The 114912-nt window shown below is 65.9% G+C and carries 105 protein-coding genes (2 of these 105 running past the window's edge); 56 read left to right on the top strand and 49 right to left on the bottom strand.

The window, feature by feature from the left end:
* The 8 genes from FLL57_RS07550 to FLL57_RS07515 form a co-directional block, all read left to right on the top strand.
* Positions 1–334, top strand: partial view of a sigma 54-interacting transcriptional regulator gene (locus FLL57_RS07550; RefSeq protein ID WP_142882564.1) — the end only. Its footprint begins 1289 nt before the window's first position; the window shows 334 of its 1623 coding nt (coding positions 1290–1623); the start codon falls outside the window, past its left edge; its stop codon occupies positions 332–334.
* 527 nt (positions 335–861) lie between these two features.
* Positions 862–1689, top strand: coding sequence for a nitrogenase iron protein (gene nifH / locus FLL57_RS07545; RefSeq protein ID WP_013502818.1), 828 nt, complete (start codon positions 862–864; stop codon positions 1687–1689).
* A 49-nt stretch (positions 1690–1738) separates the two neighbouring features.
* Entirely contained in the window at positions 1739–3307 is a 1569-nt protein-coding gene (gene anfD, locus FLL57_RS07540; protein WP_142882563.1) for a nitrogenase iron-iron protein, alpha chain, read from the top strand.
* A gap of 12 nt (positions 3308–3319) precedes the next feature.
* On the top strand, positions 3320–3760 hold the full coding sequence (gene anfG, locus FLL57_RS07535; protein ID WP_013502820.1) for a Fe-only nitrogenase subunit delta: 441 nt from the start codon (positions 3320–3322) through the stop codon (positions 3758–3760).
* Between the two features lie 13 nt (positions 3761–3773).
* Positions 3774–5159 (top strand): Fe-only nitrogenase subunit beta, encoded by a 1386-nt coding sequence (gene anfK, locus FLL57_RS07530; protein WP_047308189.1) that lies wholly within the window; start codon positions 3774–3776, stop codon positions 5157–5159.
* A gap of 82 nt (positions 5160–5241) precedes the next feature.
* Complete coding sequence (gene anfO / locus FLL57_RS07525; RefSeq protein WP_142882562.1) at positions 5242–5934, top strand: Fe-only nitrogenase accessory protein AnfO; 693 nt, start codon at positions 5242–5244, stop codon at positions 5932–5934.
* Positions 5931–6521, top strand: a complete 591-nt coding sequence (locus FLL57_RS07520; RefSeq protein ID WP_142882561.1) for a gamma-glutamylcyclotransferase family protein — start codon at positions 5931–5933, stop codon at positions 6519–6521. The genes anfO and FLL57_RS07520 overlap by 4 nt, the downstream gene beginning before the upstream one ends.
* A gap of 57 nt (positions 6522–6578) precedes the next feature.
* Positions 6579–7109, top strand: coding sequence for a pyridoxamine 5'-phosphate oxidase family protein (locus FLL57_RS07515; RefSeq protein WP_142882560.1), 531 nt, complete (start codon positions 6579–6581; stop codon positions 7107–7109).
* Between the two features lie 170 nt (positions 7110–7279).
* On the opposite strand, the gene FLL57_RS07510 is transcribed toward FLL57_RS07515, so the two are convergent.
* The 5 genes from FLL57_RS07510 to FLL57_RS07490 all read right to left on the bottom strand — a co-directional run bounded on the left by FLL57_RS07510 (position 7280) and on the right by FLL57_RS07490 (position 15056).
* A complete protein-coding gene (locus tag FLL57_RS07510) occupies positions 7280–8113 on the bottom strand; it encodes an NAD(+)--dinitrogen-reductase ADP-D-ribosyltransferase (protein WP_142882559.1) in 834 nt (277 codons plus the stop codon).
* A 232-nt stretch (positions 8114–8345) separates the two neighbouring features.
* Positions 8346–8891, bottom strand: coding sequence for a GNAT family N-acetyltransferase (locus tag FLL57_RS07505; protein WP_142882558.1), 546 nt, complete (start codon positions 8889–8891; stop codon positions 8346–8348).
* A gap of 44 nt (positions 8892–8935) precedes the next feature.
* Positions 8936–10600: an efflux transporter outer membrane subunit gene (locus tag FLL57_RS07500; protein ID WP_142882557.1), complete on the bottom strand. Its 1665-nt coding sequence runs from the start codon at positions 10598–10600 to the stop codon at positions 8936–8938.
* A 74-nt stretch (positions 10601–10674) separates the two neighbouring features.
* On the bottom strand, positions 10675–13842 hold the full coding sequence (locus FLL57_RS07495) for an efflux RND transporter permease subunit (RefSeq protein WP_142882556.1): 3168 nt from the start codon (positions 13840–13842) through the stop codon (positions 10675–10677).
* Positions 13839–15056, bottom strand: coding sequence for an efflux RND transporter periplasmic adaptor subunit (locus FLL57_RS07490; RefSeq protein ID WP_142882555.1), 1218 nt, complete (start codon positions 15054–15056; stop codon positions 13839–13841). Before FLL57_RS07490 ends, FLL57_RS07495 begins: the two co-directional genes overlap by 4 nt.
* Positions 15057–15368: 312 nt before the next feature.
* Between FLL57_RS07490 and FLL57_RS07485 the strand changes: the two genes are divergently transcribed.
* The 3 genes from FLL57_RS07485 to FLL57_RS07475 all read left to right on the top strand — a co-directional run bounded on the left by FLL57_RS07485 (position 15369) and on the right by FLL57_RS07475 (position 17590).
* Positions 15369–15695 carry a GCG_CRPN prefix-to-repeats domain-containing protein gene (locus FLL57_RS07485; RefSeq protein ID WP_013502830.1) on the top strand — a complete coding sequence of 109 codons (327 nt, stop codon included), beginning with the start codon at positions 15369–15371 and terminating at the stop codon, positions 15693–15695.
* Positions 15696–15767: 72 nt separating this feature from the next.
* Positions 15768–16454, top strand: a complete 687-nt coding sequence (locus FLL57_RS07480) for a response regulator (protein ID WP_142882554.1) — start codon at positions 15768–15770, stop codon at positions 16452–16454.
* A 35-nt stretch (positions 16455–16489) separates the two neighbouring features.
* The gene (locus FLL57_RS07475; protein ID WP_433962612.1) at positions 16490–17590 is read left to right on the top strand and encodes an ATP-binding protein; all 1101 of its coding nucleotides are present in this window, start codon (positions 16490–16492) and stop codon (positions 17588–17590) included.
* 116 nt (positions 17591–17706) lie between these two features.
* Here FLL57_RS07475 and FLL57_RS07470 read toward each other — a convergent pair whose 3' ends face one another.
* From FLL57_RS07470 to soxY, 9 genes are all read right to left on the bottom strand, one after another.
* Positions 17707–18999 (bottom strand): NAD(P)/FAD-dependent oxidoreductase, encoded by a 1293-nt coding sequence (locus tag FLL57_RS07470; protein WP_142882552.1) that lies wholly within the window; start codon positions 18997–18999, stop codon positions 17707–17709.
* Positions 19000–19038: 39 nt separating this feature from the next.
* A complete protein-coding gene (locus FLL57_RS07465; protein WP_047308423.1) occupies positions 19039–20304 on the bottom strand; it encodes an NAD(P)/FAD-dependent oxidoreductase in 1266 nt (421 codons plus the stop codon).
* 34 nt (positions 20305–20338) lie between these two features.
* A complete protein-coding gene (locus FLL57_RS07460) occupies positions 20339–20758 on the bottom strand; it encodes a c-type cytochrome (protein ID WP_142882551.1) in 420 nt (139 codons plus the stop codon).
* Positions 20759–20797: 39 nt separating this feature from the next.
* On the bottom strand, positions 20798–21910 hold the full coding sequence (locus tag FLL57_RS07455) for a YeeE/YedE family protein (protein ID WP_013502836.1): 1113 nt from the start codon (positions 21908–21910) through the stop codon (positions 20798–20800).
* 210 nt (positions 21911–22120) lie between these two features.
* A complete protein-coding gene (locus FLL57_RS07450; protein ID WP_013502837.1) occupies positions 22121–22876 on the bottom strand; it encodes a c-type cytochrome in 756 nt (251 codons plus the stop codon).
* Entirely contained in the window at positions 22860–24155 is a 1296-nt protein-coding gene (gene soxC / locus FLL57_RS07445) for a sulfite dehydrogenase (protein WP_047308424.1), read from the bottom strand. Before soxC ends, FLL57_RS07450 begins: the two co-directional genes overlap by 17 nt.
* A gap of 69 nt (positions 24156–24224) precedes the next feature.
* A complete protein-coding gene (soxB, locus tag FLL57_RS07440; RefSeq protein ID WP_142882550.1) occupies positions 24225–25922 on the bottom strand; it encodes a thiosulfohydrolase SoxB in 1698 nt (565 codons plus the stop codon).
* 142 nt (positions 25923–26064) lie between these two features.
* Positions 26065–26394 (bottom strand): thiosulfate oxidation carrier complex protein SoxZ, encoded by a 330-nt coding sequence (gene soxZ, locus FLL57_RS07435; protein WP_142882549.1) that lies wholly within the window; start codon positions 26392–26394, stop codon positions 26065–26067.
* Between the two features lie 37 nt (positions 26395–26431).
* A complete protein-coding gene (gene soxY, locus FLL57_RS07430; RefSeq protein WP_013502841.1) occupies positions 26432–26896 on the bottom strand; it encodes a thiosulfate oxidation carrier protein SoxY in 465 nt (154 codons plus the stop codon).
* Between the two features lie 182 nt (positions 26897–27078).
* Between soxY and soxA the strand changes: the two genes are divergently transcribed.
* The 4 genes from soxA to FLL57_RS07410 all read left to right on the top strand — a co-directional run bounded on the left by soxA (position 27079) and on the right by FLL57_RS07410 (position 30403).
* The gene (soxA, locus tag FLL57_RS07425; RefSeq protein WP_142882548.1) at positions 27079–27900 is read left to right on the top strand and encodes a sulfur oxidation c-type cytochrome SoxA; all 822 of its coding nucleotides are present in this window, start codon (positions 27079–27081) and stop codon (positions 27898–27900) included.
* A gap of 12 nt (positions 27901–27912) precedes the next feature.
* Positions 27913–28650, top strand: coding sequence for a sulfur oxidation c-type cytochrome SoxX (soxX, locus tag FLL57_RS07420; protein WP_142882547.1), 738 nt, complete (start codon positions 27913–27915; stop codon positions 28648–28650).
* Between the two features lie 22 nt (positions 28651–28672).
* On the top strand, positions 28673–29176 hold the full coding sequence (locus tag FLL57_RS07415) for a GlcG/HbpS family heme-binding protein (protein ID WP_185966199.1): 504 nt from the start codon (positions 28673–28675) through the stop codon (positions 29174–29176).
* A gap of 267 nt (positions 29177–29443) precedes the next feature.
* Positions 29444–30403, top strand: a complete 960-nt coding sequence (locus FLL57_RS07410; protein ID WP_047308043.1) for an IS110 family transposase — start codon at positions 29444–29446, stop codon at positions 30401–30403.
* 112 nt (positions 30404–30515) lie between these two features.
* On the opposite strand, the gene FLL57_RS07405 is transcribed toward FLL57_RS07410, so the two are convergent.
* Together FLL57_RS07405 and FLL57_RS07400 are read right to left on the bottom strand one after the other, a co-directional pair.
* A complete protein-coding gene (locus FLL57_RS07405; protein ID WP_142882546.1) occupies positions 30516–31106 on the bottom strand; it encodes a SoxW family protein in 591 nt (196 codons plus the stop codon).
* Positions 31107–31134: 28 nt separating this feature from the next.
* Positions 31135–31878 (bottom strand): cytochrome c biogenesis CcdA family protein, encoded by a 744-nt coding sequence (locus FLL57_RS07400; RefSeq protein ID WP_047308428.1) that lies wholly within the window; start codon positions 31876–31878, stop codon positions 31135–31137.
* Positions 31879–31918: 40 nt separating this feature from the next.
* Here FLL57_RS07400 and FLL57_RS07395 point away from each other — a divergent pair, with 40 nt between their 5' ends.
* The 3 genes from FLL57_RS07395 (at position 31919) to FLL57_RS07385 (ending at position 34045) form a co-directional block, all read left to right on the top strand.
* Complete coding sequence (locus tag FLL57_RS07395; protein WP_142882545.1) at positions 31919–32323, top strand: thioredoxin fold domain-containing protein; 405 nt, start codon at positions 31919–31921, stop codon at positions 32321–32323.
* Between the two features lie 68 nt (positions 32324–32391).
* The gene (locus FLL57_RS07390) at positions 32392–32766 is read left to right on the top strand and encodes an ArsR/SmtB family transcription factor (protein WP_013502848.1); all 375 of its coding nucleotides are present in this window, start codon (positions 32392–32394) and stop codon (positions 32764–32766) included.
* Between the two features lie 76 nt (positions 32767–32842).
* On the top strand, positions 32843–34045 hold the full coding sequence (locus tag FLL57_RS07385) for a YeeE/YedE family protein (RefSeq protein ID WP_142882544.1): 1203 nt from the start codon (positions 32843–32845) through the stop codon (positions 34043–34045).
* Here FLL57_RS07385 and FLL57_RS07380 read toward each other — a convergent pair.
* The 9 genes from FLL57_RS07380 to FLL57_RS07335 form a co-directional block, all read right to left on the bottom strand.
* Complete coding sequence (locus FLL57_RS07380) at positions 33960–34412, bottom strand: DsrE family protein (protein WP_142882543.1); 453 nt, start codon at positions 34410–34412, stop codon at positions 33960–33962. The genes FLL57_RS07385 and FLL57_RS07380 overlap by 86 nt on opposite strands.
* A gap of 234 nt (positions 34413–34646) precedes the next feature.
* Positions 34647–35702, bottom strand: a complete 1056-nt coding sequence (locus tag FLL57_RS07375; RefSeq protein ID WP_142882542.1) for a YeeE/YedE family protein — start codon at positions 35700–35702, stop codon at positions 34647–34649.
* A 392-nt stretch (positions 35703–36094) separates the two neighbouring features.
* Complete coding sequence (locus FLL57_RS07370) at positions 36095–36988, bottom strand: siderophore-interacting protein (protein WP_142882541.1); 894 nt, start codon at positions 36986–36988, stop codon at positions 36095–36097.
* A 2-nt stretch (positions 36989–36990) separates the two neighbouring features.
* A complete protein-coding gene (locus tag FLL57_RS07365) occupies positions 36991–37818 on the bottom strand; it encodes an ABC transporter ATP-binding protein (protein ID WP_142882540.1) in 828 nt (275 codons plus the stop codon).
* Positions 37815–38873 carry a FecCD family ABC transporter permease gene (locus tag FLL57_RS07360; protein WP_047307503.1) on the bottom strand — a complete coding sequence of 353 codons (1059 nt, stop codon included), beginning with the start codon at positions 38871–38873 and terminating at the stop codon, positions 37815–37817. Before FLL57_RS07360 ends, FLL57_RS07365 begins: the two co-directional genes overlap by 4 nt.
* On the bottom strand, positions 38870–40036 hold the full coding sequence (locus FLL57_RS07355) for an ABC transporter substrate-binding protein (protein WP_047307502.1): 1167 nt from the start codon (positions 40034–40036) through the stop codon (positions 38870–38872). Before FLL57_RS07355 ends, FLL57_RS07360 begins: the two co-directional genes overlap by 4 nt.
* A gap of 29 nt (positions 40037–40065) precedes the next feature.
* The gene (locus FLL57_RS07350; protein ID WP_142882539.1) at positions 40066–41001 is read right to left on the bottom strand and encodes an alpha/beta hydrolase; all 936 of its coding nucleotides are present in this window, start codon (positions 40999–41001) and stop codon (positions 40066–40068) included.
* A gap of 9 nt (positions 41002–41010) precedes the next feature.
* Complete coding sequence (locus tag FLL57_RS07345) at positions 41011–43392, bottom strand: TonB-dependent siderophore receptor (protein ID WP_210244235.1); 2382 nt, start codon at positions 43390–43392, stop codon at positions 41011–41013.
* A 191-nt stretch (positions 43393–43583) separates the two neighbouring features.
* Complete coding sequence (locus tag FLL57_RS07335; RefSeq protein ID WP_142882536.1) at positions 43584–45677, bottom strand: TonB-dependent receptor; 2094 nt, start codon at positions 45675–45677, stop codon at positions 43584–43586.
* Positions 45678–45976: 299 nt separating this feature from the next.
* On the opposite strand from FLL57_RS07335, the gene FLL57_RS07330 reads away from it, so the two are divergent.
* The gene (locus tag FLL57_RS07330) at positions 45977–46972 is read left to right on the top strand and encodes a helix-turn-helix transcriptional regulator (protein ID WP_142882535.1); all 996 of its coding nucleotides are present in this window, start codon (positions 45977–45979) and stop codon (positions 46970–46972) included.
* Positions 46973–47494: 522 nt separating this feature from the next.
* Here FLL57_RS07330 and FLL57_RS07325 read toward each other — a convergent pair.
* The 12 genes from FLL57_RS07325 to FLL57_RS07270 all read right to left on the bottom strand — a co-directional run bounded on the left by FLL57_RS07325 (position 47495) and on the right by FLL57_RS07270 (position 60360).
* Positions 47495–48259 (bottom strand): SDR family NAD(P)-dependent oxidoreductase, encoded by a 765-nt coding sequence (locus FLL57_RS07325; protein ID WP_047309412.1) that lies wholly within the window; start codon positions 48257–48259, stop codon positions 47495–47497.
* Positions 48256–49794 carry a class I adenylate-forming enzyme family protein gene (locus tag FLL57_RS07320; RefSeq protein ID WP_142882534.1) on the bottom strand — a complete coding sequence of 513 codons (1539 nt, stop codon included), beginning with the start codon at positions 49792–49794 and terminating at the stop codon, positions 48256–48258. Before FLL57_RS07320 ends, FLL57_RS07325 begins: the two co-directional genes overlap by 4 nt.
* A complete protein-coding gene (locus tag FLL57_RS07315) occupies positions 49791–50822 on the bottom strand; it encodes an ABC transporter ATP-binding protein (protein ID WP_013502862.1) in 1032 nt (343 codons plus the stop codon). Before FLL57_RS07315 ends, FLL57_RS07320 begins: the two co-directional genes overlap by 4 nt.
* Positions 50800–51804, bottom strand: a complete 1005-nt coding sequence (locus FLL57_RS07310) for an ABC transporter ATP-binding protein (protein ID WP_013502863.1) — start codon at positions 51802–51804, stop codon at positions 50800–50802. Before FLL57_RS07310 ends, FLL57_RS07315 begins: the two co-directional genes overlap by 23 nt.
* A gap of 1 nt (position 51805) precedes the next feature.
* On the bottom strand, positions 51806–52663 hold the full coding sequence (locus FLL57_RS07305; RefSeq protein ID WP_142882533.1) for an ABC transporter permease: 858 nt from the start codon (positions 52661–52663) through the stop codon (positions 51806–51808).
* A gap of 3 nt (positions 52664–52666) precedes the next feature.
* Positions 52667–53635, bottom strand: coding sequence for an ABC transporter permease (locus tag FLL57_RS07300; RefSeq protein WP_013502865.1), 969 nt, complete (start codon positions 53633–53635; stop codon positions 52667–52669).
* A 20-nt stretch (positions 53636–53655) separates the two neighbouring features.
* Positions 53656–55263 carry an ABC transporter substrate-binding protein gene (locus FLL57_RS07295; protein WP_142882532.1) on the bottom strand — a complete coding sequence of 536 codons (1608 nt, stop codon included), beginning with the start codon at positions 55261–55263 and terminating at the stop codon, positions 53656–53658.
* Between the two features lie 75 nt (positions 55264–55338).
* Positions 55339–55773 (bottom strand): PaaI family thioesterase, encoded by a 435-nt coding sequence (locus FLL57_RS07290; protein WP_013502867.1) that lies wholly within the window; start codon positions 55771–55773, stop codon positions 55339–55341.
* Positions 55770–56783 carry a quinone oxidoreductase family protein gene (locus FLL57_RS07285; RefSeq protein ID WP_047309408.1) on the bottom strand — a complete coding sequence of 338 codons (1014 nt, stop codon included), beginning with the start codon at positions 56781–56783 and terminating at the stop codon, positions 55770–55772. Before FLL57_RS07285 ends, FLL57_RS07290 begins: the two co-directional genes overlap by 4 nt.
* 64 nt (positions 56784–56847) lie before the next feature.
* The gene (locus FLL57_RS07280; RefSeq protein WP_235677238.1) at positions 56848–57828 is read right to left on the bottom strand and encodes a VOC family protein; all 981 of its coding nucleotides are present in this window, start codon (positions 57826–57828) and stop codon (positions 56848–56850) included.
* 108 nt (positions 57829–57936) lie between these two features.
* The gene (locus FLL57_RS07275; protein ID WP_013502870.1) at positions 57937–59106 is read right to left on the bottom strand and encodes a M20 aminoacylase family protein; all 1170 of its coding nucleotides are present in this window, start codon (positions 59104–59106) and stop codon (positions 57937–57939) included.
* Between the two features lie 78 nt (positions 59107–59184).
* A complete protein-coding gene (locus tag FLL57_RS07270) occupies positions 59185–60360 on the bottom strand; it encodes a PLP-dependent cysteine synthase family protein (protein ID WP_013502871.1) in 1176 nt (391 codons plus the stop codon).
* Between the two features lie 242 nt (positions 60361–60602).
* On the opposite strand from FLL57_RS07270, the gene FLL57_RS07265 reads away from it, so the two are divergent.
* The 3 genes from FLL57_RS07265 (at position 60603) to FLL57_RS23510 (ending at position 62082) form a co-directional block, all read left to right on the top strand.
* Positions 60603–61070: an Lrp/AsnC family transcriptional regulator gene (locus tag FLL57_RS07265; RefSeq protein WP_013502872.1), complete on the top strand. Its 468-nt coding sequence runs from the start codon at positions 60603–60605 to the stop codon at positions 61068–61070.
* Positions 61071–61297: 227 nt separating this feature from the next.
* Positions 61298–61729: an ArsR/SmtB family transcription factor gene (locus FLL57_RS23515; protein WP_235677237.1), complete on the top strand. Its 432-nt coding sequence runs from the start codon at positions 61298–61300 to the stop codon at positions 61727–61729.
* A 14-nt stretch (positions 61730–61743) separates the two neighbouring features.
* The gene (locus FLL57_RS23510) at positions 61744–62082 is read left to right on the top strand and encodes a hypothetical protein (protein ID WP_013502874.1); all 339 of its coding nucleotides are present in this window, start codon (positions 61744–61746) and stop codon (positions 62080–62082) included.
* 178 nt (positions 62083–62260) lie between these two features.
* Here FLL57_RS23510 and FLL57_RS07255 read toward each other — a convergent pair whose 3' ends face one another.
* Positions 62261–62761 carry an RNA polymerase sigma factor gene (locus FLL57_RS07255; RefSeq protein ID WP_235677236.1) on the bottom strand — a complete coding sequence of 167 codons (501 nt, stop codon included), beginning with the start codon at positions 62759–62761 and terminating at the stop codon, positions 62261–62263.
* Between the two features lie 294 nt (positions 62762–63055).
* On the opposite strand from FLL57_RS07255, the gene FLL57_RS07250 reads away from it, so the two are divergent.
* The 14 genes from FLL57_RS07250 (at position 63056) to FLL57_RS07185 (ending at position 80727) form a co-directional block, all read left to right on the top strand.
* Positions 63056–64837 carry an IucA/IucC family protein gene (locus FLL57_RS07250; protein ID WP_142882530.1) on the top strand — a complete coding sequence of 594 codons (1782 nt, stop codon included), beginning with the start codon at positions 63056–63058 and terminating at the stop codon, positions 64835–64837.
* Positions 64821–66551 (top strand): IucA/IucC family protein, encoded by a 1731-nt coding sequence (locus FLL57_RS07245; protein WP_142882529.1) that lies wholly within the window; start codon positions 64821–64823, stop codon positions 66549–66551. Before FLL57_RS07250 ends, FLL57_RS07245 begins: the two co-directional genes overlap by 17 nt.
* On the top strand, positions 66548–67813 hold the full coding sequence (locus tag FLL57_RS07240; RefSeq protein WP_142882528.1) for an AMP-binding protein: 1266 nt from the start codon (positions 66548–66550) through the stop codon (positions 67811–67813). Before FLL57_RS07245 ends, FLL57_RS07240 begins: the two co-directional genes overlap by 4 nt.
* Positions 67810–69123 (top strand): DUF6005 family protein, encoded by a 1314-nt coding sequence (locus tag FLL57_RS07235; protein WP_142882527.1) that lies wholly within the window; start codon positions 67810–67812, stop codon positions 69121–69123. The genes FLL57_RS07240 and FLL57_RS07235 overlap by 4 nt, the downstream gene beginning before the upstream one ends.
* Positions 69120–70022, top strand: coding sequence for a sugar phosphate isomerase/epimerase family protein (locus tag FLL57_RS07230; RefSeq protein WP_142882526.1), 903 nt, complete (start codon positions 69120–69122; stop codon positions 70020–70022). The genes FLL57_RS07235 and FLL57_RS07230 overlap by 4 nt, the downstream gene beginning before the upstream one ends.
* A 14-nt stretch (positions 70023–70036) precedes the next feature.
* Positions 70037–70942 carry a siderophore ABC transporter substrate-binding protein gene (locus tag FLL57_RS07225; RefSeq protein WP_047309399.1) on the top strand — a complete coding sequence of 302 codons (906 nt, stop codon included), beginning with the start codon at positions 70037–70039 and terminating at the stop codon, positions 70940–70942.
* Complete coding sequence (locus FLL57_RS07220; RefSeq protein WP_013502882.1) at positions 70939–71916, top strand: ABC transporter permease; 978 nt, start codon at positions 70939–70941, stop codon at positions 71914–71916. Before FLL57_RS07225 ends, FLL57_RS07220 begins: the two co-directional genes overlap by 4 nt.
* On the top strand, positions 71909–72859 hold the full coding sequence (locus FLL57_RS07215; RefSeq protein ID WP_142882525.1) for an iron chelate uptake ABC transporter family permease subunit: 951 nt from the start codon (positions 71909–71911) through the stop codon (positions 72857–72859). The genes FLL57_RS07220 and FLL57_RS07215 overlap by 8 nt, the downstream gene beginning before the upstream one ends.
* Positions 72856–73614 carry an iron ABC transporter ATP-binding protein gene (locus tag FLL57_RS07210; protein ID WP_013502884.1) on the top strand — a complete coding sequence of 253 codons (759 nt, stop codon included), beginning with the start codon at positions 72856–72858 and terminating at the stop codon, positions 73612–73614. The genes FLL57_RS07215 and FLL57_RS07210 overlap by 4 nt, the downstream gene beginning before the upstream one ends.
* A gap of 114 nt (positions 73615–73728) precedes the next feature.
* Positions 73729–74727 (top strand): FecR family protein, encoded by a 999-nt coding sequence (locus FLL57_RS07205; RefSeq protein WP_013502885.1) that lies wholly within the window; start codon positions 73729–73731, stop codon positions 74725–74727.
* A 162-nt stretch (positions 74728–74889) separates the two neighbouring features.
* Complete coding sequence (locus tag FLL57_RS07200; protein ID WP_235677235.1) at positions 74890–77088, top strand: TonB-dependent receptor; 2199 nt, start codon at positions 74890–74892, stop codon at positions 77086–77088.
* Between the two features lie 123 nt (positions 77089–77211).
* On the top strand, positions 77212–77697 hold the full coding sequence (locus tag FLL57_RS07195; RefSeq protein ID WP_185966215.1) for a GNAT family N-acetyltransferase: 486 nt from the start codon (positions 77212–77214) through the stop codon (positions 77695–77697).
* Between the two features lie 294 nt (positions 77698–77991).
* Complete coding sequence (locus tag FLL57_RS07190) at positions 77992–80310, top strand: TonB-dependent receptor (RefSeq protein ID WP_047309393.1); 2319 nt, start codon at positions 77992–77994, stop codon at positions 80308–80310.
* 114 nt (positions 80311–80424) lie between these two features.
* Complete coding sequence (locus FLL57_RS07185) at positions 80425–80727, top strand: DUF2218 domain-containing protein (RefSeq protein ID WP_142882523.1); 303 nt, start codon at positions 80425–80427, stop codon at positions 80725–80727.
* Positions 80728–80868: 141 nt separating this feature from the next.
* On the opposite strand, the gene FLL57_RS07180 is transcribed toward FLL57_RS07185, so the two are convergent.
* Together FLL57_RS07180 and FLL57_RS07175 are read right to left on the bottom strand one after the other, a co-directional pair.
* Positions 80869–81738, bottom strand: a complete 870-nt coding sequence (locus FLL57_RS07180) for a universal stress protein (RefSeq protein WP_142882522.1) — start codon at positions 81736–81738, stop codon at positions 80869–80871.
* Positions 81739–82039: 301 nt separating this feature from the next.
* Entirely contained in the window at positions 82040–82729 is a 690-nt protein-coding gene (locus FLL57_RS07175; protein WP_142882521.1) for a DUF502 domain-containing protein, read from the bottom strand.
* A 166-nt stretch (positions 82730–82895) separates the two neighbouring features.
* Here FLL57_RS07175 and FLL57_RS07170 point away from each other — a divergent pair, with 166 nt between their 5' ends.
* Genes FLL57_RS07170 through FLL57_RS07135 form a run of 8 tightly spaced genes read left to right on the top strand, consistent with a single transcriptional unit; the run spans position 82896 to position 89916 of the window.
* Complete coding sequence (locus tag FLL57_RS07170) at positions 82896–83408, top strand: Na+/H+ antiporter subunit E (protein WP_185966197.1); 513 nt, start codon at positions 82896–82898, stop codon at positions 83406–83408.
* On the top strand, positions 83405–83689 hold the full coding sequence (locus FLL57_RS07165) for a monovalent cation/H+ antiporter complex subunit F (RefSeq protein WP_013502896.1): 285 nt from the start codon (positions 83405–83407) through the stop codon (positions 83687–83689). Before FLL57_RS07170 ends, FLL57_RS07165 begins: the two co-directional genes overlap by 4 nt.
* Positions 83686–84009: a cation:proton antiporter gene (locus FLL57_RS07160; protein WP_013502897.1), complete on the top strand. Its 324-nt coding sequence runs from the start codon at positions 83686–83688 to the stop codon at positions 84007–84009. Before FLL57_RS07165 ends, FLL57_RS07160 begins: the two co-directional genes overlap by 4 nt.
* On the top strand, positions 84006–84947 hold the full coding sequence (locus FLL57_RS07155) for a hydrogenase subunit MbhD domain-containing protein (protein ID WP_142882519.1): 942 nt from the start codon (positions 84006–84008) through the stop codon (positions 84945–84947). The genes FLL57_RS07160 and FLL57_RS07155 overlap by 4 nt, the downstream gene beginning before the upstream one ends.
* Positions 84944–85273, top strand: coding sequence for a cation:proton antiporter subunit C (locus FLL57_RS07150; RefSeq protein WP_013502899.1), 330 nt, complete (start codon positions 84944–84946; stop codon positions 85271–85273). Before FLL57_RS07155 ends, FLL57_RS07150 begins: the two co-directional genes overlap by 4 nt.
* Positions 85254–86774, top strand: coding sequence for a complex I subunit 5 family protein (locus tag FLL57_RS07145; protein WP_235677234.1), 1521 nt, complete (start codon positions 85254–85256; stop codon positions 86772–86774). Before FLL57_RS07150 ends, FLL57_RS07145 begins: the two co-directional genes overlap by 20 nt.
* Positions 86771–88246, top strand: a complete 1476-nt coding sequence (locus tag FLL57_RS07140; protein WP_142882518.1) for a complex I subunit 5 family protein — start codon at positions 86771–86773, stop codon at positions 88244–88246. Before FLL57_RS07145 ends, FLL57_RS07140 begins: the two co-directional genes overlap by 4 nt.
* On the top strand, positions 88243–89916 hold the full coding sequence (locus FLL57_RS07135; protein ID WP_142882517.1) for a complex I subunit 5 family protein: 1674 nt from the start codon (positions 88243–88245) through the stop codon (positions 89914–89916). The genes FLL57_RS07140 and FLL57_RS07135 overlap by 4 nt, the downstream gene beginning before the upstream one ends.
* Positions 89917–89943: 27 nt before the next feature.
* Here the strand turns inward: FLL57_RS07135 and FLL57_RS07130 are convergent, their stop codons facing one another.
* Positions 89944–93099, bottom strand: coding sequence for an efflux RND transporter permease subunit (locus FLL57_RS07130; RefSeq protein WP_142882516.1), 3156 nt, complete (start codon positions 93097–93099; stop codon positions 89944–89946).
* Positions 93099–94310 carry an efflux RND transporter periplasmic adaptor subunit gene (locus tag FLL57_RS07125; protein WP_142884181.1) on the bottom strand — a complete coding sequence of 404 codons (1212 nt, stop codon included), beginning with the start codon at positions 94308–94310 and terminating at the stop codon, positions 93099–93101. The genes FLL57_RS07130 and FLL57_RS07125 overlap by 1 nt, the downstream gene beginning before the upstream one ends.
* Positions 94311–94618: 308 nt before the next feature.
* Between FLL57_RS07125 and FLL57_RS07120 the strand changes: the two genes are divergently transcribed.
* Positions 94619–97207, top strand: coding sequence for a pyrroloquinoline quinone-dependent dehydrogenase (locus FLL57_RS07120; protein ID WP_142882515.1), 2589 nt, complete (start codon positions 94619–94621; stop codon positions 97205–97207).
* A 92-nt stretch (positions 97208–97299) separates the two neighbouring features.
* Here the strand turns inward: FLL57_RS07120 and irrA are convergent, their stop codons facing one another.
* Positions 97300–97788, bottom strand: coding sequence for an iron response transcriptional regulator IrrA (gene irrA, locus FLL57_RS07115; RefSeq protein ID WP_041807362.1), 489 nt, complete (start codon positions 97786–97788; stop codon positions 97300–97302).
* A gap of 410 nt (positions 97789–98198) precedes the next feature.
* On the opposite strand from irrA, the gene FLL57_RS07110 reads away from it, so the two are divergent.
* From FLL57_RS07110 to FLL57_RS07085, 6 genes are read left to right on the top strand one after another with little or no spacing between them, the layout of a single operon-like run.
* Positions 98199–98717, top strand: coding sequence for a hypothetical protein (locus tag FLL57_RS07110; RefSeq protein ID WP_235677233.1), 519 nt, complete (start codon positions 98199–98201; stop codon positions 98715–98717).
* 7 nt (positions 98718–98724) lie between these two features.
* On the top strand, positions 98725–99051 hold the full coding sequence (locus FLL57_RS07105; RefSeq protein WP_142882514.1) for an HMA2 domain-containing protein: 327 nt from the start codon (positions 98725–98727) through the stop codon (positions 99049–99051).
* A gap of 19 nt (positions 99052–99070) precedes the next feature.
* Positions 99071–99397, top strand: a complete 327-nt coding sequence (locus tag FLL57_RS07100; protein ID WP_013502909.1) for a hypothetical protein — start codon at positions 99071–99073, stop codon at positions 99395–99397.
* Positions 99384–99725 (top strand): hypothetical protein, encoded by a 342-nt coding sequence (locus FLL57_RS07095; RefSeq protein ID WP_142882513.1) that lies wholly within the window; start codon positions 99384–99386, stop codon positions 99723–99725. The genes FLL57_RS07100 and FLL57_RS07095 overlap by 14 nt, the downstream gene beginning before the upstream one ends.
* Positions 99718–100053: a hypothetical protein gene (locus tag FLL57_RS07090; protein ID WP_013502911.1), complete on the top strand. Its 336-nt coding sequence runs from the start codon at positions 99718–99720 to the stop codon at positions 100051–100053. Before FLL57_RS07095 ends, FLL57_RS07090 begins: the two co-directional genes overlap by 8 nt.
* Complete coding sequence (locus FLL57_RS07085) at positions 100050–102179, top strand: heavy metal translocating P-type ATPase (RefSeq protein ID WP_142882512.1); 2130 nt, start codon at positions 100050–100052, stop codon at positions 102177–102179. Before FLL57_RS07090 ends, FLL57_RS07085 begins: the two co-directional genes overlap by 4 nt.
* Here the strand turns inward: FLL57_RS07085 and FLL57_RS07080 are convergent.
* The 3 genes from FLL57_RS07080 to FLL57_RS07070 form a co-directional block, all read right to left on the bottom strand.
* Positions 102173–102649 (bottom strand): hypothetical protein, encoded by a 477-nt coding sequence (locus FLL57_RS07080; protein WP_142882511.1) that lies wholly within the window; start codon positions 102647–102649, stop codon positions 102173–102175. The genes FLL57_RS07085 and FLL57_RS07080 overlap by 7 nt on opposite strands.
* The gene (locus FLL57_RS07075) at positions 102646–103290 is read right to left on the bottom strand and encodes a PepSY domain-containing protein (RefSeq protein ID WP_235677231.1); all 645 of its coding nucleotides are present in this window, start codon (positions 103288–103290) and stop codon (positions 102646–102648) included. Before FLL57_RS07075 ends, FLL57_RS07080 begins: the two co-directional genes overlap by 4 nt.
* A gap of 428 nt (positions 103291–103718) precedes the next feature.
* On the bottom strand, positions 103719–104405 hold the full coding sequence (locus FLL57_RS07070; RefSeq protein ID WP_047309377.1) for a TetR/AcrR family transcriptional regulator: 687 nt from the start codon (positions 104403–104405) through the stop codon (positions 103719–103721).
* Between the two features lie 220 nt (positions 104406–104625).
* Between FLL57_RS07070 and FLL57_RS07065 the strand changes: the two genes are divergently transcribed.
* Positions 104626–105222, top strand: coding sequence for a hypothetical protein (locus FLL57_RS07065; RefSeq protein WP_047309414.1), 597 nt, complete (start codon positions 104626–104628; stop codon positions 105220–105222).
* 285 nt (positions 105223–105507) lie between these two features.
* Positions 105508–106929, top strand: a complete 1422-nt coding sequence (locus FLL57_RS07060; RefSeq protein WP_013502917.1) for a sensor histidine kinase — start codon at positions 105508–105510, stop codon at positions 106927–106929.
* Here FLL57_RS07060 and FLL57_RS07055 read toward each other — a convergent pair.
* The gene (locus FLL57_RS07055; protein WP_142882509.1) at positions 106914–109193 is read right to left on the bottom strand and encodes a CHASE2 domain-containing protein; all 2280 of its coding nucleotides are present in this window, start codon (positions 109191–109193) and stop codon (positions 106914–106916) included. The two genes, FLL57_RS07060 and FLL57_RS07055, sit on opposite strands and share 16 nt — an antisense overlap.
* A gap of 172 nt (positions 109194–109365) precedes the next feature.
* Between FLL57_RS07055 and FLL57_RS07050 the strand changes: the two genes are divergently transcribed.
* Positions 109366–109770 (top strand): hypothetical protein, encoded by a 405-nt coding sequence (locus FLL57_RS07050; RefSeq protein ID WP_142882508.1) that lies wholly within the window; start codon positions 109366–109368, stop codon positions 109768–109770.
* A 29-nt stretch (positions 109771–109799) separates the two neighbouring features.
* On the opposite strand, the gene FLL57_RS07045 is transcribed toward FLL57_RS07050, so the two are convergent.
* Entirely contained in the window at positions 109800–111506 is a 1707-nt protein-coding gene (locus tag FLL57_RS07045) for a FecR domain-containing protein (RefSeq protein ID WP_142882507.1), read from the bottom strand.
* Positions 111507–111517: 11 nt separating this feature from the next.
* Complete coding sequence (locus FLL57_RS07040; RefSeq protein WP_185966196.1) at positions 111518–112825, bottom strand: tetratricopeptide repeat protein; 1308 nt, start codon at positions 112823–112825, stop codon at positions 111518–111520.
* 314 nt (positions 112826–113139) lie between these two features.
* Between FLL57_RS07040 and FLL57_RS07035 the strand changes: the two genes are divergently transcribed.
* Positions 113140–113598, top strand: a complete 459-nt coding sequence (locus FLL57_RS07035) for an SRPBCC family protein (protein ID WP_142882505.1) — start codon at positions 113140–113142, stop codon at positions 113596–113598.
* Positions 113599–113763: 165 nt separating this feature from the next.
* Positions 113764–114912 carry the 5' portion of a hypothetical protein gene (locus tag FLL57_RS07030; protein ID WP_142882504.1) on the top strand. 9 nt of this gene lie beyond the right edge of the window, so the window shows 1149 of its 1158 coding nt (coding positions 1–1149); it begins with the start codon at positions 113764–113766; its stop codon lies beyond the right edge, outside the window.

The raw sequence follows: 114912 nt of genomic DNA, 5'->3' as shown, positions 1-114912 counted from the left end.
GAGCTATCACTGGCCCGGCAATGTCCGCGAGCTGGAGAACGTGATCGAGCGCTCGGTGATCCTGGCGGACGAAGGCGTGATTCACGGCTACGACCTGCCACCCTCGCTGCAGACGCCGACCGAGACCGGCACCGGCTTCAGCGGCACGCTGGAGGACCGCGTCACCGCGGTCGAATACGAAATGATCGTCGAGGCGCTGAAAGCCTCCAACGGCAATGTCGGCCACGCGGCCACGGCGCTCGGCCTGACGCGCCGGATGCTCGGCCTGCGAATGGATCGGCACGGCCTCACCTACAAGACGTTCCGCACCGCAGGACTCCGGCCGCGGAGCTGACGCCCTCTCATCTTGTGCATCGAAACTTCCGACGGCGGCTCTCACGGGCCGCCGTTTTGCGTTGGCGCAGAGCGTCCGCGTAATCGACCACCCGGTAACTCTGGGCATCGAAATTTACACTGGACGTGACTTTCCTCGAGCCCGGCGCAAACTGACCGAAAGTTACGGCTCGCGTCACGCCTCTTCCAGAATTTACGTCGAACGAACATTTCGATCGCCAGCTCGCGACACGAGACCTGAGGCGTCGTCTCCGGTGCGCTTTCTTGGTCGTCGTCGCCACCGAACACAGTGACCAATCCACGGGCGTTCTCGGCGCTCCCTCGCCCGACTTCATCATCGCATCATCTCGGATGCCTGCGAACGCTTAGCATCCGTCGCCAGCAACCCGCGCTTGGCTTTTTCCCTTTCGCGTACTTCCGCTTTCGCGCCAAGACGTGCGCGCACGTTGGCACGCCCGTTGCTCTTAACGATGGCGAGGCGATGGACAACTCATCGTCCTGATCAACTCATCGCAGGAGTTTCAGCAGATGACGCGCAAGGTGGCGATCTACGGCAAGGGTGGCATCGGTAAGTCGACGACCACGCAGAACACGGCGGCAGCGCTCGCCTTCTATCACGACAAGAACATCTTCATTCACGGCTGCGATCCCAAGGCGGACTCCACCCGCCTGATCCTCGGCGGCAAGCCGCAGGACACCGTGATGGACACGCTGCGCACGCTCGGCGCCGAGAAGGTGACGCTCGAGAACGTGGTGAAGAGCGGCTTCAAGGACATCCGCTGCGTCGAATCCGGCGGCCCCGAGCCGGGCGTCGGCTGCGCCGGCCGCGGCGTCATCACCGCGATCGACCTGATGGAGGCCAACCAGGCCTACACCGACGATCTCGACTTCATCTTCTTCGACGTGCTCGGCGACGTGGTGTGCGGCGGCTTCGCGATGCCGATCCGCGACGGCAAGGCGCAGGAAGTCTACGTCGTCGCCTCCGGCGAGATGATGGCGATCTACGCCGCCAACAACATCTGCAAGGGCCTCGTCAAATACGCCAAGCAGAGCGGCGTGCGGCTCGGCGGCATCATCTGCAACAGCCGCAAGGTCGATGGCGAGCGCGAATTCCTCGAGGAGTTCACCGCGGCGATCGGCACCAAGATGATCCACTTCGTGCCGCGCGACAACATCGTGCAGAAGGCCGAGTTCAACAAGAAGACCGTCACCGAGTTCGATCCCGAGGCCGATCAGGCGCTCGAATACAAGCAGCTCGGCTCGGCCATCATCGACAACAAGGACTTCGTGATTCCGAAGCCGCTGACGATGGATGAACTCGAAAAGATGGTCGTGAAATACGGCCTGATGGACTGACCTGCGCACCCCGCGCCTGACGGCGTACTTCCCGCACGAGGACAACAAGATGCCATATCACGAGTTCGACTGTTCGAAATGTCTCCCCGAACGTAAGAAGCACGCCGTCACCAAGGGCACCGGCGACAATCTCGCCACCGCGCTTCCGCTCGGCTATCTCAACACCATCCCGGGATCGATCTCCGAGCGCGGCTGCGCCTATTGCGGCGCCAAGCACGTCATCGGCACGCCGATGAAGGACGTGATTCACATGAGTCACGGCCCCGTCGGCTGCACCTACGACACCTGGCAGACCAAGCGCTACATCTCCGACAACAACAACTTTCAGCTCAAATACACCTTCGCCACCGACGTCCGCGAAAAGCACATCGTGTTCGGCGCCGAAGGCCTTCTGAAGCAGAACATCATCGAGGCGTTCAAGGCCTGCCCCGACATCAAGCGGATGACGATCTACCAGACCTGCGCCACCGCTCTGATCGGCGACGACATCAACGCGGTCGCCGCCGAGGTGATGGAGGAGATGCCGGACGTCGACATCTTCACCTGCAATTCGCCCGGCTTCGGCGGCCCGAGCCAGTCCGGCGGCCACCACAAGATCAACATCGCCTGGATCAACGACAAGGTCGGCACCGTCGAGCCCGAGATCACCTCCGACTACGTCATCAACTATGTCGGCGAATACAACATCCAGGGCGACCAGGAGGTGATGCTCGACTACTTCACCCGGATGGGCATCCAGGTGCTGTCGACCTTCACCGGCAACGGCACTTACGACGGTCTGCGGGCGATGCACCGCGCGCATCTCAACGTGCTCGAATGCGCCCGCTCGGCCGAATACATCTGCAACGAGCTGCGCGTGCGCTACGGCATCCCGCGGCTCGACATCGACGGCTTCGGCTTCGAACCGCTGTCGCAGTCGCTGCGCAAGATCGGCATGTTCTTCGGCATCGAAGACCGCGCCGAAGCGATCATCGCCGAAGAGACCGCGCGCTGGAAGCCGGAGCTCGACTGGTACAAGGAACGGCTGAAGGGCAAGAAGGTCTGCCTGTGGCCGGGCGGCTCCAAGCTGTGGCACTGGGCCCACGTCATCGAGGAGGAAATGGGCGTCAAGGTCGTCTCGGTCTACACCAAGTTCGGCCACCAGGGCGACATGGAGAAGGGCATCGCCCGCTGCGGCGAGGATGCGCTGGCAATCGACGATCCGAACGAGCTCGAAGGTCTCGAGGCGCTGGAAAGGCTGCAGCCTGACATCATTTTCACCGGCAAGCGTCCCGGCGAAGTCGCCAAGAAGATGCGCGTCCCCTACCTCAACGCCCACGCCTATCACAACGGCCCGTACAAGGGCTTCGAAGGCTGGGTGCGGTTCGCCCGCGACATCTACAACGGCATCTACTCGCCGATGCACCAGCTCTCCGGGCTGGACATCAGCAAGGACGAGATCCCGACCGACCGCGGCTTCGTCACGCAGCGCATGCTGTCGGACGCGCATCTGCCCGAGGAGATCGCCAAGTCGGAAAGCCTGCGCCGCTACACCGGCAAGGACGACATCATCGCCGACTTGCGCAAGAAGAACCCGCCCTACTTCACACCGATCATCAAAGCCGAAGCGGCCGAGTGAGACGAGAGCCCCATGACCAAGATCACCTACAAAGTCACCTCGGAGCATCCGTTCCCGGCCGACGCCGCCGCGGCGGCCGCCTCGCTCGCCGCCTATGAGGCGCTCGACGACGTCACCAAGGCCCGTGTCGACCAGATGGTCGACTGGGTCATGAAGAACTGCCTCTGGCAGTTCCATTCGCGGACGTGGGACCGCAAGCGGCAGAACGAGGGCATCCTCGGCATCGCCGCCAAGCTGCTCGCCGGCGAGCCTTTCACGCCACAGACGCCGGAAGACCGCTGCTACTGGGTCGATTCGGTGACGCTGCAGCGCGCCTATCAGGCGACCTGCCCGTGGCTTGCCGAGATGTCCAAAGAGGACATCAAGGCGCTGATGAAGGAGCTGCACGCCCGTATCGACTATCTCACCGTCACCGGGTCGCTCAACGAAGAGCTGACCGACAAGCACTATTGATTGGACCCTCGCCATGAACTGTCAATTCAAGCCGAAGGACCGGATCGGCACCATCAATCCGATCTTCACCTGCCAGCCGGCCGGCGCGCAATACGCCTCGATCGGCATCAAGGACTGCATCGGCATCGTCCACGGCGGCCAGGGCTGCGTGATGTTCGTCCGCCTCCTGATCTCGCAGCACCTGAAGGAGAGCTTCGAAATCGCCTCGTCCTCGGTACACGAGGACGGCGCGGTGTTCGGCGCGCTCGACCGCGTCGAGGAAGCGGTCGACGTGCTGCTGATGCGCTATCCCCACGTCAAGGTGGTGCCGATCATCACCACCTGCTCGACCGAGGTGATCGGCGACGACGTCGACGGCGTCGTCACCAAGCTGCAGGAAGAGCTGCTCGACGTGAAGTATCCGGACCGCGAGGTCCATCTGATCCCGATCCACTGCCCGAGCTTCGTCGGCAGCATGGTGACGGGCTACGACGTCGCGGTGCGCGACTTCGTCAAGCACTTCTCCAAGAAGGACAAGCCGAGCCTCAAGATCAATCTGATCACCGGCTGGGTCAATCCGGGCGATGTCAAGGAGCTCAAGCATCTGTTGGCCGAGATGCAGGTCGAGGCCAACGTGCTGTTCGAGATCGAGAGCTTCGACAGCCCGCTGATGCCGGACAAGAGCGCGGTGTCGCACGGCTCGACCACGATTGCCGAGCTGACTGCGACTGCGGACGCGCAAGGCACCATCGCGCTCAACCGCTACGAAGGCGGCGCCGCCGCGACCTGGCTGCAGACCCGCTGGGACGTGCCGGCGGTGATCGGCCCGACCCCGATCGGGATCCGCAACACCGACACCTTCCTCCGTAACGTCAAGGACATGACCGGCAAGCCGATCCCGGAATCGCTGGTCAAGGAGCGCGGCGTCGCGCTCGACGCCATCACCGACCTCGCCCACATGTTCCTGGCCGACAAGAAGGTGGCGATCTACGGCAACCCCGATCTCGTGCTCGGTCTCGCCGAATACTGCCTCGATCTCGGCATGAAGCCGGTGCTGCTGCTGCTCGGCGACGAGAACGCCGGCTACGCCAACGACCCGCGGATCGCGGCGCTCAAGGCCAACGTCGACTACCCGATGGAGATCATCACCAACGCCGATCTGTTCGAACTCGAAGACCGCATCAAGAAAGGCCTCGAACTCGACCTGATCCTCGGCCACTCCAAGGGACGGTTCGTCGCGATCGACTACAACATCCCGATGCTGCGGGTCGGCTTCCCGACCTACGACCGCGCCGGCCTGTATCGCTATCCCGTGGTCGGCTACGCCGGCGCAACCTGGCTCGCCGAACAGATGGCCAACACGCTGTTTGGCGACATGGAGGTCAAGAAGAACCGCGAATGGATCCTGAACGTGTGGTGACCACGCTCAAGATCTGGTCCGGCGGCGGTTTGCCATGTCCGCCGCCGGACTCTTCTTTCTCCTGACGGCCGCGAGACAACCGATGAAGATCGCAGCTTATGTCGACGCCGAGGGCGAGATCACAAAGGTCTCGGACAAGGGCGTGATCCTGCTGTTCGAACAGCACGGCGAAGTCTGGAAGGTTCGCAAGACGATCCGCTTCGCGGTACGGCCGGACGATGGGCTTGCCCAGATCCACGCCTCGCTCGCCGCGATGGTCCCCGAACTGGAAGATTGCCGGCTGTTTCTCTCCAGGAGCGTGCGCGGCGTCGTCAATTCGCTGCTGCAGGAGATGGGCGTGCAGACCTGGCAGTCGCACGGTCCGCTGTTCGCCCAGCTCGAAACCATCGCCCGCAAGGAGAACGAGCGCGCGCAACAGAGCACCAAGGCTTCACGCGCCGAACGACGCTCGCGCCGACGGCGCCATCGTCAGGGCGGTGCAGACAGCGATCTCGACGAGATCAAGCCGGTACTGATCGGCGATGACGACAGCGGTCACTTCCGGCTCGATCTGGTGCGGCTGCTGCAGGATGATCCCGGCCTGAACTCCTGGGACATCCTGATCCCGTTCCTCACCGGCACGCCATTCCGTCAGCTCGATCTCGTCTGCGACCACATTCCGCGCTGGTTTTCCCGCGCGATGCGCGCGCTCGATATGGACGCCGAGATCATGGAGCTGCCCGGCCTCAGCGTCACCGCCACCATCACCCCGAAACCACAGGCAGAAGCGACATGACCCCGACGCTCACCACGCCGCTCCCGACCGCGCCGCGCGCGAAGCCCGCCCGCCGGCCGACCACGCTGCTGTTTGCCTATGGGGCGACGCTGAACCCCGAGCACATCATGGTGCGGCTGTGCCAGCCGAAGATCCGCGCGATCGCCCGGCTGCCGGACTACCGGCTCGGCTTCCACGGCCATTCGGAAGTTTGGGACAGCGGCCTCGAAACGCTGGTGGACGAGCCCGGCGCTGAGGTGTGGGGCGTGGTCTACGAGCTGTCGGCCACCGAGCTCGATCGCTTCGATGCCTGGCAGGGCGTCAAGCTCGACGGCGGCGGATCGTACTTCCACTACCCGGTCGAAGTGATCGACGCGAGCGGCCAGGTCCTCGACGCACTGTTTCACCGTAAGACCGAGATGGGGCCGCAACAGCCGCCGAGCCGCGACTATCGCGACTTCATCCTCGCCGGTGCACGCACTCGCGGCCTGCCTGCGCAGGCCATGACGGCGCTCGAAGCCTGCCCGTCCGTGCAAGCGCGCTATCCGGTGCCGAAGATGAACACCGACATCAAGGCGCTGGCCTCGAAACTGTCCTGCGCCTGCTGACGATCCGATCCAGCGGCACCGGCTAGGCCGGAGCACCGCACCATAAGGAGATCTGCAATGACCGACGTCGCCTCCGACCTGTTGGCCCGACCGATGCGGCGGCGGAGCCGCGAAATCACCGATCGCACCGAGATCGATGCGATCCTGGCCAGCGACAAGGTGCTGCATCTGGCGCTGGCGCGGGACAATGTGCCGTTCCTGGTACCGGTGTTCTACGGCTTCGACGGCAAGGCGCTGTACGTCCATTCGGCCAGCGCCGGCACCAAGATCGAGATTCTCAAGACCAACAACCGCGTCTGCTTTGAGGTGACGACCGAACACGGCGTCGTCACGGCGGACGCCGCCTGCGATTTCGAAGCCAAGCACCGCACCGTGATCGGCTTCGGCCGCGCCAATTTCGTCGACGACGTCGCCGAGAAGACCCGAGCACTCGACCTGATCGTCAGCCGCTTCACCGACCGCAAATTCGACTATCCGGCGGAAAAGCTCGGCATCACCAAGGTGATCCGGATCGACATCGACAGCATCAAGGGCAAAGCCTACGGCTTCGGCGAACCGCGCCCCGAGCAGCCCGGCGAGACGGAATAATTCTTCCGTCTCCGCACGTCATTCCGGGCGCGGCCGAAAGGCCGCGAACCCGGAATCCCGAGGTTATTCTGCGTGGCCGAGATTCCGGGCTCGCTCGCTGACGCGAGCGCCCCGGAATGACTCGTTGATAGGCCGTCACCGAACCGAGACGATATCCTGCACAACGGCCCTCAAAACCATCCGTGATACGCCCGCACCTTGTAGTTTCCACCGATCACCAGAAGCTCGCCTTCATAGCCGAGCACCTGGCGCTGCAGCAGGCCGGGGAAGAACAGCAGCTTCACCGTCGGTACCTCGGTCTCAAGCACCCAGTCGCCGAACTCCTCGGCGCGCTCCTTGGAATCGCTGAACGACACCAGATTGTTCAGCCGCACTGTGCACAGACGGCGACGGGCATCGCCATCGATCAACTGATCCTCGACATCATTGGTGCCGCGCCACAACCGCACGAAGCGCGGGCCCGGTGTCTTGAAGCGGCGGATGCTCCATTGGCAGTATTCGTACAGCAGGTCGAACTGCTGGAAGATGCAGTTGTTGTGAAAGCGGGCGTCGGTCTTTTCCTGCAGGTAAGTCGCCCACGCCGCCGATGGAAACAGCCCGAGCCGCTGCTTGTGGAAGGTCGGCACCAGCCCGAACCGGCTCTCGACCCAGCCCTTCAGCACCGCTGCCTTCGGGCAATCGGATTCGACGCCCCAGCCGCGTAGCAGATCGAGATAGCTGGTCGGATGCCGCGCTGAGCCGGGCTGCTGCGCTCCCGGCGCGAGCCCGAACTCGAGCTCCATGTAATGCTCGAACACCTCGGCAGCAGTCGCCGGATACTCACAGGCCGCCAGCAGCCGGAACAGTCCCGGATGGGTCTCTCGCGTGCCATGGATGGTGATCCGCCGCAGGCAGCGATTGAACGCCGTCGAGCCGATCAGACCGACCGGCACGCCCACCATATTGGTGCAGTACCAGCGATCAGGGTCTTCGGTAGAAGAATGGTCCGTTGCCGTCTGGGACATGTCGAACGAAGCCGCGCGCGAAACTGAACGCACATTTGATCGGGGGAAGAGCCGTTCATCAAGTTGTTTCCAAGGTCGTTTCGACGGCGGCCGATGCGATCATCGCGCCGGGCGGATCGTGCGGCCCGGCGGCGCTGACAATACGCTGTGTGCGATCCTCGCAGAACCCAGAGACGGAGCTGGTATGAAGAACTGCACGCAGCCTGAGAAGCGCCATTCGTCACCGTTCACCCTAATGCGACGATTGGTCGGCATACACCTTCTGAAACCGGAAGGATTCGCCGCCCGGGATTCCTTCCCGAGTCTCCTGATGCGGATCCGGGTGATGAACGTTGTAGAACTCGACGATCTTGAAGCCGCATTTGTTGACGTAGAAATGGATGTTGCGCTTCTCGAAATACGGCGTGTGCGTTTCCCACGCCAGTGTATCGGGATACATCGCTTCAATCGCGCGCCACGCTCTGGAGCCGATGCCTTTACCGTGATGTTCGGTGGCGACGAAGAACAGATCCAGTGAATTGCGATGCGTGGTGGCTTCGATCGTCAGCACCACCCCGCCGACCCGCATACCGCCCAGCACGACGTGATACGTGACCGCCCCCGGCGCATGGAAGAAATCGCCGAGCTCTGCATCCGACGGGATCGGACCTTCCGGCGCCGTTCCGAATGCCGCTGTGAACCCGGCCGCGAACGCGTCCTGCAGGCCGAGCCGGAACTCCTTCAGCTCGGCTTCCTGCGCCCGAACCAGGATGACACGATTTGCCTCGTCCAATTTCATTGCTTCGTCTCCTACATTGTCGACCTATTTTCCAATCGTCTCACTCACAAAGCAGCACGCCGATGCGTGATCGGACCGGCTGGACGCGGTCCGGTTTCGACGTCGATCACCTCCGGCGTCGGCGCATCGACCTCGCCGTCCCACCCGCCGCCGAGCGCCTTGTTCAGTGCGATGTAGTCCGAGACGATTCGGACCCGGCTCTGCAGCAGTGCGTCTTCGGCGCTGTAGAGCGATCGTTCGGCGGTCAGCACGTCGAGGAAGCTCGACGAGCCGGATCGATACAGCGACTGGGACAGGCTCGCCGCCTGCCGATAGGCCGTGGTCGATGTCGCGAGAATTCGGCCCCGCACGCGCTCGTTGCTCAGCGCCACCAGCGCGTCTTCGACGTCCTTCAATGCGGTGAGTACGGACGCCTGGTAGGCCAGAAACTGCGCGTCGCGCTGCGCCTGCGCGATCTCCACCGCCGCGCGCAATTTGCCGCCGTTGAAGATCGGCATCGTCAGGGTCGGGCCGAGCGACCAGCTAATCGACGAATTCCTGCCGAGATCGCCGAGTCTGGTACCGGAGGTCGCGATGTTTCCCGCCAAGCTGACGCTGGGATACAGCGCGGCTTCGGCCTGCCCGATACGGGCCGTGGACTGCGCGTAGCGGCGCTCCGCCAGCCGCACATCGGGCCGCGTCAGCAGAACATCGGCCGGAATCCCGGCCGGCACCGGCAGCTTCGGGGTCGGGACCGGCTTCGGCCGCGCCAGAAGTGCCGACAGCGCGGCCGGCGGCCGTCCGGTCAGCACCGACAGCCGGTGCACGGTTTGGGCGTAGGCCGTCTCGAGCGCGGGAATGGCGGCGCGCGTCGCCGCCGCCTGTCCGGTGGCGGTGGCGAGGTCCACGGCCGACGCGGTGCCCGCGGCCAGGCGGTTGCGGGTGATCGTGGTGGTTTCGTCCTGCGACAGCGCGGTGCGATGGGCAAGCGCGATGCGCGCCTGATAGGCGCGCGCCTCGACGTAGCTCGACGCGACGTCGCCGACCAGCGTCAGCAACACGGCGCGCAGATTTTCGTCCGAAGCATCGATGCCGTAGGCCGCAGCCTCGACGGCCCTGCGGTTGGCGCCGAACAGATCGAGCTCCCAGCTCGCGTCGAACCCCGCCTTATACAGACCGGAGGTGCCTTCCGATCCCGCCACCGATGACGGACTGCTGAGGTTCGGTCGGCCGGGCGCCGCCGACGGAACCCCCATCCCCTTTGCCAGGCTTGCCGAGTCGCTGTTGGTGATCGCCGGAAGCAGCGCGCCCACCGCCTGCCGATAGCTCGCCCGCGCCTCGCGCACGCGCGCACTCGCCGTCGCAACGTCGAGATTGCCGTCCACCGCCTCGACCACCAGTCGATCCAGGATCGGATCGCGCAAGCGGGTCCACCAACGTGGCAACACGGGCGGCGCAGGGGTCGAGGCGCCCGCCCGGCTCCACTGCGCAGGCGTCGCGACAAGTGGCGTCCGATAGTCGGGACCGACAGCGCATCCGCCGAGCAACACCGCGGCGAGGATCATCAGCGTCGCAAACGATGGCGCCACCCCGGGCTTCGCAGGTGTCACGGGTCTTTCAGGCGCCTGAACGGGCGGCGGCGTCTTTGCAGGGTCCAGGGGAACCTCGATGGCGCACCCGCTCAACGCGGTGGCTATCGAGGCCAGCGATGCGGACGCGGCGAGCAGCACTCCGGCTCTCCGGCAACGCGCGAGCCATCGGCGCGGCCGCATCATCGGGGTTCGTGCTTGCATCATTGCTCTGCTCACGTGTCTTTCGGGGCTGAAAGGCCGAACGCCGCGGGCGGGGTCGGGCTCACGGCGATCTCAGTGCCGGCCGCGCCCTTGAACACACGCCGGACCAAGACGAACAGCAGCGGCACGAAGAAGATGCCCAGCACGGTCGCCGCCAGCATGCCGCCCATCACGCCGATGCCGATCGAATTCTGCGCCGCCGAGCCGGCGCCGCTGGCGACGACCAGCGGCGCGACGCCGAGGATGAACGCAAACGAGGTCATCAGGATCGGCCGCAGCCGCTGCCGCGCGGCGAGCAAAGTGGCGCGGTGCAATCCCAGCCCCGCCTGCTGCCGCGCGATGGCGAATTCAATGATCAGGATGGCGTTCTTGGCGGCAAGACCGATCGTGGTCAGCAGACCAACCTTGAAGTACACGTCATTGCTCTGACCAAGCAGCAGCGCGGCCGCCAGCGCGCCGAACACGCCGACCGGCACCGACAGCATCACGGCGAACGGGATCGACCAGCTCTCGTAGAGCGCGGCAAGGCACAAGAACACCACCAGGATTGAGATCGCGTACAGCGACGCCGCCTGATTGCCGGAGAGCTGTTCCTGGCGCGACAACGCGGTCCATTCGTGGCCGAAGCCGGCCGGCAGGCCGGCGACGAGGCGATCGATCTCCGCCATCGCCGCGCCGGAGCTGACGGAGGCCGCAGCGTCGCCCTGGATCTGAACCGCGGCTGCGCCGTTGTAGCGCTCGAGCCGCGGCGAACCGAAGGTCCAGCGGCTTGAGGCGAAGGCAGAAAACGGAACCATCGCGCCGGCGTTGTTGCGGACGTACCAGAGCCCCAGATCCTCCGGCTGCATCCGGAAGTCCGCCGCCGCCTGCAGATAGACCCGCTTGACGCGGCCACGGTCGATGAAGTCGTTGACGTAGCTGCTGCCCCAGGCGATCGACAGCGTCGAGTTGACGTCGGCGAGATTGAGGCCGAGCGCACTCGCCTTCTCCTGATCGATGTCGATCGAAAATTGCGGCGTATCGTCCTGCCCATTGGGCCGGGTTCCGCTCAGCAGCCGGCTTTTTCCGGCAGCGCCGAGCAGTTGATCGCGCGCGGCCATCAGCCTGTCGTGCCCCGCGCCGTTGATATCCTTCAGATAGAAATCGAAGCCGTTGCTGGTTCCGAGCCCTTCGATCGCCGGCGGCGCCAGCGCGAACACCTTCGCGTCGCGAATGCCGGCGAACACCGCCATGGCACGTTCAGCCACGGCATTGGCGGAGAGGTCGGCGTCTTTGCGTTCGGCGAAGTCCCTCAGACGCACGAAGGCCATGCCGACATTCTGGCCGGCCCCGGAAAACGAGAAGCCCGTCACCGTCATGAGGCCATCCACCGCCTTGGTCTCATGGTCGAGAAAATGGCGGGTGACCTGGTCGAGCACGCGCTCCGTGCGGTCGGTGGTGGCGCCGACCGGCAACTGCACCGACACCATCAGCAGGCCTTGGTCCTCTTCCGGCAGGAACGAAGTCGGCAGGCGGATGAACAACGCCGCGGCGGCGACGATGACGAGCACGAACGCGATCAGCCCTTGCCGCGGACGCCGCAGCATGCCGCGCGCCCCGGCCTGATAGGCATCCGTGCCTCGGCCCAGCACGCGGTTGAACCATCCGAACAGGCCGCGCTTCTCGTCGTGCGGCTTCGGCGGACGAAGAATCGTCGCGCACAGGGCCGGCGTCAGCACCAGCGCCACGATCACCGACAGCACCATCGCGGAGACGATCGTGACCGCGAATTGCCGATAGATCACCCCGACCGAGCCGCTGAAGAAAGCCATCGGCACGAACACCGCCGACAGAACCGTGGTGATGCCGATCAGCGCGCCGGTGATTTCCGTCATCGATTTGGCCGTCGCCTCGCGCGGTGACAGCCCCTCGTCGTGCATCACGCGTTCGACGTTCTCGACCACCACGATCGCGTCGTCGACCAGAAGGCCGATCGCCAGCACCATGGCGAACATGGTCAGCGTGTTGATCGAATAGCCGGCGAGCGCCAGCACGCCGAAGGTGCCGAGCAGCACCACCGGCACCGCCAGCGTCGGGATCAGCGTCGCGCGGAAGTTCTGCAGGAACACCAGCATCACCACGAAGACGAGGACGATTGCCTCGACCAGCGTACGGGTGACGTCGCCGATCGAGATCTCGACGAACGGCGTGGTGTCGTAGGGGTAGACGACCTTGACGCCTTGCGGCAACGTCGGGATCATCTCGTTGACCACCGCCTTGACGGCAGCGGCTGTCCTGATCGCATTGGCGCCGGTCGCCAGATTGATGGCGAGCCCCGTCGCCGGCAAGCCGTTGTAGGTCGACGCGCTGGTGTAGTCCTCGGCGCCGAGTTCCACCGTCGCGACATCGTTAATGCGCACCATCGATCCGTTGCTGTCGCTTTTGACGACGATGTTGCGGAACTGCGCCGGCGTCTGCAGCCGGCTCTGCGCTGTGACGGTCGCGTTGAGCTGCTGGCCCTTGCGCGCCGGCAGGCCGCCGAGCTGGCCGGCCGAAACCTGGGTGTTCTGCGCCTGAATCGCTGCGGTGACGTCGGCCGGCGTCAACGCGTATTTCAGCAGCTTCTCCGGATCGAGCCAGATCCGCATCGCATAGCCGCCGCCGAACAACTGGGTATTGCCGACGCCTTCGACCCGCTTGAGCCTGTCATTGAGCGAGCTCTTCACATAGTCGGCGATATCGGTCTCGCTCATCTTGCCGTTGGTCGAAACGAAGCCGACGATCATCAGAAAGCCGTTGGTGGATTTGGTGACCGAGAGCCCCGTGGTCTGGACGATCGACGGCAGCAGCGCGGTGACGAGCTGCAGCTTGTTCTGCACCTGCATCTGCGCGACGTCCGGATTGGCCTTGTTGGTGAAGGTGATCGTGATCTCGGCCTGCCCGCTCGAGGTCGACGACGCGGTCATGTAGTCGAGGTTGTCGTGTCCGGTCATGCCCTGCTCGATGACCTTGGTCACCGAGTTCTCGACCGTCTGCGCGTCCGCGCCCGGATAGCTGGCGCTGATCTGGATCGTCGGCGGCGCGATCTCCGGATATTGCGACACCGGCAACGTGGTCAGCGCCAACAGCCCGCCGAGCATGATCACGATCGCGATCACCCAGGCGAAGATCGGCCTTCGGATGAAGAATGCGGAGATCATGGCTCTGCCCTTGGACGCGCGGCGCGTCGTTGCAGCGGCAGCCGTTCGCGCACTTCGCCGGTCGTGTCGTCGACCACGACTTCGGTGCCGGCGGCCATCTGCCCGGGACGCACATATTGCGTGCCTTCGACGATCACCCGATCGCCGTCGCGAACCCCGGCGCCGATCAGCCAGTTGTTGCCGACGCTGCGGATCACGGACAGAACGCGTTCCTCGGCCTTGCCGTCCTTGTCGAGGAACATCGCGACCGCCTCACCCTTGGTGTTTCGGGTGACGGCGCGCTGCGGCACCAGGAAGCTGTCGGGCGCGACGCCCTCTTCGACCACGGCGCGGGCATACATGCCGGGCAGCAGCAGTCGCTGCGGATTCGGAAACACCGTGCGTAACGTCACCGTGCCGGTCGAGGTGCTGACATTGGCCTCGGAGAATTCCACCTTGCCGGCCAGCGGATAGATCGCATCGTTTTCCAGCTTCAGTTTCACCGCGACATGCGGACCGCTCACTTTCAGGCGTCCGGAGTCGATCGCCTGCCGCAGGTTCAGCAGGTTGGTGCTCGACTGAATCACGTCGACGAAAATCGGGTCGAGCGTGCGGATCGTGGTCAGCAAGCCGGTCTGGCCGGCCGTGACCAGCGCACCGGGCGTCAGGGACGAGCGGTCGGTCCGGCCGCCGATCGGCGCCTTGATCGTCGTGTAGTCGAGGTTGATCCTGGCGGTCTCGACGGCGGCTTTAGCGGTGGCCACCTCCGCTTTCGCCTGGGCAAGCGCGGCAACGGCATCGTCGAAATCCTGTTTGCTGACGGCGTTCTGTTTGACGAGGCCCTGATAGCGCTCCGACTTGGCCTGCGCGCTGGGCACCGCAGCTTCCGCCTTCCGCAAAGCCGCGACAGCGCTGTCATAGGCCGCCTTGTAGGGCGCAGGATCGATCTGGTAGAGCGCCGCGCCTTCGGCGACTTCGCTCCCCTCGGTGAACAGGCGCTGCTGAACGATGCCGGACACCTGGGGACGCACCTCGGCCGTCTGCGACGCGACGACCCGACCGGGAAGCTCCGCGGTTATCGCCACCGCCTGCGGGCGCAGCGTCACGATGCCGACCTCGGGACGGTCGACGCCGGCGGAATCGGCGCCGTGATCGTCCGACTGGGGCTTGCAACCGGCAAGCGCCACGGCAAACGCCAGAGCCGCGATCGCGGCAACCGTTGAATGGGACGACACGGGCTTCACTCTCGCGGGAGTACGACGGGGGCGACCACCCAGCCGGAGCGTGGGAGCGCGATGCGATGACGCGCGAGACTTACCTGCAGCGCATTGGTCGCGTGTGGAGACTATGTGGAGACTTGATGGAGACGGCGATCCGCCAGCCGCCCGACACCGCCCGATCAAGACGAATTTTAAAATATTTTCAATATGTTACGAGATATTCCAGGCCACCGGAGCACGCTCGCCGTCGGCAGGATTTTGGCCGCGATCTTCGCTAACAACAGACGGGTCGCCGATCGCGACGTTGTCAGGGAGCTCTGTGAGCCGATGAAAAAGTTGCTGTTGAAAGCCGCGGTACTGATGGGCACGCTGTCGCTGTGGGGCGGCGGTGCGGTGGCGATGCCGCTCGGCCATGCGCTGCACGCGTCGCCGGATGTGATCCAAGCCGACTGGCAATGCGGCCGAGGATGGCATGTCACGTCCTGGGGCACCTGTCGTCCCGATCGCCGCCTCGGCTATCGGTTTTCATCGTGGCCGTACCGCTATGATGGCTACCGCGCCTACGACTGGAGTGACGATCACGACTGGCGCCATGACCACGACCCGTCCGATGACGACGCTCCGCCCGCCTACGACTGGTCATGGGACCACTGAACCGGGCGTGCCCCAAGCCGGGCCGATCGGGCAAGCCGTCCCGATCGCCCCGCCCCTGTTGGACGATCGACTATGAACGAACTCATCCTGATTGCTGAAGACGAGCCGGAAATCGCCAAGATTCTCGACGCCTATCTGGTGCGCGAGGGATTCCGCACGGTGAATGCGGCCGACGGGCAGACGGCGCTCGATCAGCATGCGATCCTGAAGCCGGATCTGGTGCTTCTGGATGTGAAGATGCCGAAAATCGACGGCTGGGACGTCCTCGCCGAGTTGCGTCGCAGGGGCGAGACGCCGATCATCATGATCACGGCGCTCGACCAGGATCTCGATCGTCTGCAAGGATTGCGTCTCGGCGCGGACGACTACGTCGTCAAGCCGTTCAACCCGCTCGAAGTCGTTGCCCGCACCAAGGCGGTTCTGCGACGGTCGGGTCACGCGACCAGTCGAACGATTCTCCGCATCGGTCAGCTCGAAGTCGACCTCGAGAGTCACCTTGCGAAGGTGCACGGCGACGACGTCTCGTTGCCGCTGCAATTGACTCTGACCGAATTCCGGCTGCTGGCCCACATGGCAAAGGCGCCGACCCGGGCTTTCGCCCGCAACGAACTGATCCACGCCTGCCTTCCCGGCGGCGATGCTTTGGAGCGGACGGTCGACAGCCATGTCAGCAATCTGCGCCGCAAGCTCGACGAGGCGGGCGCAACCGGGATGATGTCGGTGGTGCGCGGCGTCGGCTACCGACTGACGGCCGCATGAAACGGTCTCGCCTCAGCGGGCAGATCACGCTGTCGATGAGCATCGTCGCCGCCATCGCGGTGCTGATGGTGTTCGTCGGCACGTTCATCTTCTACACCGTCTATCTGATCTGGTTTCCGCCGCCGCCCGGCCCGCCGCCGCTGCTGCCGGAAGCATCCGACTTCGTCCTGATCGCGATCTTCCTGCTGCTAGGCCTCGCCATCGCGATCCACGCCGCGCTGCGGCTGACGCGGCGCATCCTCGCGCCGCTGAATTCGCTGGCCGAAGGCGCGCGCAGGATCGCAGCCGGCGACCTCACCGCGCGTGCGGTGGCGGGCGATCGCTCGCTCGGCGAAACCGCGCAACTGGTCGATGATTTCAATGTGATGGCCCAGCGTCTGCAGGACGTCGCGGAGTCGATGGCCTCGTGGAACGCCGCGATCGCGCATGAACTGCGCACACCGCTGACAATTCTGCGCGGCCGCCTGCAAGGCCTCACCGACGGCGTCTTCGACCCCAGCGACGAGCTGTTCAGGAGCCTGCTGGCTCAGGTCGAAAACCTGTCGCGTCTCGTCGACGATCTGCGGGTCGTGACCCTGTCGGACAGCCAGCGCCTCGACATGCGTGTCGAGGCGACGGATCTCGCCAACGAGGTGGCGCAGGCGGTCGAAGCGATGCGCCCTGCCCTCGACGGAGCCGGCTTCACTGTTCGGATGACGACCCAGCCGGTGACGCTGCCATGCGACGGCGCGCGGATCCGACAGGCGTTGCTCGCGCTACTGGAAAACGCGCGCCGCTACGCGACGCCGGGGGTCATCGAAATCCGGATGAATCTGGAGAACACGGACGTCGTCATCGCGGTCGAAGACGAAGGGCCCGGCCTGAGCGCGGAGTTCGCCGCACAAGCCTTCGATCCATTCGCGCGCGCCGAACCCTCCCGGTCTCGGCAATTCGGCGGCTCCGGCCTCGGACTGTCGGTGGTCCGGGCGATCGCCGAGGCGCATGGCGGACACGCCCGATACAGAACATCGAAAACGGGTGGCTCGGTCTTCGAGATCGTGCTTCCCCTCGACGGCGCCGCCGCCGACAGCAAGGCTGCGACCGGCGGAGACTCCATTGTCCGCAGACCTATGATGCCCCTTCCGACTGAACATTGACGGTCCTGACGATCCGCGGCGCCGCGCGAGTGACGTCACCAATGATGCGGACGCCAATCGATTTCTGAATGACGTCCGGCCCCCCTGCCGGATCTGTCCACCCGCCTTGTTCTTGATCAGCCGAAAATGTCCGTGGTCATGCCGACGTACCAGCCGGCCGCCTCCCGCGCCTGCTTGGCGCGGAGCTGCGGGCCCTCGTCGAGCTGCGAAGTATAGGGGTCCGACATCACGATCTTGCCGTCCTGCGGTGTGTAGCGGGCGCCGTTCTTGATCGCGTCGTCGGGCGCAAGTTCGCTCCAGCAGTGGTTGGTGAAACGCACCGGCATCCGGCGGTCGCCGACCAGATCGGCGCGGATGATCATCGCGGCGATCTTGCCTTCGTTGTTGGCGGCAAAGCCGGATTTCGGAAACTCGCCGCCGGTGGCGGAATCGCCGATGACGTGGATCGACCGATCGATCAGCGACCCCATGGTGCCGGCATCGACCGGGCAGAACCCGCTGTCGTCGGCGAGACCGGCGTCGCGGCCGAGCCTGCCGGCGATCTGCGGCGGGATGACGTTGACCAGCGCCGCCTTGTGGGTTTCGAAATCGGTGGCGACGGTCATCGCCTTCGGATCGACCGCCTTGATGCCGCCGTGGATGGTCGGATCCTGCCACTCGATCATGCCGGGATAGTGCCGCTCCCAGCCGTCGATGAACAAGGTCTGCATCGCGAAGTGATCCTTGGCGTCGAGGATCACGATGCGGGCGTTCCTGACGCCGCGGCTCTTCAACGCATGCGCGATCATCGAGGCGCGTTCGTACGGCGCCGGCGGGCAGCGATACGGATTGGGCGGAGCGACGATCACGATCAGCGCGCCGTCGCCGAGCGCATCGAGCTGGCGCTTCAGAAGTTCGAACTGCGGGCCGCCGCGATAGCCGTGCGGCATCCGTTCGGCGGCCGCCTCGGAATAGCCGGGGACCGCGTCCCAGCGGAAATCGATGCCCGGCGACAGCACCAGCCGATCATAGCCGAACCGTGCGCCGCCTGTGGTCCGCACTTCTTTCTTGTCGCGATCGATCGCCGAGACCTGATCGAACACCAGGCCGACGCCGTGCGCGGCGACGCCCTCGTAGCCGAACGACAGAGTCTCGAACGGCTTCAACCCGCCGAGGTAGAGATTCGAGGTGAACGGCGTGACGTAGCGGCGGTTGGCCTCGATCAGCGTCACGTCGATCGCATCGCTGCCGTGGCGCAGATATTTCGCCGCCGTCGCACCGCCGGCTCCGCCGCCGACCACAACTACGCGCGGCTTGGCCTTGGCAATCACCGGACAGGCGAACATCGCCGTTGCCGCCGCGGCGACGCGAATCACACCGCGGCGGCTGATCAGGTTCGGCTTGGACACGTCGTCGCTCCGCAGATTCAAGCGCAGGCCGACGCACCAAGGCGCCGGCCCGCAGTGACGTCAGGAGAAAATATCGGCGGTGATGCCGGCATACCATCCCATGTTCTCTTCCGAGGTCTGCAACCGAATGCCGGCGTCTTCGCCGGTCTTCGACACGAACCCTTCGATCTCGGCGATCTTGCCGTCCTTCGGCTCGTAGCGACCGCCGATCTTCACCGTATCGTCCTGCGCCACCACCGACCAGCAGGTGTTGGCATAACGCGCCGGGAAGGTGCGCGATCCGGTCAGTTCGCCGCGCACCGCATTGGCCACCACCTTGGCCTGGCTGTTGGCCGCGAAAGCCGATTTCGGCATCGCGCCGGCAATCGAGGCATCGCCGAGCACGTAGATGTTGGCATCGATCGACGACTTCATGTTGGTGGCGTCGATCGGGCAATAGCCGGATTCGTTCACCAGGCCGGCCTCGCGCGCGATCTTGCCGGCCATCTGCGCCGGGATGACGTTGACCATGTCGGCCTTGATGGTCTCGAAATCGGTGGTGACGGTCATCGCCTTGGGATCGACCCCCTTGATGCCGCCGTGCATCTTCGGGTCCATCCACTCGACCATGCCGGGATAGTGCTTCTGCCAACCTTCCTGGAACAGCGCCATCTTGGAGAACTTGTCCTTGGGATCGAGCACGATGATCTTGGACTTGCTGTGGCCCTTGGCCTTCAGCACCTTGGCCATCACCGAGACGCGCTCATACGGGCCCGGCGGGCAGCGATACGGGTTCGGCGGCGCCACCATCACGATGGTCGCGCCATCCTGCAACGCGTCGAGCTGCTTCTTGACCAGCTTGGTCTGCGCGCCGGGCTTCCAGCCGTGCGGCATGATCTCGGCGGCTTCTTCCGAATAGCCGGGCACCGAGTCGAACTTGATGTCGATGCCGGGCGCCATCACCAGCCGGTCGTACGGCACGGTGGAGCCGTCGGCGAGCTTGACCTCCTTCTTGTCGCGATCGATCGCCGCCGCGAACTGGCGGACGTGCTTCACGCCGTAACCACCGAGTTTGTAGCCATGGCTGATCGACTCGAACGAGCGCATGTCGCCGAGATACAGATTGGAGTGGAAGCAGGTGACGAAGGTCTCCAGCGGCTCGATCATCGTGACCTCGACCGCTCCTTGCGAGTCCCGCGCGACGTATTTCGCCACGGTGGCGCCGCCCGGCCCGCCGCCGATCACCACCACGCGCGGCTTGGCCTGTGCGCGCAGCACGCCGGGCATTGCGACCACGCCGGCCGCCGCCAAAAAGCCAGCCGAGAACTGGCGCCGATTGATCCTCATCTCGTCCCCTCCAAAACATGTTGTGTGTCGTCGACTACCGGATGTCTCCACTCCGGTCTGCGGTGCGCTCGATTTGTTGTTTTTCGATGCTGCCGAAATAGCTCGCGAGCGCCGCGATCTCTTCGTCATTGAACTTTGCGGCGATCGCCCGCATCACCGGATTGTCGCGAACCTTGTCGCGATATTCGGTGAGCGCGGCGACCAGCTCGGGCTCGTCGCGGCCGACGATCGAAGGGATGCCGTCGAACCGTCCGCTGATCTGATGGCAGGTGACGCATTCGCTCGACAGATACTCGCCAAGCTCGCGGTCGCCGCCGGCCTGCGCTGGACCTGCGAACGCACAGCCAAGCAGCATCGCCACCACGCTCAGCAACGAGCGCAGCGCGACGCCGATCTGCAGCGCCGGCCAGCGGGCGCAATCCGAACGATCGAAATATCGGCCGGGCACGGCCATCGTCATCCTCCCGAGACAAAGTCGTGTTGGCGTGCCGGCTTAGTTGCCGGTCTGTTTCGCCGAAAGAGCCGGCTCGATCGCCGATTCCGCCTTCACTTCAATTTCCGCTTTGGCGTCGAGCAGCATGTGCGTCGCCAGCGCGCCGAGCCACATCGACGCCAGCGCCAGCCAGGCGGTCACCGCGAAGATCGAGCCGCCGGTGACGCCGGCGCCGACCGCGCAGCCGCCCGCGAGCATGCCGCCAAATCCCATCAGAAACGCACCCGATGCGTAACGCCCCATGCTGAGCCCGTCGTGAAATCCTTGCAACTTCCAATCGCGGCCGATCAGCGCCGCCAGCAGCGAGCCGGCGAACACGCCCGGCACCAGCCCGATGTCGAAGCCGAGCGGCACCGAGGGCGAGTTGATCAGCCCCATCAGCGTGTCGGCGGACGGTCCGGTGAAGCTGACGCTCTTGATCTGGGTCGGCTCGAACGAATGCTGAGCCAGGATGTAGGTGACCAGCCAACCTCCGGTGACCGCGAGGCCGACGCCGATCGCCGCGATGCCGGTGACGATGCCGATCCGGTTGCGCCAGCCGAGCCACACCGCCCACAGCAGCACCGCCACGCCGAAGCCGGCGCCGATCACCGGGCCGGCGTGGACCACGGTGAGCAGGTTGCGCGACGCGCCGCCCGGCAGCGTCCACAGCGACGTGAGGAATTCGCGCGCCGGCGACAGCACGCCGCGCAGCGACGCCTGCGCCACGATCGTGAGGATCAGCCCGGTGACCAGCGCGCGCAAATTCCCCGTGCCGGACAGCACCAGTAGACGGCTGGCACAGCCGCGCGACAGGATCATGCCGGCGCCGAACATCAGCCCGCCGATGATCGCGCCCGACAAGCTGCCGGTGGCGGCGAGCTGGCGTGCTTCGGACACATCCAGCACGCCGGAGGTGATCGCGACCTGAGTGGCGGCGACCGCGGCGGAAAACGTCAGCAGCCAGACCGCGAGCTTGGGACCGAACGAGCTTTCGGAGAACTCGATCACCGCCGAGCGCAGGCAGAACCGGCTGCGTTCGGCGGCGGCGCCGAACACCAGCCCCACCAGCAGACCGCCCGCGGTCAGCAGCGTGGTTTCGCCGAAACGCTCGATGAGCAGGTCGAGATCCAAAAGAGGCGTTCCTCGTCATTGCGGCGCGCTCGACTGCAACCCGTCGTCGGTTCGTCCTCGATCTTCCATAGCGGCCGCGGAACGGCGAATTGTCGTTCCGCACGCACCGATCGACATTGATCTGGCGCAATCGAACTAATCAACCAGCGCAGCGCCGGTGCAATTACTTGGCGTGCGCCGCGCAGAAATTGCGGCGCACGCCATCTCGTATCAGTCCACCTTCGGTCCAGCCTTCTCGTCGGGCGTGACGTCGATCGCAATGGCGCGGCCGATCACCTTCGGCGCCGGACCACAGTCCTTCATGCACGGGCTCTTCTTCCAGAACGACTTCTCCGCGACATCGCGGTCGTCTTCGTAGAAGCCGTCGGCATTCGGCATCTTCACCTTGGCGAGATTGTCCTGGTTCAGCTCGAAATCCTGATCCTTGATGACGTCGTTCATGTTGAGCAGATACGCCGTCAGCGCGTAGATCTCGTCGTTACTGAGCGAGCGGGCGTTGCCGAACGGCATCGCGTGGCGGACGTAGTCGTACAACGTGGTGGCATCGGGCCAGTACGAGCCGATGGTCTTGTCGGGACGATCCGCCTTCAGCGTGCCGTGGCCGCCGGACAGCACCGGATAGCGGCCGACGCCTTCGCCGAACTCACCATGGCAGGTCGAGCACTTCTCCTGGAACAGCGCATCGCCTTCGCGGGCGGTGCCGCGGCCCGGCGGCAGCCCCTGCCCGTCGGGCCGCACGTCGATGTCCCAGGCGGCGATTTCCTCCGGCAGCGCCGGACGGCCCAGACCGAGCTTCACCGGCGCTGGCGGCGCGGCCGGCACGGCAGCCTGCGCCGAAGCCTTCGCTTCCTTCACGATGTCCTTGGCCTTGTGCCCCGGCTTGTGTTCGGCGCCGGCCTGCGCCAGCGGCAGCACCATCGCGGCGACGACGGCGAGGCCAGCGACAGCCTTAAGCGATTTCGACATTTTCCGTCACTCCGTCGGGATGCACGAGCCAGGTCTGGATGCCGTTGTTGTGGTACACGGAGTTGACGCCGCGGATCTTGCGCAGCTCCGCCTTGGTCGGCTGCACATAACCGGTCTCGTCGATCGCGCGCGATTGCAGCATCAGCTCCTCGCCGTTCCAGTCGAAATCGACGTAGAACCGCACGATCGACTTGTTCAGCACCGGGCCGTCGATCCGTGCCTCGTACCAGTTGCGGCCGCCGTCCATCGACACGTCGACACGCTTGACGGTGCCGCGGCCCGACCAGGCGATGCCGGTCAGCACATTGCGGCCCTTGAACTTCAGCGGCGCCTGCGGCGACGGCGAGGTGATCACGCTCTTGGCGTCCATCACGAAGGTGTACTTGCGCGCGCGGCCATCTGGCATCAGGTCGGTGTACTTCGACGTCTCCTCGCGGGTCTGCCACGGCATGTCGCCGACCTCGATGCGGCGCAGCCATTTCACCCAGAGATTGCCCTGCCAGCCGGGGATCACCGCGCGCAGCGGATAGCCGTTCTCCGGGCGCAGCGCCTCGCCGTTCATCGCATAGGCGATCATCACGTCGTCGAGCGCCTTCTCCAGCGGCAGCGACCGATCCATCCCGGCGCTGTCGGCGCCTTCGAGCAGCAGCCATTTGGCATTGGACTTGACGCCGGCCTGCTCCAGCAGCGTCTTCAGCGTGACGCCGGTGTACATCACGTTGTGGATCATGCCGTGGGTGAACTGGCAGCCGTTGAGCTGCGCGCCGCGCCATTCCATACCGGAGTTCGCCGCGCACTCCAGAAAGTAGATCTTGTTGATGCGCGGCATCCGCTTGATGTCGTCCATGGTGAACACCAGCGGGGTGTCGACCAGGCCGTGGATCATCAGCCGGTGCTGCGCCGGATCGATCTCGGCGATGCCGCCGTGATGCCGCTCGAAGCACACGCCGGACGGGGTGATGATGCCGTCGAGCGCATGCAGCGGCGTAAAGTTCACCGAGGATTCCGGCGAAGCGGTGAGCCACGACACGTCGCGGCGGATCACGTCCTTTTCGAATTTCGACGGCACCCCGTAGGGCCGCCTGTCGACGCCGTCGCCGAGATAGCGGTTCCAGTCCTGAATCTCGGTGATCGCCGGATCCGGCTTCGGCGCCGGACCGGCCGTGGCCGAGAGCGACGGCAGCATCGCCCCGGCACCGGCGAGGCCGGCCGCACCAAGTCCGGCCGCGCCGAGAAACCGCCGGCGATCGAGGACGTCGGATTTGGGCTTCTCACTCATGCCGCTTGCCTCTCTTCTATCGGGATACGTGAATATGTGGAGCACGGCTGCGTGCCGTCGCGGCGCGGGTTACGCGCCGGAGACCTTGACCGCGCTGTTGGGTTCGATCTTCACCGCGCCGGCGCCCGCGACGTGCTTCTCCAGCACCTCCCAGATCGGCGGCCCTTCGGTACCCTGGTTGACGCTGGCCCAGCCCGACACCGTGTACTTCTTCGACGCCTCGATCGGTTTGCCGGTCGCCAGATGCGTCATGTTGGAGATGCGCGAGCCCATCTCCTTGGAGACGTCGATCGCGTAGCCCATGCCGCCGGTGCGCACCATGTCGCCGCCGCCCTGATAATAAGGGTCGGGATGGAAGATATTGTCGGCGATGTCCTCGAGCACGTTCTTGAGCTGCTCGCCGGTCATCTCGGTGCGGTAGCAGTTCGGATAGGTGATCGCGGTGGCGTTGGTGATCGCCTCCCAGGTGATGCTCTCTTCCGGCAGCAGCGTGCCGCCCCAGCGGAAGCCGGGCGACAGCGCGATCTCGGTGTCGCGCTGCTTCAGCATCGCGTCGCAGATCAGATCGTCGAAGGTGCCGTTGAAATTGCCGCGGCGATACAGCAGCGAGTCGGTCTTGCCGACGACGCGCGCGAGATCCTTGGCGTAAGGCGCGCGCAGCTTCTCGACCAGTTTGGCCATCTCCGGGTCCGGCGCGATCGCATCCGCGAACACCGGCATCAGCTTGAAGCGGATGTCGGCGACCTTGCCGCCCTCGACCTTGATGTCGAGCCGCGACACGAATTTGCCGTGAGAGCCCGACGCCACCAGCACGGTGTCGCCGACCTTGACCACGCCGGGCATCGCGTCATGGGTGTGACCGGTGAGGATGACGTCGATGCCCTTCACCCGCCCGGCGAGCTTGCGGTCGACGTCGAAGCCGTTGTGCGACAGCAGCACCACGACCGCAGCGCCCTCGGCGCGGGCATCGTCGACCTGCTTCTGGATGTCCTCCTCGCGGATGCCGAACTCCCAGTTCGGAAACATCCAGCGCGGATTGGCGACGGCGGTGCGCGGCAACGCCTGGCCGATCACCGCGATCTTGACGCCGCCGCGCTCGAAGGTCTTGCGCGCCTCGAACACCGGCTCCTGCCATTCGACATCGCGGACGTTCTGCGCCAGGAACGCGAACGGCGCCTTCTCGGCGATCTCCTTGACGCGGTCGGCGCCGTAGGTGAACTCCCAGTGCCCGGTCATCGCGTCGATCTCGAGCGCGGCGAGCGCGTCGACCATGTCCTGGCCGTTGCTCTTCAGCGAGCTCCAGCTTCCCTGCAGCGCGTCGCCGCCGTCGAGCAGCAGCACCTTGTCGTCTCCGCGCTCGGCGCGCACTGCCTTGACCAGGGTCGCGATCCGGTCGAAGCCGCCCATCTTGCCGTAGTTGCGGGCGAGCGCGGTGAAATCGTCGGCGGTCAGCGCGAATGCGTCCGGCGAGCCGGTGGCGATGTGGAAGTAGTTGCGGAATTCCGCGTCGGTGAGATGCGGCGGCTTGCCCTTGACCTCGCCGACGCCGAGATTGACCGAGGGCTCGCGGAAATGCAGCGGCACGAGCTGGGCGTGGGTATCGGTGATGTGCAGCAGCGTCACCGTGCCGAGCGGATCGAATTTCAGGATGTCGCTCTGGGTCAGCCGCTGCTGTGCCGCCACCCGCCCGATCGGCCCCAGGCCGCCGGCGACCGTCAGCGCCGATGCGGCGGCCGTCGCCTGCAGGAATTCCCGCCTCGAGATCATCGTTTCATCCCTTGCTTCGCGCCGCGTTGGGCACCGCCGCGATGATGCGCGGCTGTTGGTTCGGGCGCAGCTCCGCGTTCCGGGAGCCGATCCGGCTCCCGGTGGTCTGCGACGGATAGTTAGGTCGTGACCTTGGTCGCGATCAGGCGACGGTCAGCTTGTGCTTGGATTCGTACATCGAGCCGTCATCGTCCTTCCACAGGAAGGCGAACTCGCCGCTCTCCGACGCCTTGTAGAAGAACGACTGATACGGATTGGCGGAGATCGCCGGATTCCACTCGGCCTCGAACACCATCTTGCCGTTGAACTGGGCCGTAAAGGTGTTGATGATCTTGCGCGGCACGATCTTGCCGGACGCGTCCTTGCGCTGACCGGATTCCATTTCGTGCGAAATCAGCGTCTTGATTTCGATCAGTTCGCCCGGCTTGGCCTGGGTCGGAACGCGGACGCGCGGGGTCGGTTTGACGGACATTGGAATTTCCTCGCCTGGTTTTGTTGCCGTTGCCGGACTAGCCGCCGCAGCCGCCGATGGTGACCTTCACGCTCGACTTGGTCGAGTACAGCTTGCCGTCCGACATCTCCGCGATGCAGATGATGTTCTGGGTCTGCGCCAGCCGCATCCGGGTCGAGGCCGAGGCTTTGCCGCAAGCCGGAGTGAACTTGTAGCTGACGATGCCGGGCTGCGGATTGCCGTCGGCGAACACGTGTACCGCCTTGACGTAGTCCGCATCGGTCATCGGGCTTTCGACGTCGACGGTGATCGGCACCACCAGGCCGTTCTCGGCGATCTCCGGCACGTCGAGCTTGATCTTGCCGCTGTCGAACTTCTTGTCGCCGTACAGTTTCTTGATCTCGGCATCGACCATCGCCGCGTCGGCGAACGACATCCGCGGCGCGAGCAGTGCGGCAAGGCCGGCGATCCCCGCCAGCGCCAACGCCTCGCGACGACTCGTCTCGGTCTTCATGAACACCATTGGACTTCCTCCATCAGGGAGTCTTTCGCTTCCCTTGCCATAGTAACGCTTGACGATTGCAAGCGCGATCGGTCATGATCCGCAAACATCATTATATTGTTTTTCTTGAATGTAAAGATGCCGGGCCCGCGCCGAGGTATCACCGACCGCAACTCACAAGACGGTCATCGGAGGGAGGAACCATGAGACCCATCACCGCTGTATCAGCGGTGATCGGAATTGTGCTCTGCACAATACCGATCGTCGCCAAGGCGCAGGACGCCAGCGAGAAGGAGATCGAGCGCTACCGCGAGATGATCTCCGATCCGATGTCGAATCCCGGCTTCCTCGCGGTCGACCGCGGTGAACAGCTCTGGGCGGAGAAGCGCGGCACCAACAATGTCTCGTTGGAAAGCTGCGATCTCGGCCTCGGTGCCGGCAAGCTGGAAGGCGCGTTCGCGCAACTTCCGCGCTACTTCAGGGACGCCGACCGGGTGATGGATCTCGAGCAGCGCCTGCTTTGGTGCATGCAGAACATTCAGGGGCTCGACACCAAGGACGTGGTGACGCGCCGCTTCTCCGGGCCCGGCAAGATCTCCGACATGGAAGACCTGGTGGCGTTCATCGCCAACAAATCCAGCGGCATGAAGATCCAGCCGCAACTCAGCCATCCTAAAGAACAGGAAATGGCCGCGGTCGGCGAGGAGCTGTTTCACCGGCGCGGCGGCGTGATGGATTTCTCGTGCTCGACCTGCCACGGCGCCGAAGGCAAGCGCATCCGCCTGCAGGGGCTTCCCTACCTCGCCGGGACCGGAAAGGACGCGCAAGTGACGATGGCGAGCTGGCCGACTTACCGCGTGTCGCAGAGCGCGCTGCGCACTTTCCAGCACCGGATCTGGGACTGCTATCGCCAGCAGCGCTGGCCGGCGCCCGACTACGGCTCCGACGGCATCACTGCCCTGACGCTGTATCTCAACAAGATCGCGGCGGGCGGCGACCTCGCCGTGCCGTCGATCAAGCGCTGAGGGGGCGAAGCCATGATGAAGTTGCATGTTTCGATGCTGGCGCTCGCCCTCGGCGGCGCGCTGTGCTGCACGGCGCCGGGTCTCAGCCGGGCCGCCGATCAGGCGCTCCCCACCAAACCAGCCGGCCCGATGAGCAAGGCGGCGGACAAGGCTGCGAAGCCGGCGGCCGCACCGGCCCCCGCCAAGACCGCGGCGGCCGCATCGACGGTCTCGACCGACACCGTCGACGCCTACATCAAGGCGACCTTCGGCAAGGCGCCGGCAGACTGGCAGCAACGCATCGTCCCCGACGAGACGATGCAGGCCTGCAACAAATATCGCAACGACGTGCCGCACGATGTCGGCGACGCCATCATGAAGCGCGAGATCACCAGGGTGGTGTATCCGGCCGACGGCAAGTTCCTCGGCGACTGGAAGGCCGGCGCCAAGATCGCCAACAACGGCCAGGGCGGCCAGTTCTCCGACAAGCCGGAAACGGTGCATGGCGGCAATTGCTACGCCTGCCACCAGATGGCCAAATCCGAAGTGTCGTTCGGCACGCTCGGCCCGAGCCTCACTCACTACGGCAAGGACCGCAACTACACAGAAGCCGAGATCAAGCAGGCCTACACCAAGATCTACAACTCGCAGGCGGTGGTGCCGTGCTCGAACATGCCGCGGTTCGGCACCAACGGTTTCCTCACCGAACAGCAGATCAAGGACGTGATGGCGTTCCTGTTCGATCCGGAATCTCCGGTGAACAAGGAATAGCCGACAGTAAGGGCTCGATCCGATGACCAGATACATGCTCCCGGCGATCGCACTGATCGCCGGCTTATCGCTCGCCACCCTCGCCCGCGCCGACGACGCGCTGGTGACCACCAAGTCGCTCAGCCCGGAGCTGGCGCTCGACGCCGCCAAGGCGGCGCTCGGCGAATGCCGCAAGCAGGGCTTCCAGATTGCGGTCGCGGTGGTCGACCGCAGCGGCCTGCCGCAGGCGATGCTGCGCGACCGCTTCGCCGGCGCGCACACGCCCAGCACCGCGGCCGGCAAGGCGTGGACCGCGGTGTCGTTCAAGACCGCCACCGGCGAACTGGCCAACATGACCAAGCCCGGTATGCCGCAATCCGGCCTGCGCGACCTGCCCGGCGTCGTCGTGCTCGGCGGCGGCCTGATCATCGAAGCCGCCGGCTCGCTGGTCGCCGGCATCGGCGTCTCCGGCGCCCCCGGCGGCGAAGCCGACGAGGCCTGCGCCAAGGCCGGCATCGAGGCGATCAAGGACCGGCTGGATTTCTGACGCTACACCGCGTCATTCCGGGGCGCGCGCAGCGCGAACCCGGAATCCAGAGGTTAGTGTGCGCGGTGGCTTCCAAGCCGTGCCTGCATCAGATTCCTGTATCTGCGAGGTGCTGGTGCATAGTCAGCACGACGGAGGCCGCTCGGTAGATTCCCGGCCGATCATCTCGCCGTAACCCGGTGCGGGCGCCTCTGTCGGTGTTGCTTGATCGAACAGTCGCACGGGCATTGCCGTTGCGGTGATCGCCCGCATACAGGACCGATGCCCATGACGATTGCAGTGCCGCTTGCGGTTGCGGCCGGCGTCGATGCCGGCCAACGTTTTCTCGATGTCGCGCTGGCTCCGTCGGGCCAGACCTTCCGAATGCCTAATCTGGCCGAGGGCATCGCCGAGATCATCGCCCGCCTCGAACGCTCCGGCGTCAGGCGGGTGGTTCTGGAGGCGATCGGTCCCTATGCCGAACCGCTTGTCAAAGCGCTTTCGGTCGCCGGCTTCGAAGTCGGTATCGTCAATCCGCGCCGGATCAAGGCGTTCCGCGAGGCCGAAGGCGGTCGCGCCAAGACCGACAGGCTGGACGCGCGGCTGATTGCGCGCTTCGCTCTGACTATGCCCGAGACCCTGCGCCCCCTGCCCACCGACACCCAACTCGAGCTGAAAGCGTTGTCGCTCCGACGCCGCCAGCTCACCGAGATGATCGCGATGGAGAAGACCCGGATGAAGCAGGTCCGTGGCACGCTCCTGCTCGATAGTCATCGGGCCGCGATCGCCGCGTTGTCGGCGCAGTGCCAAGCCATCGAGGCCGAACTCGCCAGGCGCATCGGCGACGACGCCGAACTCCGCCGCGTCCTTCACATCCTCAAATCGATCCCCGGCATCGGCGAACGGGTGGCCACGCTCCTCATCACCGACCTACCCGAACTCGGCCAGCGCGATCGCAAGGCCATCGCCAGCCTCGCAGGGCTCGCGCCGCACGTCAGCCAATCCGGCGCAGCGCCGCCTCGCGCCGCCATCGCCGGCGGACGTCCTTGCGTTCGCGCCGCCCTCTACATGGCCGCCCTGGTCGCCGCCCGCCACCACCCCAAGCTCCGCGACGACTACAACACCCTTCGCCTGCAAGGAAAACCCGGAAAGGTCGCGCTCATCGCAATCGCCCGAAAACTGCTCGTCACAGCCAACGCACTCGTCAAAGCCGACACGCCATATCAAGGTAAGACCCTTGACACATGAGACAGTCGCCGGGTTCGCTCGCTACGCGCGAGCGCCCCGGAATGACGGGGTGGAACAGGGCTCCCTAGCCCGCGCGTCGCGCCCCCGGAATGACGTTGATAGTAAGCGCGTCCTACACCGGCCGCTTCAGCCAGTCAGTGAACGGCATCGACTGATAGCCCTTGTCCCGAACGTATTTGAACATCGCCAGGAATTCCGGCGGCTCGAGCAGGCCGGGCATCCGGGCGACTTCGCGGTCCTGCGGCTTCCTGGCGGCGAGGCCGGCGGAGCTCTCCGGGAAGAACTGCAGCGTCGGGGTGAAGCGGATGCCGTAGGCCTGCGCAAACGCCTTCTCGCTCAGCTTGTTGCCGTCGACATCGGTGATGTCGCGGGCGCCGATGTGGTTGAGGTGCAGCACCTCGAAATTGTCACGGATGTAGCTCTCGATCTCCGGATCGCGCATCTGCACCTCGTGCAGCTTCTTGCACGCCGGGCAGCCCTTGAGGCCCCATAGAATCGCGAAGCGCTTGCCCCTGGCGGTGGCGGCTTCGAGATCTTCCTTCACGTCGAGAAAGCTCTGCAAATACCAGTCAAGTTGATACAGCCCATCGTCGCCGAGCACCGGCACTGCTGCGGCCGCCGGCGCGGTGCGCAGCGACAGCGCGCCGAGCGAACCAAGGCCGAGCGCGATAGCGCCGCGGCGCGAGACTCCCGTCGTCGTCATCACCTGTCCTCCCTGTTGCCGGGCGCCGTCAGCCGATCTCGCCGATCGCGGGAAAGGTCTGCAGCAACCATCCTGAGATTCTCGGCATCGCGCCGGTGAGAAACAATACGCCGGTCAGCACCAGCGCCCCACCCATCACCTTCTCGACCGTCGCCATCTGCGCCCGCAGCCGCGCCATCAGCCGGATGAACGCGCCGGAAAACAGCGACGCCAGCAGGAACGGCAGTCCGATCCCGAGCGAATAGGCGCCGAGCAGCACCGCGCCGTGCGCCGCCGAGCCCTCGACCCCGGCGACCAGCAGGATCGTCGCCAGCACCGGGCCGACGCACGGCGTCCAGCCGAATGCGAACGCCAGCCCGACCACATAGGCGCCGACAAAGCCGACGCCGCGGCGGACGTTGTGAAACCGGGCCTCGCGATACAGCAGGCCGATCCGGAACACACCGAGAAAGTGCAGTCCGAGCACGATGATGATCGCGCCGGCGACAATGCCGAGCGTGTCGAAATGATCGGTCACCGCCTTGCCGATCGCCGACGCCGACGCGCCGAGCGCGACGAACACGGTGGAAAAGCCGAGCACGAAGGCGGCCGACGACGCCACCACCCGCCAATCGATCGCCTTGGCCGGCTGGTCGCCGCCGCGGGTGAGCTGGTCCAGGCTGACGCCGGCCAGAAAGCACAGATAAGGCGGCACCAGCGGCAGCACACAGGGCGACAGGAACGACAGCACCCCTGCCCCGAAGGCGCCGACCATCGAGATATTCGAAACCACCGCGTTTCCGCCCCTGGAACAAACATGCGAATTCGTCTATATGTATCACATCATGAGCCGGAAGATGCTGAAATCGACTCTCATCGGCGCGATTCTGTTTGGTGCGGTGCAGCTCATGGCTGCGGCGTCGCACGCGGCCGAACTGGTGATGTTCGAACGCGACGGCTGCGTCTGGTGCGCGCGCTGGGACCGCGACGTCGGCCCGATCTATCCCAAGACCGAGGAGGCCAAGCTGCTGCCGCTGCGCCGCATCAATATCGACCATGCCAAGGATCCAGGCCTCGGAATGTCGAGCCCGGTGCGGTTCACGCCGACCTTCGTGGTGATCGACCAGGGCCGCGAGGTCGGCCGCATCACCGGCTACATCAACGACGATGCGTTCTGGGGCCTGCTCGGTGCGCTGGCCGCCAAAGTGACGCCGCCGCCGCGGCGCGGCCACACCTGATATGCTATATGCTGCATATACTGCAGAAGACATGCCGCAACGCCAACTGAAACGATAAGCTGATCGCCATGACCTCGATCCTCGAACCCGATATCGAGAGCGAACTCCGCGACGGCGCGGAATACTCGCCCGAGCTCGACATGCTGATGCGCCGGGCGCGCAAGGCCAGCAATTTCCTCAAGGCGGTGTCGCACGAGAACCGGCTGCTGCTGCTGTGTCTGCTCGCCGAACGCGAACGCTCGGTCAGCGAACTGGAAAACATCCTGTCGCTGCGACAGTCGGCCGTGTCGCAGCAGCTCGCCCGGCTGCGCTACGACGGCATGGTCGATACAAGGCGGGACGGTAAGACCATTTACTACAGCCTCGCCAACGACGACGTCCGTCGCGTGATCTCGGTGATCTATGATATCTTCTGCTCGTCCGCGAGGGACGGCCAGAAGTAAGCCGCCCCTCGCGGCACGCTAACAAGAAGCGGACGCAGGCGCGCATCGAACGCCTGCGCGCAACCGAGGGAACCCCATGCAGGACGCATCCGCCTGGATGCTCGCGCTGGCCGGTCTGTGCATCGGCGTCACCGCCGGTTTCTTCGTGCGGCTGGCGCGGCTGTGCTCGTTCGGCGCGGTCGAAGACGCGCTGATGGGCGGCGACACCCGCCGCCTGCGCATTTTCGGCCTGGCGCTCGGCATCGCGCTGCTTGGTACCCAGGCGCTGGTGATTGCCGGCCAACTCGACCCCGACCAGTCCAACTACACCGCGCCGGCGCTGCCGCTGGCCTCGATCGCGATCGGCAGCGTGCTGTTCGGCGTCGGCATGGCGTTCGTCGGCACCTGCGGCTTCGGCTCGCTGGTGCGGCTCGGCACCGGCGATCTGCGCAGCTTCGTGGTGATCCTGGTGCTCGGCGGCGCGGCCTATGCGACGCTGCGCGGGATGTTCTCCGGCGTCCGCATCACGGTGCTGGAGCGGTTCGCGGTGACGATGCCGGACGGGGTCAGTACCGACTTCGCCGCGCTGACCCGATACTACACCGGGATCGACCTGCGGGCGCTGATCGCCGCGCTCGGCGGCGGCGTGCTGTGCCTGATCGCGCTCGGCGACAAGCGGCTGCGGCGAACGCCGCGCCTGCTCGCCTCCGGAGTCACGCTCGGCGTGCTGACGGTGATCGGTTGGCTCGCCACCACCCGGCTCGCCGATCCGTTTGCCGGGCCGGTGCATCCACAGAGTCTGACCTTCGTCTCGACCATCGGCAAGGCGGTGTATGCCGGGCTGCTGAACGTCGGCAACTTCGCCGATTTCGGCGTCGGCACGGTGTTCGGCGTGGTCGCCGGCTCGTTCCTCGCCGCCTGGCGCGCCGACGAACTGCGCTGGGAGGCGTTCGACGACGATCACGAGATGCGCCGCCACGTCGCCGGCGCGGCGTTGATGGGAGTCGGCGGCATCCTGACCGGCGGCTGCACCATCGGCCAGGGCATCACCGCCGGCTCGATGCTGGCGCTGTCGTGGCCGATCGCGATTCTCGGCATGATGCTCGGCGCCCGGATCGGCATCGCGGTGCTGGTCGAAGGCTCGCCGCGCGAATTGCTGCGCCGCCGGTTCGACACCTGGCGCGAGTGGCTGCAGCGGCGGCCGCAGCCGGCGGTTACGGCCGCAAATAAGCCCAGCCGTCGCCCTGCAGCTCCATCAGACGCACCGCACCAGACGGCACCGCGCTCGCTTGCGGAATGAGACTGACGGCGTGGCCCTCGTGCTTCTCCATGCCTTTTTGGGTGTTGTCGCAGGCGGCGAATTTGATGCTGGACGGAAACGCGGCGTCGCTGATCTGCTTGATGCGATCCTTCACCGGCGATGAGTCGGTGCGCAGCATGTGCAGTCCGGGGCCGAAGGTGACGACCTCGACCTGAACGTCCTCGTTCTTGGCCTTGTAGTACTCGATGATGTTGGCGGCATTGTTCAGCGCCAGGTTCATCACCGCCGGATCGTTCTGATCGACCTGGATCGCGACCCGGTGCGACTTGGCATCGGCGGCAAAACCAGGGGCCGCGGTGACCGTCAGCAACGCCACAGCGACGGCAGCCTTCAACAGCGACTTCATCGTGATCCTCCCCGGTTGTTGTTTGACGTGCAAACTAACCACGCCGATCGCCGCTGTCACCAAAGGATCAGCGGGACCAAGTGATCACGTTGCCGTCAGGTGAGATGATGATATGACTTCGGTCGTCATTCCGGGGCGCGAGCGCAGCTCGCGAACCCGGAATCTCTTGTCAAGCAATCTCCAGATTCCGGGTTCGCGCGTTTCACGCGCGCCCCGGAATGACCGCCTTAACTCTCACCGCGTCGCGAGCGCCGCAACCGGTGCGAAGCGGCGGATGCCGAGTGCGGCGCCGCCGACGATGCCGGCGACCGCAATGAACGACGGCAGCGCCAGCGTCGACAGGCCGGTGAGGCCCTGCCCGACCGAGCAGCCATAGGCCATCGCGCCGCCAGCCCCCATCAGCGCCGCGCCGAGCGTCGAGCGCAGCATGTGCGGCGCCGAGGTAAAGCCCTCGAGCGCGAAGCGGCCGGTGAGCAGCGCAGTGGTGGCGCTGCCGACGAACACGCCGACCGCGAGCGCGACGCCGAAGCTGAGCGTCAGGCCGGTCGAGAACATCGCGTATTGCAGCGTATCGGCGAGCGGCGCGACGAAGCTCAGCGAGGTCGCCGGGATCGGATTGAAGTCGTCGGCGCCGACGTAACCCGTCGTGAGCCAGCCGGCGACGACCAGCAGGCCGATCACCACGCCGGCCGCGATTTGGCCCGGGGCACGACGGAACGAGCGGTCGGAAAACGCGAACGCGAGCAGCGCACCGGACGCGATCAGCACCGCGGCGATCTGCGCGACCGCTTCGCCGAGGCCGGCGGCGCCGAGCAGCGACGGCACCGAGACGTGCGGCGGCGACACCTGGGTCCATTGCAGGAAGGCGAGCCGACCCGGCGCGATCAGGCCCTTCAGCGTGATCTGCGCCGCGACCGCGATCAGGCCGACCACCAGCAGCGAGCGGAGATTGCCCTTGCCGAGCAGCACCAGCGCCCGCGAGGCGCAGCCGTTGGCCAGCACCATGCCGAGGCCGAACATCAGGCCGCCGAGGAAGATCAGCGGCGCCGAGAACGACGGCTGCAGATACAGCGATTTGCCGATTTCGACAGCACCGAGCCCGGCGATCAACTGGGTGCCGGCGATCGCCACCGCCAGCGCCACCGCGTAGCTGCGCAGCTTGCGTCCGTCGTCCTTGGTCCAGTAGTCGCGCAGGCCGCTCATCAGGCAGAAGCCGCTGAGCAGCCCGGCGACGCCGAACGCGGCGCCGATCGCGAAGCCAAAGACGAGAACGAGGTCGGGAGGCTGCATGGTCTTGCTCTGTGTTGCCGAGTAGTCCGGCTCAATCGATGCGACTGATCTACAAGTGGCAGCAAGCACGCGAAACGGCTCGCGGAAAATAAGGATGAAGCAATCGTCTGACAGCCGAATCGAGAGAATCGTGCCAAATCGGCCGGCTGGCCGAGCAAATCCTTCCCCCTGGCAGGGAGGCAACGTCGCGGGCCAGCCGCCAGGCAAATGCATTCCTGCGCGATGCCAGCGCCTATTCTAGGACTGCGAAGCTCGACCGCCGGTTCTCCGACAGGGCACCTCCGGCTTGCGGTAGTCGATTTCCTCCCTCGAACGAGGGAGGAAGATGTCGCCTTTTGCCACTCTCGGAGAAGTCGCCAGCATGATCCGCCTCGCAGGATCGGCAAGAAGGATCAGCGGTGATGATGATGACCATCGCCTCCGTGATCGTGGTGGTGATGCTCGTCCAGCATCGCGAAATACTCGTCGTCGCGATCGTTGCGGAAGGCGTCGGCATAGGCCGGCTCGGTCATGCCCCGCCGCCAGTAACCGATCGCCAGCACCTGACGCGGGCCGAACCCGCGCTGTTTGCGCGCATGGGCGCGTAGCCGGCGCACGGTGGCAGATTCGCAGCCGATCCAGACGAAGCCGTCCTCCGGCGACGGCCAATCCATGCCCAGCACTGCGTCCTGAATCAGCTTGGAATCGCCGGGCTCGGTGCCGTTGCGGTGCAGCCAGGTGAGTTCGATGTCGGCGCGGCAGTCGATCGGCTGCTCATCGGCCGGGCCCGGCACTTCGATGAAGGCACGGCCGCGCGCGGTCGGCGGCAGGCTCTCCATGATCCGGGCGATCGCCGGCAGCGCGGTGTGATCGCCGGCGAGCAGATACCATTTGGCCGGCGCCACGGTGAGCCCCGCAGGCAGGCCGACGCCGAGCAGATCGCCGGGCCTGGCCCCGGCGGCCCAGCGCGAGGCAACGCCGTGCTCGTGCATCACGAAATCGACGTCGATCTCCCGTGCCACCGGATCGTAGCGGCGCAGGCTGTAGGTACGGAGCGCCGGGCATTTGTCCGGCGCCGGCCAGATCGGCCTGCCGCCCTCGCCGGCCAGCGGCCATTCCGGCTCGGTGACGCCGGGCGGCGGCACCAGCAGCTTGATGTTCGGTCCGTCGCCGTAGTTGTCGAGTTCGTCGCCGCCCAGCGTGATCCGGCGCATGTTCGGAGTCAGCAGCCGATTGCGCACGACGTGGAGCACCCGGACGTCGCGGAAGCGCTTTGGCGCCATCGTTGTTTCAGCCATAAGCGTCATGATCACACACTCCTGTTACGCACGTGGGCGGCATCGCGATGCGCCGGCGATACGCCTTCGATAATGATATGAGGGCGGCCCTGCTCGCCCGGCTCGATCCGCGCCACCACGCCGTAGACGTCCGCGATCGTCGCCGCGGTCAGCGCCTCGACCGGCGTTCCCGCCGCCGCGCAGCCGCCATGGTCGAACACGACGACGTGGTCGGCCCAGCGCACCGCCAGATTGAGATCGTGCAGCACGACGATCACCAGATGACCCTCACCGGCGAGCCGGCGCAGCGTGTCCATCACCACGATCTGGTGGCGCAGATCGAGCGCGCTGGTCGGCTCGTCGAGCAGCAACAGCTTCGGGTCGCGCACCAGCGCCTGAGCCAGGCTCACCATTTGGCGCTGGCCGCCCGACAACCGATCGAGCTGCTCGAGCCCGAGGTCGGAAATGCCGAGACGGTCCAGCGCCACGGCGGCGCGATGCGCCGCGGACCCGCCCGGCAGATGCGGCTCCGCCGTCGCCGATGCGCGCAGCGCCACGATCAGCGACTCGATCACCGTCAACGCCACGCCCTGCGGCAGCGTCTGCGGCGTGAACGCCATCACCTTGGCGCGCTCGCGGGCCGACAGCCCCGACAGCTCGTGATCGCCGAGCGTAATCGTTCCGGTCGACGGCAGCAGGCCGGCGAGCGCCATCAGCAGCGTGGATTTGCCGGCGGCGTTCGGACCGACGAAGGCGATCAGCTTGCCGGTCGGCAACGGCGGCAGCGTCAGGTCGCGGATCACCGGGCGGCGCGGATAGCCGGTGGATAGTCCCTTGATCAGCAGTTCGGGCCCGGTCATTCGCGCCCCCGCCGGATCAGGATCAGCGCCAGGAAGAACGGCACGCCGATCAGCGAGGTGACGAGCCCGATCGGCAGCACGATGCCGGGAATGATCAGCTTGCTGGCACACGACGCCAGCGACAGCACCAACGCGCCGGCGCAGGCGCTGGCGGGAAGAAAGAAGCGATGATCCTCGCCGACCAGCAGCCGGGCGATATGCGGCCCGACCAGGCCGATGAACGCGATGGTGCCGACGAACGCCACTGCGGCACCGGTCAGGATGGAGATGCGCAGCAGCGCGAACAGCTTCAGCCGCCGGACGTTGACGCCGAAGCTGGAGGCGCGATCCTGCCCCAGCCGCAGCGCGGTGAGCTGCCACGACGACGCCATCGCCAACGGAAACGTCAGCACAACCACCACGCCGAGCACCGCAACGCTCTGCATGTTGGCGCGGGTGACGCTCCCCATCGTCCAGAACACCAATTGCTGCAGCGCCTGTTCGGTGGCGATGAACTGCATGATCGCGACCAGCGCGTTGAAGGTGAAGAACAGCGCGATGCCGAACAGCACCTGAGTCTGGCCGTCGGTGCCGCGCAGCCGGCCGAGCACCTGGATCAGCAGCGCCGACCCGAACGCGAACACGAACGCATTGGTCGAGATGATCCCGATCCGCGGCACGCCCGGAATGCCGATGCCGAGCACGATTGCGAGCGCGGCACCGAAGGTCGCGGCCGACGACATGCCGAGCGTGAACGGGCTCGCCAGCGGATTGGCCAGCACGGTCTGCAACTCGGCGCCGGCCACCGCCAGCGCCGCGCCGACCAGCGCCGCCATCAGCGCCTGCGGCAGACGGATTTCCCAGAGAATGACCGCCGAGGATCGGCCGAGGCTCGATGGATCGAACAGACCGCGTAGCAGCTCCGCGGTCGTCAGCGACGACGGACCGGTGCCGAAATCGAGTTGCAGCGCCGCGATCGCGGCGATCCCCAGCAGCACCACGACGGCGGCGCGGCGGCGCGTGCGCCGCAGGTGCCCGGCGACGATCGATTGCGCCGGTGCGGTGAGATCACTCATCGGCCGCGCTCCGTTGGTTTCTGGTCGAGACTGATCCAGAACGTGCCGACCAGCGGCACCGGCAGAAAGCGGCTGTTAAGCTCACGCAGGCTTTCGTCCGGGTCGACGTCCTTGAACAGCTCGGGGTGGAACCACTTGGCCATCACCTCGACCGCCAGGAAGTTGAAGGGCACGTTGTTGAACAGATGCCAGATGCCGTGCACGCGGCCGGTGCGCACCGCGCGCAGGCCGTCGAGGCCGGGTTTGCTCACCACCTTGGCGAGGTCTTCGCGCGAGATGGCGGGATCGACGCCGGGGCCCAGCACCAGCCCGCCGAGCGCCTGCAGATGCATCCCGCCGGTGCCGACATAGATGTCGGGATCGCGTGCCATGACATATTCGAGGCTGAGCTGACCGCGCGCCATCGTCTCGTCGAGGCTGGGCCGGCCGGCCGGCTGCTTCAGCACGTCGACCGCGATGTTGTGGCCGCCGGCGATGTCGATGAATGCGCCGATCGTGACCCGGCCCGGCGAATTGCAGCACTCCATGTGACCGGCATGCGCGTGCATCAGCACGTTCGGCAGCGCCGGCCTGGCCGCCGCCAGCCGCGTGGTGATGCGGTCCATGTGCGACTGATAGAACGCGATGAACTGTTCGGCGCGCGCCTCCTGGCCGAGCAGGCGGCCGAGGATGCGCATGCTCGGCACGGTGTTGGTCAGCGGGTCTTCGACGAAGTCGATGAACACCACGGGAATGCCGGCCGCCTCCAGCTTGTGGACGACGTCGTCCGAGCGCCGCGACGGGCCGTAGCCGCCGCTCAGGATCGCCACGTCCGGCGCTGCGGCCAGCGCCTGCTCGACCGAGAACGTGTCCGGGCTGCCGCGGCTCACGAACGGCACCCGATCGAGCAATGGAAATTTCGCGCGATAAAGATCGTACAGCCGCTCGTCCTGCCGCCGCATGTCGGCCGACCACGCCACCAGCAGCGACGCCGGATGCGGATGCAGCAGCGCCAGCGCGACGAGCTGCCGGCCTTCGCCGAGCAGGATGCGCTTGACCGGCGCCTCCAGCGTCACGTCGCGCCCGGCGATGTCGTGCACGGTGATCGTCGCCGCCGCGGCCGGTGCTGCGGCCGCGACGAACAGCCAGGCGATCAGCGCGCCGATCAACGAGCTTGGTTTCATGGTGTCTTCCCTCGTTGTGCGGCCGCGCGTCACGGCCGTCGCGCCAGCGCGAAGCCGACCGCGCGGCTCAGCGCGGCGGGCACCACCGAGCCGTGGTCCTCGCCGGCGAACATCGCAAAGCAAACTTCGGGCCCCCGCCCCGGCAACGCGGCCAGCCACTCGGATAGTTCGCGCGCGTTGTCGACCATCCGGTTGCGCTGCTTCCACGCCGCGCGCGTCGCCGACTCCGCAGCACTCGCTTCGGCGACCGTCAGCCGCTGTTCGAGCTCGCCGATCGTGACCAGCACCTTGGCGTCGACACCCATGGTCCGGACTCGCTCCGCGAACGCCGCGACGTAGTCGTCAGCGACGTAGCGATGCCACCAGATCGACGGGCTGGCGGCGATGATGCGGCTGAACGCGTCCGGGCGGGTGAACAATGCGTGCAGCGCGAACAGCCCGCCGAACGAATGACCGAACAGTGCCTGCCGCTGCAGGTCGACCGGAAATTTCCGCGCGATCAACGGCCGCACCACATCGAGCAGGAAGCCGAGAAACGTGTCGGCGCCGCCGACCGTCCCCCAGCGCGACCTGTCCGGTCGCGGCGGCAGCTCGGTCGCAGTCACCGGCGGCGTATAGTCGGCCGCGCGCCGTTCGAGATCGAACGGCTGATCACCGGGATAGCCGATCGCAACGACAACCGCCGGAACGATCCCGGTCGACTCCGGTTTGCGCGAGCGCATTCCGACGATCTCGGCGGCAGTGCCGAACACCGCATTGCCGTCGAGCAGATACAGCACGGGATAGCCGGCAGAATCGGCAGGCGGCGCGACCGGCGCCGCGATCATCAGATCATAAGGCCGTCCCTGGGCGGAGACGATCCGGATCCGCTCGCTGCCGGGCACGACATAACCAGGCCCGACAGGCGGACGATCATTCTCCTCCGGCACGGCACGCACGCTCGATGTCTGTCCGATCGCATTCATGCCGAGCTGTCACCACCGATACCGCAGCGTCGCCAGCACCGTGCGGCGCAGGCCGTAGTAGCAGCCGGCATCGAAGCTGGTGCCGACGCCGCACGACGCGACATAGACCTTGTCGAACAGGTTGGTCGCGTTAATCGAGAACCGCGTTCCCTTCATCGACGGCGACAGATAGCCGAGATCGTAGTGCAGCGCCGCGTCGGCCACGGTGAAGCTCGGAACCACCAGGGTGTTGGTCGAATTGCCGAAGCTTTCGCCGACATAGCGCACGCCGGCGCCGAGGCTCAGCCCGCCGAGCACGCCCGAGGACACGTGCTTGAGGTGATACATGCCCCACAGCGCCGCCATGTGCTCCGGCACCTGGACCGGTCGCTTGCCGAGTTCGGCGGCGGTGTTGGTCGCGGTGATCTTCATGTCCTGGTAGGTGTAGGAGCCGATCAGATCGAGGCCGAACGCGAGGCTGCCCTTCACCTCGACCTCGACACCGCGGGTGCGGACCTCGCCGGTCTGGACGCTACAGCGCGCGGTGGCAACGCCGCTGCAGCCGAGATGGGTCGGATTCGGATCCGGCGTCTGCACGTTCTGCTGGGTCAACTCGTAACCGGCAACCGTCGCCAGCAATCGGCCCGGCAGCTCGTACTTCAGGCCCCCCTCGATCTGCTCTCCGGTGGTCGGCTTGAACGCAGTCTTGTCATAGCTCAACACCGTGCCGGTCACGGGCTCGAACGAGGTCGAGTAGCTGACATACGGCGCAAAGCCGCTGTCGAAATGATACAGCGCGCCGACCCGATAGGTCCAGGCGTCGTCGGATTGCGACGCCAAAGTGCGGGCATTGGTGGCCAGCGTCGTCTGCCGATAGTCGTAGCCGGCGCGATCGTGGCGTCCGCTCACCATCAGCACCAACCGGTCGAATTTGATCTGGTCCTGCAGATAGACGCCGAACTGGGTGTTGACCTGCGATGCGTCGATCTGGAACGCCGGCGTTCCGATGACCGTGCCGTACACCGGATTGAGGAAGTCGATGGTCGGGACCGCCGTGGACGAACCGAGGAGCCGCGAGGCATCGGCATACTGATAGTCGAGACCGAACAGCACGGTGTGACTGAAGGCGCCGGTCAGGAACTTGGCTTCGGCCTGGTTGTCGATCGCGAAGGAGTCGACCTGCTCGACCACCTTGGATTTCGATCGGGTCAGGGTGTGCAGGTTGGCACCGAAACCGCTGACCGACACGCCCTGAAAGTCGGTGGCGAGGTTCATGTAGCGAACGTTCTGCCGAACCGCGAACGCATTGTTGAAGCGGTGTTCGAACTGATAGCCGACCGACGCCTGTTTGCGGCTGAACACTTCATAGGTCGGATCGCCGGCGTTGAAGCTGGTCGGGATCTGACCGAACGGGTTGGATTCGACCGTGCCGCGCTGCGGCAGGAACACGCTGTACCAGCTATTCGGATCGTAGGTGTAGTTCGCCAGCACCGTCAGCGAGGTGTTGAGGCTCGGCCGATAGGTCAGTGCCGGCGCGATCATGTAGCGCTGGTCCTTGGTATCGTCGACCTGGGTGCCGGAGTCGCGCACCAGCCCGGTCATTCGGTACAGCCACTTGCCCTCGGCATCGGCCGGCCCGCCGAAATCGAACGCCGCCTGCTTGCGATCCCAAGATCCGCCGCTGAGCTCGATCTCACCGAACGCCTTCTCGGTCGGCTTCTTGCTGACGAGGTTGACGAGACCGCCGAGGCTCGACTGGCCGTACAGGATCGACGCCGGCCCGCGCAGCACCTCGATGCGTTCGAGGCCGTAGGAGTCCACCGTCGGCACCGCGAACGAGATGCCGCGCTGCAGTTTCAGCCCGTCCTGGAAGCCGACGAAGTTCTGCAGCACGCCGTTATTATTGCCGAAGCCGCGGACCGGCACGATGTCGTAGCGGCTTGCGGGGCGCAGATCGACGAAGGTGCCGGCGGTGTAGCGCAACGCCTGCGATACGCTCTGGGCGCCCTGATCGCTGATCTGATCGCGCGTCACAACCGACACCGACGCCGGCGTTTCGATCAGCGACGCATCGGTCTTGGTGCCGGTGGCGCTGCGGCCGGCGACGTAGCCGGCGACCGGACCGGTCGCGGTCTCCACCGCGCTGGTAGCGGCCGCCGCGGCGGGCGGCACGGCCGTCGTGGTGCGGCCACGCTGGGGCCGAACCGCGGCACGATTGGCGTTGCGCGCGGGTTGCGGCCGGGCCGCCGGACGAGCGCGGCTCGGCGCATCGACAACCACCGCGGGCAACGACGACCCCGACGCCGACGGAGCTGCCGTCTGGGCATGGCCGTTTGCCGGCACCGCCAACGTCACCGCTAATCCACCGACGGCGGCCAGCCATCCCCGCGCCGTCACGCCCCGCTCCTGCATCACTCGATCCCCACTTGCTGATGAAGCTGATGAGCGGGATCAGTTACGGCAGGTGCTGCAGCGCAGCCATAGCCCGAGTTTTGCGCGGCGGCGATTTTTCTCTGCCGGAACGTGGAATCGTTCCAATCCGCACGAGCCGCGCCTGCAATCTGGTCGAGCCGCCGGCATCGAGCCCTCGCCATCAGCCGCGCTCAGAAGCTTCCGCGCATGCCGATGCCGAACATCCTCGGCTCCGTCATGCTCGCCTCGATGCCGCCGATGCCACGATTCTCCTGCATGTAGGTCGCGGCGCGCTCGTCGAAGATGTTCTTCACATAGCCGTAGACCTCCGCCATTTCGTAGAGCTTGTAGCTGACGCGGAGATCGGCCACGGTGTACGGATCGATGGCGTATTTGACCGTGTTGGCGACATCCGAATAGTATTTGTCGAGGTGACGGACCTGCCCCGAAACGTTGAGCTTGTCGGTCGCATCCCAGCTCGCGCCGAAACTCAGCATATAGCCCGGCGATCGCGCGAACTCGTTGCCTTCGTAGCTGACGTTGCTCGAGATCTCGTCGATCTTGGTGCGCAACACGCCAGCGCCCGCCCGCAGCGTCAGACAGTCGATCATCCGATAGTCGACGGCGATCTCCAGGCCGTAGGCATGGGCCTTTTCGGCGTTGATGACGTAGGTCTGGGCGATCCCGGTCGAGATCACCACCGGGATGTTGTACTGCGCATTCTTGAAGTCCATGTAGAACAGATTGCCGTTCACCGTGAGCCTGTCGTTCAGCAGATTCGCGCGGGTGAACAACTCGTAGTTCCAGAGCGACTCCTCCTTGAAGGTGGTCCATTGCCGGGAGTTGAGGTTGAGCGACACACCGCCGGGATTGTAGCCACGGCTGACGAGCGCGCCCACGCTCAGTTCCGGCGTGAGCGCATAGGCCACCGACAGCTTCGGCAGCAGCGCCGTGAAGGTGTTGTCGTAATCGATCCGCTGCGGCGCATAGACCGACACTCCGGCGCGCTGGATATGGTCGTGCTGGGAGCGCAGCCCGCCGGTCACCGTCCAGCGGTCGGTGGGCCTGTAGGTCAGTTCGCCGAACACGCCGAGATTGGTCTTGCGGTCGTCGAACGTCGAAACGCCGCTCAGATACAGAATCTCGTCGGCCTTGGTGTAGCCGTAGTAGACGCCGGCAAGTCCGCTGAGCTCCGCCCCCTGGTCGCCGAACGTGACCCGGGTTTCGTTGGAGACGTTCTTGCGCTCGATATCGGCATTGCCGTTCGAGGCCACCGGCGCGACCCGATGGACCGACGAGCCAGTGTACTGCATCTGGTTGAACAGCTTGAACCCGTTGTAGAAATCGTGCTTCAGATCGAAGATGCCGGTGTCGTTGACCTGGTTCCAGGTCGGCATCGTCGTGGTGACGTGCTGCAGCTTCTCGTAGGGCGCCGACGCCGCCTCCTGGCCCGGCCGATTGCTGGAATTATGCGCGTAGGACAGCTTTGCCTCGAGGCCGGGGATCGCCTGAGGCAGCCACAACAGCTTGAAACGCGCGTCGAGCGACCGGAAATCCTGGTCGGTCAGTCCCCGCTGGAAGTTCGGGCTGACGTAGTCGATGAAGGTGTCGCGGCCCGAATAGTCGATCGCGAGCCGCGCCGCCAGTTCGTCCTTCACCAGCGGTCCCGACACCGCCACCGAGGTCCGCCGGGAGTTGTAGCTGCCGATCTCGGCCTGATAGGCGCCTTCGGGCTTGAAGGTCGGATCCTTGGTGTTGACGATGATCGCGCCGGCGATGGCATTCGCCCCCTGCGACGTGGTTTGCGGGCCGCGGAACACTTCGATGTTCTTGACGTCCCAGGCGGAGGTGGCGCCGAAATAGTACTCGCTGTAGCTGAGATAGTGGCCGTCGAGGTTGATCGTGGCGCGCGGCACGGTGCCGCCCCAGAACGAGTATTGGCCGGTCAGCGGCCCCTGCGTGTCCTGCCCTCGGATCACCGGCGCGCTCACCGTATCGGTGTAGACCACGTTCGGAACGCCGTTGATCACTTCGGACACCGAGGCGTCGCCGGTCTTCTCTGTTTCGATTTGTTTCTGGGTGATCACCGAAACCGACGAGGCGGTGCTCTTCTGGTCGCGCTCGACCTTTTCGCCGGTGATCACGATCGCGTCGAGCGGGATTCCGCCGCCCGCCCCCGACGACGCAGCCGTCTGCCCGAACGCCGGCGCGGTGGCGATCGCGGACAGGATCGACAACGTGCCGATACTGCGTGCGCCAAGCGCCTCGGCCAATTGGCCTGCCATCGATCGCGGATGCCGACTTGTCGCCGCTCGAATTCGCATGACTCATTCCCCACTGCTGAGTTCGACTAGCGGGATGAGTTACGACAACGCGCCGCCTCGCGGCCATGGGCGGGAGTGTTGCGCGGACGACATTCTTCTTTGCGTGAGCTTGAAATCCTTCCAGTTCGCCGACTGGCGCCGACATCACGGCGATCGGCCCGGCGGCTAATCTAGAGACGTTATAGGTCGCAGGCAGGACAATCCCGATCCGGGCTGGTGTATGCTGCCGCTTTGCAATTCCTGAAGCTCAAGGGTGATCGATGCTTTCGGACCGGCAACGGAAGGTCGTCAGCGCCGACGATCTCAAGCGTCTGGCCGGCGCCACCGACAGCGCATTTCGGCTGGTGACGCCCGGATTGGCAGGTAGTTCGCCGATCCTGGTCGGAGAATTTCGCCGGATTCACTTGCGGCAGGGATTGACGCTGCACACAACCGATACGCGCGAGATACACGATCTGCACACCGAGGCGGCTCAGCCGCCCGGCCTCACCGTGGCGCTGTTCCTGCAAGGTTGCGTCCACGTCTGCCTGGGCGGCCATCCGATGGAGCTCGGCAGTATGGAAGGCGCACACGAGATCGAAGCGATCGCGATCGCCCGTTCGAAGTCCGACAGCTTCGCCCGTCAGTCGGTCAGAGGCGTCCACATCCGCAAGGTCAATGTCACGCTCAGCCCGGAATGGCTCGACCAGGAGGCGTTGGCGAATTCACCGGCATGCGCCGAGGCGCTGCGCTTTCTTCGCAGCCATCTCAACACCCGGCGCTGGAAGGCGACACCGCGTCTGATCGCGATCGCCGAGCAGATCCTCAATCCGCCGCCTCTCGCCGGCCCATTGGAGCGCCTGTATCTCGAATCCCGCTCGATCGAGATGGTCGCGGACGCGCTGCAGGCAATCACCGACGCCTCGGCCTGCTTCGAGGGCGCGGTGCTGCATCCGGCACATCGCCGCTGCGTGCAGCGCGCCTGCTCGTTCATCGATGCCCATCTCGACCAGGAGCTGACACTGCAAACCATCGCTGCGGCGGCGGGCCTCAACCCCGGCAGCCTGCAACGCGGGTTTCGCGTGCTGCACGGCACGACGATCTTCGACTACGTGCGCAGCCGCAAGCTGGACTACGCGCGTGAGATGCTCGAACGCGGCGCGCTCTCGGTCGGCGAAGTCGCCCACATGGTCGGGTACAGAGCTTTGGGCAATTTTTCCACGGCGTTCAGGCGCCGGTTCGGCATCACACCGCGACAGATACGATCACACTCCTGAGCTGCTCGGCTCTGATAAGCCTGCCATAAGCGGAGCCAGCGCGTGGGGGAGACTTGTGACTGGCGTGCGCCCGAGGGGGTCAGAAAATCGGGAGTCGTCCTTCCTTCCCCGGCCAGATCGATTTCCTGCCTTCCCTGGACGAACATCCCACCATTAGAGTTGTTCTGTTTGTGATAGAAACAGCACCGCGCTCGGAGTGCTCACAACAGGCACAACCTCATGGTGAGGAGGCGCGTAGCGCCGTCTCGAACCATGTGCGGCAAGGCATGCGGCTCCTCATCCTTCGAGACGCCCGGCTTTGCCGGGATCTCAGGATGAGGACGTTAGGCCCCTCGGCAAGGTCCAGATCCGCTTCAATCAGTCGATGAAGCGCTCCAGCGTGTGGTGAATGCGCGCTGAGCGAAGACGACAAGATGCAGTTCGGGGGCGCGGCCGATCAGCAGAGCGCGATCCCGGTGTCGTTCAAAGGCGTCGAGCAGACGTCCGACGCTACGCAGCAAGGATAGCAACTCTGCATGCCGCTCATATCCGTTGACCGCCAGACGCATCGATCTTCTGCCCGGTGACCCAGCCGCCGGCCTCCGACAGCAGGAAGATCACGACCGCAGCGATATCCTGCGGCTGACCGAGGCGCCCCAGCGCAATCGTGGCTCTGGTGGCCGTAGCCCGCTCAGGATCCTTGTCGAGCGGATTCATGTCTGTCACCGTCGCGCCGGGCTGCACCGCATTCACGGTGATGCCGCGAGAACCGAGTTGCTTGGCGAGCACCACGGTCAGAGTCTCCAGCGCCGCCTTCGACGGCGCGTAGATGCTCATCTCGGGAAACGCCGCGCGCGTTCCCATCGACGAGATGTTGACGATGCGCCCGCCGTCGCGGATCGCCGGATGCAGCGCGCGGGTCAGGAAGAAAGGCGCGCGCAGGTTCACGGCGATCATGCGGTCGAAGATGTCACCGTCGACCTCGTCGATCCGATAGCGGCCGCCAAAACCGGCATTGTTGACCAGAAGGTCGAAGGCGCGCTCGCCGGTGCGACGCTCGATCTCGTCGAGGAATCCGGCAGCCAGTGCCTCGGGCCCCGCCTTGTCGGCAAGGTCGGCCTTGAGCACGAAGCCGTCTCCGCCCTCGGCGCGAACGGCGTCCAGCGTCGCCTGCGCCGCATCGGCGTCGCCGCCATAGTGCACGGCGACCAATGCGCCTTCGCGCGCGGCCGCGACCGCGATGGCGCGTCCGATGCCCCGGCTCGCCCCCGTCACCAGTGCAGTCTTGCCGGCAAGCGCGGGGCTCATGCGGCCACCTCGGCGCCCGACGACACCGACCACCCGCCCCTGGCTTCGAGCTCCTTCGCCTCGCGGATCAGGGCCGCGCGGTCGATCTTGTTGGTGCCGGCCCACGGCAGGTCGGCGACGAAACTGACACGGCGGGGATGCTGATAGGTCGGACCATTCCGCAGCGCGTAGGCCTTGATCTCCTCGGTGGTGGCATGCTGGCCATCGGTCAGGACCAGGAATGCGACCGGCATTTGCCCCCGCTCCTCGTCGGCGAGCGGAACCACCGCCGCCTGGCGCACCGCGGGGTGCGTCTCGAGCATCTTCTCGACGTCGCCGGGATAAATGTTCTCGCCGCCGCAGACGAACATGTCGTCGGCGCGGCCGATGAAATAGTAAAACCCATCCTGGTCGCGGCGCATCACGTCGCCGCTGTAGTACCAGCCGTCCCGCATCACCGAGGCCGTCTTCTCCGGCATACCGCGGTAGCGCGTCATCAGAGCCGGATTTCGCATCAGCAGAACGCCCTCGTTGTCGTCCGGGCCGTCGACCAACTTCACCATCGCCGGATCGACCGGATAGCCGATCGTCATCGGCGGCAGCGGCTTGCCGTCCGGGTGCGCGCCGAAAACCGCCGGGCCGGCCTCCGTGGTGCCGTAACCGTGGGTGAGCGCGGCGTGCGGGAACGCGGCCTGAATCTTGTCGGCCATCGCCCTGGTAATCGGCGCCGAAGCCAGCGCCAAGCGCTTCAACCGGCTGTAGTCGTTGGCGGCGAGCAGATCCGGCTCCCGCAGCAGCCGCGCGAACATGGTCGGAACAGCGGTGACGGCGGTGACGCGGTAGTCGGCGAGCGCCTGCAGATAGCGCCGGCCGTCGAAGCCCGGCATCAACACGACGGACGCATTGCTGGCGAAGATGCACTTCGCGCCGAACAGGCCGTTCATGTGAAACAGCGGCTGCGCGATGATGTAGACCTCGTTCGAGCCGTCGGCATCACCGACCTTCGTGCTCAACGCCCAGAGCTGGCTGTCGTGGCTGAGTTCAACCCCCTTGGGCCGTCCGGTCGAGCCGGAGGTGTAGAGAATCTGCGCAAGCTCGCCGGGCCGCGCTTCGATCGTTTCGAAGTCGCCCGGCACGATGGTCGCGGCGAATCCGGTCGGACCGTCGTCGTCGAAGTCCAGCACCGCGAAGCCGTCCGGAACCAGCCGCCGCGAAGCCGCATCGACGAATGCGAACTTCGAATCGGAATCACGCAGCACGAATTCGATCGTCTCCGGTGGCTGTTTGGTGTTGACCGGCAGCGCGACGAAGCCGGCTCGCATGATCCCGAAATACACCGCCAGGTACTCGGCGCGGTTCGACGACAGGATCGCCACCGTCGTCCCGCGCGGAAAACCGAGCCCGGTGAGATACACCGCCACCCCGTTGGCCAGTCTGTCGATCTCGACGTGGCTCCATATCCGCGGCTCCGTCGTGCGCAGATCGATGATCGCCGGACGATCCAGATCGCGGTAGCGATCCACCAGATCTCCGAGATTCTTCCATCCGAAGCTCATGCCCGTGCTCCTGCCTTGTACTTGCCCTCGACCCGCCGGCCGAAGGATGCTGTGGGATTGTTCGTCGTGACTTTGAGCCGGTCGACCAGATCGTAGTGACAAGCCGCCTTGCGGTCCTCGCCGAGTTCCCGAAGAATCGGCCTCTCCTGACGGCAGCGATCGGTGACGAACGGGCAGCGCGTCGAGAACGCGCAGCCTTCCGGCAGATTGGTCGGACTGGGGAGATCGCCCTGCAGCACGAAGCGCTGGCGGCCACGCATCAGTTGCGGATCGGCGACCGGCGCCGCGGCGAGCAGCGCCTGCGTGTAGGGGTGTGCCGGGTGCTTCCAGATCGTTTCGGCCGCCCCGGTCTCGACGATGCGGCCCAGATACATCACGATCAGCTTGTCGGCGATGTGCTGCACCATCGTCAGATCGTGCGATATGAACAGATAGGACACGCCGAACTTGTCGGACAGATCCTGCAGCAGGTTGATCACCTGGGCCCGGATCGACACATCGAGCGCCGACACCGGCTCGTCGCAGATCACCAGTTTTGGTTTGAGTGCCAGCGCACGCGCGATCCCGATGCGCTGACGCTGACCGCCGGAGAATTCGTGCGGATAGCGGGTCGCGGCATCCGGCGACAGCCCGACATGCGCCATCAGCTCGGCGACGCGCGCCGCAATCGCCGCCTTGTCGTAGCCGGCAATCTGCAACGGCTGCGCGATCAGGTTGCCGACGGTCCGCCGCGGATTGAGCGAATTGTGCGGATCCTGGAAGATCATCTGCATCTTCGCGCGGATCGGCCGCATCGCCGCAGCCGGCATGCTGGTGATGTTCTGGCCGTCCAGCACGATCTGCCCGTCCGTCGCCGGGATCAGATGCATGATCGCCTTGCCGAGGGTCGACTTGCCGCAGCCGGATTCGCCGACCAGGCCGACCGTCTCGCCGGGCTCGATATCCAGGCTGACGTCGTTGACGGCGTGAACTGTGCCGGACGACGTCTGGTAGTCGACGACGAGACTACGCACCGACAGAAGCGACATGGCGTTTCTCCATTTCGGCAGCAAGAAAACAGGCGGCCAGGTGTCGCGCGCCCTGATGGATCAAAGCAGGCTGTTCGATGCGGCAGCGGTCGAACACCGACGGACAGCGATTGGCGAATGCGCAACCGGTCGGTCGCTCGGCCAGGCCCGGTACCGCCCCGGGGATCTCGACGAGCCGGTGCCGCCGCTCGTCGCCGGGTTTGGGCGTCGCGCCGATCAGGCCGCGCGTGTAGGGATGGCGCGGATCGTCGAACAGCGCATCGACAGGCGCCTCCTCGGCTTTCTTGCCCGCATACATCACCGTCACCCGATCGGCGACGTCGGCGATCACCCCGAGATCGTGCGTGATGAAAATCATCCCCATGCGCGATTCCCGCTGGATCTCCTTCAGCAGCTCGATGATTTGCGCCTGGATCGTCACGTCCAGCGCCGTCGTCGGCTCGTCGGCGATCAGCAGCTTCGGCTCGCAGGCGATCGCCATCGCGATCACCACGCGCTGGTTCATTCCGCCGGAAAGCTCGTGCGGATAGGCATCGAGCCGGCGCCGCGCATCCGGAATGTGCACCCGGTCGAGCAGTTCCAGGGCCCGCTTCTCCGCCGCTCGGCGGTCGAGCTTGAAATGGCGGCGCAGCACTTCGGCGAGCTGATAGCCGACGGTGTAGACCGGGTTCAGCGAGCTCATCGGATCCTGAAAGATGATGCCGATCTCGCGACCGCGCACCGCCTGCATCTTGCTGTCGCTCAACCGGGTGAGATCACGCCCCTCCAGCAGGACGGAGCCTCCCGTCACCCGCGCCGGCGGCGTCGGCAGCAGCCCCATGATCGCCAGCGATGTCATCGACTTTCCGCAGCCGGACTCGCCCACCAGCCCGAGCGTTTCACCATGGTCGACCGCGAGCGAGAACCCGTCGATCGCACGCAGCACGCCGCGCCGTGTGAACAGATCGACCTGCAGGTCGCGGATTTCGAGCAGCGGGGTCATCTCAGCGGTCCCTCAGCTTCGGGTTGAGCGCGTCGTTGAGACCGTCGCCGATCAGGTTCATCGCCAGCACCGTCAGCATAATCGCCAGCCCCGGAATGGCGCAGATGTACCAGGACCGTCGGATCAAGGTCCGGCCGTCTCCGATCAACGCGCCCCAGCTCGCGACGTTGGGGTCGCCGAGGCCGAGGAACGAGATCGCGCTTTCGAACAGGATCGAACTGCCGATGATCACCGATGCGAGGACAATGACGGGCGGAATCGCATTCGGCAGAATTTCGCCCGCCATGATGCGAAGATTGCTCATGCCCATCGATCGGCACGCCAGCACGAACTCTCGGTTCTTCAGGGTTAGAAATTCGGCGCGCGTCAGCCGGGCGATGCCGGGCCACATCGTGATCCCGATCGCTACGATGATATTGTCGATCGACTGCCCCAGGATCGCGACCACCGTCATGATCAGCAAGATGTTCGGGACCGTCTGAAACAGCTCGGTGAGCCGGGTCAGGATCTCGTCGATCCAGCCGCCGAACCAGGCCGCGGTGGCGCCGATCACGACGCCGATCACCGTCGCGGTCAGCGCCGCGACGATGCCGATCATCAAGGTGGTGCGCGCACCGTAGACGATCATCGCGAAGATGTTGCGACCGATCGAATCCGTTCCGAGCGGATAGCGCGGATTGGTGAACGGCCAGACCTCCGGGCGCGACACGATGCGCAGCGGATTCCTGTCGATCAACCACGGAGCGGCGAGCGCGAGCCCGACCACCAGGACGATGACGATCATTCCCAGCAGCGCGCCACGATTGCGGGCGAAGCGCGCGGCGAATTCGACGAAGGCGGACGAGGTACGAACCGTCATGGGTCATCGACTCCGGATTCGCGGATCAAGCCGGTAGTAGGCGAGATCGACCAACAGATTGGCAACCGCCACGACCACGGCGGAGAGTACGAAGACTCCCAGCACGACCGGATAGTTGCGGCTCATGACGCTGTCGAGCATCAGACTTCCGATGCCGGGCCAGGAGAACACGGCCTCGATCACGACGGAGCCGCCGAGCACGGTGCCGAGCTGAAGCCCGAGCAGCGTGACGACCGGCAGCAGCGCGTTGCGGAACACATGGGCGACGATGACGCGTGTCTTGCTGAGTCCTTTCGCCCGCGCGGTGCGGACGAAGTCGAGCGAGAACACCTCCAGCATCGAAGCGCGCATCACCCGGGTGTAGATCGCGGCGTAGAACAGGCCGAGCGACAATGCCGGCAGGATCAGATGCCGAAGCACGTCGATCACGTATCCGACCGGCCCGAACTGCTCGCCGATCGTCGTCATGCCGCCCACCGGCAGCCAGTCGAGATGGACGGCGAACAAGATGATCAGCATGATGCCGAGCCAGAACGTCGGCGCCGCGAAAAAGAACACCGCCGCCAGCGAGATCACCACGTCCCATACCGTATTGACCTTCACCGAGGCGACGACGCCGGCGATCATCCCGAGCGTGACCGCGACCCCGAGCGAGGTCAGCATCAGCAGCAACGTCGATGGCAGTTGCGCCATGATGATGTCGAAGACCGGTGCATTCTGCCGGTAAGAATAGCCGAGATCGAAGCTGAACACCGACCAGGTGTATTTGAACAATTGCTGGAGGGGCGACTGGTCGAGCCCGTACAGACGCTTCAGATGCTCCAATGTGGCCGGATCGGTCACCTGCTGCTCGGAAGTCATGATGTCGAGCAGCGATCCCGGCGCCATCTGGATGAGCGTGAAGTTCATCACGATGACGCCGAGAATCAGGGAGATGATCTGAAACAGCCTGCGTATGATCGAGCGTTTCATCGATTCATCTCCTCTCGCAATCAAACGTCGAGCCAAACGTCCGACAGGCTGTCGGCTGAAACGTCGGCGCGATTGCCGACGCCCTTGACCTTCTTCGACATCATCGTGGTCGAGATCAGCTCGACCAGAACGGTGATCGGCAGATCGCGTGCCACGATCTCTTGCAAATTGAAGGCCAGTTCCTTGCGCTTGGCTTCGTCGGTCTCGACCGACATCTTGGCGACGATGGCGTCGATCTCGGGGTTGGAGTAGCCGTTGGCGTTGCGGAACGCCGCCCCCTTGACGATGCCGCTGGTCGAGACGTAGTCGGTCTGCTGCGGCACCAGCTCAACCCGGGCGGCGTAGTTCGACAGCGCGATATCGTAGTCGTAGTCGCCGTAGATCTGCTTCAGCGACGTCGCGCGATCGGGCACGGTCAGATTGACCTCGACGCCGATATCCTCCAGGTTCTGCTTCACGAACTGGCCGACCTTGCCGTTCTCCTCGAACCAGCCCGCCGCAAGCAGATGCACCTTGAAGCGCGACTTGCCCTTCTTGGGATAGCCGGCGTCGTCGAGCATTTTCGCCGCCTTCTTCGGATCGAACTCGTAGCGCGGCAGCTTCGGGTTGTAGAACTTCGGATTGGTGGAGCTGACGAATGACGTGCCGGGCTTGGCTCGGCCGAAATACACCACGTCGGCGATCGTCTCCCGGTCGATCGCGGTCAGCAGCGCGCGACGAACGGCGGGATCCTTGACGATGTCGCGGCGGCTGTTGAACTCGATCGTGGACGCCCAGGCCGCGCCGAGATAGCCGTCGGTCGACGCCTCGAACTTGCCGGTCTTGGCCAGCCGGTCGATATCGGGCGCCGGAATCGGATTGAAGATGCCGAGCTGAAGCTCTTCTGCCTCGAGCGCCGCGGTGCGGGACGACGCGTCGCGCCAATAGCGCATCACCAGACCATTCAGATACGGCTTGCCGGCGTCCCAGTATTTGTCGTTGGCGGCGTATTCGATATGGCTGCCGCGCACCCACTGCTTGAACTTGAACGGGCCGGTTCCGACCGGCGCGTTGTTGGCCGGATTGGTCGCGATCTCCGTCCCCTCATAGACGTGCTTCGGAATCACCGGAGCAGTCGCCAGCACCGACTTGAAAAAGAATTCCGGCGTCGGTTCGCTGAACTTCACCCGAACGCCGTCGTCGATCGCCTCGATGCCGGAGAAGTTCTTGAGTGCCGCCTTGGCGATCGTCTGCGTCCAGTACTGGTTCATGCTGAAGACGACGTCGTCGCTCGTGAACGGCTTGCCGTCGTGCCACGTCACCCCCTTCCTGAGGGTGATGTCGTACGACTTGAAGTCCGCCGACGGCTTCACGCCGGTGGCCAGCACCGGGAAGAACTCGGCCTTGCTGTTCTGCCGCAGCAGCGGTTCGAGGATCTTGGTCGAGCTGATCAGCGGGCTCGAGCCGCCGCCGCCGGGCACGAACACCGCCTGCGGCTCGAATCCGCCCCAGGTCGCGACCAGCACCCCGCCCTTCTTCGGCGTCGGCGCCGCCTGCGCGCCCGACGACCAGCCAAACGACGTACCGGCGGCGATCGCGGCAAGGGCTGACGTGCCCAGGAACACTCGTCTGTTGATGTTGCTAGTCATAGAAATCTCCAGTTGGGACGAATGCGGGTTGTCGATTGGCCGCGGAGCGGCTGCTCCGCGGATTTTGCCGTTTGCTCAGGCGCCGGCCGGGATCGCGTAGGATCCACGACCGATCGCGACCAGAGCGCCCTTGTCGTTGAACAGATCGACGTCGGAGACTCCGACCGTTCGGCCGAGACGCCTCACCGTGGCCTTGGCGATCAGCCCGGTGTCGACCGCAGGACGCAGATAATCGACCCGGAAATTGATCGTCGGAATCCCGCCGCCGACCAGCATGGCGATGGCGAAATCGCCGACCGTGTCGATGATCGAGGCGAGCGGACCGCCGTGCCACTGCTTGGTGCCCGGTCCACGTTCGAATTCGGGACGGAACGGCGCGTGCATCGTCAGCACCTGCTGCTCGAGGTCCAGCTCGGTGACCCGCAAGCCGCAGAACGCGATGAAGGGCGCGTTGTCGGCCATCGCCTGCAGGCCGGCGACGTCGAGCTGCTTGGACGTCGACGCGCTCATGGAGTCACCACGAGCTTGCCGAGAACCTTGCGGTCTTCGAGCACGCCCATCGCCTCGATGGCGTTCTGCAGCGAGAAGGTGCGGTCGATCACGGCCTTCATCTTGCCGGCGCGGATCAGGTCGAACAGCTTCAGGATGTCTTCGCGCTCCCAGCCGTTCGAACCGAAGATCTGCAGTTCGAACGTCCAGATGAAACGGATATCTTCGGTCGGATCGAAGCCGGCGGTGGCACCGCAGGTGACGAGCCGCCCGCCCTTGCGCAGGCACTTCAGCGAGGGCACCCAGGTGTCGCCGCCGGTGAAGTTGACCACCATGTCGACGCCTGAACCGACCGCAGCCTTGCCTGCGCGCGGCTTGCCGTGGCGGGCGCGGCATTCCTTCATGAAATCCACTTCGTTGTAGAGGATGACCTCATCGGCGCCGATCTCGGTGAGCCGCTGCCCCTTTTCGGCAGATCCGGCGCAGGCGATCACATAGGCGCCCGCGGCTTTGGCGAGTTGCACGCAGCAGATGCCGACGCCGCCCGAGGCGCCGAGGATCAGCACCTTCTCGCCGGCCGACACCTTGCCGATCGTGGTCATCATGCGCAGCGCGGTGCCGTAAGCCACCGGCAGGCTCGCCGCCTGCTCGAACGAGATGTCGTCGGGCAGCGCGATCAACTGGTGAGCACGCGTGACGCAATATTCGGCGAGTCCGCCGTGCCGGGTCTCGCCCATCAGCCCGCCTTCGACGCGATTGATCGGGTCGATCAGCACACGATCGCCGACCTTCCAGCCCTCGACTCCGGGCCCGCACGCCGCCACTTCGCCGGCGATATCGATTCCCATGATGATCGGCATCGGGATGCGAATTCCCGGCATGCCACGACGCGTGAAGATGTCGTGATAGTTGTAGGACGTCGCCTTGACCTTGACGAGCACGTCACCCTCGCCCGGCACAGGATCGACGAAATCCTCGACATAGCTCATCTTGTCGAGACCGCCGTGTTCATGAAGCAGCACTGCACGCATTGACTTCTCCCTTGTGATTTTTGACCCTGCCCGCCGATCACGCGAGCGATCGGCTGGAGCCGGACTATTCCGAAAACTCGATGACCACTCCGAAGGCGTGCGCCGGACCGACGCGAAGCCCGTCGCCGGCCGTGCCAAACGCCACGCCGGAGGAATTCAGCGCGGCTTCAGCCTGCGCCAGCGATTTGGTCTTGAAGACGAGACCGATCATTTGGGTCTTGCCGGCCTCCGGCAGCGGCGCATCCGCGCCGTAGCGCTCGGACGCCGCCTGCCGGTCGAGTGCGACGACCCGCGCCTCGGCGGCATCGAAACCGAAGCCGCCGGGGATTTCCTTCAGCAGGCCCGGACCGAACATCCGCTCGAACAGATCGAGGGCACCGCGCGGATCATCACCGCAGAACACGAATTCGCTGATATTCTCCACGCCGTTCGCGTGCACCTGCCATTCCGGGCGATACACCAGCTCCGGCGTCTTGTGGTGGCAGAAGAACGTGCGACCGTAGTCGAACCCCTCTCTGGGCAGATGCAGAACTGTGAACGCCGCATCGAAGACGCCATCCCCTGTCTCGACCGGCCGAACGAAGTCGAGCGGTTGCTCCGCCTTCACTCCGGCCTGCTCGACGTTGAGCTGCGCTCGCGCCGGATCAGGGCAGCGCCAGACGATGCCCGACAGCCCTTTGGGGTCGTGCCATTGCTCGGGCCGTTGCTGCTTCTTGCCGGCCTCGTAGCCCAACAGCTCGAGGTAGTTGTTCTTGAAGATCGCCAGATTGTTCGAGGAGCCCAGCGAATGGTGACCGCGCGGCGTCAATTGAAATCCGAGCGACTGGTACGCCGCGGCTGCGGCATCGAGGTCTCCGTGGACGAGCACGATGACATGATCCAGTTCAGCGGGCAGCTTGCCGCGCTGATGACCATCCTCTGATTCAGGCATTCCATTTCCTTGTCGGTTGGCTGGACGTCCGGGTTGCAATTCTCGTTCGGCTGCAATCGAGCCCGCTTCATTGTTGCTTTGCACCTCGCCGAACGTCGTCGACGGGTATTGCAAAGAAACGGTCGAAGCGGGTCTCCATATTTGCGCGCGTTTCGAGATGTTCAGTCTCTGTGCGCGGTGATTTTCAGAATGCTGTTCCTCGTCGGGACTCGCGCGCTCGGCTCATGCGAGCGGCATCCGCTGTCGAACCAGTGTGGTCCAGTACGAACAGCCCCACGGAATCGCTTCGTCGTTGAAATCGAACTTGGGATGATGCAGCGGAGCGCTGTCGCCGTTGCCGATCATGATCATCGCACCGGGGCGCTCGTTCAGCATGAAGGCGAAATCTTCGCCGCCCAGGGTCGGCGACAGGTCGCCGGTGACGTGAGCTTCGCCCGCGACCGTACTCGCCGCGGCGACCGCGCGCTCGACGCCGATCTCGGCGTTACACATCACCGGGTAGTGGCGGAGATAGGACAGCGTCCCGGTCGCGCCGAATCCCCTGGAAACGCTTTCGGTCAGATCGCGCAGCCGTGCTTCGACGGCGTCACGCGTCGCCTCGTCCAGCGTGCGAACCGTACCTCGCAGTGTGACGACCTGCGGAATGACGTTGAAGGCGTCACCTGCCGCCATCTGGGTGATCGAGACCACTGCGGATTTCAACGGATCGATGTTGCGCGCGACGATCGACTGGCTGGCCTGGATCAGCGAAGCGGCCACCACGACCGGATCGATCGTCGCGTGCGGCTGTGCCGCGTGACCGCCGCGCCCTTCGATGGTGATGATGATCTCGTCGACCGAGCCCATCTGCGGCCCCGCGCCGGTGGCGAAACTGCCGAGCGGAAAGCCCGGGCGATTGTGCATCCCGTAGAATTCCTGGATCGGAAATCGGCTCAGAAGTCCGTCGTCCAGCATCGCCTTGGCGCCGGCACCGCCTTCTTCCGCCGGCTGAAAAATCAACGCGACAGTTCCGTCGAACGCGCGGCTTTCAACCAGACCGAGCGCCGCGCCGAGCAACATGGTGGTGTGACCGTCGTGACCGCACGCATGCATCTTGCCGGGAATCTGCGAGGCCCATTCCGCGCCAGTCGCCTCAATAATAGGCAGCGCGTCCATATCGGCACGCAGGCCGATCATACGGCCCGAAGCGCGCGACCGACCGTGAACAATGCCGACCACGCCGGTCCCGCCGATGCCCTCGTGTACTTCGTCGACACCGGCCTCACGCAATCGCTGCGCGACGCGCTGGGCGGTTCGATGCACGTCGTACAGCAGTTCGGGATTGCGATGCAGGTCGTGCCGGAACTCCTTCAACTCGTCGAGATAGCGAGACGTCCAATTTTCTACGGGCATTGACAAATCCTGAGGTCTGCGAGTTCGCCGCCTGTTACTACCTGTGGTCACATCCGCCGCACCGATGCACGCGATGCGTCAATTTGCACATTCAAACCCCGCGCCACTTTCGGGCATCTCGAACATGCCGGTGTCGAGAAATCGCTCGATCGCCTCGACGTGCGGCGCGATTACAATGTCCTGCCGCTGCAACCACGCGTCGTCGTAGTACGTATCCGAATAGCGTTCGCCGTCGTCGCAGATGATCGTCACCAGAGATCCGGCGCGGCCGTCGCGAAGCATCTCGGCCGCGCACCAGCACAGCCCGATGAAGTTCGTGCCGGTCGAGCCGCCGACCCGATGAGCCAGCCGCGAGGTCAGAACCCGCGCAGCGGCGATCGACGCCGCATCTGGAACCCTGATCATCTGGTCGATCACCGTCGGAACGAAGGACGGCTCCACCCGCGGTCGCCCGATTCCTTCGATGCGCGATCCGCGCACACAGTTCGGCGACCGACTGTGCGATTTGTACGCTTCGAAGAAGCACGAGTTCTCGACGTCCACTCCGCACAGCCGGGTCTCGTGCCTGGTGTGGCGGATGTAGCGCCCGATCGTCGCCGACGTCCCGCCGGTTCCGGTGCTCATGACGATCCACTCCGGCACCGGATGACGCTCGCCGGCCATCTGCTTGAAGATGCTCTCGGCGATGTTGCCGGCACGCCAGTCGATCGCCCGCTCGGCATAGGTGAATTGATCGAGATAGTGGCCGCCGATTTCGGCCGCGATCCGCTGTGCCGCGGCGTAGACTTCGGAGGACTCGTCGACGAAGTGGCAACGTCCGCCGAAGCGCTCGATCGCAATGATCTTCTGTCGCGACGTCGAGCGCGGAACGACGGCCACGAACGGCAGTCCGAGAAGTTCGGCGAAGTAAGCTTCGGAGACGGCGGTCGATCCCGACGACGCCTCGACCAGCGTGGTGCCCGGCCCGATCAGGCCGTTGCACAGCCCGAACATGATCAGCGATCGCCCCATCCTGTGCTTCAGGCTGCCGGTCGGGTGCGTGCTTTCGTCCTTGAGATAGACGTCGATCCCTTTCAGTCCTGGAAATCTCAGCCGGTACAGATGCGTATCGACCGAACGACGGGCCTCCCCTTCGAGCACCGCAACGGCGTTTCGAACCCACTCCCGCTCGGCCGCTTCGCCGCCGAACAGACCGGCGATACTGCCGGGCGTCGTGGAAGGACTCTGCACCCGCGCAACTTCAAACCTCGTCATCACGTGCCGCACCTCGCGTGCGCCTGGGGCTGCGATCTGGCGAACGCGTCTGCCGACACCGCGCCCCGCATCTGCGGGATCGCGATCACGGCCGGAACGCTTTCACCTCGCTCACCCGGGACAGGCACACTGCTTGTCAGATTTCAGTGTTCGTATTGATGCGAATTGTTATCATTGCGAAGGCAGAAAACTTCACATATTTTACCTCCCATGGTCGAATTTTTGGGAGGTTTGAACGAATAATGACGTCCAAATTGGATCAAATTAACCTCCGTATTCTGGCCGCGCTCCAGGTCGATTGTTCGCGCTCACAGCGCGAACTGGCGGACGAGGTCGGCCTGTCGCAGAATGCCCTGTGGCGACGTCTGAAGGCCCTGGAGGCGAGCGGCGCCATCACCGGCTATGGTGCACGGGTCTCTCAGGAGGCGGCCGGCGTTCCGATGACGGTCTTCGTGATGGTCCGCACGCGGCGGCATTCCGCAGAATGGCTCCGGCGGTTTCGCGCGCAGATTGAATCGATTCCGGAAGTGGTCGCGTTCTACCGGATCAGCGGCGATTTCGATTACATGCTGAAGATCGCGGCACGCGACATGAACAACTACGACAAGGTGTACCAGACCATCATCAACAAGACCGAGCTGGAGACCGTCACATCGTATTTCTCGATGGAGGCCATCATCGATGGACGGCCGTTCCCGGTCGGACGCTGAGCCCCCCGTTCCCTTCCGCACACCGCGGGCGCGGCCCCGCTGTCGCGTCGGGAAGACTGAGGGTGCGCACAGAACGCAGCGTCGCCGCCCGCCCCGGCCGGCAGCCCCGGTCGGCAGCCTCGATCGGTCGTCCGGAATCCCGCAGGGTCCGCGCTGGCGCGTTGACACCGACCTGGGACCGCCCTAATCTCTCAATCCATCAATCGATGGATTGAGAGATTAGGGAAATGAAAGCCGACGCGCGACGTGACCGGCCGGAACGTCCGAAGCGAGCCGCGACCGGATCCGCGCGCAGCAGCAAGCGGGCGACCGACCGGCATGAGCACCCGCCTCGCCGGCTTCCGTGTCTTCCCCCCGAACCGCAGATTCGAAGCGCCGCGGCGATGTTCCAGGCGCTCGGCGATCCGGAGCGGCTTCGCTTGATGATCCGGCTGTCCGAGCAGGAGATCTGCGTGTCCGAACTCGCGGAGCTCGCCCAGGAGCAACTGACGACCGTCTCCGCCCGCCTCAAGTCGCTCTATGCGGCACGGCTGGTCAAACGGCGGCGTCAGGCCAAGCACGTGTTCTATTCGATCGCTGACGATCACGTCCTTCAGATGATCCGCGGCGCCGTCGCACACGCTGCCGAACCCAACTCCCCCCACGCCCACGCTCACTGAGGAAGGATGCGCCCATGGCCAGTTGCGATCACCCCCACCACGCCAACCACGATCATCAGCACGGTCCGAACTGCGGACACACCGCCGTCAAGCACGACGGCCACGTCGACTACCTGCACGATGGCCATCTGCATCACATGCATGGCGACCACGTCGACGAGCACGTCATCGGCGTCACCGAGACCAATCCGGTGAAGTGCACGCCCGAGACCAAATGCACGCACACCCACGGCCCCGGCTGCGGACACGAGGCGGTGCCGCATGGCGACCACGTCGACTATCTGGTCGACGGTCACCTGCATCACCCGCACGGCGACCATTGCGACGACCACGGTCCGCTCGAAACCGCCTGACGCCACGCGCGCTGCCGGCACGCGGCGTTCTGACAGGGCGAGGATTGGTAGAAGTTTGGTGGAGGTCGCTAGGCAACGGCATCCGGATCGGCCGATCCGGGACGCACGGACCGATCACTCGTCCTCGAGGGCAACGAGCGCCTCGGTCGAAGAAACAGAGGACGATCCGTTCCCGCGGTTAGTTTCTCTCGCGGCGTTGTCGCCAGGTCCGGCAGAATTCGAGGGCGGAGATCATTTCCTTCTCCACTGTCGAGACCGAAATCTTCAGACTGCGGGCGATCTGCGGATAGGTCATCCCGTCGACCTTGCTGAGAAGAAAGATGCGCTGGGTGCGGCGAGGCAGCGTCTCGAGCGCGCGAAACAGCGCGTCGAGATCCATCCGGCTCGCCACCGCGTCCTCGGGATCGACGACGCCGGTCTGCAGTTGCTCGCTCGACACGTTGTTGGCGTAGGACGCCCGCACCCGCTCCGCGCGCAGCACATCGCAGGCGAGATTGCGGGCCGTGGTGACGACGAGACCGACGTCACGCTCGCCCACCTTTCGATTCATCAGCTTGATGAACGTCTCGTGGACGACGTCCTCCGCCGTATGTGCATTGCCGGTGATGCGCCGAACCATCCGCTTGAGCTGGCCCTGCTCCGATCCGTAAATGTTGAGCAGATCCGTCGCAGACGACATGACATCCCCATCGTAGCGCATCAGCACGGCCCCGAACGCGGAACGTTCGAAGTAATAAGCACGCCGCCATCGCCGCAGAACCGACAGGGCTCGGGAGCGATGGGTACGGACATTACCGCCGATATTCTTCTAACCGCATTCCTCGCGGAGCTGTCAACGCCGCGGCGGTCTTTGCAATCGATGATTGGTTGAATTCTAAACTACGCATCAAACCGAGATTACGGGTCTTGCCGTCGTCGACCGTTGATCCCATGCGTCCCACCGATCCCGGGACGTTTTGCGGAAGACAGGCCGATGCACGGATCCATGCGCGAGATCGCCGAACGCGCGACATTTCAAAGCTTTGCCAATTGCTATCGGCGGGAAGTCGACCCCGGCGTGTCCTCCGCGCTGGGGCCGGAGCGCGGTGAGCGGCACAACTATATCGAATGGTCCTGCCCGATGGCGGCGGCGACACTGCGCGCCGAGATCGAGCGCAACTCGCTGTGCGGGCCGCTCCGGTTCGGGCGCGTCTTCATCTGCCGCGCCCAGGAGAATGCCTGGCGCGAAATCGCGCCGCTGCGCGCGCTCTATTTGATGGTCCAGGAATGCTATGCGGCGATGGGCGTGGAACGGGCGGACGGCCTGCGCGACGAAGAAGCCGAACTGCTCGGCCGCGTGCTCACGAGCTATCACTGCATGGTGGACAGCCTTCAGCGGGCTCCCGGTCCCGGCAGCTTGAACTTTATCGACTGCGAACAGAGCCTGGTGTTCGGACATTGGCTGCACCCGACGCCGAAGAGCCGCCAGGGCATGACCGACTGGCAGCGGCCCGCTTACGCGCCCGAGCATCGCGGTCGCTTTCGGCTCGCGTTCTTCGCGGCCGATGCGGCACTGCTGCGCCGGGGCGAAGCCGACGACGTCTCCCTGCCCGGCATTCTCGACGCGTTGATTCCACCGGATCAACGCCCGGTGCTGCGATCGGACGAGGCGCTGCTTCCCTTGCATCCGCTCCAGGCCGAAGCGGTGATGCTCGATCCGGCGATCGCGGAGCTGGTGGCCCAGGGGCGGCTGCGGCGGCTCGGCGCGATCGGTGCCGAATTCTCGGCCACCTCCTCGGTCCGCACGGTCTACAATCCCGATGTCCCGTGGATGCTGAAATTCTCGCTGCCGGTCCGGATCACCAATTCGTTGCGCGTCAACCGAATGCCCGAACTGCGCGCCGGCGTCGCGATGTCGCAGCTCTTCACCCGTGCCGAGGCCGCCGCACGCCATCCCCGATTCAAGCTGATCAGAGATCCGGCCTACCTGACCCTCGATCTGCCGGGGCGCCGGGAAAGCGGGTTCGAGGTGATCTTCCGCGAAAATCCGTTCACCACGGGAAACGAGCACAGCGGAGTCGCGGTCGCGGCACTGACCGCCGATCCGCCGCCGGGCGCGCGTTCCAGGCTCGAGCGCATCGTGCGCGAGCTGGCGGCGCGCAGCAACGAGACGGTGGGAAGCACCTGCCGACGATGGTTCTCGGCCTATCTCGACTGCGCGCTGGATCCGCTTGTCCGGATCTACGACGAGCTCGGCGTCGCATTCGAAGCGCATCAGCAGAACGCCCTGCTCGACGTTTCCTCAGGACTCCCGACGATATTCTACTATCGGGACAACCAGGGCTTCTATCTGTCGAATGCGCACCGCGACCGACTGACCGCGCTGGTGCCGGAAACGGCCGATATCGGCGGCTTGTATTTCGACGACCGGGTGATCCAGGAGCGCTTCGGCTACTACCTGATCGTCAACCAGGTCTGTTCGGTGATCGCCCGAATGGGCCAGGACAGGCTGATCGACGAGGAGGCGCTGCTCGCGATTCTGTGCGAGCGACTGGACCACCTCGGCCGCGAACTGACAGGCGTCGGCGCCGAATTCGCCGCCGGGCTTCTCGACCGCCCGACCGTCGCCGCCAAAGCCAATCTCCTGACCCGAATGCTCGACATCGACGAACTGGAAGCCGAAGACGGCCGCGCGATCTACGTGCAGTTACCGAACCCGCTGTTGGCCGGTCGTCGTGCCCCGCGAGCCGGAGGCGTTCGTGTCGCTGCCCTGTGATCTCGTCGGCCGTCCGGAGGAGCGAGTGGTGCGCCAGCTCACCGCGGCGGCGCTGTACGAAAACCTGTTCGGGCCCGTCGACCTCACCCCGTGCCCGCCTCGGCGCTTCGAATGGTGGAGCAACGGCCGGGCGTGGCGCGCGCGCGGCCGGATCGGCGCCTTCGGCCGGCCGCGGCTCGAAACCGGAAAGGTCGAATGGCTCGCCAGCGATGGATGGCGCTCGGCTTCGATCGCGGATGTCGTTGCAGCCCTGCCGGGCGCGGCCTCCGCGAGAGCACTGCTGCGTCGCGAGCTCGAGCAGACTGAGGCCCTGATGCGATGGAACCATCGCCATATTCGGCGTCGCGACCGGCGACGGATGGCTTTCTCCGAACTCGACGCGGCGGTCGATGAAGGGCATCCTTACCACCCCTGCTTCAAGTCGCGCACCGGATTCGACGAGCGGGACCATCAGCTCTACGGGCCGGAAGCGGGCAACGCCTTTCAGTTGGTCTGGCTCGCCGTCGCGCGCGAGGAACTGCATCTGTCGCTGCCCGAGCCGGAGGAGACGTTCTGGAAATGTCAGCTCGGCGCCGAGGAGCTGAATCGGATTTCAGCGCGCGCCGCCTCGCTCGGCCTCGACCGGCGACAGTTCGGCTTGATACCGATCCATCCCTGGCAATGGCGGCATCTGGCGGAAGATCGACTGCGTCCCCTGATCCGATCCGGGCGCGTGCACACGTTGGGAGCGGCGGGCGATCCGTATCGCGCCAGCCAATCGGTGCGCTCGCTCAGCAACGCGTGCGACCCGCGCCGCACCGGCGTGAAGCTGGCGCTGGGCATCGTCAACACCTCGACACGCCGTCACCTCGAGCCGCATTCGGTCGGCACCGCGCCGGTCCTGTCCCGCTGGCTCGGCGACATCATCGACAGCGACCCGCTGTTTCGATCCCGCTACCAGATCGATATCCTCCGTGAATTCGCCGGTGCGATCGTCGATCGCGACGGCCCGCTCGGCGGCGAGGTCGCCGCAATCTGGCGCGAAAGCGTCGAGAGCAAGCTCGCCGACGGCGAAGCAGCGGTGCCGTTCAACGCGCTGATGGCGATCGAGTCCGACGGCCGCCCCTTCATCGAGCCATGGCTGGACCGCTACGGCGTCAAGCCATGGCTCGATCGCCTGATCGAGGTCGCGGTGCTGCCGGTGTGGCGGCTGCTCGTAGTCCACGGCATTGCGACAGAGGCGCACGGACAGAACATGGTGCTCGTCCATCGCGACGGCTGGCCCGAACGGCTGATCCTGCGTGACTTCCACGACAGCCTGGAATTCGTGCCGGAGTTTCTGGCCGATCGCGGATCGGCGCCGGACTTCGCAGCCCTCCATCCCGACTACCGCAATGCGCTCCCCAACCAGTATTATTGGATGCAAAACCCCGCCGACCTGCGCGACCTGTTCGTCGATTGCCTGTTCGTCTTCAATCTCGCCGAGATCGCACATCTCGTACATAGCTGCTACGGCGTGGACGAAACCACGTTCTGGCACAGGGTGACGCGTCATCTCGCCGCCGATATCGCCGAGCACGACCTGGGCGACCGCGTGGCACAGCTCGGCTTCGGGACGCGACAGATCCTGATCGAGAGCCTGTTGGCACGCAAGCTCGGCCTCGCGGACGATCTCCAGCGCGCTGCGCACAATCCCCTCGCCGGCTTCGCGCCGATCGCACGAGAATACGCATGATCCGGATCGACGACAAATTCTACGACCGCGCGGTGATGCAGACCATGAGCCGGCGCGCAGCGGCCGCGGTCGGTGTCGCAGATCACGGGCTCAGCTTCGCCGTCCGCATGTCCGACACCGCAGACTATCTGTCGCTGTTACTTGCGATCCGCGAGGCCGGCGCCAGCGCATTGCCGATCCATCCTTCGACGCCGCACGCTGCGGCCCGCAGGCTTGCCACCGATTTCGGTTGCCACCGGCTGGTGACCGACGGCTTCGCCGTCGAGCAACTCGGCGCAGCCGGCCCCGGCCCCGGCGGATTGCTGCAAACGACCTCCGGAACCACCGGAGAACCGAAACGGATCATCCGGACCTGGTCCGAAATCGACCGGGAAATCGAGAGCTATGTGGCGACCTTTCACGCTCCGGAAACGATGAGTCCCGTGGTCGCCTGTCCGGTCACGCACTCCTACGGGCTGATCTGCGGGGTGTTCGTCGCGCTTCGGCGCGGACAGGTGCCGCAGGTGGTCGGCACCGGCAATCCGAAATACCTGATCGCCCGCCTTCGCGACACCACGCGCCCGCTGCTGTATTCGTCGCCCGCCATGCTGCACGCGGTCGCCCGCCTGCTGCCGGAGGGCGAAACGATCTGCGCCGCCATGACCTCGGGGACGGTGCTGCCCGAAACCTGGCTCGCCACGATCCGGGCTCGGACCACACATCTGTTTCAGCAGTACGGCTGCTCGGAAGCAGGATGCGTCGCGATCAATCCCGATCTCACGGCGTCGGGCGACATGGGGTTTGCGTTGCCCCACCATCGCGTCGAAGCAGGCGACGGTGCTCAGCCGCGGGAGATCGTCGTGCATACCGGCGACCGAACGATCCGGACCGCCGACCTCGGCTACACCAGACCCGACGGCATGCTGGTGTTCGTGGCGCGCCTCGACGACACCATCAACGTCTCCGGACTCAACGTCTATCCAAAGGAGGTGGAGGACGTCGTGATGGCGATGCCCGGAGTGACCGACGCGGTCGCGTTCCGGCGGCTCGATCCGTTCGCGGGCGAACGCGTCGCGCTGGCCTTCAGCGCCGAACACGATGTGTCGCCCGCGGCCTTGCGCGAATGGTGCATTCAGAACCTTGCCGCACATCAGGTGCCGATCGAAACGGTGCGCCTCGCCCGCCTGCCGCGGCAGGCGAACGGCAAGATCAATCGGCGGGAGATCGCGGCGCTGCACGCCGCAGGTCGCCTCGAGCTCTCGGCGGAGGACATCGTGGCATGACCCGAGAACAGATCACGGCCGCGATCCGCCAGATCCTCGCAGAGCGAATGAACAACCAGCACCTCGATGGGTTCGGCCCGCAATCGCGGCTGAATGCCGATCTCTATCTCGACTCGGTGTTGATGCTGGACCTGCTTTTGGATCTGGAGCTCGGTCACGGCATCGCCGTGCCGGACGACTTGGTCGCCGGCTCGAAGATCGAGACGGTCGGCGATCTGGTTGATCTATTGGTCCCGGCCAGTTCACTCGACACCAGAGCCGAAGGCGCCGCCCAGCCGGCGGCCTTCGACGTCCATGCCGACGTCTATCCGGACATCAAGGTCCATTGCGTCGTCTCTTGTCTGTGCGATGCGGTGAAAGCGGCGGGCCTCGATCACCGGCCGATGTATTTCGGCATCTGGGACGCCGACTTCGCCGTCTCGGAGCGACACCAACTGCGCTACCATGCGCCGCAGATCAGCCACGACGTGTTCTGCCGCTGGTTTCACCGGCTCTACGGCGTGCGCGTCACCGAGTGGTACGATCACTCTGCACCGAAACAGGTCAATATCACCAAGCTGCTCGGTCTGATCGCTGCGCGCCGTCCGACCGAGAGCGTGATGGTGATGCTGGACATGTTTCACCTGCCGGAGCGCGAGAACAAGTTCAACCAGAACCCCTTCCCGCATTTTCTGATGGTGGAGGCGACGGCGGACCCGCATGTCTGGCAGGTGCGCGATCCGGATTTTCGCTGGGAAGGACCGATCGAACGCGATCGCGTCATCAATGCCGTCGCCCAACCGAGCGTCGCCGGCGGCTACATGTTCGATCGCCGCGCGGTGCGGCTCCCGGCAGCGGCCGATATCCGGGACTACTTCCTCACCTGCTTCGTGGCGGACGACAATCCTTTGATCCGCCGCGTCCGCGATATCGTCGACGTTCATCTCCAACGCCGTGACGGCCTATGCGTGGCAGAGCTGAAGACTGCGCTACGCGAACTCCCCGTACTGTCGATCCGCAAATGGGCCTACGAGCACGGCTTCGCCTTCTTCTGGCGATCGCTTCGGCTCCCGAACGACGAGTTCCTGGTTTGGTGCGACAGGATCGAAGAGCTCGCACTCGGCCTGCCGGCATTGCATCTGAAGATCCTGCGGCTGGCGCAAACCGGCGATGCGGATTGCGCCGCAGACGTCTACCGGACGCTGGACAGCCTCGACGCGCTCGAGACCGCGATCAAGGCCAGGCTGCATGCGGTGTTTCTCGACTGGTGCGTCGATCTGGGGCTGGCACGGACGCCGATGTCTGAACGCAGGGCGGGGTTACGTCGATGAAGCTCTCGGTCTGCACCATCACCTTCCGGCATCAACTGCTGTCCTTCGGCGAGATCGCCGACTGGGCGCGCGGCAGCGGGTTCCACGGCGTCGAACTGTGGGCGGCACATGCGCGCGGGCTGCTGCGGACACATCCGCAATACGGCGCCGGCTGGCTGGCCGGGTACGGCCTCTCGGTACCGATGCTGAGCGACTACCTGCCCACGGACGGCGACGCCGCCGAGATCCGCCGCCGCACGGTCGGACTCTGCCGACTCGCGGAGCACTGGTCGGCACGCAAGATCCGCACTTTCGCCGGCAATATCCCGAGCCGCAGCATGTCGCGTAGCGAGCGCAGATCGCTGGCGCATCGCCTTCGCGACATCGCCGCCGTCGTGCACGACCACGGCATCCGGCTCCTGGTCGAGACCCATCCGAACACGTTGGCGGACGGTCTCGAGCCGACGCTGTGCATGTTGGCCGATGCCGACCACCCGGGGCTCGGCATCAATTTCGACGCGCTCCATGTCTGGGAAGCCAACGACGATCCGGTTCAGGCCCGCTGCGCGCTGGCGGAATTCATCGGCCACTATCATCTGAAGAACGTTCGCGCGCGCAGCGAACTCGGAGTGTTCGCGCCCGAAAATGTCTATTCCGCCGCCGGCACCCGGGAGGGTATGGTGCCGTTGTTCGACGGCGCCATGGACTACGACAATTTCCTGTCGGCCATGGCGGCCGAGAGCGAAGCGGAAGCCTCGCTCGAATGGTTTGGAAACAATTGTTTCGAGACGTTGGTTCAAGATCGGATCGCCGTTCTCGCTCATCTCGGTTCGACGATGCGCGGCCCAGGTTCGCCGGAGGCGCGACGAAGCCGTTCCTCAACGACGGGAGCCGCGAATTCGGCTCCCGGCCTCGCCTGAGACAAAGGCCCTCAATGCTGTTCTCCCGCATCTTCGCCGTGCTGATCGCCCTCGCCCTTCCGACAGCGGCGATTGCCGAAACCGTGCAGATCCAGACGGCCCAGGGACTGGCCACGGTACCCGCCAGACCGCACCGCGTTGCCGTGTTCGACATGGCCGCGCTCGACACGTTGCACCTGCTCGGCGTGAAGCCGGCGGGCGTACCGGATCGTGTCTTCCTGCCCGAGCTGAAGCCTGCCGCCGCCGGCGGCGAGGTCGTGGGCACCCTGTTCGAGCCCAATCTGGAAGCCCTGAGTGCGCTCGACCCCGATCTGATCATCCTCGGCGGGCGATCGTCGCCGAAAGCCAAATTCACCTCGCGCATCGCTCCCACCATCGACATGACGATCGACGGGCAGGATCTCGTGCGCGACGCCGAAGCCCGCCTCGATGCCTATGGCCGCCTGTTCGGCCGCGAACAGGCCGCCGATGAGGCACGGCAGAAATTCCGGGCGGCCGTGGCCGCCGCGCGCGACGCCGCCAAGGGCAAGGGGCGCGCCCTGATCCTGATGACCAACGGCCCGAAGATCTCCGCCTTCGGCGTCGGTTCGCGGTTCGGCTGGATTCACAGCACACTGGGAATCGAACCTGCGGTGACCGCGATGGCGGCGGCCATCCACGGCGAGGCGGTGTCCTTCGAGTTCGTTCGCAAGGCCGATCCCGACTGGCTGATCGTGGTCGATCGTGCGGTCGCCATTGGAACCGGCGACAGTCAGGCGCACGCGACGCTCGACAACGAGCTGGTGCGCGACACCAAGGCCTGGAAGCGCGGCCAGGTGATCTATCTGCCCGCCGCCGATCTGTACATCGCGGGCGGCGGCATCCAGGCCATGACCCGCGTTCTCGCAGCCGTCACCCGCGGGTTTTCGGCCGCGCAATGACGACCGTCGAACGAACGGCACCGCGCCTTGCGGGCGCGGCGGCACTCCTCGTTCTGGCGGGGCTTTGCGCGATCAGCATTTTCGTCGGCGTCGGCGACGTGTCGCCGCGCGAGGCGTTCTCGGATCCCGAGGCGTTGTATCTCATCGCCGCGAGCCGCCTGCCGCGCACCCTCGCAGCGATCCTGACCGGCGCCGGCCTCGCGATCGCCGGCCTGGTGATGCAGACGCTGGCGCGCAACCGCTTCGTCGAGCCGGCGACGGCGGGCACCGGACAAAGCGCAGCCCTCGGCATTCTGATCGTCACGCTCCTGCTCCCTTCCGCCTCGATCGCGACCAAGACGCTGGTGGCGAGCCTCACGGCTCTCGCCGGCACCTCGTTGTTCCTGGCGATCGCCCACCGCCTGCCGCCGACGCAGCCGTTCCTGGTGCCGCTGTTCGGGCTGGTCTATGGCGGTGTCGTCGGCGCAGCCGTCACGTTCGTCGCCTGGCACACCGACCTGCTGCAGTTCATCGAGATCTGGACGCATGGCGAGTTCTCCGGCGTGCTGCGCGGCCGCTACGAACTGCTGTGGGTCTCGGCGGCGGTTCTGGCCGTGACGTGGGTGTTCGCCGATCGTCTGACCTTGATGTCGCTCGGTCGAGACGTCAGCGTCGGGCTCGGCCTCGACTACGCGCGCATGATGCAGATCGGACTGGCCATCATCTCCGTCGTCACCGCACTGACGGTCGTGATCGTCGGGCTGGTGCCGTTCGTCGGCCTCGTCGTGCCCAACATGGTCTCCCGCCTGATCGGCGACAACATGCGAATGCTGATTCCGTGGGTGGCGGGCAGCGGCGCGGCGCTGGTTCTGGCCTGCGATATCATCGGCCGGCTGCTGCACTTTCCGTACGAGATCCCGGTCGGCACCGTGCTCGGCGTCGTCGGTGCCGCATCCTTCCTGTGGCTTCTGTTGCGTCGGCCGTCGCATGCGTGACCGTTCCACGATCGTGCTGGCGGCGCTCGGCCTGATCGCGCTCGCGTGCATGTGCGCCTTCATGACGCTCGGCCTGCGCGGGAATCTCTGGTTCAGCCTCGAGCTCCGCTCCTTGCGCCTGCTCGCGCTCGTCGTCGTCGCGGTGTCGATCGCGGTATCGACAGTCGTATTCCAGACGGTGACCGCCAACCGCATCCTGACGCCATCGATCATGGGCCTCGACGCGCTTTACATCTTCAGCCAGTCGCTGCTGGTATTCACGATCGGCGGGTTCGGCTTCGCATCGCTCGATCCACGTATCAAATTCGCGGGCGAAGCCGTGGTGATGGTGGCGCTGGCCGCACTGCTGTTTCTGCCTCTGCTCAAGGCGCGCGTCGATCTGATCCTGATGCTGCTCGCCGGCGTTACCGTCGGCGTCCTGTTCCGCAGCCTGTCGTCGCTGCTCGCCCGGCTGATCGATCCGAACGACTTCGTGGTGCTGCAGGGGGCGAGCTACGCCAATTTCAGCAAAATCCACGGCGAGCTTCTGGTCGCCGCCGGCGTCCTGATGCTGATCGGCATCGCAATCGTCTGGCGGATGCGCCATACGCTCGACGTGTTGGCGCTCGGCCGCGACGCAGCGACCGGCCTCGGCCTGGAATGGCCGCGGGTCGTCGCCGCCACGATCATGCTGGTCGCCGCGCTGGTGGCCGTGTCGACCGCGCTGGTGGGACCGGTGGCGTTCTTCGGCCTGCTCGTCGTCGCGCTCGGTGAGCGGCTGATCGATACGCGGCGTCACGCGCTCCTGCTGCCTGCTGCGGCGCTGGTCGCGATCATCGTGCTGGTCGGCGGGCAGACGATCCTGCAGCACGTCCTCGGAGGGGCATCCACGCTCGGGGTCGTGATTGAATTTGTCGGAGGTTTGGTTTTCCTCGCAATGCTGCTGCATGGAGCCCGGCGATGATCGTCGTGAACAAGGTCTCGCTCGCCCATCAGGGCGCGGCAATCCTGAGAGACATCAATCTTGAGATCCCAGAGGCCGGCGTCACCGCGCTGATCGGGCCGAACGGTGCCGGCAAATCGAGCCTGTTGTCTCTGATCGCCCGCCTGCAGCCGCTCCAGACAGGCTCGATCAGCGTGGATGGCCTGCCGATCGGTCGCACCCCGAGCCGCGTCCTGGCCCGAACGCTGGCGATCCTGAGACAGGATCCGGCGATCGCGAGCCGCCTTCGGGTCCGCGAACTGGTGGCGTTCGGCCGTTTCCCGCACAATGGCGGCCGCGCGACGGACGAGGACCGGGCGCTGACCCAGGCGGCACTCGAGCGTTTCGATCTGACCGGATTTGCCGACCGCTTCATCGACACGCTGTCGGGCGGCCAGCGTCAGCTCGTTCTGGTGGCGATGACGTTCTGCCAGGGCACGCGATGGTTGCTGCTCGACGAGCCGCTCAACAACCTCGATATGTTCTTCGCACGCGAGCTGATGCGCGCGCTTCGCCAGATCGCCGACAGCGAGCGCCGCGCGATCGTGATCGTGCTGCACGACATCAATCAGGCCGTCACCTATGCGGATCACATCGTAGCGCTGAAGAACGGCGCCGTCGTTGCGAACGGCTCTCCCGACCTAATCGCCAATACGGCGAGCTTGCAGCGGATCTTCGGCTATGAGATGCCGGTCGAGACCTATCGCGGCAAGCCCGTCGTGCTCAACCACATATGACCCGTCGATGACCACGACCGCCGCATCCTATGATCGTTCCTGGCCGGGCACCGGCGCCGCCTCGGTCACGTCGAGCCGATCTGGTCGGGCCCGGCTGTTCGGCGAGAGCCTGGCGTGAAGACGAACTTCACATCGGACGGCGGCGACGACCGACAGCGCGCTGCGCGCGAGGCGACCGAATGGTTCGTCCGCCTCAACAATCCGCTGGCTGACGTCGAAACGCGGCGCGCCTATCAGGCCTGGCTGATGGCCGATCCCACCCATCCCGCCGCGATGCAGGACGTCACCGATTTGTGGGGCGCGCTCGATCAGCCCGCGGCGCGTCTGGCCGCCTCCGGCTGGCATCGCGCCGCCGCGGTGGCCGCGCCGCAGCCTCGCAAGCGGGCACGGATCGGAATGCGGTTGGCCGCCGTCACCATGGTCGCTGCGGTCGTCGTCGGCGTGACGCTCTGGCGCGATCCCGGCCTGATCGATCGGGCGTTCGCCGATGTTGCGACCCGCCCCGGCGAACGCCGGGAAGCCCGTCTCGCCGATGGCAGCCTCGCCGTTCTCGACGGCGATACTGCATTGACGAGCAAGATGGTCGGCGATCGCCGCGTGGTCACCCTGCTGCGCGGCCGGATCTGGTTCGACGTCGTCGCTGACCGTGCGCGTCCGTTCATCGTCCACGCCGGGCCAATCGACGTTCAGGTGCACGGCACCGCGTTCGAGGTCGACCGGGAGGCGGCAGCGGTCACGGTCGAGCATGGCAGAGTGGCCGTATCGGCGGCGGATGCGAACACGGGCCGTGGTCCGGTCGATCTCACGGACTGGCAGCGCGTCGCGCTGCAGGACGGCGACAGCGGCACTGCGACGCCTGTCGATCCCGAGCAGGCGTTCGCCTGGCGGCGCGGCCTGATCGTCGTCGACCGTGCGCCGCTGTCGCAGGTGGTCAAAGAACTCGACAAGATGGCACCGGGCCACGTCCTGATCGTCGATCCGGAATTGCGGCGGCTGACGCTGTCCGGCACGTTCCGAGCCGACGATCCGGGCGCGGTGCTGGAGGCACTGCGCAGCACCCTCGGGGTTCGGACTCTGTCGGTCCCGGGTTTCGCCACGTTGATTTATCGGTGATGCGCCCCTGTATTTTTACGGGATCTGTCTCCCCCGCCCGTTGATCACAAGGGGTCATTCATCGCGTCCCCGAGCTACGTGGGGGACATCGAGACCATGCGAAGATTTGCCAGTGCAGCCGGATCGAGATGCGGGGCATCCATCTGTGCGCTGGCACTTGCGGTGAGCCAGGCGCCGGAGGCCCGGGCCGAGACCGCCACCACCTATGAATTCAGGATCGCCGCCAAGCCGCGGCTGTCCGCATTGGCCGACTTCACGACCGTTACCGGAATCCAGGTGATCCGGCGTGGCACGGGCGCGATCAGCGGCGCCTCGCGCACGGTCAGCGGACGATATCCCGCCGACGCGGCGCTGCGCGAGATCCTCGCCGGCTCCAACCTCACCTATCGCTTCACCGGACCGCGCACCGTGGCGATCGAGGCGCCCGAGGAGGCAACCGCCGACGCCGTCCCCGCCGGCAGCATCGCGCTGGATACGATCGACGTAGCCGGCGCCGGGCACGGTATCGGCCGCGACGGCGTCAGCGAGGTCATTATCACCAGCGTCGATATCGAGCGCCGCAACGCGACTGACCTCAAAGGCGTGTTCCGCGGCGAGCCGACCGTGATGGTCGGCTCCTCGCTGCCGATGTCCCAAAAACTCTATGTCCAGGGCATCGAGGAGACCAATCTGGCGGTGTCGATCGACGGTGCCCGCCAGAACAACAAGGTGTTCCACCACAATGCGACGACGATGATCGATCCGAGCCTGCTGAAGGCGGTGCGGATCGATGCGGGCGTCGCACCCGCCGACGCCGGCCCCGGCGCGCTCGGCGGCGCGATCACCTACGTCACCAAGGACGCGCGTGACTTCCTGCCCAACGACGGCTTCGGCGGCTCGATCAAATCGACCTTCAACTTCAACGGCAACACCTCGACCAACAATCTCACCGGCTACGGCCGCCAGGGCGGCTTCGAGGCGCTCGGTTCGTTCACCTACGCCAAAGGCAGCGAGTTCAAGGCGGGCAACGGTCAGCAGGTGCTCGGCACCGCGACCAACTTTCTGAGCGGGCTCGGCAAGATCGCCTACCAGACGACCGACGGCCACCGTTTCGCGATCAGCCACGAGCAGATCCGCGACGATGCCATCCGGCCGTTCCGGGCCAATGCCGTGCAGATCGTCGGCGGCAAGCCGACCCCCGCCGTGCGACCCTACGTGCTCGACCGCCAGAACACCGTTTTCACCTACACCACCGCCGCCCCGGAAGGCTGGTGGGATCCCAAATTCGTGCTGGGATACAATCGTTCGAAAGTCGCGGTCGACCAGTACAGCGGCGCCACGCTCGCGACGTACAGCTACACCAGCGAGGGGATCACCGACAGCCTCAACGGCAAGCTCGAAAACAGGTTCGCAGTTTCGATCGGCGATATCGTCGCCGGTGTCGACTTCTACCGGGACGGCGCCTCGTACATCGACCGAAGCTATCGGACCGCGGAGAATGCCGACAATGTCGGTGCCTATGCCCAGGCCCGGCTGAAGCCGTCGGACCGTACCAAGCTCTCGTTCGGTGTGCGCGGCGATCACCAGACATTCGCCGGCGTCAACGGCTTCCGCTCCAGCGATCAGGGACTGAGCGGCAACATCTCGGGCGAATATGAGCTGACCAGCTTTCTCAGCGCCAAGGCCGGCTATTCGCACGTCTGGGCCGGCGTTCCGCTCGCCGAGAACTACGTGCAGAACCCGGCCTGGATCTACGGCGCCGGGCCGAAATCGGTCACCTCCGACAACTCCGTCGCGGGGCTGATCGCCCACTACGGCGGACTGCGGATGGAAGCGGGCGTGTTCCGCACCCGGATCGCCGATGCGCGGGTGCCGCTGTGGGCCGCCGATATGGCGTTGCGGGCCTTCGACGTGCGCACACAAGGCTTCCACATCGGCGGCACCTACAATTGGGGCGACGGTTTCGCCCGGGTGCAGTTCGTGCGGACCGAGGCGGAAATCGACGGCAAGCCGGCGGACACCTACCTCGGTCAATATCTCACAGCGCCGATCGGCGACGTCCTGACGTTTCAGTTGGCGCACACCATCGTCCCATTGGGACTGACGATCGGCGGCGACGTCGAAATCGTGTTCGACTACGACGAATTGCTCAATCCCGTCACCGGCATCGGCAAGCTCGATGGCTACGAGGTCTTCAACGCCTTCGTCGAACGCCGCTCGCGCGACGTGCCGTCGCTGACGCTGCGCGGCGAGGTGAGAAATCTGTTCAACCGAACCTATGCGGCGCGAGGCACCTACGGCCTGGAATACGGCAGCGGCCTGGTGCGGCCGCTCTACGAGCCAGGACGCTCGTTCCTGGTCAGCGCCAGGCTGGAGTTCTGACCCATGCACCAGCCTCCCGCCACGACGTCCGCATCACCCCTGACCTCAGGGAGTTACCAAGCCGCCGACCAAGACTTGGAACGAGACCTGAAACGAGACTTGGAGCGAGACTTGAAAGGCCACATGCAGGTGAGCATTCGAGCGATGCGCAGCGAGGATGCCGACGACATCTTCGAGATCGTCAATCAGCACGCATTCCGTTACTGGACGCTCGCCCTGCCCTACGAGTCGTTCGACTCCATCAAGACATGGCTGCAGCCGCGGTCTCCACGCGACCTGCACTACTCCGCCGAACTGGATGGCCGCGTCGTCGGCGCGTCCGCGCTACGGCCGTTCTACGGACGCCGCGCCCATGCGGCCGAGTTTTGGATCGGCGTCCACGAACAGCACGCCCGCCACGGCATCGGCTCGCGACTGCTCGCGGCGATGATCGACACCGCCGACAACTGGCTGAACATCAAGCGGCTGGAAATGACGGTGTTCACCGACAACGTCGCCGCATTGGCGCTGTACAAGAAATTCGGCTTCGAGATCGAAGGCACGCACAAGGCCGCGACGTTCAGAGACGGCGCCTTCGTCGACGCCCATTGCATGGCGCGCCTGCGATGAGGGACGATCGGCCCATTCTTCATCCAAGAGCGCGACCGCTGATCGGTCCGGACCGCGCGAACGATCCGGACGGGATCAGCGTGGTCGCCTGCAAGCTCGCATATTGGCGACTCCGCAGGACCCGCAAGAGCGGAGCCGACCCGCGCCCTCGCTGCTCGACATCCCTGATTTCCAACGCCCCGGGGACCGCATCCTCGCTGCAACAGACGGCGCCGTCACACGGCAACTCGTGACGGCTTCTGTGTGCTCCCGAAACTCACTGTCGCATTGAACTTGATTGTCTCGGAGAACCTTATGAGAAAGCAAATTGGTCAGGTTGCCCTGTTCTGCTCGGGCCTCGGTGTGATACCTCTGTCCGACGGTGCTCTGGCGCAAACCGCGTCTTCACGCACGACGACAGCGCTGCCGCCGATCGAGGTGCTCGACCCGCAGGGGCGCCCCCGCGCGGCAGCACGGCCCGCTCGCACCTCGCAGACTCCGCGTCGGGTCGACGCCCGGCCACGTCAGCGCGATCCAGCCCCGCCGACCTCGGTATTCCCCGCGCCCACCCTGCCGCAGACCGCCACCGTCGGCCAGCCGCCTGTGCCCTATGCCGGCGGTCAGGTCGGCACCGGCGCACGGCTCGGCCTGTTGGGCAACACCTCGATCTTCACCACGCCGTTCAACGTCACCGGCTACACCTCGAAGCTGATCGAAGACCAGCAGGCTCGAAGCCTCGCTGATATCGCTCTCAACGATCCTTCGGTCCGCAACGACGCGCCACCGTTCAGCGAGCGCGACGCCTTCTTCATCCGCGGCTTCTCGGTGACCAACCTCGACACCGCCTATGACGGCCTTTTCTACCTGGCCAATCCGCGGCGCGCCTTCCTCGAGGGGATCGAGCGCGTCGAAATTCTCAAGGGCCCCAGCGCGCTCCTCAGCGGCGGCACCGCCCGCGTCGGCGGAACGATCAACATGATCCCGAAACGCGCCGGCGACGAACCGCTGACCCGGCTGACGACGAGCTGGATGAGCAACACGCAATTCTGGAACCACATCGACGTCGGCCGTCGCTACGGCGAGTTCAAGGAATGGGGCGTCCGCTTCAACGGCTCGTACCGCAACGGCGACACCCCGCTCGATCTCAACTCGGCCGAAGTCGGCGTCGCCGCACTCGGCCTCGACTATCGCGGCGAACGCTTCCGCGCATCGCTGGATCTGAACGGCTCGGTTCAGAACATCACCGCGCCGACGTCGCTGTTCAATTCGGCAGCCCCGAACATCGTCATCCCGCCCGCGCCGAACGGACGGATCAACACCGCGAGCCGCGACGAATTCTCCGACACCCGGTACAAGATGATCGCCGGCCGGGCCGAATACGATATCCTGCCGGACACCACGATGTATCTCGCGGGCGGCGGCAGCACGTACAATGAGGATTTCCTCTCCTCGTCCTACCGGATCACGAATTTCAACGGAACGGCGACCAATACGCTCGCCATCCAGCCACAACAGCTTCAGGGATATACCGGCGAGATCGGTCTGCGCTCGAAATTCCGGACCGGCGTGATCGGTCACCAACTGAACATCTCCGCCGTCGATGCCAACAACGAACTCTACCGTGGCGGCGTGCTCGGCTTCACCCCGTTCAGTTACGTCACCAACATCTACAATCCGGTGCGCCTGCCGCCGGGCTCGTTCCAGACCAGCGGCTTCGCCAAGTCGGACGACCGGCCGCTGCTGTCGCGACTGACCGCCCGCAGCGTCGCGGTGTCGGACACGCTGTCATTGTTCGATGACCGGCTGCTCCTCACCCTCGGCGGCCGCTGGCAGGACATCGCGCTCAGCGGCTTCGTCACCGCGCCAGGCCCCAAACTGGGCACGGAGTCGTCGCGTTACCAGGATGCACGCTTCAGTCCGGCCGTCGGGGCGGTGATCCGCGCCACTGACCAGCTATCGATCTACGGTAACTATATCGAGTCGCTTGATTCCGGACCGACCGCGCCGGCAACCGCGAAAAACCCGAACACCGTATTTCCGCCGGTGGTCAGCAAACAACACGAGGTCGGCGCGAAATACGATTTCGGGACCGTGGCACTGACCGCGTCGCTGTTCCAGATCGAGCAGCCCAGCGCCTTCACGGATCCGGCCACCAATATATTCTCCGTCAGCGGATTGCAGCGTAATCGCGGCATCGAGCTGAACGTTTTCGGCGAACCGTTCAAGGGAGTTCGCCTGCTCGGCGGCATCACCCTGATGGACGCCAAGTTGGTTTCCACCATCGGCGGTCGCTTCAACGGCAACGACGTGCCGGGCGTTCCGGTCACGGCGCTGAATCTCTACGGCGAATACGATCTGCCCCACTGGCTGGCGCCTGGGCTGACGATGACAGGCCGGGTGATTCACACCGGGGACGTGTTCTACGATCAGGCCAACACCCAGACCGTCGCCGACTGGACCCGGGTCGACCTCGGCGCCCGATACACGTTCGACGGCCCGTCGGGTAAACCGATCGTGCTGCGAGCCGTCGTCGAGAACGTCGCCGACACCGCCTACTATCAGTCGGCCACCCGTGGCTACCTCGCGGTCGGCGCGCCGCGAACCTACATGGTCTCAGCGACGTTCAACTTCTGACCGTCGCCTCCAGAGCGTGTCCGCCTCGGGCCGAACCGAGGCGGACACCTCGATCCAAGGTGGTGGCTCCCGGCGTGACGGTCACCACGCGCACACAAATCCCGGAGTTCGTCGATGAGTTCGCCCCCCGCCACCGCACAGCAGACGAGCCGCGCAACCGTGCAGACGGCGCATGCGAGCCGATACCTGCAACAGCTCTGCAAGCACTGGTCGCACAAATTCGAAACCGAGTTCGATTCCGCCCATGGCCGGATCGTGCTGCCGCTCGGAGAGGCGCGCCTCAGCGCCCAGCCGGAGGGGCTGGTCATCGATCTGACTGCCGATGATCCGGCAAACCTGACGACATTCCAGCAGGTGGTCGTCAGTCATCTCGAACGGTTCGCATTCCGCGAAACCCTCCACTTCCACTGGGAGTGATCGAACGGAGCGACGACCGTCCACCTCGGCCGATCGTCCATTTGAGCCGATCGCCAGCCGGACGCGCCGTTTCGGCCGTCGCTCGAACGGCCGGAAGCCTGCCGACGGGAGCACGCAGCGTTGCCGCCGACGGAGGCCGGATTAGTCCGGCTCGCTCGTTGCGGGCGGTACGATCAGCACGTCGATATCGGATTCGCGAAGGACTTCTTCCGCCACGCTTCCGAGAATGAATCTGGCAGCCGCTGTTCGTCCTCGGGTGCCGATGACGACGAGGTCAGCACGCTGCTGCTTGACGCACTTCCGGATCGCATCGGCCGCCGTGCCTTCACTGGCCGTCACGATGCTGCGGGCCGGTTGCAGGCCGGTGCGGGCCAGGAAGGCCGTGAGCCCTTTCGTCGCCTCCGCCTCCTCTTCCGCCAGATAGGCGCGCAGTTGCGCGCCGGTCATCGAGGAGCGAATGACCAGAGCCTGCGCCGGCGCGTCGAAGGCGTGAACGAGCACCACGTCGCTGTGTCCAAGAAGCCCGAGTCGCTGCGCCTCGGCGACGGCGTGGGCCGAGCAATCGGACAGATCCGTCGCGACCAGAACGCTGCCATAGTGAGCCGAAGGAACGGCGTTGGCCATGATCACCGGGCGGCGAGTCGAACGGATCGTCCGCTCCGCCGTGGTGCCGATAAAGATGTCGCGCAGCGCCTGCCGCCGATGCGGTCCCAGCACGACGAGATCGGCATCGATGCCGTCGGCGGCGTCCGCGAGCGCCTGAAACGGCTCGCCGTAAGCCATCCGCCCGTCGCAGGCCACGCCATCGATTTCGCAAACGGTCGCGGCGAGTTCATTCAGCAGACTCTGCGCTTCCCGCTCTTCGGCCTTCCACAGCGCCGGCGGCTGATCGTCGTCGATGACGTGAACGATGGTCATCGCGGCGGAGTGCTGGCGGGCGAGCAGGACGGCACGACGCAACGCGCGATCCGAGCGTGTCGAGAAATCGGTGGCGATCAGGATGCGCTGCATTTTTGCGTTCTCACTCCTTCCCCTCGGCCGGCGACTTTCATCCGAGCCGGGCTCCGCCTCGCTTAAAAGACAGAGTGAGTGTGGAGCCCGACGACGTTGTTGATTCCCATCAAATGCTGGAAGAGCGCCCGCGTCCCGCCCTCGACATGCGGCGGATCGCCGCGCGAGTAACACTTGGTCGCACAGGCATTCGGGCCCGACGATGCTGGCTCGTGACATCGAGTCCGATCCGCGGTGTCTGGTCGTTCATCGCCGCGCTGGTGATCGCGGCACGACGTCGCAGAGGCTGTCTCGTCGCGCGTCAGCGCGGCTCGATGGGACTCGCCGCCGCGGGCGACGCGGCAGGATTTGGATTCATCCGGATCTTGCCAGGTGTCATCGTGCCGCCGGAGACGATGAACGCCATCGCATCGTTGGCCGACCAGTCGAGCCAAACCAGCCGTTTGGTCGGCACGATTTCGACATAGCCGGAGGTCGGATTCGGCGCGGTCGGTACATAGACCGCTGCAAGTTCTTCGCCGGTATCCACCGCTTCGAACACGGCGGTGACGAACCCCACCGTCCGCATGTCGGGATTCGGAAACTGGATGAGGACGACCCGCTGACCGTTAGCTCCTTGGGGCGCGCGCTGCATGGAATCGATCAGCGTGCGGCTGGCTCCGTAGATCGTCTTGACCAGCGGTACGCGCTTGATGAGCTGATCGAACATCCGGATGAAACGGCGCCCGACGACCGCGTTGGTCGCGGCGCCGACGGCAAACAGCAATCCGACACCGATCACCACCGCGAGCAGCGAGTGAAACCAGTCACGCGTAAGGAGATCGGCGAGGTCCGGCGCGTAGGGCTGGATACCACGCGACAATCCGACGACCAGCGGACGTCCCAGCCGGATGATCTGCTCGACGACGAAGCCGATGACGAACAGGGTGATCCAGAGCGGGACGATCGTCAGCAGACCGGTGAGAACGTTGCGCCGAATGCTTTCTAACATCTGTACTCCTATGCCTGACCTTCAGCCGGCCACGCCGGGGACGCATCACCGAGCGCAACCTTCGACGGAACCGCGCGTTGGCCTTCGGCATAACAGCATTCGGCGCGAAAACGCCGGGTATCGCATTCAAATCGGCGCGGCGACCCGATGTCGCATGGTGCCAGACGTGATCGCTCTCATGATCGGACTGATGATCGGCCTGAAACGCTTCGTGCTCCTCGGTGCACTGTGGTTGGCGCTTACTTCGAACGATCCGGCCGCGTGGCCGATCGGGATGGTGACCGCCGCCGCGGTGACGATGCTGAGCTTGCGCCTGCTGCCGGCGGCGGGACGGCGGGTTCGGCTCGCGACGCTGATCGCACTCGCTCCCGGCTTCCTGACCGGATCGCTGCGTGGCGGCATCGACGTCGCCCGGCGCGCGTTCGATCCGCGGCTGCCGCTGTCGCCGGGCTGGCTCGCTTATCTGGTACGGCTGCCGTCCGGTGCGCCGCGCGCGGCGCTCGGCGGTGAGCTCAGCCTGATGCCCGGGACGCTCACAGCCGGCGAAGACGGCCGCGCGCTGTATGTGCATTGCCTCGACCTCGACCAACCACACGACCAGGCGATCGCCACCGAAGAGCGACGGATCGGTGCCAGCCTCGGCCTGGCGCTGGAGGATCGCCGGGAGGCGCCGTCGTGACCGATCTGCTGTTCATGACGGCGGCCGCACTGTTGCTGACGGTCGCGGCCAGTCTCGTGCGGGTGCTGCGCGGCCCGACCCGATCCGACCGGATGATGGGCGCTCAGCTCGCCGCGACCGCCGGGGTCGCCGTCCTGCTGCTGCTGTCGGTTGCCGCCGAGAAGGCCGCGATCCTCGATGTCGCGCTGGTCCTGGCCTTGCTCGCCGCCTTTGCAGCCGTCGCCTTCGTCAAGGCGGCGAGTCCGGACGGCGCCGGAGATCCGGAAGAGGAAGCACCATGAGTTGGTCCGTCGATATCGCTCTTGCGCTCGACGCCGCGACCGTTGCGCTGCTCGCGGCCGGCGTCGTGTTCTTCGTCGCCGGCACCATCGGCCTGCTGCGCTTCCCGGATGTTCACAGCCGGCTGCACGCCCTGACCAAGGCCGACAATCTCGGCCTCGGCTTCATCACCATCGCCCTTCTGCTGCAGGCGCCCGATGCCTGGAAGGCGGTGAAGATGCTCGTCGTCTGGCTGCTCACGATGCTCGCCGCCGCCACTGTCGCCCAGCTCGTCGCCCGCTCCGCACTGGTGGCGCGTTCGCCGAGGGACCGCCAGCCGTGACCGCGCCGCTCGCATTCGACGTCGTGCTGGGCGTCCTGCTGCTCGGCGTCGGTCTCGCCGCCGTTCTGGCGCGCGATCAGTTCGCCGCCATCACGCTGTTCATCGTTTACGGGCTGTTCGTCGCCATCGCCTGGGTGCGGCTCGATGCGGTCGACGTCGCGCTGGCGGAAGCGGCGATCGGCGCCGGCCTCAGCGGCGTGCTGCTGCTGCGGGCCGCCGGACATCTCGGGCACCGCCACGAAATCGCGACCAGTCCATCGGACGACAGCCTCTGGCGCCGGCTCGGTACCGCGACTCTCTGCGCTGCCCTGGCTGGGATGCTCGCTCTGCTTTCGCTGTCGCTGCCGGACGAGATTGCCGGACTACGCGAAGCGGTCGATGCCGGTTCGGCGGAGACCGGCCTGCGCAATCCGGTGACGGCCGTCCTGCTCGACTTCCGCGGTTACGACACGTTGCTCGAAACCGTGGTGCTGTTCGCGGCACTGATCGGGGTGTGGTCGCTGACTCCTGATCAGGTCTGGGGCGGCCGTCCCGGATTGAAGGAGCACGCCCGGCCGGACGGCGTACTGGCGTCGTTCGGACGGCTGCTGCCGCCGATCGGCCTGATGATCGGCGTGTACTTGGTGTGGACCGGCGCCGACGAGCCCGGCGGCGCATTTCAGGCCGGCACGGTCCTGGCGGCGGTGTGGATGCTCGCCATCATGGCGGGCCTCGCCGATGCACCGCCGGTGTCGCGGGTTCGTCTGCGGCTCGCCGTGGTGGTGGGACCGCTGCTGTTCGTGGCCGTTGCCGTCGTCGGCATCCTGGTCGGCGGTTTCCTGGTGATTCCGACGGCGCATACCAAGACCATCATTCTGGCGATCGAAACCGGACTGACGCTGTCGATCGCCGCCACGCTGGCGCTGCTGGTGATGGGCCGTCCGAGGCGGCCGGCATGACGGCGCCCGCGCTCTACGGCCTGTGCGGCGCCGCCCTGGTCGGCATCGGCTTGTACGGTCTTCTCGCCGGCGCCAGTGCGCTGCGCCGCATCCTCGGCTTCAACGTCGTCGGCAGCGGCATCTTCCTGTATTTCGGCAGCCTCGCGGCGCGTCATCCGACGCTCGCGGTCGATCCGGTGCCGCAGGCGATGATCATCACCGGCATCGTCGTCGCCCTCGCCGGCACCGCCCTCGCGGTCGCCATCGCAATCCGGCTTCACGACGAGACCGCACCAGCGCGCCCACCGGGCGAGGCGGAGGATCGCGATGCCTGCGACCCTCGCTGACCTCGGTATGCCGCTGGTCCCGTGGGCCGCAGTCAGCGTCGTGCTGCCGCTGACGGCGGCCCTGGTGGCCGCCCTGCTCGGCCGTCACGCCCACCACCTCGCCGTCCCGATGGCGCTCGCGGGGATCGCGGTCGCGGCGCTGGCGATCCTCGACGTCGTCCGTCATGGCGTGATCGAGACCACAATCGGCGGCTGGACGCCGCCGCTCGGGATCGCGCTCCGGCTCGACGGCCTCGGCAGCGCCTTCCTGGCGGTGATCGCGCTGGTCGGCGCCGGCGTCACGCTGTTCGCACGCGCCGGCTTCGGACCCGACGCGGAGGGCCGCGAAACCCGGCGCGGCTACGCGTTCTGGCCGCTGGTGTTCTGTACGATCGGCGGGCTCGCCGCGATCGCGGTCGCGGGCGATCTGTTCAACCTCTATGTCGGCCTCGAACTGCTGACCGTGACCGCGGTGGCGCTGGTCGCGCTCGACGGCAAGCCGGCGGCGCTCGCCGCGGCGATGCGCTACCTGCTGTTCGCGCTGCTCGGCTCGCTGCTGTATTTGCTCGGCGCGGCAATCCTGTATGTGGCGCACGGCACGCTCGACATCCGTCTGCTCAGCCGCAGCGCCGATCCCGAGACTGCGACGCTCGCCGCCGTCGTATTGATGACGGCCGGACTGATGGCGAAGGCCGCGCTGTTCCCGCTGCACGGCTGGCTGCCGCCGGCGCACGGCTCGGCGCCCGCACCGGCCAGCGCATTGCTGTCGGCGCTGGTCGTGAAGGCGCCCTTCATCATCATGCTGCGATTGTGGTTCGAGGTCGCCCCGGAGATCGCAACCTCGGTCGTCGCGCAGGGACTCGGCGCGCTCGGCGCCGCCGGGATTCTGGTCGGCTCGCTGCTGGCGCTTCGCCAGCATCGGCTCAAGCTGGTGATCGCCTATTCGACCGTGGCGCAGCTCGGCTATCTGATGCTGGTGTTTCCGCTCGCCGGCGGCTCGGGCGAGCAGCAGCCGTGGAGCGCCGGCGCCTGGACCGGCGTCGTGTTCCACGCATTGTCGCATGCACTCGCCAAGGGTGCGATGTTCATCGCGGCCGGTGCAATGGCCGAGGCGATCGGCGACGATCGGATGGACCGGCTCGACGGCGTCGGACAGCACCTGCCGATCGCGGCGTTCGCGTTCGGATTAGCTGCCGTGTCGCTGATGGGATTGCCGCCGAGCGGCGGCTTCACCGGGAAGTATCTGCTCCTCACCTCGGCCTTCGCCAGCGGGCAATGGTGGTGGGCCGTAGTGATGATCGGCGGTGGCCTGCTCGCCGCCGGCTACCTGTTCCGTCCGCTGAGCCGACTGCTCGCCAAGCGGGAGCAACCCGGCGCACTCCTCGCCGTCACCCGCTGGCGTCAGGCGATCGCTCTCGGCCTCGCGATGCTGTCGGTCCTGCTCGGGCTGCTTTCGCTCGGCCCCTACGAGCTGCTGCAGATCGGCCGTCCGGGCTCCGCCGTGGAGGGGCTGTCATCATGAATGCGCTGCTGCCCGTTGTGACCCTGGCAACCTCGCTGCTGGCGGCTGGGGTGATCTTCCTGTTGCCGGAGTCCAGCAAGACCGTCCGCACCGTCGTCAACCTCACCGCCGCGCTCGGCAAGCTCGGCCTAGCGCTGCTGATGATCATCGGCGTCGCTGCCGGCGAGACCTACGAGGCGACGCTGACCTTGCTGCCGGGACTCGACCTGATCCTGCGGGTCGACGCGCTGGCGTTGCTGTTTCTCACCCTTTCGGCGTTTCTCTGGCTGCTGACCACCGTTTACGCGATCAGCTATCTCGGTGACGGGCCGCATCTGTCGCGGTTCTTCGGCTTCTTCAGCCTGTGCGTCGCCGCCACCACCGGCGTGGCGCTGTCCGGCTCGCTGATCACCTTCTTCGTGTTCTACGAGTTGCTGACGCTGTCGACCTGGCCGCTGGTCGTTCACAAGGGCGACGGCGCCTCGCTGGCAGCGGGGCGCCGCTATCTGATCTACACCATGAGCGGCAGCGCCGCCTTGCTCGCCGGCATCCTGTGGCTCGAGGGCGGCCTCGGGCCGATCGAATTCACCCGGCACGGCAGCCTCGACGCCGGCGACCCGACGGTGCTGATCGGCGCGTTCGTGCTGATGGTCGCCGGGCTCGGCGTCAAGGCCGCGCTGGTGCCGCTGCACGGCTGGCTGCCGAGCGCGATGGTGGCACCGGCGCCGGTCAGCGCGCTGCTGCATGCCGTCGCAGTGGTGAAAGCCGGCGCCTTCGGCATCATCCGGCTGGTCTACGACGTTTACGGCGTCACGCTGGTGAACGAACTCGGCGTCGGGCTGCCGCTCGCGATCGTCGCCGCCGTCACCATCATCTACGGCTCGCTGCGCGCCCTGCAGCAGCACGACATCAAGCGCCGGCTGGCCTACTCGACCGTCAGTCAGGTCGCCTACATCGTGCTCGGCACCGGTCTGTTCGGGCCTTACGCCACGATCGGCGGCGTGGTCCATCTCGTCCACCAGGGATTGATGAAGATCACGCTGTTCTTCTGCGCCGGCGCGCTCGCCGAGCGGATCGGCGTCACCCGCGTCGAGCAGCTCGACGGCGCCGGGCGACGGATGCCGCTCACCATGGCGGCGTTCTCGGTCGCGGCGCTCGGCATGATCGGGCTGCCGCCGCTCGCCGGCTTCGTCAGCAAATGGTATCTCGGCATCGGCAGCCTGCAGGCAGGCCAGCACTGGGTATTGGCGGTCCTCGCCGTTTCGAGCCTGCTCAACGCCGCGTATTTTCTGCCGCTGCTGCACCGTGCCTGGTTCCTGGCGCCGGCCGACGATCCGGCGAGGCCGGCCGCGCGGCGCGAAGGCCCGGCCTGGCTGATCGGCCCCGGCCTGGTGACGGCGGCTGCAGCGCTCGGCGCCGGTCTGTTCGCAGGGCTTCCGCTCAGTCCGCTCGGCTGGTCGACACTGATCGTCACGCGGAACTACGCGCCATGATCGATGCCCCTTTCACGCACCTGCTGTTGCCGCTCGCGCCGGCTTTCCCGCTGGTGCTGGCACTCGTCGGCGCGTTGATCCCGAAGCCGACCCTGCTGCTCCCGTTCGCGAGCCTGCCGGGTCTGGCCGCGGCCGTGCTCGCGCCGGCCGGCGAGACGGTGACGCTGTCCTGGCTGCTGCTCGGCATGCAGTTCAGGCTCGACACGCTGGGCGCGGTGTTTCTCGGCTTCGCCTCCGCGCTGTGGTCCATCGCCGGGCTGTATGCGCGCGCTTATCTCGGCGGCAAGCCCAACGAAGCCGGATTCTGCGTGTTCTGGTCGCTGACGCTGGCCGGCACGCTGGGAGCTTTCGTGGCCGCCGACGCCGCGACCTTCTACTTGTCATTCGCGCTGCTGTCGCTGGCGGCCTACGGACTCGTCGTGCACGAGCGGAGTGCGGCGGCGTGGCGCGCCGGGCGCGTCTACATCGTGCTGGCGGTGTTCGGCGAAGCCTGCCTGCTGATCGGCCTGTTGCTGGCGGCGGGCGGCGCCGACAGTCTGGTGATCGACGATATCCGCGCCGCGATCGCGACCTCGCCGTGGGGCAATGTCGCAACCCTCGCCTTGCTGATCGGATTCGGCTTGAAGGCCGGTCTGGTGCCGCTGCATGTCTGGCTGCCGCTCGCCCATTCGGCGGCGCCGGTGCCGGCCTCAGCGGTGCTGAGCGGCGCCATTGTCAAGGCCGGACTGATCGGCCTGATCCGTTTCGTGCCGGTCGAAGCGATGCCGTCCTGGGCCGACACGCTGCTCTGGCTCGGCCTCGCCACCGCATGGCTCGGCATTGCGCTCGGCCTGCCCCAGATCAAGCCGAAAGCCGTGCTGGCGTATTCGACGATGAGTCAGATGGGGTTGATGGTCGCCGTGCTGGGCGCCGGGCTCGGCGCCGGCATTGCCGATACGTCGGTGGCCGCGGCATTCTACGCGACCCATCACGGCCTTGCCAAAGGCGCGCTGTTTCTCGCCGTCGGCGTGATCGCGGCCGGCGCCGGACGGGCGGCGATTCCGGTGTTGGCCACCGTCGCATTGCTCGGCGCCGCGATCGCCGGCGCGCCGTTCACCGGCGGATCGCTCGCCAAGCTCGCGATCAAAGGACCGCTCGGCAGCGGCCTCGCCGCGACGCTCGCGTCGCTGTCGGCGGTCGGGACGATGCTGCTGATGCTGCGCACCGTAGTGCTGCTCGCAGCGCAGAGGCCGGCACGGGCACCGAGCGCTCGGGCGGGCATGATCGTGGCTTTTGCGCTGACCACCCTCGCCGCGCTGCTGGTGCCCTGGATCATTGCTCCCGGCCTGCTCGGTCTGCCGCTCCCTGCGGCGCTGTCGGACGCGGCGCTGTGGAGCGCGGCGTGGCCGATCCTGCTCGCATTCGCGATCGGCGGCCTCGCAATGTTGCGGCCGATCGCCATCACCGTGCCGATCGGCGACATCGCCGGCCCCGTCGAGGCGGCCCTGCAGCGGGCATTCGGATCGCGGCCGTCGTGGCACGCACCGCGGTTTGCGGTCGACGCCGCGCGCCTGCTCCACGGCTTCGTCAAGCCGGCGCAGTCGCTCGAGACGGGGCTTTCCGGCGCAGCCGCGAGCGGCAGCGCGGTACTGCTGGTCGCCCTCCTGCTCGGCCTCGCCGCGCTCGCCTGACCACGCGCGACCGATCGAGCGCCGGGCTCAGCGCGATCCGGTCGCGGATAGTTCGGACTCGGAAGCCGGCGGTTGCGCCGCTGCGTCCGCCTTCGGTCTGCTCCGTGTCAGAAGCCGGAAGAACAGCGGCACGAAGATGCTGGCGAGCACGGTGACGGCGATCATGCCGCCGATCACGCCGGTACCGATCGAGTGCTGGCTGGCGGACCCGGCGCCGCTGGCGATCGCCAGCGGCATCACTCCGAGGATGAAGGCCAGCGACGTCATGATGATCGGCCGGAACCGCAGCCGCGCGGCTTCGAGAGCGGCATCGAACACCGGCACCCCTTCGCGGTGACGGCGCGCGGCGAATTCGACGATCAGAATCGCGTTCTTCGCGGCCAGCCCGATCAACGTCACCAGGCCGATCTGGAAGTAGATGTCGTTCTCCAGCCCGCGCAGCCAGATCGCGACGATCGCGCCGAACAGCGCGAACGGCACCGCGGTCAGCACCGCCAGTGGCAGCGTCCAGCGCTCGTACTGCGCGGCCAGGATCAGGAACACCATCAGCACGCCGAACAGGAATCCCTGATAGCCGGTGCCTTCGGTGGAGATCTCCTGATAGGCCGCGCCGGTCCAGCCGATCGAGTAGTCGTCGCCGAGCGTAGTTGCGACGATCTGCTGCATCGCCGCCAGCGATTGCCCCGACGAGAAGCCGGGCGCCGGGTTCCCAAGAATCTTGGCGGCTGGGAAGATATTGAAGCGATCGACCGAGTCCGGACCGAGCACCCGCTTGACCGTGACCAGCGCGTCGAGCGGAATCATCGCCCCCGACTCCGCTCGCGCATAGATGAATCGCAGGTCGCCCGGCTCACCGCGGAATTCGGATTCCGACGACAGGCTGACCCGATAAGTGCGGCCGAACAAGGTGAAATCGTTGACGTAGAGGCTGCCGAAGCCGCTCTGCATGGTCTCGAAGATGCTGTTGATCGGCACCCCCAGCGTCTTCGCCTTGTCGCGATCGACGTCGATCCGATATTGCGGCACCGAGGTCGAGAATTGCGAGCGGACCCCGGTGAGTTCAGGCCGGTTGGCGGCCTCGGCAACCACCTTGTCGGCCGCCGCGGCCAGCTCCTGCAACGACGCCCCCGAGCGGTTCTGCAGATACAGCTCGAAGCCGCCTGTGGTGCTGATGCCCTGAATCGCCGGCGGATTGAAGCCGACCACGACGCCGTCGCGAAACAGCGCGTTGAGCCGGCTCAGTCCCGGCGCGAACTGCCGCGCGTCGGACTCCGGCGCCTTGCGCTCCGACCAGTCCTTCAAGGTGATGAACGAGACGCCGGCATTGGTCTTCTGTGCGCTCGACAGCACGTCGAAGCCGGACATCGTCACCACCCCGAGCACTTCGGGCATGTCCTTGATGGTGTTGGCGGTGATGCCGGCGATCTCGCGGGTGCGGCTCAGCGACGCCGCCGGCGGCAGCGACGTGACCATCAGAACGCGGCCCTGGTCCTCCGCCGGCACCAGACTGCCGGGCATGGCGTTGAACAGCACCAAGGTCGCACCGATCATCGCTCCGACGATGGTGAGCGAGACCGCCACCCGGCGCATGGAGAAAGCCACCACCGCACCGTATTTGTCGGTGAGCCACTCGAAGCCGCGGTTGAACAGCCGGAACGGCCGCGCCGGCGGACGATGATCGGGCTTGAGGATCAGCGTCGCCAGCGCCGGTGTCAACGTCAGCGCCACGATACTAGAGATCACCACCGAGACCGCGATCGTCACCGCGAACTGTCGATACAGCTCGCCGGCGAGCCCGCCCAGAAACGACACCGGGACGAACACCGCGCACAACGACAGCGACGTCGCGATCACCGGGCCGCTGACCTGATCCATCGCCTTGATCGCCGCCTCGCGCGCCGGCTTCTTCTCGGTACGCATGATGCGCTCGATGTTCTCCAGCACCACGATGGCATCGTCGACCACGATGCCGATCGACAGCACCAGCCCGAACATCGTCAGCAGGTTGATCGAGAATCCCAGCGCGTACATGCCGGCGAAGGTTCCGATGATCGAGACCGGAACGGCGATCACCGGGATCAACGTCGCACGCGCGTTCTGCATGAACAGAAACACCACGGCGACCACCAGGACGATCGCCTCGATGAAGGTCTGGATCACCCGCCGGATCGACGCCTCGACAAATCGCGTGGTCGTGAACGGATTGCGATATTCGAGCCCTTCCGGGAATCTGGCCTGCAACCGATCCATCGTCGCCAGGACATTGGCCGAAACCTCCAGCGCGTTCGCCCCCGGCTGCAGATAGACGCCGATCGGGACCGTCGGCGCGCCGTTGTAGGTCGCGGAGAAGCTGTAGTTCAGCGCCCCGAGTTCGACCCGCGCGACGTCCTTGACCCGCAGCGCCCCGCCGAACTCGTCGGAGCGGATGATGATGTTCTCGAATTCGCTCGGATCGGCGAACCGGCCCTGCGTCGTCACCGAATAGGTGAAGGCGGTCGGATCGCTCTGCGGTTCCTCGCCGAACCGGCCCGCGGCGAACTGGGCGTTCTGCTCGCGGATCGCCGCAGCGACATCGCCGGGCGTCAGGTTGAACTGGGCCAGCTTGTCGGGACGCAACCAGACCCGCATCGAATAGTCGGTCGCGCCGAACAGCGAAGCGTCGCCGACCCCGGGGGTGCGCCGCAGTTCGTCGATCACGTTGATCAGCGCGTAGTTGCCGATGAAGATGGTGTCGTAGCGTCCGTTCGGCGACGACATCGTCAGCACCTGGAGAATGTCGCTGGAGCGCTTCTGCACCACGACGCCCTGGCGCGCCACTTCGGCCGGCAGCAACGGCGTCGCACGCTGCACCCGGTTGTTGACGTTGATCGTGTTCTGGTCCGGATCGGTACCGATCGCGAACGTCACCGAGATCGACAGCGTGCCCGCCCCGGTCGAGGTCGAGCGCATGTAGAGCATGTTCTCGACGCCGTTGATCTGCTGCTCCAGCGGCGCCGCCACCGTTTCGGCGATGGTTTCGGCCGAGGCTCCCGGATAGGACGCGCTGATCCGGACTTCCGGCGGCACGATCGCCGGATACTGCGCCACCGGCAGCGCCCGCATCGAGATCAGGCCGACCAGCACGATCAGGATCGAAATGACGGCGGCGAACACCGGCCGATCGATGAAGAAGCGCGACAGCATCATTTCGCCCGAACGGCCGCGCCACCCGCAGGCGCAGCGGCTTCGGTCCTGGCGCTGCGATCGGTCCGGCCTCCCGCCGGCACCGGCGTCACCTTGGCGCCGGGATGAATCCGCAGCAGCCCGTCGACGACCAGCACCTCACCGTCCTCGAGGCCGTCCCTGATCGCCCATCCGCCCTCGACCTGCCGGTCGAGCCGGATCGGCCGCTGCATTACGCCGTCGCGGCTGGAATTCAAAACGTAGACGAACGAGCCTTGCGGGCCCTGCGACACCGACTGCTCCGGCACCACGAAGACATCCTGGAGCACCACGCCGCGCAGCCGGACCCGGACGAACTGATTGGGCAGCAGCACGCCGTCCGGATTGGGAAAGATCGCACGGATCTGCAACGTCCCGGTGCGCGGATCGACGATCGACGCGGCCTCGTTGACCTGCCCTTTCGCCGGATAGCGGGCGCCGCCGCCGAACTCCAGCGTCACATCGATGTCGGAGCGCTTGAGCGGCTGGTCGCGCGCCTGATTGATGCCGCGCAGCTCGACGAATTCGGACTCGCTGAGCGAGAAATTCACGTAGGCCGGATCGAGCTGCGTGATGCTGGTGAGCACGGTCTGCTGCGCCTGCGCCAGCGCCCCCTCCGGCGGCGACGACAGGCTGGTCGGCCCCGACACCGGCGCCACCACGGTGGTGAACTCGATGTTGAGCTTCGCCGTCTCGACGTCGGCCTGCGCGCTCTGCAGCGCGGCCCGGGCGAGATCGCGTGCGGCGCGGGCGTCCTCAAGCTGCTTGGCGGTGGCCACCTGGCGCTGGCTCAACTGTTCGATGCGGCTGAAATTCTCCTCGGCCTGCACCAGCGTGGCCCGCGCCTGGAGCACCTGCGCGTCGGCCCGATCGAGGGCGGCCTGATAGCTGCGCGGATCGATCCTGAACAGCGGATCGCCCTGCTTCACCGTGGCCCCCTCGACGAATTCGCGCTTCAGGATGATGCCGCCGACCTGCGCCCGCACTTCGACGTGACGAAATCCGGCGACACGGCCGGCATAGGTCAGCGGCAACGAGACATCGGCGCGGCGCAGCTCCATGACCCCGACCTCGACGGGAGGAGGCGTCGGCTTCTGGGCGACCGGCTCCGGACCGCGGACATAAAAATAGACTGCAGCGCCGAGCGCGAGCGCCACGATCACAAGAGCAACGACAGAGCCGGCTGATTTCATCCGCACCAGAGACCTTCGGGCTGCCCAATCCCGACCTCGTCGGGAGCGACGCGGGTGCATGCGGCAGCGTTCGCGCAAACCGGCGCGCGCTAAGGCAATTTGAACCGGCCGCAACGGTTCCAGCACTGACGCGAAACGTCACACCCCGCGATCCCGACCGGCGGCTCACGACCGGCCGGAGCTTCGTGCGACACCGTGTCCAACAACCATTCACAAATTGCCGTGTTTGCAATCCGGCAGCCGCAGACCGTCGCCGACGAGACAGCACGCCACCCCACCTGGACGCTTCGAACATTTGAAGGGGCCGCATGCTTCGCAACGTTTCCTCCCGCCGCCCAACGACGAAGACCCCGCATCGGATCTGGGGATGGCTGTATCTGCTGGTCGCGTCGCTGACCGGATTGCTCGGCGCTGCGACCGCGGTCCTCGGCATTCGCCTGCTCATGCTCGGCGGCACATCCTATTACTTGGCCGCCGGTCTGCTGCTCGCCGCGGGTGGATTGCTGGCGTGGCTGCGTCGCGATCGGCTGGCCTTCTCGGCCTTCGGCCTCGCGCTGCTGCTGACGCTGGCATGGTCGCTCGTCGAGATCGGCGGCAAGGGCTGGCAACCGGCGTGGGGCCTCGACCTTGCGGCCCGCGTCGGACTGCTCGCCGCATTGCTGGCAGCCGCTGCGCTGGCCTTCGTATTCCGCCGATATCCGCCGCGCAGCATTTGGCGACGTGGCACGACGGCGGGGCTGCTGGCCGCGGTGGTCGCGCTCGGCGTGCTGGTGACGAACTACTGGGAACGCACCGAGGAAGCGACAACGGCGGGCGATCGCCGACCGTCGCTCGCGGCGGGCGCCGAGCCGGTCGATGCCGCAGCCGAATGGACCGCGTTCGGCGGCACCACGCTCGGACGGCGCTACACCACTCTGGTGCAGATCCACACCGGCAATGTCAGCGAGCTTAAGGAGGCCTGGACGTTCCGGAGCGGCGATCTCGCGCCGGGCGGGGATCGCGTGTACTACTCGTCGCAGAATACGCCGATCAAGGCGGCGGATCTGCTCTACACCTGCACCAGCAGCAATCAGGTGCACGCTCTGGATCCGGGAACCGGCGAAGTCCGTTGGCACTTCGATCCGAAGGTCGATCCTTCCACCATGGAATCGCTGTTCAGCGCAGCCTGCCGCGCCGTCGCCTATTTCGACGATGGTGATCCGGCCGGCCGCCCCGACGCTCGCGGCCGGATGCCGGCGGTGGCCGGCAAGACCGGGCCGATGCCCAGGGGCGGCAGCAATTGCCACCGCCGGGTCTTCGTCGCCACGGCGGACGGTCGGCTGATCGCGCTGGACGCGGCCGGTGGCTTCGTGTGCCGCAGCTTCGGCAATGACGGCGTCGTCGACCTCAGTGAGGGCATGGGCCTGCGCGAGGCCGGCTTCGCCTCCAACACCTCGGGTGCGACCGTGGCCGGCGGCCTGCTGATCATCGGCCAGCAGGTCAGCGACAACCAGCGTCGCGACGCCCCGTCCGGCGTGGTACGCGCCTACGACGCGGTGTCGGGGGAATTGCGCTGGGCCTGGGACGCGCTGCGCCCGGATCCGCAGGCGCCGCTCGCGCCGGGCGAAATCTATCCACGCGGCACGCCCAACGTCTGGAACGTGATCTCGGCGGACGAGTCGCTGGGCTTGGCGTTTCTCGGCACCGGCAATCCCGGCGCCGACCATTGGGGCGGCAACCGCACCGCCGAAGAAGACCGGTTCACGGCCGCCGTGGTCGCGGTCGACCTCGCGACCGGTGCGACGCGCTGGTCGTTCACCACCGTGCAGCACGATCTGTGGGACTACGACATCGGCGCCCAGCCGATGCTCCTCGACGTCACCATCGACGGCGTCGCCCGCCGTGCGGTGCTCCAGGGCACCAAGGCCGGCGACCTGTTTCTGCTGGATGCGGCGACCGGTGAGCCGCTGCGCCCGGTGGTGCAGCGCGCGGTGCCGCAGCAAGGCGGCTTGCCGGGCGACCGCCTGTCTCCGACCCAGCCGCAGTCGGTGTTCTTCCCCAATCTCGGCGGCATCCCCGGTCGAGACCCGGAGACCATCGATGCGCGCCACATCTGGGGCGTGACGCCGATCGACGCGGCGTTGTGCCGGATCGGCTTCCACCAGCGGCGCTACGACGGCATCTTCACGCCGCCCACCGTCGAGGCCAAAGGCATCGTGCTGCTGCCCGGAACGGTCGGCGGCATGAACTGGGGCGGGCTCGGATTCGATCCCGGCCGTCGCCTGGTGATCGCCAACTACTCGCGCCTGCCCAATACCGTCGACATGACGCCGCGCGCCGAGGTGGCCGACCGGCCGGTCGGGTCGGGCGGCGCCCGCCCGGACCAGACGACTGCGCCGCACTCCGGCACGCCCTACGGCGTCGACCGGCCGATGTGGCTGTCGATCCTCGACGTGCCCTGTCTGGCCCCGCCCTGGGGCTTCATCGCCGCCACCAATATCGACACCGGGGAACTGGCCTGGGCCAAGCCGCTCGGCACCGGATTCGACATGGGACCGCTCGGAATCCCGACACGGCTCAAGATCGCCATGGGCACGCCGAACCTCGGCGGTCCCCTGGTGACGGCCGGTGGCCTCACCTTCATCGGCGCCGCTCAGGACAACTTTCTGCGCGCGTTCGAGACCGCGACGGGACGACTGCTCTGGCAACATCGGCTGCCGGCCGGCGCACAGGCCGGCGTGATGAGCTACCAGCACAACGGCCGGCAGTACGTCGCCGTCACCGCGACCGGTCATGCGCGGTTCGAGACCACGCTGGGCGACTATCTCAAGGTGTTCGCGCTCGGCAGCGATCAACCCGACCTGACCGGCGAGCCACCGAGCGCACGCGGCGACGACAACGAAAAGGAAGGCCCCTAGCGAACGTCTTCGTGGGAAGAAAACCGCAGCTCGCAGCCAGAAAGCGCGTCAGCCGCAAAACAGCAACACGCCGGACCGGCCGGCGCCGTTGGTCAGCGCGTCTTTCGCCGCAGGCGAACCACCATATCGATCCGGCTGATCTCGTAGCCTTCCGGGATTTCGGGCAGGCCGCCGAGCGGCAGCACCGAGACCGGAACGTCGATCAGCTCGTGCCTGTTTTCCAGATAGAGGTGATGATGCTCGCTGACGTTGGTGTCGAAATAGGTCTTGCTGCCGTCGACACTGACGCGGCGCACCAGACCGAGCTCCGCGAAGTGATTGAGCGTGTTGTAGACCGTGGCCAGAGAGATCTGGACCTCCGAGCCGGAGGCTTCTTCGTACAGCATCTCCGCCGTGACATGCCGGTCGCCGCTCCCGAACAGGAGCTGCGTCAGCACCAGACGCTGAGCCGTCGGCCGCAGACGGACCGTTTGCAGCAGATCCACCGCGCACGGCCGCATCGGCTCCGGGGCAAGACGGTTGATTTCGACGGGCTGGATATCGGCCGAGTCAAAACGACGGCTGTCGGGTCTGAAATTCACTGTCGGATCCTCATTCTGATGATGACTATAAGAAGCAATCGGCTGTTGCGAATTGACCTCAATCAAAAATTGGGAACGGGTCGCATTCGCCGGTGCCCCGATCGCCTCCCATGTTTCTGGTGCCCGCGAACCACCCGCCCCCACCCCGCGCCGGAAGCCAGCACCTCCGATTTGACGTGCATCAAGGCCGACTCCGCTCGCACCGATCCAAGCTGATGATTGCGTGCAACACACTAACTACGCAAACACCACCCTCTCGACCGCGCCCGACGACGCGTCGGCAGCGCAACGGGAGGGCGGGACGTTCGGCCCGCGCGACGTGAAGGAGTCGCTTTGACCGCCAGCTATCAATCCGTGACCGCCGGCAATGGCGCCTGCACCGCCGATTGCGTGCACGGCGGGTGCCGCCGATGGCAGGTCCGGCCATGACCCATCCGAACAATCAGGCTGCCGCCGCTTTCGTCTCGGTTCTGCCCGGGCGGATCCGGCTGCGGCACCCGCTGCTACGCGACCGCGCGCGTCACGCTGCGCTCGACGGCAGATTGCGCGTGCTCGTCGAGGTGAACGCCGATCCGACCGTCGGCTCGTTTCTGCTGCGCTACGATCCGGCCGATACGGCAATGGAGGCGCGAATCCGCAGCGAAGTCGACGCGGTGTGGACCGCGACGCCGGAAGCCGAACCGCTCGACCCGCACGGCGCCGATTCAGAGCAAGCCGGCCCAGAAAGCGACCCGCTCGATCGATTGCGGCGGCGGGCGCAGACCCGGTCGTCGATCAATCGGATCGCCAAGGTCGGTGCGCTCGCCGGCATGGCCGGGACCGTGGCGGCGCTCGGCGTCAGCCGCAAACTCCATGCCCAGATGGGCGTCGTCGCCATCGCGATGACGCTCACCCACCTCGCGGTGCATTGGCGCCGCACATTCCGTTAGGCCATCCGTGTCCGCCTCCTCCGCCGGTCTTCTGCGCTTCACGCGACATTTGCAGATCGCGCACCACCTGCCCGGTCGCATCCGCCTCAAACTGAACGTCCCTTTCGACGGCGAGATGATCGCCATGGCGGACGAAGCCAAGCGTTTCGGCAAGGCGCTGTCGAAGATGGACGGCATCCGATCGATCAGCCTGAACCCGCTCGCGCGATCCTGTGTGGTCGAATACGACCCGAACGGAATTTCGCCTTCGGCCTGGAGTGCTCTCGTATCCGGCGAAGCTACTCCGGACGGCGAGATGCTGCGGAGCCGTCTGCTCGGCCTGTTGGCCGCCTGATAATTGGAAGGACTTCGTCATGCTGCCACTTCTGAGATTTGCGACCGGTGTTTTAGTCGGCGTGATCGGCGTGCAACTGCTCAAGCAGGCCAAGGCGCCCGAAGCCGTGAAGTCGTTCGCCCAAAAGGCGCGCAGCGGTCTGGACAAGGCCGGCGAAGAGTTGCGCGAGGCGACCGTCTCGGGCCTCAGCGCGGTGGAAAAATCCAGCGCCGCGCTCCGCACGAAGCTGTCCGGCGAGTCCGCAGCCCAGGAAGCCGGCCCGGCCGCTGCCGACGCTGCACCGGCGGCGACCGCGACGGCATCTCCCCAGCCCCCGGACGAGACCGCCACGAATGAAAAAGCGTAAAGCGAAAGCGCGCGAAGCGCCGTTCGCTCCTGCGGAGATCGCCACCAACTTCACCCGCGGCATGGTCGCCGCGGGTCTGCTCGCCGCCATCCAGGACGGCCGCATGTCGGGCAAGCCTCACAGCAGCAAGCTGCTACGGCAGGCGTTGCAGGGCGGCGTGGCGCTGGCGGCCGGTGCTGCCGTTGCAGAGAGCATGCGCAGACAGGACTACTTCGGCGCGCTCGCCGCGCTCGCCGGCGGCGCGATCGGCGCTCTGGCCCTGGAGACCTTACTGGCGACCGAAATGACGGTTGCGACAGAACCTGCTGAGGAGATTCGAGTTGGCTAAGAAGAAGGGAAAGCGCGGCAAGGGCCTGAAGCGTCGCGAGATCGAGCAACTGCTCGCGGGACAGCTCAGTCTGGCCGGAAACCGCCAGCAGGGAATGCTCGGCAATCTCGGCGGGCTGCTGCCCAAAGGCCGTAACGAGCAACTCCTGCTCGGCCTGCTGATCGGCGGCCTCGCCGCCTATGTGCTCTCCGACGAGGAGCTGCGCGGCAAGCTGTTCAAGGGCGCGATCAAAGCTTACGCGAGCATGATGGGCGGCGTCGCCGAGCTGAAGGAGCAGTTCGCCGACCTCAGTGCGGAAGTCGAGGCCGAGCAGAGCGGCACCGTATGACCGATACCCGGTGGCTGTCCGGAGTCGAGGTGGTTCACCGCCTGCCGGACCGCATCCGTCTGCGCTACCGCCGCCGCTCCGAAACCTCCGACCCGGCACAGCTCGCTGAGGTCGCAAGGCTGATCGACGGCGTGGCGTCGGCGCGCGTCAATCCGCGTGCCGCGTCGCTGATCGTGTGTTTCGATCCGGCGCGCACCGATGCCGACAGTATCGTCGCGACGATCGCAAGCCTCGGCGCGTCGGAAGCAATCACGAAATCCCGGACCGACGACAGCCGGTCGGACGTCGCCGCAACGCTGGCGGTGCTGCTCGGGACCAATGCACTGCCGATGCAGGCGCGTCTGCCCGTCAGCCTCACGGCCGCACTGCCGCTGCTGCGCCATGCGGCGGCCGACCTTCGCAGCAACGGCGTCACCAGCCATGTGCTGGAGGCGATGGCGGTGTCGATCTCGCTGGCGCGCTCCGATTTCGTCGCCGCCAACACCACGACGTTCATCCTGGCGCTCGGCGAGGCGATCGAAGACTCGATCGCCCGCCGCTCCGACGATCTGCTGAAACATCTGCTGCGTCCGACCAGCGAGGGCGTCTGGGTTCTGCGCGACAACGTCGAAGTGCAGATTCCCGCCGACGAGGTGACGGCCGGCGACGCCGTGGTGGTCGGTGCCGGGGCGGTGGTTCCTGTCGACGGCACCGTGCTGTCCGGTGAAGCCACCGTCAACGAAGCGGCGATGACCGGAGAGAGCGCGCCGGTCGTCAAGACACGCGGCAGCAAGGTGCTGTCCGGCACCATGCTGGAAGACGGCCGGCTGACGATCTATGCCGAGCAGGTCGGTCGCCGGACCGCGGCGGCGCGCATCGCCGACTATGTCGAGCAATCCCTGACCGCCAAGAGCGAAGCGCAGATCGAGGCCGCCCGCCTCGCCGATCGTCTGGTCCCCACCGTGCTGAAGCTCGCCGGCTTCTCCGTCCTGCTGACCGGCAATTGGCGGTCGGCCGCCTCCGTTCTACAGGCGGACTATTCCTGCGCGCTGAAGCTGGCGACGCCGGTCGCCTTCAAATCCGCGATGTATCATGCCGGCCGGCTCGGCATCCTGGTCAAGGGGGCGAGCGCGCTGGAACGCCTCGCCCAGGCGGACACGTTCATCTTCGACAAGACCGGAACGCTGACCACCGGCTCCTTGCAGGTCACCGACTCGATCACCTTCGACTCCGCCTACAGCGCCGACGACCTGATCTGTCTGGCGGCCTCGGTGGAAGAACATTACTTCCATCCCCTGGCGCTCGCGGTCGTGAACGCCGCCAAGGCCAGGCACGGCCACCATTTCGACCATGCCGAGGTGGAGTTCATCGTCGCCCACGGCGTCGCCAGCGTCATCAACGGCGAACGCATCGTCGTCGGGTCGCGGCATTTCGTCGAAGAGCACGAAGGCATCGACATCTCGCCCTATCGCGAGCCGCTCGACCGTCTGTATCGCGAAGGCAAGACGCTGCTGTTCATCGGCTTCGGCGGCCGCCTGCTCGGCGTCATCGGCCTGAAGGACACCGTGCGCCCCACCAGCGCCGCCACCATCGCGCGCCTGCGCCGCGCCGGCGCCAAACGCATTCTGCTGCTGACCGGAGACCACCGCGACCGCGCGGCCGAAATGGCGGAGGAGCTGGGGCTCGACGGCTACCATGCCGAGCTGTTGCCGACCGACAAGGCCGCGATCATCGCCGACCTCAACGCCAAGGGCGCCAAGATCGCCTTCGTCGGCGACGGCATCAACGACGCGCCGGCGCTGGCAGGCGCCCATGTCGGCATCGCCATGCACAAGGGCGCCGACATCGCGCGTCTCACCGCGGACATCGCCCTGCTCGAGGACGGCGTCGACCGCGTCGCCGATGCCAAGGAGCTTGCCAACAGCGCGATGGCGCGGATCGCCAGCAACTACAAACTCACGGTCGGCCTCAACACCGCGATCCTGGGGCTCGCCGCGATGGGCGTGCTGGCACCGATCGCCACCGCGGTCCTGCATAACGGCACGACGATCGGCATTCTGCTCAACGCGCTCCGTAAGACCGCGCCGGGCCCGCAGGCGGCCGATCGGTCTCGCCGCCCCGATCGCCGGGGCGCTCTGGATCAGTGAAGGGCGCGCCCAACCCGGCCGGGGTGGCGCTGCGCCGACGACGCAAGAAACAGCTCTCGTCGGGCGGCTTCCGCGAACGGCCGCAGCAGATCGTATTCTTCCTGCGCGAGCACCGGTTTATCGTGCAGATTGATCGACGGGCGATAGTACGCCGCGATGATCGCTTCCATCATCCGTTCGGCTTCCAGGATCGTCTCCGGTGCCGCGAACAGCCGCAGCTTGCCGATCACCGCGTAGATGCCAATCATCTTGTTCGGGTCGTCGAGCGAGTTCATCAGCGCATCGACATAGAGCTTCGACGCCTGATCGATGAACTCGCCGAAGATCCGCTCGCGGCGGGTGTTCTCCTGGGCGATGCGGGCGGTCTGCTCCTGATGGCTCTGCGTCAGCCATGCGGTGGTCAGCGTCGCCAGCCCGCCGATCGCGGAGCCGGCAAGTGCCGCCAGAGCCGAGATCGACGCGCCGGTCATGACCGTTGCTTGCTCCCCGGCGCGATCCGCCGATCCGGATTCGGCATCGCGCCGGGACGAGGCGATGGCGGATTGCGCAGCCGCGCTCCCGGCGGCTCGAGCACGACCTCCTTCAGATCGTCGCCGGCGAGCACCACTACGACGAACTTCAGCCGTCCCTTCTCCACCTGCAATTCGCCGAGCACGGCGCGGCCGCGGGTCGAGCGTTCGGCGACCATCACCGCGTCGGACATTCCCGGCCCGACCGACTGTAGCGCCACGAGCTCGAACCGTTCGTCGTCGTCCGCATCCACCCGAATTGGCACCGACCGGTCGCTGACGATCGTGCCCGACTCGGCAGAGACGACGCTCTCCCACACCTGCCCGTCGCGGCCGGTACGGACGCGATAGATCAGCCCCTGCGCCGCGAGGTCGGTCTCGATCCGCAAGCTCTTGGTCCCCGGGTGAGATGTCTCGGCGATCGCGAGAGCTCGCCCCAGCGACACCGGCGCCGAGCGCACCAGATCGAGCTTCTGCCCCGGATCCGGTTCCGCAGACGGCGCCTCTCCGGATTCCTGTCCGGTGGAAGGCGCGCTGGGCGCCGTGTCGTGCGCAGCAAACGACGGCTGCACCATCAACAGCGCAACGGCGACGGCGGACATTCTGAATGCAGTTCGCATCGGTTCGGCTCCGGCCCGTGGCCGCAGGGTGCCCGCCGGCGCGAAACAGAAGAGGCGCGACCGATCACTTGGGGCGGCAGGCGATCGGTCGCGCGCAGCCACAACACGGCGGCGGGAGCACGGCCGCATGTAGCCACGAGGCGCTTGGGCGCCACAACGATACGGTACCAGTTCGTTTCGTTTTGTCAAATGCCGGCCCCGGCGTTGGGCGTCGGGATGCCGGCTCGGGCGTCATGGCCTCCACCAAGCCATTGAATTGATGCGGATCTTCGAGAAGGATACCGGGCCGTCGGCAGCCGATCCTGCGGTGGAAAACGGCGTTTCGCCGGCGTGAGCGACCTCGATGCATTGGCCGAGGCTCGTCCTTCAGCGCGGGTCAAGCCTCGCGCGGCCGGCGCGCGCGATCCGCCTCAATTGGGCCGGATGCCGGTGAGGAACAGTTTGACGGCGAGGCGGAGCTGACGTTCGCGGTTCTTCTCGTCGATCGGGATTCCGAACATCGTCAGCCGGGTCAGCGGACCGACCACGATGTTGAGGAAGGTCTCGGCCGCCACCATGCTGTCGGGCACGCGAACCAGCCCCTGCTCGCTGAGATGGTCGAACAGCCGCGCCAGCGTCGCCACCGCGCGCCCCCACCCTTCTTCGTGCGCGAGCCGCGCCAACTCCGGAAAATTCGCCGCCTGAAACGACAGAGTCCGCATGATCGCCGTCACTTCCGGCGTGGTTCCGATCTCCTGAACCTGACGGCCGATGCCGACGAACCAGCTTTCGAGCGAACCGTTCGCCGGATTGTTGCGGCGCTCTTCAACACCGCGCGACAGCGGCGCCATCCAGCGCTCGATCTCGCGCCGCAGCGCCGCCTCGAACAGGCCGCGCTTGTCTGTGTAGCGCGAGTACACGGTCAACTTGGAAACACGCGCCTCCTCAGCCACCGCATCGATCGTGGTCGCGTCGAAACCGCGCTCCATGAACAGCCGGGTGGCGACATCGAGCAGCCGAAGATCGCGCTGAAGGGCGGCGGTCCGGGTCGGGCGACCGCCGCGCGATTTGGCGATGCGCTGCTTCGCAGCGGTGTTCTGCGCTGCGGGCTTCAACATGGTTCGCGTTGCCTCCTGTCGTCACGAGTTGGACGCATTATAACGAGCTCCCGCCCCATGGCCACACGACCATCGGTACTTTGTCCGGGAACACCCTATCGACTCCGATAAAACAAAACGTTATCGTTCTATTTGGGGCGTGTGATCGGGGACGGCGTTGGGATCGCGGCTGCAGGCGCGCGATCGGTCCGTCCTCGCGATGAAGGTCGAAGGTCTGAAGATGTCTGTGAACGCCGGCGAACGCGACGAAGTGGTCTGGATCCGGCGCAAGCGCGACGAAATCGATCTGCTCGCCTCCTCGCTCGGTCGCTGGGCGGCACATCTCGACGGCGATGGCCGCCAGGACGCGCACCGTGCGGTCGCGGAACTGCTGTCGATCCGAACGGTGTTCGCCGAACGCCTCGATGCGCTGTCGTCACGCCATTCGATTCCGCCGCAGATCGCCGAGGTCACCCTGGCTAGGCTATCCGACGAATGGGCCAAAGCGGACGACGAAATCAGGTCGTTCCTGTTCGCGCGCGTCGGCGCCCATCGCGGCACGGACGATGCCGCAGCCGACCACCGCTCGGAGCAGCGAAAGGCTGCCGTCCACACCGCTCTGGAGCGGCTGCGTCAGGAATCGCGGGCGGCGATCGACCAGGCCAAGCGCGACCTCGACGTCACCGTCGGACGGATCGCCTCCGAGCAGGTCAGGCTCGGCACCTTTTCCACCACCAGCGACAAAGCGTTGAAGTCGATCAAGGCGAATTTCGAGCGGACCCGCCAGCTTCACGACGAGACTTGGGACAACATCGCCGAGATCTTGAGCGAGCTGTGATCGGTCGCCGTCCGCGCTCGTCCGGCGAGCCGCCGCGCCGCAGACCAGATGAGAACCGTTAGCGTCCGCAGGCAGCAGCCGCTGAAGTAACCCAGAGCGTCGCAGATCGACGCTCCGCTGATCGATCCGGCCGACCGGCTAAACTCACCTTTCGTCTAATACATCGGCCATAGGTCACGAAATCGCGCATAATACCGCCCTCTAGACCCAATCTGGATGTTCGATGCGATTCAATCCGCAACGGATTTGCTCTAGGGTATCCCGGTCGTGATTGCGTGAGTGCCGATGACTCAAAAATCGTTATCAAGAGCAGTTCTGGCGCCGTGGCTGCTGGGCGCGACGTTGTTGCTGTTCATCGTCATCGCCGGCGCGCTGGTGCTCAATCTGGTGCGACTGCGCGACAGCTTCGCGTGGGTGCAGCAAACCAACAAGGCCCTGCTGTCGATCTCCGCGATCCAGCAGGCGGTGCTCGAAGCCGAAACCAGCGAGCGCGGCTTTCTGCTCACCGGCGTCGAGACCTATCGCGACAGCTACGCCCGCGCCCGTGATGCGCTCGCCTCGCGTCTCGACGGCCTGCGCGCAGTGCTCGCCGACAATCCCGAGCAGATCGCGCACATCGATGAACTGCGACTGCTCACCGACATGCGCATGGCCCAGCTCGGGCGCGTCGTCGAACTGGGCCCCGACCGGATGCGCGAGGCGCTCGACATCCTGGAGCAGGCTCGCGTCGACCGGCTGACCGATCGGATCGAAACCAGCCTGTCGGTGCTGACGCGTACCGAGCAGGCGCTGCTGATTCAGCGGCTGTCGCGACACGACCGCGAAAGCCTCGCGGCGGCGCTGATCACCGCCTGTCTGTTGATCCTCGCCGTCGGCAGCGCCGCGATCGCTGCGTTCCTGCTCGAACATCAGCGCGCGGTGGCGCGGCAGCAGGAGGCCGACCAGCGGCTGCAGGCGCTGCAGGCGGAGCTGCTGCGGGTCGCCCGGCTCAGCACCATGGGCGAGATGTCGAGCGCGCTGGCGCACGAACTCAACCAGCCGCTCGCGGCCGTCACCAACTACGTGCAGGGCTCGCGCCGCCTGATCGAGGCCAGCAGCCATCCCGACAAGGGCAAGATCAGCACCGCGCTCGACAAAGCCGCGCAGCAGACGCTGCGCGCCGGCGCGGTGATTCAGCGGCTGCGCGAGTTCGTCGGCCGCGGCGAGACCGACAAGACCGTCGAGAGCCTGCGGGTGATCGCCGAAGACGCCCTCGCGCTGGCCTCGGTGCTGACCCGCGACCACCCGGTCGATGTCGCGCTGACACTCGATCCGGCGTTCGACCGGGTGCTGGTCGACAAAGTTCAGGTGCAGCAGGTGTTTCTCAACCTGATCCGCAACGCGTTCGAGGCGATGCGCGAGCAGCGCGACCGCCGGCTGACGATCGGCAGCCGGCTGGTCGAGGACGATATGGTCGAGGTGGTGGTCGCCGACACCGGCCCGGGTCTCGACTCGCTGATCGCGGAGCGGATCTTCCAGCCATTCGCGACCACCAAGGCCGATGGCATGGGCGTCGGCCTGTCGATCTCACAGACCATCATTCAGGCCCATGGCGGCTCGATCAAGGCCGAGCCGGCGCCGGGCGGCGGCACGCTGTTCCGCTTCACACTGCCCAGCGCCGATCTGATCCGCCAGCAGCTCTCGTTCAGCCCCTACGCGGCGGAATAAGCACCGGCCGCGCGCATTTCGGCGCGCCGCGCGAAGCTGTCGTATAGGCCGGCGACCGCCTGCGGCGCCGCCGCGCGGCAGGCCGCCAGCATCGCCGCAGCCCGGTCCTGGTCGCCGGCGGCGAGCGCTTCGAAGAGGCCGCGGTGCAGCCGTTGCAGCTCGGCGAACCGCTCGGACGCAGCAAACGCTTCGTCGCCGACCAGCGCATACAGCCGGGTCGGCCGCGACTTGCCCTTCAGCCTGATCTCGCCGGCCTCCAGCAACGCCAGCGCCGGCGCGGCGCGGGCGACCTCCTCCGAAACCAACAGATCCGTGCCGAACTCCTTCGAGGCGCTCTCGATCCGGGCCGCGACGTTCACCACGTCGCCCATCGCCGAGTAGTTGAACCGCCTCGCAGAGCCCATGTTGCCGACGCAGGCGACGCCGGTGTTGAGTCCGACGCCGATCCGCACCACCGGATCGGCGACGCCGCGCGCGGCGAAGCCGAACGCGTCGGCGTCGTTGAGCCGTTCGACCACGGCGCGCATCTTCAGCGCGGCGCGGCAGGCCCGCGCGGCGTGATCGGGCACGTTGACCGGCGCGTTCCAGAACGCCATGATCGAGTCGCCGATGTACTTGTCGATGGTGCCGAGCTCGTCCTGGATCGCATCCGACAGCGGCGACAGCAGCGTGTTGACGAAATCGACCAGTTCGGTGGCGCTCAGCGTTTCCGAAATCGGCGTGAAGCCGCGCACGTCCATGAACATCACGCTGAGTTCGCGCTGCTCGCCGCCGAGCCGCAGGCCGTCCGGCATCCGTTCGAGCCGGGCGAGCAGATCGGGGGCGAGATACTGGCCGAACGCCTGGCGCACGAACCTCTTCTCGCGATCGGAGGCGGTGTGCAGCACGCGCTCGACCGCGATATAGGTCAGAAGCGTCGCCAGCGACGGATACACCGGATCGATCAGCAACCGGAACTGCGAGAACGCGATCCACGAGCCGCCGATCGCACCGACGAACACCACCGCGCAGGCGATCAGCGAGAACCGCGCACCGGCGAGCAGCACCAGCGCCGCCACCAGCGAACCGAGCAGCAGCGTCATCACGATCTCGAACCCGCTCGCCCAGTCCGGCCGCTCCAGAAAATCCTGCGCGACGATCTGCTCGATCATCTGCGCCTGGATCGCCACGCCGGGCATCACCTGCCCGATCGGCGTGGCACGGGCGTCGCTCAGCCCGGACGCGGTGGTGCCGACCAGCACGATGGTGCCTTCGAGCCGGTCCCGCATCCGCTCGGTCTGCGCCGGATCGAGCACGTCCTTGGCGGAGACGTAGCGGTCCGGGTGATCGCGATCGACATACAGCCATGCCTCGCCGTCGTCGGTCAGCGGCAGCTTGAACTGGCCGACCCGCATGTCGACCAGCGCATCGTGTCCGGTGGCGTCGTCGCCGGAGGCGCCGGTGCCGCGGACGATGACGCCCTTCTGTCCCTGCGCCACCCGCAGCGCTTCGGCCGCGAGGCTCGGATAGACCCGCGCCCCGTCCGACATCAGCATCGGCAGCCGTCGCACCACGCCGCCGCGATCACGCGCCGACAGGTTGATCGCGCCGACGCCGGCAGCGGCCTCGTCGAGCAGCGGCAGGTTGGAAACCGCGCCGCGAAACGGCGGCAGCACGTTGGCCGGGGTGACGCCGACGAACGCCAGCCCGGTCTTCACCGACGGACGCGTATCGTTGTCGCGCCGGGTCGCGGCGAAGCCGAGCACCGTCGGGGTCTGCCGCATCGCCGCGGCGAAGCTCGCATCGTGATCGGGCAGGCTCTTCAGCAGCGCCACCGCGCGGTCGCGGTCGGGCAGCTCCGAGGCCGCGAGATCCTCGATCAGCCGGTCCGGGGTGGTCCGGTCCGGCTCGGAAAAGATGATGTCGTAAGCAACCACGCCGGCGCCGAGCTCGCCGAGCCGCTTGGTGAGCGCCGCCAGCCGCGTGCGTGGCCACGGCCATTGCCCGAACGCCGCCAGCGAAGCCTCGTCGATATCGACGATCCGCACCGGCAGATCCTCCGTCGGCTGCCGCGGCTTGAGCCGCTGATAGGCGTCGAACGCCCGTTCCTTGGTCTCGGTGACGATGCGGGGTTCGTAGGTCCGCAGCGCCGTCAGAGCGATCAGCGTCGCCAGCGCAGCCAGGACCGCCCGCACGTACTTGCCGCGCAGCGGCCGCCGCAGCCGCACCCAGCCACGGGCGGCGCGACCGAGCAGCGGATGCACGGCGCGGCTCAGCAACCGCACGGCACGACCTCGCGCACCGCAACCGAGCGGCTTGGGCTGGACAGCGGCCGCGGCTCGGCCGGAGGATCAGGGAACTGGCGCATCACACTGACGTTAGCAGATCGCAGGCCGGTTCGGGAGCACGCCCGGCCGGCCGAGGGAGGAGCGCCGGATGGGACCGAATAGCTCTCGCATGCGTATCGCCACCCCGTTGGCATGCTTGCTCGCCATTGCGGTGGGGCTCAGCGCCGTTTACGCGATCCCGCTGATCCACCCGGCCGATCCGCCGCTGCAGCGGCTGGCCGACGAGGCCGCCCTGCAAGGCGTCACCGCGCTCGCCGCCAGCGCGGCCGTGTCACAAGAGCGTAGCACCGCAGTCTCGACCGAAGCCGCCCGCCGCGTTCTCGGCGACCGCGAACTGACGGTGCAGGCCAGCAAGCCGTCCGCCGACGGACTCGAAGTCTCGGTCGAAGTCACCGATCCGGCAACCCGACAGCGCGTCCGCTCGAGCGCGCGCTACCTGCCGCCGAGTTCGGGCCGCATCGATCAGCAGTCGGCGGCGATCGGCCGCCGCTCCGGCCCGCCCGCGCATCTGTAGACGGCCTCGCGCCACGCCCGGGTGCGGGCCTACTGCATCTTGCCGGCGAAAATGCCGGCGCCGAGATAGCCCGGCCCGCTGATCGCCAGATTGCCGCCCATCTCGCCGACCGGGCTCGACACGCCGCGGAAGAACGCGCCGGTCATCGCCATGTTGCGCGAGCCGACGTCGCCGGCGAGCGACCCGACGAAGCCGGTCGAGCCCTGCACAAACGACACCTGCCCGGCATAGTTGGTGCCATCGAGGCCGGAGACGCTGACCTGTCCGGTGCGCGCGCCGAAATTCACGGTGTTGCTGAAACTGCCGGCCGCGTAGTAGCTGCTGCCGGCGTTCTGGATCGCCGCGACCGCGTGGCCCTTGTAGGTCGCCTGCCCGCTCAGCGGCACCTCGCCGGCGGTGGTCGGACGGCCCGCGACCCAGAAGCCGTGAGCGAAATCCTTGTACGGCCCCTGGTCGCTGACGCTGCTCCAGAACCCCCATTTGGTGTAGTCGCAGTCGCAAGGCGTCGCGCTGCCGAAGCCGTATTCCGTGACCAGTTGCTGCGCCATGTCGCGCGAGATCGCCACCATCACGCCCTCCTGGTTGGTGATCGGCGCATTGTCGATCGTCGACACGATCTGGCCGTTGCGGCGAATGGCGGGGGCGGCGACGAAGTTGGAGGAATCGTAAAATCCGCTCTGCGGATCCTCGTTCGGATCGAGGAAGCCGAACTGATACTCGAACGACCCAGGCAGATACTGGCCGTTCTGATCGTGCGACACGGTGCCGTCGAAATTCGCCTGCACCCGCCGCCGGACGCTGTCGATCCCGACCGACGCGGTTCCGGTATAGGAGCCGACCGAGCCGCCGTATGTGTAGCCGCTGCCCGAGGTGAGCCAAGCCGTCATCAGGCCGCCGACGAAGCCGAACAGTGACGAGTCCTTGGTTTCGGCCTTCTCCACCGCTGCCTGCTGCGTCGAGGTCTGGATCGTTTGGTTCAGCGACGAGGCAGTCTGATTGATCGGCGGCAGCGGCGTCGGCGCCGGCAGAGGGGTCAGCGAGCCGGCGACCGAGCCGGTCGGGCTGCCGGTGGCGCGGGCCTCGGCGCGTTGCACATTGCCGCGCGAGGCAGTGCCCTGCCCGGCGCCGCCGCTCTGGCCGGGCGCGCTCTGGAACGAGCGGATCAGATTCTGCACGAAGTTCGGCGGCGGCGGGGCCGGCGGCGACGGCGGCTGGCCGCCGCCGGGGGTCTGGGTGAATTCGCCGGCGCCGAGCGTCACGGTGCCGCCCTGCGTCGTCACCGTCGAATTGCCGTAGCCGGCGAACACGAAGCCCGGGCCGATCATCGCCACGCCGCCGCGGATGCCGATGGTGGCCGAGGCGGTCTTGATCTCGGCGTCGCCGGTGTGGCTGATCTGGCCGCCGACGAAGCGCAGCGCGCCCTTGCCGAGCCGCGCCGCCAGCTTGCCGCTGCCGGCGTTCGGATCATAGACGTATTCGTCGATCGTCAGATCGCTGTTCGGGCCGATCGTCATCGAGGTCTTGTCGATGAACAGGATCTGCACCGAGCCCTTGTCGGTGGTCTTGATCCGCTCCTTGTGGGTGATCGACGCGCCGATCGAGATCGTGCGCAGATTGGCGGTGGCGGCGGGGTTCACCGCCGAGGCCTTGCCGACCTCCTGGGCGATCGCGACCTTCACCCCACCCCCGGCTGCGATCAGCGCGGCGGCTCCGATCATCCATCCCGACAGACGCATCGCGAGCCTCCTCAGAAACGCACCGTCGGGCCCATCGAGGCCGACAGGTTGTTGGTGCGATAGTTCGGCAGGTTGGAGTCGATCTTGGTGTACAGCACCTGGGTGCGCAGCCCGACATTGCCGGCGATCTGCGCATCGAGGATCGCGCCGTAGCGATATTCGTCCTCGCGCCGCGCCGTGGTCGGATCGACGATGAAGTTCGGCGCATCGTAGGTCGAACGGCTGTAGCCGATCGTCGGGGCCACCACGAACTGATGCGGCTGGCCGAACAGCGGCACCACGAACTGGACTGGGAACGCCATGTCGATCGAATAGCGCTTGTAGCTGTTGTAGTCGGCGACCGCCTTGTTGACGTCGTAGCCGCCGCGCGTGGTCCAGTGCACCGGGCCGAACCTGAAGTCGGTGGTGATCGCCGCGGTCGTCAGGTCGCCGGTCTGGGTGCCGGCGGTCGGATAGTAGGTGGAGTCGCTGAACTTGCGATGCCGGGTCTCGACATAGCCTTCGATCAGGCCGTTGTCGCCGATCGTCGAGCGCGCCGACAGGCCGCCGCCGAGCGCGCTGAAATAGCTGTAGTCGCCGAGCCAGACCTTGTCGCCGATCGCGTAGTATTTGAACGAGGCGTTCTGGCCGAGCCCGACACGGTGGCCGATGGTGCCTTCGAGCAGGCCGAGATTGAACTGGCTCTGGGTGAATTGCCGCGAATTGTAGCCGAGGAAGGTGGTCTCGATCGCGTCGCCGCGCAGATTGAGCTTGTAGGCGTAGGCGGCGGTGATGGTCTGGAACGCATTCCAATCCGGCTTGCGGCCGAACCGCGGATCGAGGATCGCGTCCTGGCCGAGCGCGCGCACCTGGAGCGAGTTCGGGCCGATATTGGCGTTGGTCTGATAGCGCATGCCGCCGTGCATGAACACGCTGTATTCGTGCTTGGACATCCGGCGGTCGATCTCGGCGAGATACGCCATCACCTGGGCGCGGATGTCGTCCGGCACGTTGCCGCCCTTGATCGCGTCGGCCAGATAGCCGCGCGCGATCTCGTAGGACGCCAGCTTGAAATACAGCACGCCGAGTTCGAGCTTCACCCGGGGCAGGTCGGGATTGAAGAACAGCATCCGCTCCAGCGCGCCGATCGCCGCCTCGTAGTCGCCGCGCTCGACCGCCGCATGGGCGAACTTGAAGCTGACGTCGAGATTCGCCGGCTGCTGATACATCTGGTTGAACAGCGCGTCGTAGCCCTGCTGCACCACGGCTGCCGGCGTCGGCTTCGCCTCCTGCGCCGACGCGCCGGAGACGGCGATCAACATCGCCGCCACAGCGCTCATCCCTGTCGCCTTCAATCGCACGCCGCACCCCGAAATCATCTGGTCTGGAAACCGTTTGCTCGTTGGCCGAGCTAATTGGTCGGGATTTTGCGGGAGGCGTTCGCCCGGCGGTATCTTTTTTTCCGCGAAGGCACCGCAATTGCACCCCGCCGTGGCCTTTTTGCCACGTGAAATGCCAGAAATGTCCCGAAACAGAACGGAACCGGCAATTCGCGCAAGAATTGAGCGTCCTTGCGATGAACAGTCCCGCCTCACCCGCCCCGACCCCGCCGCCCGAACCGCGGCCGCCGCGCAACCCTCGATGAGGAACCCGGATGTCCACCACCGCCGCGACCGCCACCTCGCCGTTCGAAATCCGCCATGCAGTGGTGATCGCCGTGCCGCCCGAAACCGTGTTCGACTACGTCACCAACCCCAGGTCGTGGCCGGAATGGCTGCCCTCCTCGCACGCGCTGGACTGCGACGACCGCCCGATGGGGTTCGGCGACACCTTCCACGAACACTGGTCGACCCGCACCGGCCCGGTCGATCTCGACTGGCTGGTGATCGCCTGCGACCGCCCGACGCTGTGGATCGGCATGACCACCACCAGCTTCATGGGCCCGGTGGTGGTGCACTACACGTTCGAAGCCGTGGCCGGCGGCACCCGCTTCACCCGCATCCTGCGCAATCCGGCAAGGCCGAAACCGCCGACCGCGGAGATGGTCGAGCGGATGAGCGCGGAGGCGGAGCTGGGGCTGGGGAATATCAAGAAGATCGTGGAGCGGCGGTGAGCCGACCGGAGCAGCGGTGGCCAACAGGGTCGACACGGCCTAATGGCCGCTATGGGCCAGAAGCGGACATTAGCGGCGCGAGCCTGTGAACTGGGTCTTTTGACGAAGCTGCCTGGCGAAGCTACTGCGATGTCCGACCCGTCAACGAAATCTAGGAGTGTCGTCATGACGCTGGAGGAATTTGTAAGCGAACTCAACGCGCTCGCGTTCTTTAAGGAATTCACTTTCTCGAAGAATACATTCAAACCGGGGGCGGGTGGCACGGAGCTCGAACTGGCTGACAACATCGTTTGGATGGCAGATGACGTAACAATACTGCAATTGAAAGAGCGATCCACCGAGCACGTAGAGGATGATGCTTCCGAGACGCGTTGGTTTCAAGCCAAGGTCCTAGGGAAGGCGACAAAGCAGGTACGTGACACGCTCAAATTTCTTGAAGAACACCCTGCCATCACCGTTACCAATGGGCATGGCCACAGCTTCGATCTTCGCGGCGATCAAATTCTAACGAAGACCAAGATTGTCGTCTTCCTGCCTGGCAAGATCGTTCCTGATATCGCTAAATCAACTCGACACCATGTAAGTCAGACGGGCGGGTTCATCCACGTGATTGATGCTCGCGACTATCTGGAGATATGTCGGACGTTGCGTGTTCCGGCAGATATACGGGACTATTTTGGCTACAGGCAAAGGCTGCTCGAAAGCGACGCTAAGTTCGCGGCTCCAGAGGCATTGATTATGGGGCAATACCTTTCGGGCGACGAGAATACGTTGCCGTCAGAGGAATCTCACAAGTTTCTTCTGGCGCTTAAACAGAACGCTTCCGAATTCGATATTTCGATGATCTTGCAGAACATTTACCGTAAGGTGGAGAGGCAAAATAAGCCTGACGATTACTATGAAATATTGCGCCAGTTCGGACGACTTCCGCGCTCAGGCTGGAAGGCGGCCAAAACCCGAATTAACTACTGCATCGATGCATTGCAAAAGCAGGAATTCCGGGCTCCCACACGCTTTGCATGGAAAGAGCTGTCGGTTGGGTTTGTCTTCGTGCCGGTAGACCCCAAATTGATGGCGGAGGAAAATGCTGTTGAGCTTATGGAACGAGGGCTACTCAATTTCACATTGGGACACAAATACGATCAACATCTGAACTGTTGCGTTGGGTTGATCATGGCCAAAGACGGCGAAGACTTTTTGCTTAACTGGTGTGTGATAACGCAACCATGGGAATATGACGCTGAGCTAGAAGCAAAATTGAAAGAGAATTTTCCATTTCTCAAAGTGAAAGAGGAGCTCATTCCGCGCTTTGAG

It is taken from the genome of Rhodopseudomonas palustris (assembly GCF_007005445.1).
GTDB classification, from domain to species: Bacteria; Pseudomonadota; Alphaproteobacteria; order Rhizobiales; family Xanthobacteraceae; genus Rhodopseudomonas; species Rhodopseudomonas palustris_G.
This window is presented reverse-complemented; position numbering and strand designations above follow the sequence as displayed.

Excerpts from the sequence above, each read along its gene's own strand:
- nifH (WP_013502818.1), top strand. The coding sequence starts at position 862 with ATGACGCGCAAGGTGGCGATCTACGGCAAGGGTGGCATCGGTAAGTCG.
- anfD (WP_142882563.1), top strand. The coding sequence starts at position 1,739 with ATGCCATATCACGAGTTCGACTGTTCGAAATGTCTCCCCGAACGTAAG.
- anfG (WP_013502820.1), top strand. The coding sequence starts at position 3,320 with ATGACCAAGATCACCTACAAAGTCACCTCGGAGCATCCGTTCCCGGCC.
- anfK (WP_047308189.1), top strand. The coding sequence starts at position 3,774 with ATGAACTGTCAATTCAAGCCGAAGGACCGGATCGGCACCATCAATCCG.
- anfO (WP_142882562.1), top strand. The coding sequence starts at position 5,242 with ATGAAGATCGCAGCTTATGTCGACGCCGAGGGCGAGATCACAAAGGTC.
- FLL57_RS07520 (WP_142882561.1), top strand. The coding sequence starts at position 5,931 with ATGACCCCGACGCTCACCACGCCGCTCCCGACCGCGCCGCGCGCGAAG.
- FLL57_RS07515 (WP_142882560.1), top strand. The coding sequence starts at position 6,579 with ATGACCGACGTCGCCTCCGACCTGTTGGCCCGACCGATGCGGCGGCGG.
- FLL57_RS07510 (WP_142882559.1), bottom strand. The coding sequence starts at position 8,113 with ATGTCCCAGACGGCAACGGACCATTCTTCTACCGAAGACCCTGATCGC.
- FLL57_RS07505 (WP_142882558.1), bottom strand. The coding sequence starts at position 8,891 with ATGAAATTGGACGAGGCAAATCGTGTCATCCTGGTTCGGGCGCAGGAA.
- FLL57_RS07495 (WP_142882556.1), bottom strand. The coding sequence starts at position 13,842 with ATGATCTCCGCATTCTTCATCCGAAGGCCGATCTTCGCCTGGGTGATC.
- FLL57_RS07485 (WP_013502830.1), top strand. The coding sequence starts at position 15,369 with ATGAAAAAGTTGCTGTTGAAAGCCGCGGTACTGATGGGCACGCTGTCG.
- FLL57_RS07480 (WP_142882554.1), top strand. The coding sequence starts at position 15,768 with ATGAACGAACTCATCCTGATTGCTGAAGACGAGCCGGAAATCGCCAAG.
- FLL57_RS07475 (WP_433962612.1), top strand. The coding sequence starts at position 16,490 with ATGAGCATCGTCGCCGCCATCGCGGTGCTGATGGTGTTCGTCGGCACG.
- FLL57_RS07465 (WP_047308423.1), bottom strand. The coding sequence starts at position 20,304 with ATGAGGATCAATCGGCGCCAGTTCTCGGCTGGCTTTTTGGCGGCGGCC.
- FLL57_RS07460 (WP_142882551.1), bottom strand. The coding sequence starts at position 20,758 with ATGGCCGTGCCCGGCCGATATTTCGATCGTTCGGATTGCGCCCGCTGG.
- FLL57_RS07450 (WP_013502837.1), bottom strand. The coding sequence starts at position 22,876 with ATGTCGAAATCGCTTAAGGCTGTCGCTGGCCTCGCCGTCGTCGCCGCG.
- soxC (WP_047308424.1), bottom strand. The coding sequence starts at position 24,155 with ATGAGTGAGAAGCCCAAATCCGACGTCCTCGATCGCCGGCGGTTTCTC.
- soxB (WP_142882550.1), bottom strand. The coding sequence starts at position 25,922 with ATGATCTCGAGGCGGGAATTCCTGCAGGCGACGGCCGCCGCATCGGCG.
- soxZ (WP_142882549.1), bottom strand. The coding sequence starts at position 26,394 with ATGTCCGTCAAACCGACCCCGCGCGTCCGCGTTCCGACCCAGGCCAAG.
- soxY (WP_013502841.1), bottom strand. The coding sequence starts at position 26,896 with ATGGTGTTCATGAAGACCGAGACGAGTCGTCGCGAGGCGTTGGCGCTG.
- soxA (WP_142882548.1), top strand. The coding sequence starts at position 27,079 with ATGAGACCCATCACCGCTGTATCAGCGGTGATCGGAATTGTGCTCTGC.
- soxX (WP_142882547.1), top strand. The coding sequence starts at position 27,913 with ATGATGAAGTTGCATGTTTCGATGCTGGCGCTCGCCCTCGGCGGCGCG.
- FLL57_RS07415 (WP_185966199.1), top strand. The coding sequence starts at position 28,673 with ATGACCAGATACATGCTCCCGGCGATCGCACTGATCGCCGGCTTATCG.
- FLL57_RS07410 (WP_047308043.1), top strand. The coding sequence starts at position 29,444 with ATGACGATTGCAGTGCCGCTTGCGGTTGCGGCCGGCGTCGATGCCGGC.
- FLL57_RS07405 (WP_142882546.1), bottom strand. The coding sequence starts at position 31,106 with ATGACGACGACGGGAGTCTCGCGCCGCGGCGCTATCGCGCTCGGCCTT.
- FLL57_RS07395 (WP_142882545.1), top strand. The coding sequence starts at position 31,919 with ATGTATCACATCATGAGCCGGAAGATGCTGAAATCGACTCTCATCGGC.
- FLL57_RS07390 (WP_013502848.1), top strand. The coding sequence starts at position 32,392 with ATGACCTCGATCCTCGAACCCGATATCGAGAGCGAACTCCGCGACGGC.
- FLL57_RS07385 (WP_142882544.1), top strand. The coding sequence starts at position 32,843 with ATGCAGGACGCATCCGCCTGGATGCTCGCGCTGGCCGGTCTGTGCATC.
- FLL57_RS07380 (WP_142882543.1), bottom strand. The coding sequence starts at position 34,412 with ATGAAGTCGCTGTTGAAGGCTGCCGTCGCTGTGGCGTTGCTGACGGTC.
- FLL57_RS07375 (WP_142882542.1), bottom strand. The coding sequence starts at position 35,702 with ATGCAGCCTCCCGACCTCGTTCTCGTCTTTGGCTTCGCGATCGGCGCC.
- FLL57_RS07370 (WP_142882541.1), bottom strand. The coding sequence starts at position 36,988 with ATGACGCTTATGGCTGAAACAACGATGGCGCCAAAGCGCTTCCGCGAC.
- FLL57_RS07365 (WP_142882540.1), bottom strand. The coding sequence starts at position 37,818 with ATGACCGGGCCCGAACTGCTGATCAAGGGACTATCCACCGGCTATCCG.
- FLL57_RS07360 (WP_047307503.1), bottom strand. The coding sequence starts at position 38,873 with ATGAGTGATCTCACCGCACCGGCGCAATCGATCGTCGCCGGGCACCTG.
- FLL57_RS07355 (WP_047307502.1), bottom strand. The coding sequence starts at position 40,036 with ATGAAACCAAGCTCGTTGATCGGCGCGCTGATCGCCTGGCTGTTCGTC.
- FLL57_RS07350 (WP_142882539.1), bottom strand. The coding sequence starts at position 41,001 with ATGAATGCGATCGGACAGACATCGAGCGTGCGTGCCGTGCCGGAGGAG.
- FLL57_RS07345 (WP_210244235.1), bottom strand. The coding sequence starts at position 43,392 with ATGCAGGAGCGGGGCGTGACGGCGCGGGGATGGCTGGCCGCCGTCGGT.
- FLL57_RS07335 (WP_142882536.1), bottom strand. The coding sequence starts at position 45,677 with ATGGCAGGCCAATTGGCCGAGGCGCTTGGCGCACGCAGTATCGGCACG.
- FLL57_RS07330 (WP_142882535.1), top strand. The coding sequence starts at position 45,977 with ATGCTTTCGGACCGGCAACGGAAGGTCGTCAGCGCCGACGATCTCAAG.
- FLL57_RS07325 (WP_047309412.1), bottom strand. The coding sequence starts at position 48,259 with ATGAGCCCCGCGCTTGCCGGCAAGACTGCACTGGTGACGGGGGCGAGC.
- FLL57_RS07320 (WP_142882534.1), bottom strand. The coding sequence starts at position 49,794 with ATGAGCTTCGGATGGAAGAATCTCGGAGATCTGGTGGATCGCTACCGC.
- FLL57_RS07315 (WP_013502862.1), bottom strand. The coding sequence starts at position 50,822 with ATGTCGCTTCTGTCGGTGCGTAGTCTCGTCGTCGACTACCAGACGTCG.
- FLL57_RS07310 (WP_013502863.1), bottom strand. The coding sequence starts at position 51,804 with ATGACCCCGCTGCTCGAAATCCGCGACCTGCAGGTCGATCTGTTCACA.
- FLL57_RS07305 (WP_142882533.1), bottom strand. The coding sequence starts at position 52,663 with ATGACGGTTCGTACCTCGTCCGCCTTCGTCGAATTCGCCGCGCGCTTC.
- FLL57_RS07300 (WP_013502865.1), bottom strand. The coding sequence starts at position 53,635 with ATGAAACGCTCGATCATACGCAGGCTGTTTCAGATCATCTCCCTGATT.
- FLL57_RS07295 (WP_142882532.1), bottom strand. The coding sequence starts at position 55,263 with ATGACTAGCAACATCAACAGACGAGTGTTCCTGGGCACGTCAGCCCTT.
- FLL57_RS07290 (WP_013502867.1), bottom strand. The coding sequence starts at position 55,773 with ATGAGCGCGTCGACGTCCAAGCAGCTCGACGTCGCCGGCCTGCAGGCG.
- FLL57_RS07285 (WP_047309408.1), bottom strand. The coding sequence starts at position 56,783 with ATGCGTGCAGTGCTGCTTCATGAACACGGCGGTCTCGACAAGATGAGC.
- FLL57_RS07275 (WP_013502870.1), bottom strand. The coding sequence starts at position 59,106 with ATGCCCGTAGAAAATTGGACGTCTCGCTATCTCGACGAGTTGAAGGAG.
- FLL57_RS07270 (WP_013502871.1), bottom strand. The coding sequence starts at position 60,360 with ATGACGAGGTTTGAAGTTGCGCGGGTGCAGAGTCCTTCCACGACGCCC.
- FLL57_RS07265 (WP_013502872.1), top strand. The coding sequence starts at position 60,603 with ATGACGTCCAAATTGGATCAAATTAACCTCCGTATTCTGGCCGCGCTC.
- FLL57_RS23515 (WP_235677237.1), top strand. The coding sequence starts at position 61,298 with ATGAAAGCCGACGCGCGACGTGACCGGCCGGAACGTCCGAAGCGAGCC.
- FLL57_RS23510 (WP_013502874.1), top strand. The coding sequence starts at position 61,744 with ATGGCCAGTTGCGATCACCCCCACCACGCCAACCACGATCATCAGCAC.
- FLL57_RS07255 (WP_235677236.1), bottom strand. The coding sequence starts at position 62,761 with ATGTCGTCTGCGACGGATCTGCTCAACATTTACGGATCGGAGCAGGGC.
- FLL57_RS07250 (WP_142882530.1), top strand. The coding sequence starts at position 63,056 with ATGCACGGATCCATGCGCGAGATCGCCGAACGCGCGACATTTCAAAGC.
- FLL57_RS07240 (WP_142882528.1), top strand. The coding sequence starts at position 66,548 with ATGATCCGGATCGACGACAAATTCTACGACCGCGCGGTGATGCAGACC.
- FLL57_RS07235 (WP_142882527.1), top strand. The coding sequence starts at position 67,810 with ATGACCCGAGAACAGATCACGGCCGCGATCCGCCAGATCCTCGCAGAG.
- FLL57_RS07230 (WP_142882526.1), top strand. The coding sequence starts at position 69,120 with ATGAAGCTCTCGGTCTGCACCATCACCTTCCGGCATCAACTGCTGTCC.
- FLL57_RS07225 (WP_047309399.1), top strand. The coding sequence starts at position 70,037 with ATGCTGTTCTCCCGCATCTTCGCCGTGCTGATCGCCCTCGCCCTTCCG.
- FLL57_RS07220 (WP_013502882.1), top strand. The coding sequence starts at position 70,939 with ATGACGACCGTCGAACGAACGGCACCGCGCCTTGCGGGCGCGGCGGCA.
- FLL57_RS07215 (WP_142882525.1), top strand. The coding sequence starts at position 71,909 with ATGCGTGACCGTTCCACGATCGTGCTGGCGGCGCTCGGCCTGATCGCG.
- FLL57_RS07210 (WP_013502884.1), top strand. The coding sequence starts at position 72,856 with ATGATCGTCGTGAACAAGGTCTCGCTCGCCCATCAGGGCGCGGCAATC.
- FLL57_RS07195 (WP_185966215.1), top strand. The coding sequence starts at position 77,212 with ATGCAGGTGAGCATTCGAGCGATGCGCAGCGAGGATGCCGACGACATC.
- FLL57_RS07190 (WP_047309393.1), top strand. The coding sequence starts at position 77,992 with ATGAGAAAGCAAATTGGTCAGGTTGCCCTGTTCTGCTCGGGCCTCGGT.
- FLL57_RS07185 (WP_142882523.1), top strand. The coding sequence starts at position 80,425 with ATGAGTTCGCCCCCCGCCACCGCACAGCAGACGAGCCGCGCAACCGTG.
- FLL57_RS07180 (WP_142882522.1), bottom strand. The coding sequence starts at position 81,738 with ATGCAGCGCATCCTGATCGCCACCGATTTCTCGACACGCTCGGATCGC.
- FLL57_RS07175 (WP_142882521.1), bottom strand. The coding sequence starts at position 82,729 with ATGTTAGAAAGCATTCGGCGCAACGTTCTCACCGGTCTGCTGACGATC.
- FLL57_RS07160 (WP_013502897.1), top strand. The coding sequence starts at position 83,686 with ATGAGTTGGTCCGTCGATATCGCTCTTGCGCTCGACGCCGCGACCGTT.
- FLL57_RS07150 (WP_013502899.1), top strand. The coding sequence starts at position 84,944 with ATGACGGCGCCCGCGCTCTACGGCCTGTGCGGCGCCGCCCTGGTCGGC.
- FLL57_RS07145 (WP_235677234.1), top strand. The coding sequence starts at position 85,254 with ATGCCTGCGACCCTCGCTGACCTCGGTATGCCGCTGGTCCCGTGGGCC.
- FLL57_RS07140 (WP_142882518.1), top strand. The coding sequence starts at position 86,771 with ATGAATGCGCTGCTGCCCGTTGTGACCCTGGCAACCTCGCTGCTGGCG.
- FLL57_RS07135 (WP_142882517.1), top strand. The coding sequence starts at position 88,243 with ATGATCGATGCCCCTTTCACGCACCTGCTGTTGCCGCTCGCGCCGGCT.
- FLL57_RS07130 (WP_142882516.1), bottom strand. The coding sequence starts at position 93,099 with ATGCTGTCGCGCTTCTTCATCGATCGGCCGGTGTTCGCCGCCGTCATT.
- FLL57_RS07125 (WP_142884181.1), bottom strand. The coding sequence starts at position 94,310 with ATGAAATCAGCCGGCTCTGTCGTTGCTCTTGTGATCGTGGCGCTCGCG.
- FLL57_RS07120 (WP_142882515.1), top strand. The coding sequence starts at position 94,619 with ATGCTTCGCAACGTTTCCTCCCGCCGCCCAACGACGAAGACCCCGCAT.
- FLL57_RS07110 (WP_235677233.1), top strand. The coding sequence starts at position 98,199 with ATGGCAGGTCCGGCCATGACCCATCCGAACAATCAGGCTGCCGCCGCT.
- FLL57_RS07100 (WP_013502909.1), top strand. The coding sequence starts at position 99,071 with ATGCTGCCACTTCTGAGATTTGCGACCGGTGTTTTAGTCGGCGTGATC.
- FLL57_RS07095 (WP_142882513.1), top strand. The coding sequence starts at position 99,384 with ATGAAAAAGCGTAAAGCGAAAGCGCGCGAAGCGCCGTTCGCTCCTGCG.
- FLL57_RS07085 (WP_142882512.1), top strand. The coding sequence starts at position 100,050 with ATGACCGATACCCGGTGGCTGTCCGGAGTCGAGGTGGTTCACCGCCTG.
- FLL57_RS07080 (WP_142882511.1), bottom strand. The coding sequence starts at position 102,649 with ATGACCGGCGCGTCGATCTCGGCTCTGGCGGCACTTGCCGGCTCCGCG.
- FLL57_RS07075 (WP_235677231.1), bottom strand. The coding sequence starts at position 103,290 with ATGTCCGCCGTCGCCGTTGCGCTGTTGATGGTGCAGCCGTCGTTTGCT.
- FLL57_RS07070 (WP_047309377.1), bottom strand. The coding sequence starts at position 104,405 with ATGTTGAAGCCCGCAGCGCAGAACACCGCTGCGAAGCAGCGCATCGCC.
- FLL57_RS07065 (WP_047309414.1), top strand. The coding sequence starts at position 104,626 with ATGTCTGTGAACGCCGGCGAACGCGACGAAGTGGTCTGGATCCGGCGC.
- FLL57_RS07060 (WP_013502917.1), top strand. The coding sequence starts at position 105,508 with ATGACTCAAAAATCGTTATCAAGAGCAGTTCTGGCGCCGTGGCTGCTG.
- FLL57_RS07050 (WP_142882508.1), top strand. The coding sequence starts at position 109,366 with ATGCGTATCGCCACCCCGTTGGCATGCTTGCTCGCCATTGCGGTGGGG.
- FLL57_RS07045 (WP_142882507.1), bottom strand. The coding sequence starts at position 111,506 with ATGCGTCTGTCGGGATGGATGATCGGAGCCGCCGCGCTGATCGCAGCC.
- FLL57_RS07040 (WP_185966196.1), bottom strand. The coding sequence starts at position 112,825 with ATGAGCGCTGTGGCGGCGATGTTGATCGCCGTCTCCGGCGCGTCGGCG.
- FLL57_RS07035 (WP_142882505.1), top strand. The coding sequence starts at position 113,140 with ATGTCCACCACCGCCGCGACCGCCACCTCGCCGTTCGAAATCCGCCAT.